The organism is Sphingomonas sp. SP6, from assembly GCF_058313435.1.
The window spans coordinates 393,296-507,101 of record NZ_JBZFLG010000002.1 but is presented as its reverse complement, the minus strand read 5'-3'; the positions used below and the strand labels follow the sequence as shown (position 1 = coordinate 507,101).

Below are 113,806 nucleotides of genomic sequence, written 5' to 3'. Positions count from 1 at the left end.
ACCAGCTGGCGGAGATGCCCAAGCGTCCGCTCCGCGATTGGGGTCGCTCGCGCTGGCAGGACGAAGTCGTCACGGTGATGTGGCTCTACAACCGCACTGGCGATGCCAGGCTGCTCCAGCTGGCCGATCTGCTGAAGAAGCAGGGCTTTGACTGGCAGGGGCTGTTCGGGCCGAACTATCCCTATCGCACCAAGACGAGCAGGACGTCGGTCGGTCTCGACAAGACCGGTGCGGAAGGCACCGCCAACGGCTTGGCCGATCACGCGCAAAGCCTGCACGGCGTCAACAATGCACAGGCGCTGAAGGCGTCACCGGTATGGGCGGTCGTCTCCGGCAAGGCCGAGGACCGCGCGGCGATCCACAACCATCTTGCGATACTCGATCGCTACCATGGCCTGCCGATCGGCATCTATTCGGCCGACGAGCATCTGGCGGGCCGCAGTCCAAGCCAGGGCGTCGAGCTGTGCGCGATCGTCGAAGCGATGTATTCGCTGGAGCTGGGTCTGGCGATCACCGGCGATGCCGCGCTGGGCGACCGGATCGAGCGCATCGCCTATAACGCGCTGCAGGCGACCTTCACCGACGACATGTGGGCACATCAGTACGACCAGCAGCCCAACCAGATCCGCTGCGCCGAAGAGAAGGGTCCGTGGACTACCAACGGACCGGATTCGAACCTGTTCGGCCTGGAGCCGAATTTCGGCTGCTGCACCGCCAACTTCCATCAGGGCTGGCCTAAGCTCGTCGCCAGCCTGTGGATGGCATCGGCCGATGGCGGATTGGCCAAGGCGATTTATGGTCCCTGCGAAGTGGCGACCGAGGTCGGCGGCGTGCCGGTGCGCCTGCGCGAGGAAACCGACTATCCGTTCCGGGAGCAGGTGACAGTGCGCGTCGATCCGGCGCGCGCGACCCGCTTTCCGATCGCGCTGCGCATCCCCGGCTGGGCGAAGTCGGCCAGCCTCAAGGTCAACGGCCAGCCGGTGGCCGCCGGCACACCGGGGCAGTTCGCGAAGATCGACCGCGAATGGCATCCCGGCGACCGTATCGATCTGACCTTCACCGCCGAAGCACGGCGGGTGACGACCGATCATGGCACCTTCGTCGAACAGGGGCCGTTGGTGTTCTCGATGCCGATCACCGAGAAATGGCACAAGCTGCGCCCCCGTGGCCTGACCGCCGACTGGGCTGTGCTGCCCGAGGCCGAGTGGCGCTTTGCGCTGGCCGATGGCGCGAAGATCGAGCGGGTCGAGCGCGCGGTGGGGCCGGTGCCCTTCTCCCGCCGCAGCCCGCCGGTGGTGCTCGTGACCGAAGGCTATCGCGTGAGTGCGACAACGTGGGGCGAACAGGACAACGCCGCCGCCCCGCCCCCTGCGACGGCGATGGCGGAGGGCAAGGCGGAACGGCTGGTGCTGATGCCCTACGCCGCGCCGAAGCTGCGGATCACGAACTTCCCGGTAGTGAAGAAGGCCTAGCCAATCTGGCATTCCTTCTTCATCCCGGGTTCGAGAAGGCGTCCCGCGGCTTCACTTGAACAGGAAGCGGGATCCGAACTCGAGGCCGGGATGCCGAGAGAAGGTCCAGGCTACCTCTTTGGCCAGCCTCCTCCTTTCGACAAGTTTTCGGGCGTGTCGAGCACCGTCATGCAGACGCCGCCGATCAGCGCTCGCCTGGAACGGATCGCGGCGGCGGCCCTGCCGAGCAAGTCCGGCCCCTCGACGACGCATAACCGAATGCGCCCACTTCGGTGAGCATCCCTGATCGACCGCATGGGGCGAAGGACCGCCGAGTTGGTCGTAGGTAAGTCTGCGTGCGCAGCTTTTCAGCTCACCTGCTGGATGGTCAAGGTAGGGACGGTGACGCGGTGGCGAGGCGGCGAAGCGCGGGCGAGCGGGCGCTGCGACCGCAGCGGACAATCCTTCTTCTCTCGGCGCGATGCTCATCCGCGGACGCCCGCGGGTGCACGCGTCGCGCCCATGACCCTTCGGCGGCTCATCCGGTGCTGACGGCCTAAATTGAGGGAACAGCGTCGTCAGCGTCGGAATGGGCTGACGATACATGGGCGCAGCGGCCCAGCGGCCGTGCCCCCAGACGAGGCAAGGAGAGAACCGATGGCTGATGAGCGCGACCCGAGTTCGCAGTTCGAGGATTCCACGCAGGTCCCAGCGATGGATCTTTCGCGCCGACAGGCCATGGTCGGCGGGATGGCCGTGGCGGCTGCGGCCTACGCGGCCGCGCTGCCGCTGGGCGCCATCGCCGCGGAGGTCGCGGCGCCGGAGGTCATCGAGGTCGTCTTCCTGCTCTATCCGCGCTTCACGCTGCAGGATTTCGCGGGTGCCAACGAGGTGTTTGCCCGTCTGCCGAACGTCAAGGTCCGTGTCGCCACGCCTGACGGGGGCGCCATCACGTCCGACACCGACATCACGTTGGCCGACACGCTCAAGCTCGCCGACGTCCGCAGCTGCCATATCCTGTGCGTCCCCGGTGGCTCCGATCACAAGCGCGTGATGATGGCCGACATCCAGGAAAGCCTGCGGAGGCTCGCCGCGCAGGCGAGGTACGTGACGTCGATCTGCAACGGATCGCTCGTCCTGGGCAACGCTGGCCTGCTCAAGGGAAAGCGGAGTGCCTGCTGGTGGGGTCAGCGCCCACTGTTGCGGCAATATGGAGCCATCCCGGATGCCGCACGCGTCGTCACCGACGGCAACTACATGAGCGGTGGTGGCGTCACAGCTGGGATCGACTTCGCGCTCACGCTCGGAGCTAAGTTGCGAGGGCCTATCGAGGCCCAGATGGTACAGCTCACGATGGAATATGCGCCCCAGCCACCCTTCCACAGCGGAAGCGTCGAGACGGCGCCACGCAATGTCATCGAGGCCTGGAAGAAGCGCTTTCCCGTCCAAGCGGCGACCGCCGGGATCTGAATCCCGCTGGCGACCGTCGGCTTCCGCCAAGCGGTGTGCATGCCCACTTACGTAAGGAATTTCTCTATGATCCGATTGACGCGGCTTGCCGCCGTGGTCGCCTTGGCCGCCGCTAGCTCGATGCTGGGTGCCTCCGGTCTGCTCGCCAATCCGACCGGAGCCAAGGCCGGCCCATCCTTCGCCGATCGTTGGGGGCGAGCGTTCAACAGCGGCGACGTCCCGGCAGTGGTCGCACTCTACACGGAAGACGCCGAGCTGCTCCCGAAAGGCACCGATGCCATAAGGGGGCACGCGGAGATCGGACGCTACTTCGAGAAGATGCTGGCGGAGCGTCGGGGGCATCGCATCACCTTCACGAACGTGGAAGTCTTTGGAGAAGGGCCTTCGATCAGTGAGCTCGCGGACGTCGAGGTCCGCAATGCAGGAGGCGTTCTCGTCTCGAAGAGTCGCCAAGTGCTCATCTTGGTCAAGAGAGACGGCGAATGGCGGATCCATCGGGACATGTGGACGCGCAACGAGATGCCCGGCCAGTAAGCCGGCCTTTGAGCTTGGCTCCCGCACCTCCCGGCCCTTGCCCGGTCGTGGAGGTGCGGCCGCCTGATCGATCGCTCCACCGTCGGAAAATCGGCGCCCCACCGCATGGAATAAAGGGACCGCGGAATTGGTCTTAGGCAGGTCTGCGTGCGTGGCCGGTCAGCCCGCCAGGAGGGAGGAAATCCCTCCTGCTTCTTCAGAGCGCAGAGGAAACGCTTCGACGTCACGGCTGCACCCCGCGACTCACGAAGAACCTGAGGGACCGATGAGAGGCCTGATCCTGCTACCGCTGCTCGCCAGCGCCGTCACGGCATCGGCATCGCTCGCGCAAGGGGCCGATCCCGGGGAAGCCTCACGCCCGGAGGACGCAGGGTCCGGTCGCGATGACGTCGTGGTCACTGGCCGCAGGCCAGCCGCTCCCCGGTCCGCTTCCGCCACGAAATCGCTCGCGCCGATACTATCGACCCCGCAGGCGATCTCCATCGTAGGCAGCGAGCTCATCGATGAATTGAACCTGCGGACCATCGCCGAGGCGCTCAACTACACGTCCGGCGTGCGCAGCCAGTCTGCAGGAAGCGACACCCGGATCGACTACTATCAGATCCGGGGCTTTCCGAATTCGAACTTCCTCAAGGACGGCCTGGTACTCCATAATTCAGGCGCGTTTCTCTCCTGGACGACCCCGGCGGAAGGGGTCGAACGGCTGGAGGTCCTCAAGGGCCCCTCGTCGGTTCTTGCGGGCAGTGGCAGCGCCGGCGGGCTCGTCAACATCGTGTCGAAGTCGCCAGTGCGTCGTGCGTTCGGGATCATCGAGACCGGAGCCGATCAATACGGCAGCGCTTACGCCTCGGCCGATCTCGGGGGACCGGTGTCCGAAACGATCGCCGTGCGGATCAACGCGCTTGTCCGCCGGGGCGACACCCAGGTCGAGTTGGCGCAGGACAACCGTAGCTATGGTTCGGTCGCGTTGGGTTGGTATCCTTCCCGTGAGACTTCGCTCACGTTGCGAGGCAGCTTCACTCGCGACAGATCGCACCGTCCGACAGGGTTCCTGCCATATGCTGGTTTCGTCGCGCCTCTGCCGGACGGAAGGAGGATCCCTATCGACCTGTTCGTCAGCGATCCTGTCGCCGATCGCTTCGACCGCGACCAGATCGAGGTGGGCTATGGTTTCACGACGGAACTGGATGACGATGTCCACTTCGTCTCCAACGGCCGCTACGCTGAGATCGAGCTGATCTACGCTGGCCTGTTTGGCCAGTTCTCCGGAAACCCGGTGATGGCGGGTGGGCGTCACTACCTCAATCGCGGCAACTCGCGTCAGGACGCCCGGCTCGAGAGCCTCACCTTCGACAATCGCCTGACAGTCGAGTTGTCATCGGGCAGCCTGCACCACTCCGTGTCGGCCGGCATCGACCACAGCTACTCGCGCATGGCGAGCGTCCAGCGCCAAGGCACCGCCCCCCGTCTCGATATCTTCGCACCGGTATACAACGTCGCGCTGCCGCCTCTCGGCCCACCCGCGACCCTGCACCAGACAGTCGCCCAGACCGGCCTGTACGTGCAGGACCGGGCCACGCTCGGCGGGTTCGTCGCGATGCTGTCCGCGCGCCGGGACTGGGTCGCCACCACTAGTCACGGCCCGGCTGCCGCCACCTCGATGGGGCAGCTCAGCGAGACGACCTACCGGGCCGGCCTCAGTTACGTGATGCGGATCGGACTTGCGCCCTATGCGAGCTACGCGACCTCGTTCAACCCGGTCATCGGCGTGGAGGCGGCAACCGGAAACCCTTATCGTCCGGAGACGGGGGAGGCCTGGGAAGCTGGGCTCAAATACGAAGCGCGAGGAATCCCGCTGATCGCGTCAGCCTCGATCTTCTCGATCGAGCGCGACGGTCTTCTGGTGTCGAATCCCGTGTCGGGCTTTCCGACCAACCAGAGTCAGCTCGGATTGGTCCGCTCACGCGGCTTCGAGTTCGAAGTTCAGGCCCGCCCAGTAGCAACGCTCAGGCTAACCGCGGCGCTGACGGCGCTGGAAGTCCGAAATCGCAAGGGTCCGGCGGCCATTCTCGGAAAGGCGCCAACCGCCACACCGGAAGCCAGCGCCTCCATCTTCATCGACTATACGTTGCCGAGGCGAACGCCTGTTCCCGGCCTTGGCTTGGGTGCGGGTGCGCGTTTCGTCGGTAGGAGTTGGGCCGACGCCTCCAACACGCTGCCGGTTCCGTCCACCACGGTTTTCGACGTAGCCGTCCACTATGACCTTGGTCCCGTGCGGCTCGCGGGCAACGTCTCGAACGTCTTCGACAAGGGATACGTTGGCGCTTGCCCCTCGGCCGGCACTTGCTTCGCCGCCAACCTGCGTCGCGCCACCATCAGCCTCGCCTACCGCTTTGGAGAAACCCGATGACCGACCTCGCCGCACCCTTCGATCGACGGCAGATGCTGGCGCTTGCTGCACTGGCCGGCACCGCCGCAGCGCACCCTGCCTCTGCCCATGGCCAAGATGACCCCGCTGCCCAGCACATGCGTGAGATGATGGCGATTCCGTCCGACGCGCCGACGATCGCCATGCTGGTGCATCCGAAGATGGTCGCACTCGACCTGATCGGCCCCCTTACCGTCTTCAGCATCCTGCGCTTCAACACGCTGCTCGTCTGGAAGGACAGGAAGCCCCTTTCGACGGATGTCCGCATCCCCATCACGGCCACCCACACCTTCGATGAGGTGCCAGCGTATGTGGACGTGCTCTTCGTGCCCGGCGGTCGGCTGGGAACGGTCGATTGCATGAACGATCCTGCGGTGATGGCCTTCCTCGCGGATCGTGGCTCGCGCGCGAAGTGGGTGACGAGCGTGTGCACCGGCGGCCTCGCGCTGGCGGCTGCGGGGCTGCTGAGGGGCTACGACGCGACTGCGCATTGGCAGGTCGCCCACCATCTGCCTCGGATGGGCGCGCGGCATGTCGATAGGAGGATCGTCATCGACCGGAACCGGATGACCGGCGGGGGCGTCACCGCCGGGATCGACTTCGGCCTCACGCTCGCTTCACACCTGAAGGATGAGGAGGCCGCGCGACGGGTGCAGCTGATCATGGAATACGCCCCGGAGCCGCCTTTCAGGAATGGGACACCCGAAGAGGCTGGACCGAAGCGCGTGGCGCAGTTGAACGATCGCTTGAAGGTGATGGATGCGCAGGTCGACGCTGCCGTCGGCGCCGCAGCCAGCCGGTTGGGATTGGGATCGGCTCGGACGACGACCGGGTCGGGTCGCGCCGCGGCTTCAGAAAAGTGAGGTGCCGCTGGTTATTTCAGGTTCGCCAGCCACTCCGCGATCATCGCCTGCGCGGCTGCTTCCAGCGGTCGGGCATACCGCGACGAGTCCGCCCTGAGGACCGCGGGGTCGATGCCTGAGACAGCCAGTTCGACAGCGTGGCCGAGCAACCACTGCTCGATCGACCCCGCGACTGGTTCGACGTGGAATTGAAGGGCGAGCAGGTTCGGTCCCCTCGAAAACGCCTGATGCCGACACCGCGCGGTTGACGCGAGATGGTCGCAGCCCGTGGGTAGGTCGAAGGTATCACCATGCCAGTGGAGGACCGGCGTCGCCGCGAGGTTTCTGATGGGGCTTCGGCTCCCTTCCTCGGTCAGGTCGAGTGTCGACCAGCCGATCTCCTTGCCCGGCCCGGGGTAGACACGCGCCTCGAGCGCTGCGGCGATGAGTTGCGCACCAAGGCAGATCCCGAGTGTCGGCAGATCGGCCGCGAGCCGGGCCTGCAGCAGGGCCAGCTCGATCGACAGGATGGGGTAGGCCACGCTGTCGTACACGCCGATCGGCCCGCCCAGGATGACGAGGAGATCGGCCCCAAGTGGATCTAGGGAGGCGAGATCCGCCTGCGCGGCGTCGATATACTCGATCGCGTAGCCTGCCCGCTGCAATGGCCCGGCCAGGCTTCCGAGGTCCTCGAACGAGAGGTGTCGGATGGCCTGCGCGGTGCGCGATGGCCCGGCGCTCATGACGCTGATGGCCCGCTTGACGCCCGCGCGATGAGGACATGCTCCAGGTCCTTCAGCGCAGCGGCCGCCGTTGCGGTGGGTTCGGATGCTGAGCTCATCGTGACGGTCTCCCCCATCTCGGCGGTGACGACCCGTATGGCCTTCCCCTTTCCAACCACCCGCGCGAATGGGTCGTCGGCGCAGAAGCATCGGATCTCAACTGACGCCCGCATTTCGCCGCCATCGCAGGCCAGGCTGCCGATAAGCCTCGGCACGACGCGGGCCGTGCGCCAGCCTGCGATGTCGGAGGCCGTGACCGACTGGATGCCTTCGACGGCGATATCGTCCATCGAGAGGTCCGCGCCGAGTCCGAAGTTGGCGAGGAGGAGGAGTTTGCAGGCGGTGTCCCATCCTTCGACGTCATTACGGGGGTCCCGTTCGGCGAAGCCGCCGGCCTGCGCTTCGGCGAGCGCCTCGTCTATGCCGACACCCCGCTTCATCATCGCGTCGAGCAGGTAGTTCGTCGTCGCATTCAGGATCCCCTCGACGTGCAGCAATTCGCAACCCGCGAGACTGTGACGGATCAGATCGATCGTGGGCAGGGCGGCGGCCGTCGCTCCACTGATCTTCAGGAGTGCGCCGGATGCGCGGGCGGCATCGCGCAAGGCGGAGCCGTCTAACACGAGCGCCCCCTTCGAGATGACTATGGCGTCGCAGCCATCGGCGAGTGCCGCATGGATGTAGGGCAACCCAGGCCCTCCGGTGCGGAAGTCGCTCGGCCCGGCTTCGATCAGAACGTCCGGGTTGCTCGAACGGACGAAGTCGGGCCCGGTCATGCCGGGCTGGAGCCTGTCGAGGTCGTCGATGGTCAGGCCTCGGGTGTTGGCGACCCCCGTGGCGGATCCGCACACCGACACGAGGCGCACATCCGCTCCGTGCAGCGTCCGATAGCGCTCCCGGCGCTCCATCAGGAGTGACGCGACCGCCCTGCCGACGTTGCCGAAACCGGCTATGGCGACGCGGCATGACCGAAGGCTCTCATCCATACCCGTCTACCGGGCGAACAGCTGGTCGGGATCGGCGAACGCCTTGAGTTCGATGGCGTTGCCGCTGGGATCTTCGAAGAACATCGTCGCCTGCTCGCCCGGCATACCTTCGAACCGCAGATACGGGGCGATGATGAAGTCCGTGCCAGCTCTGGTCAGCGCTTCCGCCGCCTCCCGCCAGGTCGCCATCGGGAGGACCGCTCCGAAATGCCGGATGGGAACACGACGTCCGTCCACAGGGTTCGTCGGCGCGGACGCGGTCTCCACAGAGGAGACATGAGCGACGATCTGATGACCGTAGAAGTTGAAGTCGACCCAATCGGAAGCGCTACGCCCCTCACTGCATCCCAGTAACCCGCCGTAGAACGACCGCGCGGCGGACAGGTCGTGCACGGGGAACGCAAGGTGGAAGGGGCATACCGGGGTCATCGTATCCTCCTGAAGTCGCAGACGGTCCTACCGGTGAAGATTCATCAGTAATAACGATATTTCGTTTCTTCGAGCATCACGTTATGTTATGGTATGATCATTGAGTTGCGCTCCCTCATCGCTGTCGCGCGCTACGGGACATTTGCTGGTGCGGGCGAGCAGATCGGCCTGACGCAGGCTGCGGTCAGCGGGCATATCCGTCGGCTCGAACTCGCTCTCGGGTTTCCGTTGTTCGACCGCACCGGGCGTTCGGCGACGCTGAACGCGGCTGGGGCGAGGACGCTGGCTCGCGCGCAGGATCTCGTTTCGCGCTTCGAGGCCCTGGGTGATGATACGTCGCCCGAGGAGACCTCTGGCATCCTGAAGGTTGGAGCGATCGCGTCGGCTCAGTCGACGATCGTGGCAAGGGCCCTCGTGCCATTCCGCGCACGCTACCCTCTGTACGGGGTCCATGTCGTCCCTGGTCTCTCGCTTCATCTGATGAACCAGGTCGATGCGGGTGAGATCGACTTGGCGATCCAGGTACGGCCTTCGATCAGGCTACCCGACGATCTCGTGTGGCGACCGCTGATCCGCGAGAGCTACGTGATGCTTGTGTCGCATGGGGTGGAGGGCGACGATTGGCGCCAGATCCTGAAGCTCCACCCATTCATCCAGTATGAGCGGGGTTCGTTCGGGGGACGCCAGGTCGAGAGACTGTTCCGGTCAGCGATGCTTCAGCCGCGGCGATGGCTGGAGATCGATGACTTGCAGGCGATGGTGGCGATGGTGGCGAAGGGCCTAGGGGTGGCGATCATGCCCGCGACGGAAAGCTCCTCGACGCTGCCGGCCGGCGTTCGGGCGATCCCGCTCGAAACCGATCTCATCGTCCGAGAGGTCGGCGTTCTGTCCCGCAAGGCGGCTGTGTCGGAAGCGGTGCAGGCGTTCATGGAGAACCTCGCCGAACTTTCTGAGGCATGATCGTCCGGCGGCAGCGCGGCTGACGCGCGCTCTACGCGGCTGCGACGGGGTGAGGCGGCAAGGCCGACGAAATCGCCCGCCGCGGACATGAAGCGGCTGCCGAGCAGGTCCTCAGGGGACGAACACCTTCAAGGCCATCGCGATCAGGTTGCTGGTCCGCCTCTCGACGGTGGCTTTCGTCCAGGAGGGCGTAGCGCCGACGTCGCGGTTCAGAGACACGTTCGACTTCGCGAGCATCGGCTTCTTCTCCGGGAACGGCTTGTTGGCGAGAGCGTCGTTGTCGTCCGGTCCGAAGATCGCGAGGTTGCCGAGAGTGTCCTTGAGCGGCTCGAGTGCGGCGACCTTATCGTTGGGCTTGGCCGACCTGGGGTAGATGTGTTCCAGCGTGGTGTTGGAGAAGTCGAGTATGGCAGACTTGTTCCTGCACTTGGGAACCGCGCTCGGACCCTTGTCGAACCATGCGCGGTAGTCCTCGAGGGCGATGAGCAGGTAGCGGATGTGCCCGTTCCCTCCTCGCTTGTTGTATCGCAGCTGCCGGAGGCTGGCTTCGAACAGGTCTAACGGCACCATCTTGTCGGCAAGCGCGGTCAGCTCGCTGCGGAGCGCCCCGACCTTAAAGGTCGCGGGGTTCTCCCGGATCTTCTTGGCGTGCCGCAGGTACAGGTCGGTCATCGGGCTGATGTGCGCGTTCCCGATCGTCTTGTAGCGGAACACGAACCGCTCGAGCATGGCGACCGCTTCGGCGAACCTGGTGGACTCGAGCTCCCGCAATGCGAGGAGCAGTGGCATCGCGTTCGTGTGCTTCAGGTGCGTGACCAGCATCCGGAGCCGCTCCCGCTCCCACTGCACGGTCTTCTTGTCCTTCGAATACGGCCAGTTGCCGTCGCCCATGTCCTCCAGCAGCGCGAACGCGGCGTCCATCCGGTCGACTTCCTCGACGATGCTCCCGGCGAGCGCCTTGGTCATCGTCGTGTCGGGTGTCGCCTGGAACCGGTTCTTGAGGAACTGATCGGTGAGCTCGGACGACGACGGGCGCTTTCCCTCGTGGCTGGAGTAATACCACTTCAGATAGGTATCGATCGCACCCGGTTCATACGCGAGCACCTCGTCCCAGGCGCTTGCCAGCTTCTCCTGGGTATCGGCGAAGGCGCCTGCGTCCAGGAGCTCCATCGTGCGGGCGCGCAGGAGGTCGCTGTCTGTAAGCTGGACGCCCCGGTCGTTCAGGACCTGGAAGATCTGGTAGGCCTCCGATCGGGTGTCCGACGACATGAAGATGACGGTGCAGTCTTCGCCAAGGACGCGCTCGGCCAGCAGCTTGATGTGCTCCGCGCTCGTCGCGAGGCCACCCGACAAGAGCGCCTCCTTCACGAATTCGGTGAGCAGGTCCCACGCCGTCTGCAGCCGTTCGTGGGAGGCGCGCTCACTGGTCGGCGACTTGCCGTCGAGTAGCGATATGAAGAAGTCGCGGTCAGCCTGCGAGAGCGTGAGCTTGGGGACGTCGACGTACTCGAGCGCGATGCTGTCGCGGTAGTGCAGGTACAGCTTCGTGAGCGTGTCCATAGTGTTGGTGAGGAACGCGCTAGCCTTCGCCTCCTCGTCGGAAGGCTTGGCCTTCTTGGTCAGGTCACCAAGGACGTTCCGCATCTGCGCGACGAGCGCCCCGATGAGCAGGACGAAGGATGCCAGCCGCTGCTGGCCGTCAATGATCTCATAGTTCGAACGGCTGGAATCGCCGAGCGCGTTCGGCACCGTCACGATGCCGCCGAAGAAGTGGTTCAGCTTGCCGCCTTCCACCCGTCTCGCGAGGCACCGCCTGATGTCGCTTATGAAGTCGGATACCGCTTGGTCGTCCCAGGCGTATCCCCGCTGGTACTTCGGCACGGCGAAGGTGTGCTTCTGCTCGAACAGCGTCCTGATAGATAGCTGATCCGGCTTGATACCCACCGACTCTCTCCCCAATGCCCTACCGAGCTCAAAGAGCCGCCAGGGGCATATTGGAGCATCTGCCCAACTTCATCAACGTCCTCGCTAGCGAGGTTTCGCCAGTTCGGCTGCGACGTAGTCGGCATTGACGTCCCAACCGTCGAACAGCCTGAAGATCGGTCCGACGAGCGCAGCTGTCGTGCTGGCGAGCTCGGCGCCCAGGTTTGAGACCGGCACGGTGATGGCGATCCTCCGACCCGCTGTCGCAGCCGTGTATGACCTGCTGTAGTAGGGCGAGGTGAGCTCGTCGACCACGCGGCCGGAAAGTCCGGCGAAGTCGACGACCAGCTCGCAGTCCTCGGCCTGAAAGGCTTCCGCAATTAACCGGACGAACGCCAGGCGCTGGGCCACGTGCTGGATCTGGAATCGCGGCGACATGCGCCCACCGGCGGGCCACTTGCGCGTGCCCGACCTTTCAATCGATGCGCGCAGCCGGGGCAGATCCTCCGCAAAGACGGTTACGTCGACGCCTTTCCCGTCCGCGGTGACGCGCCACAGCCCGGCCAGATCGTCCGGTTCGAATGCCGCTCGCCTGCTCTCGAGGCCGTCTACATCGCCGAAGACCGCGACCGTCGGTCGCGTCTGCTCGGACCAGCTCACCTCGAACGGAACCAGCCCGTCGTTCACTTCGTCCGACGCGGTGAACCCGGCCGCCCTGATCCGATCGCGGAGATCGCCGACCGGCAGCGCCGCCGGGCTCCCACCGTCGGAGGTGAGCAGCTTGAACCCGAACGCGGCCCTGTTCGAGCTGTGGCTCACCGGCCAAGCCGGCGCGGCGATCCCCGCCCAATCCTTGAGCGCCGCGTCGACGAATGGCGACAGATCGGATTCAGGACGCGTCCCCGTCGGCTGGTCGAAGAGGCGGCTTATCGACCCGAGCAGTCCGTCGCGCTCAGCGATGACACACCGGCGGATGACGTCGCGCCATAGCTCGGGCGTCTCGATCGGCTGGCTCTTCGGTCCTGACACCCTGAGATAGTGCACCCCCTTGCGGATGCCTTCGGGCCGACCCTTCACCTGCGGCCCGTCGCGCTTGGCGCAGATGGGCTGTGCGCCATGGCCTGGAACTCGCACCACCGGAAATTCCCGGCCGTTCGCGGCGGCGACGATGTGGACCGCGCAGTGCACCGGGGGCACGAGGTAGCGGTCGACTATGCCGTTGATGACGTCCTGGTTGTAACGGGTCAGGCTATCGGGCCGGGGCTCGCTCTGCGTTCCGTCGTCCTCGAACCCGAACACGAGATGCCCGCCTCCGTAGTTCGCCAGGGCGCAGATGTGACGCGCGGTGTTGGCGCGCGCCACGTCGTCGGTCAGGTCCAGCCAGTTCTTGTACTCGACGTCCGGGGTTTCGAGATTCCCGTTGACGAGATCCCGAAGGATCGCGCCCGCCACAGGTCCTACAGCCATATCGCTCTCCGCAGCGCGTCCGCCCCAGCCTGGCTACCAGTCCGGGGCGTCCGTCCTTGCCGGCCCTATTCCCCCGAATCCTCGTCGTCTTCGTCCTGCTCGTCGGCCTTCACGGCGTCCAGCATGGCGACAAACCGAAGGGCCTGCTTCTCGACCTCCTTCAGCAGCGGACGGATGTGGGCGGCCTGGTCGATCAGCGCGTCCGCCTTGAACTCCTTCATGGTCTCGAGCAGGTCGGTGAGGGTCTTGATCGGCTTGCTCTTACCACGATGCAGCCGGACCTCGGCTTCGATCTCCTTGACCGGCGTCGCGTCGCTCGGCTCCTCGACATTGAGCCGCTTCGCGAAGCTCGTCGTAGAATTCTTGGCGTCGTAGTTGGCGATCCGCTGCCAGACCCGCATGTCCTCGGCCTTCTGGAAGACGTTCGGATCGTCGTCGTCGTCGGTCTTCTTCCGGTTGCGCTTCTTGCTGAACGCCCACAGAAAGAGCGCTTCCTCACCCTTCTCGCTGAGGTGGAGGTCGGTGTTGCCGAACTCGAACGCCGTCCTCGAGACCTGGTGGTCCAGGATCTGCTCGAAGAAGTATTGGTCCGACGCGGTCAGCTGGTTCCCTGCAGCCTGGACGCGATCGTCGAAGTTGGCACGGAAGTGACCGAAAGCCGACGACGCTTGGATGTTACGACGGATGTCGTCCTTTTTGCGCGGCAGGATCTCGGCGATCTGCGCGAGGATGCCGTCGTCGATCCGCAGCTCCTCGTCCGGGAACTGGGCGCGGAACCGCTCCTGGTAGAGCGACATGATGTAGAGACCCACCGCGTGCGGGCCCCAGCCCTGGGCCGGGGCGACGTGCCGCACGCCGTGAAGACGCGGCAGGATCTGCGTCAGCTCCGCGGCCGTCTCGGCCTTAACGGGGAAGACCTTCACCTTCTCGGTCTTCGCGATCAGGTCCTTGATCTTCTCGACATGGCGTTCCTGCCGGCTCAGTTCGGGTGCGGGGAAGCCACCGCCCTGTCCGCGGCGCAGCTTCTCCAGCTTCTCGACCTCGCGTGGCAGTCGCTGGCGCACGGTCTTCAGCACCGACGTGCGCGTGTTGCCCTCGACGACGACGTAGCGGTCGGTCTTTGGGTCCTTCCAGACAAGGATCGGGTCGACCGGAACCCATCCCTGGTCGATGATCGAGGATTCCAGCTTTCCCGCGTTGTAGACTTCGTAGGTGCGCAGGATGAGCGCCGCTTGGCGCTCGGGGTCGAACAGCTGCGCGGGGTCTGCGTAGCCCGGCGGCTCGTCGGGCGTGATCCGCGGATTGTTGGGATCGACGAACATCTTGCTGAGGTCGATGTCCTCGGGCGGTGATAGGTAGGATGGGTCGGTGCCGGGGGTCATTTGCGTTGCTCCTGTAGTTCCGTGAGATCGAGTGTGAGCTTCCGTCGGCCGGCCTCGCCGATCATGCTCTCTGCGCGCTCGAGATGGATCGGTGGCAGCGGGGGCGACGGCAATTCCGAACGCAGGACGGTGAGGCGCGCCAGCTGGCGGGATGGCTCGACGGCGCGCAGGACGTCCGCGATGGTGTCCAGCCATCCAGTGAATATCTCGGTGTCTTCGGGCGACAGCAGCCGGGCCTCGAAGCCGGCGATGGGCAGTGCGACCTTGATGGCCAGCGCCGAGGCCGCTGGGTCTTCCGAGTAGGTCGCCGCGATGGAGCTGCCGTTGTGACAGTCCGCGAGGAAGTCCTCGAGCGCTCTCGGGATCAGGTTCCTGTAGTGCGAGATCGCGTATCGCAGGAAGGTGGTAGCGCCGTTCGTGGTGTAGTTCCGGCTCTTGAGGGTCGGCCCGTTCTGATCGGCCGTCTCGTCGAGGGCGAACATCAGGGCGCCGATCACCTCGATGAGGTCGCGGCGGAGGCGGGTGGCGCTGGGTTGCAGGCCGAACTTCGGACCCATCGCGTCGACGAACTCGCGCGCGTCCGGATGGTCGCCGGGGATTGCGCAGTAGCGATTGAAGAGGGCACGGAACGTGTCGGTGTTCGAGCTCGTCTCCAGGAACGCCCCCCAGGGCGCCTCGTCGAACTTCGACGCCTTGCCGAAATAGGGCAGCCCGTAGAGCATCAGACGCGGCTCCTCCTCCAGCTCCACGTCGGCGAGCGCCGCCATCACGCGGCGCGCGTTGCCGGGGTCGACATGGTGCTTGGTCATGAGGTCGGAGATGCCGCGCTCCAACTCGTCGCGATTGGCGTATTCGAGATCGATCAGGATCGGTCGCGGCCGGTCGCTGATGTCCTCGTACAGCCAGCGTTGGTCGAACCGGTAGGACAAGGCGGGGTTGTCGACCTGCAGGACCCAGGCGCGGCGCTTGCCGGGCGCGTGGCGGACGCAGCGTCCGGCCGCCTGCATGAGCTTGATCACGCTTTCCGTGCGGTAGGTGATCACCACGGAGTCGATCGCGGGGTCGTCGAAGCCTTCCAGCAGCATCTGGGCGGACACCAGTATGGCGCGCGGCTTCCCCGCGAACAGGGCCAGGAGCGGATCCTGTCCGAGCCCGTGGGAATTGTCCCGGCCATGGATGAATCCGACATCACCAGGTCCGACCGGATGATCGATCCTGGTGTCGAGGATCTCGAGGACCCGCGCATAGATGGCTTCGACGTGTTCGATTCGCGAGGCGATGACGAGGGTCTTGCGGAAGCGGCTGGCCGTCTCGTCGACGATGCGCGTCGCGATCAGCGTGATGACTTCGGGATCGCCAAGATCGAGCGAGCCCACCTTCAGCGGCTCGAAGTCGGGCACGATGATCGCATGCCGCTCGGCGAGCTCACGGTAGGTTATCGTGAAGGCGATCTCGTCGATGAAGATCGGCTTCTCGTCCATGCGCACGGGCGTCGCCGTCAGGAGGAGAACCGGATAGGACGACTTCTTATCGAAGATCTCGCGATACGTCGGCGCCGCGGCGTGGTGGGCCTCGTCCACGATGACGATGGCCGGCGTCCCCCGGGCGAGCAGCGTCGGCACCTCGCTGAGCATTGCGAAATCGATGCGGTCCGCGAGGTCGGCTGCGTCGGCCGGCAACCCGGGCGGGCACTGGTCCACCAGCTTGCCCAATTCGCGGAACGCCTGGGACTTGAGGTTGTGCCTGTGGGTCACCCAGATCGCGCGCGTGTCAGCGACGGGGCTGTCGGCCAGCTTCTCGAGGATGATGCGCAGCGCGGTCCGCGTCTTTCCCGCGCCCGTCGGCAGCACCAGGCCGACGTTCACCCGTGGCCGGCGGCGCATCGCGTCCATGCAGCGTTCGACGGCGACATCCTGGAACGACCAGTCGGGGCCATCCGGGTTCGCCGGAGGCGCCGGTGCCATGATCTGCTCCGACTTGACGGCGCGCGCCAGCACGGCCGCGGGGACGCCGATCTGATCGGAAACCGTAGCCAGATCTAGACCGGTCTTGAGCAGCGGCGCCGCCCGATTCCGAAATTCCGAAAGTTCGGATTCGCTGGCTGCGTCGGTGGCCCACGGGTTTGCCTTTGCCGCCGCCTGGAGCAGGTCGACGGAGCTCTGGTTCACACCGCGGGCAACGTCTTCCGAGAGAAGTGCATGTACGCGATTGGCGTGGATGCGGCCGCTTTCGCCAAGGCGCTCGAGCGTGTCGTTGAGCTCGCGGGTGAGCGCCGCGATGTTGCCGACGGCGATATAGCCCGGAACGAGCATATCGTCGATCAGCTTGCGGACGATAGGGTGAGAGACGGTGAAGCGAGCCATTGCCCAATCGTCTATTTCAGAAAAATGGAACTTTCAAGTGATTTCGTAATTTCGACATTCATGGGCTTGCGCTGTCGATTTTGTGGCGCTAGACCCCGAATGACCGACCGCCGGTGCGGCCGAAACGAAAAACCCCGCGGTGGCAGGTAGCCAACGCGGGGTCTTGGTCCGGAGTGGTATGATGCTCAAGGCATCAGGGGCCATGTCCGGCGCACAGGCAGGTAGATAGAATAATGGCGTCGATTTTGCAACCCCTCACGTACGCGATGCTCGAGCAGGAGCTCGGCGTCCAGTACATGAAGCCTTTCCTGGCCGAAGCCGCGGGCAATCAGGCGCGTGCGGTGCGCCTGCACGCGTGGAATTCCAACGTCGGCGCAGCTTTCCATCGTCTGCTGGAGTGGGTCGAGGTCGCGATCCGCAACCGCACCGATGCCGCCCTGACGGCGGAGTTCGGCACGCACTGGTGGCATGCGCCCAAGTTCCGCGCGCAGGCGACCCACGTGACTCTGGCGGCGTTGGCCGATGCCGAGACCCATGCCGGGTCGAAGGGGCGCACCGCACACGCCGACGTCGTGGCCGAGATCACCTTCGGTACCTGGGTCGCGATCCTGCGGCCGCGGTTCTTCGACTTGTTCTGGCGCCATCATCAGCGGGTCGTTTTCCCTAACTATCGTCACCGCCCATTCGCGGCGATTTCGCAGACGGCTGATCGCGTGCTGCGCCTGCGCAATGCCATCGGGCACCACGAACCCCTGCTCGACATGGATCTGGCCGCGCTTCACCAGGACGCGCTCGACCTGCTCGCCTGGATGTCGGCTGACCTTCACGCGCAGGCTGTCACGATGACGTTCGTGCCGACGGTGCTCGCCAGGCGGCCCTGATGCTGGCGGTCGGCGACGCGATGCCGGGCTCGCAAGGCCGAGCATGCTGGCTGCCCCTGGAAACCTTGGTTGTGCTGTGGATCGCGGTGTCCGGGGAGATCGTCGATCCGCGATCGCCGTCGGCCCGGTTACGGGAGGTCGCGACGCTTCTCTCGCAGGTCGCACTCGCATCCGGACGTGACCTGACCGGATGGTCGCGGTCGGAAAGGGCCGTCGCCGTCAAGGCCGGCCGGCTGCGGCGTGGCCTGGCCGACGAAGCGTTCGCCACGCGGTTGGGCGCGGTGGCGCGCGAACTGATCGGCCTGTTTCGCGGCCGTGACCAAGATCTCGAAGCCCAGGCCGCGGTCGCCGAGGCGCGGCTCCGGGCGTGGATCGTTGCCCCGTCACGCGGTCCGGTGCCGCGGCTCGGGGTGTTCACGATCGATCGGACCGACGACAGGGGCACGGTTTACGCCTTGGTGTTGGACGGCGACGCCGACGCCGTGGTGCCGGGCGCGGGCTGCGATGGCGCGCGCCTCTTCAAGATCGGGCGGACGAACGATCTTCAACGGCGGGTGAAGGAACTTAATTGCGGCTTTCCGCCTGCAGCCGCCATGCGGTGGCGGCTGTTCGCGTCGTGCCGGTGCGACGACGTCTTCTCGGCGCATGAACTAGAGCAGGGCATTCTCGATGCGGTGCACCGTCTCGGTCTGAGCGTCGGCGGCGAGTTCGCGGTGTCCGACAGCGACAGCTTCGTCGCGTTGATCGCGGGGGCGGGTCTTCAGGTGGCGATCCGACCCGCTTCGGCCGCCATGCGTTCAAGGACCGACAGCGTCATGCTTGGCACAGGCATGAAGCCCCAGTCGCGCTCGACCGGCATGCCTGTCGCGCCTGTCAGCGCCGCCAGCTCTGACAATCGGACGTGCCCGGTTTCAGGCTGCCCGATGCCGGCGTCGCAAAGGCCGTAGGCGAGGTCCGGATCATGCGGATCCAGTTCGGTCAGCAGCCAGGAAGCGTATCCGTCCGGCGTGAAGAGGCGGACGAGAGGCGGTGGGTCGAAGCCAGGATCTGACGCCGCCCTAAGGCCGTTATCAAGCAGCCCTCGGCGTTCGTCATCGGTGAGCCACGTTACCAATTTTTTCCCTCCAGATCGTTGATCTGAAGGACCTTCTCCGGACTCTACTCCGTTCCGCTGGGGGCAGCGGCGCGCGGGATCAGCCTATGTCCCTTGATCTCGACGCCCGCGCGATCGAGCGCATCGTGCCAGCCGCGTCGCGTTCCTATCGTCGCCGGATCATCATAGAGCCCGTGCTGCTCTTCGGATTTTGTCAGCTGTGACAGTGCGGCGCGCCGAGGGTCGCTCGGCACGAGCAGCTGCTCCTTGCGATGGAGGATCGGCGGGTTCGCCCATCCGTCGTAGCGCCTGGTCCGCACGGAAAGTTCGCGCAGATGCACCCTTGTCGACGACACCAGCGACGGGTGCGCTTCGCTATCGAACTCGTCGTAGCGCAAATATGTCACCTTGGCCTGGTCGATACCCAGCTTGACGACGGTGGTTCCCGGCACGGCCCCGGCGTATCCACGGGCACATCCCTCGTATAGCCGCAGCGCGAGCGGCAACTCCGCGATCGCGTCGGCATGCACGTAGACCGCGGTCGGCATCAGCTTACCGAAGGGCGCCTGCCGGCAAGCCCGGGCGATGGCACCGGGCTCGCCGAGTGCGACAAGCGCCGAGTCCGCCGCTTGGCACGCCGCCGCGTAGCTGCCGAAGAAGGCGCGGGCGTCCGCCAGTACGCTTTCCGGCATCTGCGACGCCCTCGGCCGTCCATCGAACCGCGCCAGCGCGAGCATGAGTATGAGGTCGTCGGCGCATCGGTTTCGGACGGACTGCAGGTCGGGTACCAGCTCGCCGGCCAGCGCCACCGCCCTGGCGGCACCCCCCGCGATCCGTCCGATGGAGAGCATTTCCGGCAGCTCGGCCGGTGACGGCGCGCGCCCGTGATCGGCGAGGAAGTCGACGAGCGGAGACAGGACAGCCTGGTCCGGCGGAGGCTTGAGGGTGGCGACGGCGGACCGCCCGCGCGACATCCGGGATGCCAGGAATCTAACGCGGGCGTCCTCGTTCGCGAAGACGTAGAAGATGCCGGGTGCCGCCGCGATCGACTTCGCGTCGAGCGCCGCGTCGATCCATGCGCGCAGTTCCTGCTGCTCGAAGAACTTCTGGAACGTACCGATCCGCGTCAGGACCCCGTCAGCCATGCGCGGCCCCGCGACCGGCGCCTCGTCCAGCAGCCTGGCCGATACCACGAGCAGGTCGGCTGACAGCCCGTAAGCCGCACGTAGCGTGTCTCGGCGTTCCGCCGCGTCCTCTATTACGTTCACGACGTATCCGAGATTGACGACCGAGGAGCGCCGGCGATCGCCGCGCGGCGCGTGGGCCGGGTCCCAACCGACGGCGTCCGCGCCCGCGGCGCCGAGATGGCGGACGTCGCCCCCCAGCCCGCAGCCGTAGTCCAGGACGGTGGTTCCGACGCCGATCAGTCCGTCTTCGACAGCCAGGCGCATTGGACGGGAGAGCGCGGTCCGGCGCATCGCGCTGCGATGCCGCTCGGGCCGCTCGGCCACGCTCTACGCCGCCAGGTTCGTCAGGGCATCGATGTCGGCGATCGTGCGGTCGGCGGCGAGGTAGGAGATGCCGCGGTGCAGGTGCAGTCGGAATTGCTGGGAGACCGTCTCGGCGGTTGGATCCAGGCCGTCGACGATGCAGCGTTCCTCGATCAGCGCGTAGTAGAGGTCGGCCTGCCGCCCACCGAACACCCTCCAGCTCATCTCCACGTTGCTGTCCGCGGGGTGGCGTGTCGCTGGCGGTACGCTCGGTTCCGCGAGCGACCGGCACAGGGCCCATCGGCACAGCACGTTCCAGTGCTCGATGCCGGTGCGTCGCTTCAGCCGGATCAGCTGTTCGCGAGCCTGCTTCGACAGGGTAATCTGCTCAATCGACATTGGTGTCCTCCAGCTCGCCGGGCTCGATCCGCGTCGCATCCGTGGTCTCGTCATGTACGAGCCTGTAGCTACGCCCGATGGAGGGCCGGAGCGCTCTCAGCGCATGTCCGGCAATCTCCTCGTCGGTGGAGAGCAGGATCGTCTGGTGGCTGACCTTCGGGAAGTAGCGGCTGATCAACCCGCGCCGATGCGCCGAATCGAGGCGGCCGAGTGGCGTGTCGATCACGGTCGGGAGGGGACGTCCGGAGGCCCGGGCCAGCCCCCAGAGCACCGCGACGGCGAGTATCTGGCGCTCGCCCGCAGAAAGTCGTTCCGGCGTCACAGACTCGCCGCGGCTTCCGACGAGTTCGATGGCGAATGATTCCGGGTCGATCCGAACGCTGGCGATCAGCGTCTGCTTCCGCGCCAGGTCCAGGAAGCTACGCAGGATCGCGCTCTCGATCCTGGCTGCGTGCTTCCTGACGACCGCCGAACGAAACCGCTTCAGGGTCTCTCGCACCCTGACCGATTGCCCGAGCATCCGCTGCACGTCCTCGTTTGCGAAGCGGTCGGTCATCATGGCGTCGTGGGCGCTCTTCTCGGCCGCGCGGAGGTCCACCAACTCGCGGTCAAGGCGGGCGATCGCCTCGGACCGCGACTCTTGGTCGACCCTGGCCTCGGACAGACGGCGCCGCGCCTCCGCGAGACTGTCGACGAATGGCTGGATACGTTCCGACGGTGGGACGGAGGCGATCGCGCCCTTCACGTCGCCCAGATGCGTCCGCGCGGCGCTCAGCTTCTGCCCGCACGATGAAGCCGCGTCGACGGCGTCGTCGAGGGCCCCGGACATGACGCCGGCGAGCTGACCGCGTGCGCCGCTCGGCACCTCCGGCACTGGTGGGCCATCGACTGGATTGTCGAGAGCACGGCGCTCGATGGCGTCAAGGATCTCGGTCCTGCCGCTGTCGCCTATGTCGGAAGCGAATACGATCTGCCTGAGCGCGTCGCGCTCCGCCGCAACGAGGCCCTCGGCGACCTGCATGCGCCAACGCAGGTCCTGTCGCTCCCAGCGGTCGTGGACGCGCGCCAGAAGCGGTCGCACCATCGCCAGCGGCAGCGTCCCCGCCGCCGTGTCGCGTAGCATCCGTCTCAGGTCGTCGACGCGGGCGGCCGCATCGGCGAGCGAACTTTCAAGCGCGAGCCGTTGCTCCGCGAGACCGCCGCCTTCGCGCCGATAGGACTCTTCGCTCTCGCGCAGCTGGGATTCCAGCCGCTCGATCTCGTTGACGACGGCCGCCTTCCGCTGGACGAGTCCCCGTCGCTCACCTTCGAGGGCTTCGATCCGCACCGCGATCTCGGCCCCGCGGTCTGGCGCCGACGCGTTCGGCGCCTCGCTCCGCTTCCGTCGTTCGAGGAGGACCAGGTCGGCCGTCAGCTGTTCGATGACGTCTAGGCCGAGCAGGTTCTGGATCGCGGTCCGGATTAGGCGCGACGCACCTTCGAGGTCGGCATATGCCTCGATCTTCTCACCGTCGAAGAGAAAGAGTTCCGCGATCCGTGCTGGCATGATCTCCTCGATCAGCTCGGCCCAGTGTTCGGCGGCCAGCGCATCGGCGCGCCCATCGCGGATCACCTCGAAGTTCTCCCTGACGCGGGCGCCACGTACCGACCACGACCGGTGGAGACGGAGCGATCGCTCGCTGCCCTCGGAGACATGGCGGAAGGCGACCTCGATGGCGGCTTCGGGCGTGGTCGCCCGGCGATGGATGGAGCCGCGGAGATAGTCGTCGTATGATCCGGTCCGGTTCGATACGGCGGCGGAAGGTCCGTAGATCCCAAGCTGCAGCGCGTCGAGCAGCGTGGTCTTCCCGGCACCGTTCAGCCCACCGAAGAGTATGATCGGCCTCTGCTGCGATTCCGGAGTGAGGATGGTTGATTGCCGCCCCGCGTAAACACCGAAATCGTGGATGGTAAGCTCGTCGATGATCAAGCGCCGGTCTCCGTTAGCGGGAGTTCGGGCGACGCTGCGAGTTGTTCAGGGGCGAACGCGGCGCGGCGCTCGAGCGCGGCCTCCGTCGCCTCCTCCACGGTGGCGAACGCGTTCCTCCGCAGAGAGCCCTCCAGTTCGCGGAAAAGCCCGGCCCGCCGGGTCATGGTCCTGTGGCGCCGCTCCACGTCGAGCAGCTCCCTGGTGAGCGAGAACAGCGTGTCGTCGTCGACCATCTCCCGGAGCAGCTGCGTGTCGGCGGCGGCGGTGCCGAGATCGTCCGAGATCGGCGGACCCGGGTAGGTCCGCCCGGTCGCGGCGACGTAGATCCCAGGGAGAAGGTCCTCGGTCTCGTGCTTGTCGAACACCCAAAGCCGACGGATCTCGTGCAACTCCTCCGGGGTCACGAGTTCCATGTCCGCCATCTCCGGTGGGCCGTGGAGGCGGATGTGGGTCTGGGCATCCAGCACGCGCCGTAGCCACATCGCGCGCGCGTCCTGCGTGTAGGGGCCGTGGATCAGGCGGTCGTTGTGGAGCTGGAGCGAGCCGTTCATCCGGCGGAAGTCACGCAGGTGGCGGTCATCGCGCTTGCCCGTCTCCTCGCTGCGGACGTCGAGTTCGTCCCGCAGCGCCAGGAGCGGCGTCATCCACTCCTTCTCCTGATCGTTCTGGATCATCGCCTGCATCGACTTGTCCTTGTCGACCAGCGTGCAGACCCAGCAACCGAAGCGGCTGTCGCCGCAGGAGGGAGTCGATGCGTCGATGACGAGCGGACACTCACCATCGGCCGACGCGCCCTGGTACATCGTCAGCAGGTCACGGTTGTCGAAGCCCCACGGGTTCGTGACCTGCATGAGGAACAGCCAGACGTCGTCGTTGGTCCACGTCTCGATCGGTGTGTAGACGTAGGAGTTGGCGAGCGACGCGTTGGGGCTGAGGCCATCGCGGAGGCGACGCCCCTCCAGCTTCTCCATGACCTTGGACCGCGCTCCGGATTCCGCCTTGCGCATGCCGAGCACCACGATGCTCTCGCCGTTGGTGCGCGTGATCTCGCCAATGAAGCGGTTCGAGGGGTCGATCTTGAGGCGCTCGGTGCACCATCGGAACTTCGGTCTCGGTGCCGGATAGCCGCGGCCGATGAGGTTGACCCAGAAGGTGTTTGTCGGATCCGGCGTCAGGCGGTGGGCCTTGATGGGAAGATTGGCCGCCTGCGCCTTCTCGTCGACGAGCCGCAGTGAGCGCGAGACCCAGGCAGCCACTACGGGATTCTCGACAAGCGTGTCGGTCGAGATGACATGCACCTGCTTGTGCCGCTGGTCGGCGGGCAGCGCGGACAGCGCAAGCCAGACCATCTGCAGGGTCGCGGTGGAATCCTTGCCGCCGCTGTAGCCGATGATCCAAGGGATCTCATCGGCGAGGTAGAGCGCGGTGATCTCTTCGACGAGTTCGGCGATCGTCGCCTTGAAGCCGTCTGCGAAGGCGGTGGCGGCCCTCCGTGGGCCGGGTTCACTCGACATTAGTGCTCCTATTATACGCGTCCTCCAGGCGCTGTTCCTCTGGCGAGAGGTCCATGCCGAGGGTGGTCTTGATGAGATTGCCGGTGAGGATGACGTTCTGCGCGCTCTTCACCAGGTTGCCGCCAGCGGTAGCCCTACCTTCCCATTCGGGGGCCTCGCGCCGCCAGTCGATGCGCTCGATGCCGGAAAGTCCCCGCGCCCAGGCTTCGGGACCGCGGTTCAGGGCGGCGTTGCCTGCCCGGCCGAGCGCATGCAGCGCCACCCCGTGCGCATGGATGCACTGGTTTCGGACCTGGCCGGCGGACTTGTCGCCCGCGCGAACCTCGGCCCACGCCGGGAACCTCGAGTAGAGGTCCTTCCAGAACGCGACTGCCTTCTCCAACCGGCCTTCTTCCGGCGAGTTGGCGAGTAGCTGGCTGGTCGCGGTATGGAGCGCGCTGAGCGTGAACAACTTGCGCGACCCCTTCGACAGGCTCGACCGCTCCATGTCCACGAGTTCCTTGAGGTCTGGGACAGAGTCCAGCACGGCGCGCGCCATCGCGGCTTTCTCGTCGCGGTGGTCGTAGAGAACGTTGAGTGAGGACGACGACCGTATCGAGTAGCGGTTGAGGTCCGCGAACATCTGCTGGCACCTGGCCAGCGAGCGGTCGTGGAAGAAAACGACCGCGATCGTCTCGTCGGCAAGCGCGGGACGTTGACGGAGCGCTTGCTCGATCGCGGCCCTGCGGTGCTGACCGTCGTTGATGATGAAGCGCGCCGAAAGGGGGACGTGCAGCGTGCCGACGTCACTCGCGCCGGTTGCCTCGAAGCGCACGTCCGCGTCGATCGAGGCGGTTATCGCCGAGAACACGTAGGAATCGGCATGATCGACTATGTAACGCGCGATTTCCGGCACGCGTCCGCGGTTGAGCTGCCGCTGCGCGCGAAGTTCCGGCGGGTCGATGTCGTCGAACTGGAACAGCATGACGAGCATGCGCAGCGGACACATCGACACATAGTATTCGCGTCCGGCCTGGATCCCGCGGACAGCGGGAAAAACGTAGCTCCCGGCAGTCTGCATCGCTAATCCCCGCTTCCAGCGTCATGGTGGACGTGATAGGCTATGTCTCGACAGACGCAGTGCGTCAATTGGAGAGACGTAGTTTGTCGAATTTTCACGTACCATCGGCACTTTATCTCGACTTCGCGGCGACCACTCCGGTCGATCGGCGGGTCGTCGAACTCGTGATGCGGCTCATGCGTGACGACTTCGCGAACGCCGGGAGCCGCACGCATGAGCAGGGCGTCGCGGCTGCGCGGGAGGTGAGCAGGGCGCGAGAGCGCGTCGCGCGCGAGCTGGACGCCGCGCCGGAGGAGATCGTCTTCACGAGCGGTGCGACGGAGAGCTCCAACCTGGCCATTCTCGGGCTGGCGAAGGCCGAAGGGGGCGAGAGGCGGCACATCGTCACCACCGCGATCGAGCACAGCGCGGTGATCGGGCCGACGGAGGCGCTCGAGCGCGAGGGCTACGACGTGACTAGGGTTCGCCCGGACGTCTCCGGCCATGTCGCCGCCGGGGATGTGCTGCGCGCTGTCCGCCCGGACACGCTCCTGGTGACCGTGATGCACGCGAACAATGAGACCGGCGCTGTCCAGCCGGTCGTGGAGATCGCCGACGCGCTGCCTGAGGGTCCCGCGCTTCACGTCGATGCCGCGCAGACGTTCGGGCGTCTCAGCCACGAACTGGCCCATTCGCGGATCGACCTCGCGAGCATCAGCGGCCACAAGATCTACGCACCCAAGGGGGTTGGGGCCCTGTTGGTGAGGCAGGGCGGGAGTCGCCCGAAACTTGCTCCGATCATGCACGGGGGTGGCCAGGAGCGGGGCTTGCGTCCGGGCACCGTTCCGGTCCCGCTGGTGGCCGGTCTGGGGCTCGCTAGCGAGCTGGCGGGTCTTGAGCGCGAGGAGCGCGAGCTGAAGTGCGCAGCGATCCGGTCGGAAGGGACCGAGGTACTCGGCGCACTCGGCGCGGTCTCGCATGGGGAGCCGGGCCGCACGCTCCCGCACATCCTGGCTGTCGCCTTTCCGGGCGTCGATTCCGAGGCGCTGATGGTCGCGTTGCGCGGTGTGGCTGCCATCTCGAATGGATCCGCCTGCACGTCCGCGCACTACAGGCCGTCGCACGTCCTCGAAGCGATGGGAGTGACGGACGACGTGCTGCGGGGCACCGTGAGAATCTCGTGGTCGCACGAGGTCGGACAGGTGCCCTGGACGGAGATCGCAGCGGTGGTCCGGATGCTTTCCTGAGCGCAGTTGGGTCGGCACCTGCTTCATCAGAACGGGACCGGGGCGAACGTTTCGAAAAGTTCCGTTTCGAGGATCGGGAACAGGTGCGGCAGCGTCCGCGACCGCGCCCAGATCATGTCCGCGATCGCGGCGACGCCCACAGCCAGCGGCCTCACGGACTGATGCTGCTCCGACAGGAGGTGGAGATAGGCGGTGAACGTCCGTATCACCTCGAACTCCGCTCTGACGCGCTCGCGCCGCCGGGGTCCCTCAGACCTGTCGGTCGCAGGCCGCCGTCCGCAAAGTCCGGCGCGAAACCCAGCCACGGTGGCGCCGGACTTGCCGGACGGATCGATCATCTCGAACACGTCGTCGTGCGCGTCGCGGATGTCGCGCAGCCACGCGGCCGCTCCCCCGGGCAGGAAACTCCGGTGACGAAGGGCGCCGAGCCGGATCAGCGAGAGGTCGTGCACGCCATCGAAGGTCACCAGGCGCCCGGCCGCACCTTCGAGGTCGCTCAGTTTGCGTTGCACCGACAGGATCAGCGCGAGCTCTCCCGCCATCCGCTTGTCGATGCTGTGGAGGTTGACGTCGCTGCATAGTCCGAAGGGGCCGATCTCGAATTCGATCATCGCCGCGGCAGCGATCGTCTGCCGCAGGTGACGTCGACCGGCGCGGGAGTAGACGGTCGCGGCCGGGTGGTCCGGCTCGACCCGCAGCACCAACCCGCGCAACTCAGTTGAAGCCGCGCTCGAGGCGTTCGCGCACCAGGAGTTGCCGCACGTGCCGCAGTCCGGCGACGTGGCCGGTGATGAGCTCGAGGGGGGTCAGGCCTTCGAGCGCGTCCTGCGGGAGCCGCAGCCAAAGCGGCAGCAGCGATGCGCGGCCGACGAGCGCGCCCACCGCGCGGTCGACGTCTACGATATGCCGGTGCCGCGTCTCGAGCGCCACGGCGGCGCCGGGCTCGTCACTCCCGATGCCGCAGACGACGACGGCTTCGCGCTCGTCTTCGCTCAGCCCCCAGTCGGCCAGCGCGGCCAGGCTCCGCTGGATGGCCATCCCGTGTTCGACAACCGATGCATCCATATCGTATCCCATTTCATATACCGGGGATATATATACATCATAATTCTGTCAAGCGGCGGGAATCGGACGGCTCAGGAGGGCGGTCGGAGCTTCCGTCTGCTTGCGCTTGACCCACAGGTCGGTCGTCCTCGTCATCTCGATCAGGTCGTCCGGGAAGCAGCGGGACTGGAACGCGACTGCGTCGTCGAAGCCGCCATTCAGCCACTGGTCGTATTCGTCAGGCATCAGCAGCACCGGCATCCTGTCGTGGATCGGGCGGATGGCTTCGTTGCAGTCGGTCATGACGCCGGAGTAGACGGGTCCCCACTCGTCACTGATCCTCCAGAGGCCCGCCCAGGCGAAGATCGGCTGGTCCCCCACGTTGAACCAGGTCCGCGTCTTGGCGCCTTTCGGACCTTCCGCTTCGGCGAAGGCCGTAACCGGGATGAGGCATCGCCACTGCGGCTTCGCCGCCAATCCCTTCCACATCGGCTTGTTCAGGTCGGCCATGTTGTTGACCGGCTTTGGCTTGGCAGTCGGCGACATGCCCTTCAGGCGAAGCGGGAAACCCCAGGCCATCGATTGCAGGACCCGGCCACCTTGACCTTGGCGCACCACCATTCCCGCGTGCCGGGGTAGACCTCCTCGGGGGCGTTGCTCGCCATCGGGTCGGCCACGCCGAAATGGGCGGCGACCTCGGCTGCGCTCTTGCGGACGGTGTACAGGTTGCACATGCTGGCAGCTTAGCACTCCGCTTTCGGCTGTCATCCCGACGCGCTCGGCCGTTTCAGGTTCGCTCGGCGATGAGCCGTCTCAGGTCATGTGTCATGCCTGCGTTGTCGTGGATGTCCGGCGAAATCAGGCGAATGCGCCCTTTGCGGTCGAAGACGAACAGTGTCGGGGTGTGCATCACCTCCGTTTCAGCCGGGTTCGGCGCCGGCTTCACGGAGTATGCCACCCGATATCGCCGGGCTAGCGTCGCCAGCTGGTTCGGGGTGCCCCGAAGCCCGACGACCTGCGGGGCGAACGCTTCGACATACTGCTTGAGGTCGCTCGGTAAGTCCCGTTCGGGATCGACCGTCACGAACAGTGCGCGCACGTCGTCCGCCTCATTCCCGAGTTCCCGCAGGACCTTCGACAGGTTGACCAGCGTGGTCGGGCAGATATCCGGGCACGAAGTGTAACCGAACTCCAGGATGACAACCTTCCCGCGGAAATCCTTGGCCGACACGCTCCTGCTGTCGCGCACGCTCGTCATATCGAAGGACAGCGGCGGGAGCCGGTGCTCCATGTTGACCAGTCGCCAAGCGTCGCCTCCGCAACCTGCGAGCGTGATCGACGTGACGAGAGCCAACGCCGCTTGTCTGATGCGTCGGATCTTAGGCACGCTGCATCACTCGTTCGAGTAGCGCCTCGGCCCTCTCGTCGTTCAGGCGCAGGTTGTTCAGCACGAGGATGGCTCCGATCACGCTCATCATCGATGGTGGGATCCAGAGGATGAGGCCGGCCCACTGCTGATCCTCGAGGCCCGTCATCGCGATGATTCGGCCGCAGATCTCGTAGACCTCGAAGTGATCCTTGGTGCTGAAGGTGACGAGGGCGCCGAGGAGGATCTGGGGCGGTATGATCAAAAGGCAGAGGCAGACTCGTGCGCCGTAGCCGGTCCTGGCGAGTGGCGCTGGTCGGGGATCGAGGATGAGCGCCCAGAAGAGGATACCGTCGATCGTCACGCTCCAGTTCATCACGGTGTAGAGGCGTGGGTCGAGCATGGCGTAGAAGTGCACGGGTGGCGCCGGCCAAAGGTAGATGAGGCCCACGAAGAGGAAGGTGGCGATGGCCGGCTGCTGGACCGCGCCGAGCGTCTGTTGGATCCACCGGCCGCGAAAGCATTTCTTGATCGGCTCAGGCATCCCCCGGGTGATGATCGCGCCAGGATCGCTCAACGCGATGAGGAACGGTCCGGTGTGATGCAGCACGAGATGCTGGAGCCGGTGTATGAAGAACATGTGCTGCGCGGCGTAGTCGATGTAGGTTTGCATCGAGACGTAGATGAGCGCGACGCCGACGAAGAAGGCCGACAGGCGCCACGTGCCGGGTCGTTCCTCGGGAGCGGTGAGCCCCATGCCGCGAACGAACCAGAGCAGCGAGAAGGCGACCGTCAGGAACACGCCCCAGGAGAACTCGTACGGCATCCAGAGCGGAAGGAACGCCGGCAATTCGGTCACCATCGCGAACTGCACGGCGCCTATGGCCACCACGGCTGCGGCCATATGGCGCTGATCCTGCCGCGCAAGCCAATCCCAGGAGCTGCTCAAGCCGCTCATGGAATCGCGATGTCGAAGCGCTGCAGCACGAACGGAACCGACAGCGCCAGCAGGAGCATCGAGACCGCCGCCAGCAGCAGCAGTCGCGCCTGTCGGCGCATGCGCCGACGCAGCGCTGGGTCGACGGGGGCGGGTCTATTAGCGCGAGCGCCGTTCGTCCGGCCATCCGTAACGCTTGCTGCCTCATCTGCGACCTTGGTGGCAAGGTCGTTCACGATGCGGTGTCCTCGTCGATGTCCATAAGGGTCCGGTCCACGGGTGACGTCATCCGCGGCTCGGAGAGGAAGCTGGATCGTGCTTGGTCGGCATTGGGCATCTGGTCTCCCCGATGCGCATTGCCCCGACCGGGGCCATCGGTGGAGGACGTTCATCCCTCGAAAATGGACGCCGCCCAGCACGCGATGACCATCGCCCGATGCAAACCAACTTGGCTGAAATCGAGGCCTAATCGACCTGCCAGACGACGTCGCCCAAGCCTATCAACCCTCTATGGCGAGGGAGCCGTCGGCCGCGCGAATTGTCGGTCGCTTGGTCGCTCCTGTGCGGATTGAACGTGAAGCAGGTCGCAGGACCCGGCCCCGCCGAAATTGGCGGCGACCTCGGCTGCGCTTGCGGACGGTGTATAGGTCGCACAGGCCGACAGCCCAGCACTTCGTGTCTGGCTGTCATCCCGACGCGTTCGGACACAGGGAACCGGCGCAATCAACGATGGATGGAGCGCACGCCATGCGTAGAACCCTCACGCGCCAGGAGCTCTACGACCTCGTCTGGGACAGGGCGATGACCAAGGTGGCCGCCGAGCTCGGCATCTCCGACGTTGCGTTGCGCAAGCAGTGCGTGAAGCACGATGTGCCGGTGCCGAATGCGAGATACCGCGGCTTGGTCAACGCCGGCAGGCCAGCGCCGAAGGTGCCATTGCCGCCGTCGGCTTGCAGCGCCGCGGACAGGATCGTGATCCATTCATACACTCAGCGGCAGCCGGACGAGGTCGTGGCCGCGATCGAGGTCGCGCGTGCGCTGACGGTGCCGGCGCCTCGGCCCGAGAAGGGTGACGGGCTCGTGCGCCGGTCGATCGCGGTTGCTCGTCGCGACACCCTGTCGCTCGATGGGTCGATCCGCTGCCGCGAGCCGGATCTGTTCCGCATCCGGGCGCACCCCGACACGATTGCGGGCGTGGCCGAACTCCTCAACGCGCTCGTCCACGCGGCCCGCGCGAGGGGGTACTCGCTAGCCGCCGGGCGCGAGGGCCTCACGATGGTCGTCGATGGCGAGAAGATCGATTTCTCCGTGAACCAGGTGATCCGCAAGGTCCCCCAACCGAGCGATTCGAAGATCAAGGACTACATGTGGTGGCGCAGGCCCGAGGCCTACGTGCCCACCGGAGAGACGATCCTGGAGATGGTGACCTGGGGCAGCCGCGCTTCGGCGCAGCGCCGCTTCTCCGACCGCGGCGGGCGCACCCTCTTAGACAGGATCGGCGACATCCTCACCTCGTTCGCGGCGCATGCCGCTGGCATGGCTGTTGGACGGCGCGAGGACGAGGCGCGCGCCGCTGCCGAACTGGTCGAACAGTCGAGACGGCGGAGGGCGGCCGAGCTTGCGAAGCACGATAAGGAACGGCGCTCCTATGTGATGGACAAGCTGGGCATCTTCGATGTCCTCGAGCGGCTGAGGCGCATGATCGCTTCGGTCGAGGCTCAGTCGGCGTCTGGCGTCGACCGTTTCCTCGAGACGGCGCGGGACGAATTGACGAGGCTGGAGGGTTCGATCTCCGCGCGCACCATCGCGGCCGAGATCGCGCACTTGCCCGCGTTTGCGGACCTCGTGGGCGCGGCATCGATCCCGAAGTGATCCGCTATCGCGATCGCGCTCCCGGCGACGGCGTGTAGCCTGGACATGACCCTCTGCTTCTCAACGGCCCGGGCTATCCCCACATTATCCGGACGAAGAGGGAACAAACGTCGGCAGGGGACGGCGGGTTCAGCGCGTCCGGATGTTATGCGGGGCGCCGCGCACCTTCGCCAGGTTGAGTTCAAGTTCGATCTCGGCGGACGGGATCCAAACCCCGACGGTGAAGCCCCCCCATACGGTCACGGTGATCTCCGCGGCATCCTTCCTGAACACCTCGCGCTCGAGTGGCGGCTTGAAGCTGTCGTGCAGGTGGAATTCGATCGGGGTCCCGTCCGGCACCTTGCCGTGAACCCTGATGATGATGCGGGTCCAGTCGCGGCTACTCGTCGTCGCGAATTTCGCCGAGATCTGGAACCCGCCCCGCCGGCTCTCTTCACCGAACCGGCCGCGCTGCAGGTCGTCCGGGTATTCGATCTTCCGGGCGAGTCCGGGTGCCGAGCTCGGCTGGCGGTTCCGACCGCGCTTCGTCGACTTTCCCGGAGAGTCCGAGAGAGCGGCGTCGAGTTCCTCGATGGCGCGCCCGAGGCGGCGGCGCAGCTGGACGGCCGGCAGGGAGAGCGACAGGGCCAGCGCCTCGGGCAGCTCGATCCCAAGTCCCGCTCTGTCCGGGGGCGAGGTCTCGAACCGCGTGTTGCTCGCCAGCTGCACGGTGCGCATCACCGTCGCTGCGACCTCTGTGCTGAGCGCGGAATACGCGTCGTCGGACCTGTGGTCGTTTCGCGACGCGAGGATGCCGCCCTTCCGCGCCACCATCTCGATTACCTGGCTCAGGTCCTTCGGCGCGTTCCTAACGTCGGCGCCCTTGGCCGCCTTCGACGCCGCAGCCTTCCAGCAGAGCCACGGGGTCGTTCCGCCGGCGGAGCGGGTGGCGGCCAGGAGGCTCGGCGTCGAAGGGACGGAGCTGGGGTTCTCGACGCTGTGCGAGATCGCCCATCGCCACGCCGTCTCCATCATCGGCGGCACCTCGATGCGCGCCGGCACACTAACGTTGTCGCTGATTGCCGCATTGGCGTCAGCTTCCCGCTCCCTGCGCAGCCGCCACCACAGCGCGGTGGCGTCGACGGGCATGCCCGGCTGGTCCGGCTCCGCCATCCAGGCCTCGACGAGACGCATCCATCGGTTGCGGAAGCCCCCGACCTTCGATGGCTCGATTGGCCATGACTCGTCGATCGCAGGCGAACGGGCGAGGTCGAGGCACGTCTTCGCCACGAGCGCGCCGTAGAGCTTCAGCAGTGGGTCCGTCCGCTGCTGACACAGGACGTTGACGAATTCGCGCGAGAGCGAGCCGGTGCCGGCCGCCAGGTCGTAGAGGAGCACGCCGGCGAGACGGATGCGCTCCCGAATCCGCTCGGGCTCCTCGTTGCCGTCCACGGTCACCATGACGGTGCGGCTGGGGTCGATGCCCACGCCGACCTCCCGTTTGAAGCGGTCACCGTCCGCCACGAGCAGGTTCGCCTTCGCGGCGCAAAGGAACACGATCGTCTGGCGACCCGCGAGCGCGGGCACGCTCTGGCCCAATGTCTCGCCGGTCGTTGACTTGAAACGAAGGTGGAAGCGTCCGGGGCGGACGCGGTAGCACCGCGCGAACTCGCCGTTAGCGAGGGCGAGCTGCGGTTCGTCGCGCTTGTTCGAGTTCAGTGCGGCCTCGTTGCCCCGGTTGAACAGCCGGACGCCCAGGAAGGCTTCCGCCGGCGACAGGTTGTCCTCGCCCGCGACGATGACCGCCACGGACGATTCGTAGGCTTTTTCGGACGGCTTCAGCTCGTTTCCGACGAGGACGATCAGGCCCTCATGCGGCATCGGGGCGCCAGAGAAGCCCGGCACCATCGGAGCGTCCTTCGGACGTCCCGAGGGCGGTGCCATGCTTGCGAGCGCGTCCTTCATGTTCACGATGCGCGGCGAGGCGGAACCCGGCTCGATCCGCAGGAGCGTCTCCTGGTGCGAGCCGGCGCTTTCCCACTCGATCATGTACAGGCCAGGGCTCGCCGGAACCGTGACCGAGTCCGCACCCCGGCCGATCTCGCGCAGGCTGGCGTCGGAGATGCGGATCGCGACGCCCGGGCCTGCGGTCGCTACCAGTTCGACTGCTGAAGGGTGCGGCTCAGCGGACAATGACTTGCTCCCGGCCAGGGTGACGGAAGTCCTGATAGTGTTCTGGCTGGCTGACGACCTCGAGCGTGTAGAGCCCGGGTGCCAGTGCCGGCAGCTGGACCGGATCTGGCCCCGCTGTGATCGGGCCCACGCCGGCGACGGCGCCGTCGCCGTCCTTCAGCACCAGCTCGGTGCCCGGCGGCAGATCGGCGAGCATCGCCAGCGGACCGGCGACGAGGATCGCTGGCGGCACTCCCGCCTGCGCCGCCGGCGCGGAGGCGGTTTGCGCCACGGCACCCGTCACGATTACCGGTCCGGTCTCATCGGGGCGGAATGTCACGTTGGGCAGCTGCCCCGTGTCGGTGTGCGTCGAGATGTTCGCGCGGACGTAGTCCCGCAGGCGGGCGGCCGTCAGCTCGTGGGTGTCGCCCTCCCGGCATCCGCGCAGACCGGTCATGAGTGTGGCGGAGAACGCGCCTCGGATCGGCGCGGTGGCCGTCTCATAGGCCGGAAGGTAGTCCTGCGCGGCGAGCGCGAGGCTCCATGGCATGCTCTTCTCGCCGTCCTGATCGGCGAGTGAGACGGCCTGCATGGTGAGTTGCGATGTCTCGACGCGGCAGCAGTCGAGGAACATCACCACCTCGTTGAAGCGGTGGTTGAGGAGCGATCGGCGCAGGCTCTCGGCAGGCACCAGGCCTGGAGCGAGGTTGCTGCCATTGGGTCGGAAGTCGGTGGCGACGAAACATGTCTCCTCGGCGAGACCGCCGAACGGAACGGCGCGCAGACCGTGCCCGGCAAGAAATATCAGGGCGCGCATGTCCGTCGGCGGCCCACCGAAGGCGGCTTCCTTGGCCTGACGTCCGGCCCGCTCGATCGTGTAGATGATCTCGCTCGCCGCTGGAGGTCTTCCCTGATCCGGCTCGGCTTGGCCCGAGTGGTCGTGATGCCATGCGGGAAGTTGGCCGTTCAGATAGTCGCGAAGCCTTCCCGGATCTGGCTGCGGCCAGGGATGGGTCCAGAAGAACAGGTCCTCCGGCTCGACGCCGCCGCCGGCGTCCTCCAGGGCCCATTCGGCGAAGTCGCACGCGTCGGCGACAGCGCCGTGGAGCTGCGCCTGATAGGTGTGCTGCGGGTATTCGTTGATCCCGACTACGATGGCGATCGACCGCATCGCGCTCAGAACATTGAAAGCACGGTCGCGAGTGTCGCGTGCTCGCTCGAGAAGCCACCGTGGGTGTCGGCCATCGTGACCTCGGCCTGCTGCGCGTGGAGGACGCCCTTGTCCGGTTGCTGGAAGAACGTCGCGATCGATTGGGCATCCTTCAGCTCGGACGGCGTGAGCCACGATGGCGAGGCGAAGCGGGCCATCCCGAGGAGCGGCGTATCGGGATACGGATCCTTGCCGTCGTTCTCGAACAGCCCCGAGACAAGGTAGAGGAGCGAGCTCGGGTAGACGAAGCCCTTGTCGTGCCCGAGCACCGCGTCGCGGCGTTCGAGCTCGTCGCTCATGGTCAGCATGCGGCAGCGCCCGATCTGAGGACCGGCCTTCGCGAGGGCCGTCGCGAAGAGACTCTGCCTAACGGCCGGCGCTAGCAGGAAGAGTTCGACCGGCGACTGCACGCCCGCGTCATGCATCGCCATGAGCAGGTGCGAGGCCCAGATAGATCCCGCGCTGTGTGCCGTGACCACGATCTTCGCGGGTGCCTGCGCCGCCTGCAGCGCGACCAGCGACCCACCGTAGCCGCCTTGGCCGAAATGGTCCGCCGCGTGCTTGACCATCAAACCCCAGACACCGGCCCCCACGATGTCGCCGTAGAACTCGCGGCAGAGTTCCTCCACGATCGTGGCATGGAGGCCATGGTCGCGACGCGAGCGAAAGCGCTTGAAGGTGCGGTAGGCGATCTGCGTCGCGTGGCTCAGGATGAAGGCTGCGACGGACACGGGTCCGCGCCGTTCCGGCGTCCCGTCGGGCGCATTCTCCATCAGCTCGGCCTTGACCGTGCTGTCCAGGCGCTCGAACGACGCCTCTCCACGGGCGGCGTCTGCGGGCGCCAGCGCGGTCCGGCCATCGGCCTTCACGTTCACCACCGCGTCGATGTCGCCGACGGCCTTCTGGAACAGCTTGTCGCCCTTGAGCTCGCCTTCGAATTCCAGCGCCAGCGCACCGTCGCTCTGCGGACCCAGTGCGGCGGCTCGCGTGCCCGGCGGCGTGTCCGGCGCTAGGACACCGGCGAAGGTCGTGAACGGCGCGGTCGGCTCCACCTCACCCATGATACGACGCAGGATCTCCTCGTCGTCGGGCGCGGTCGGCGTCGACCCGCCGCGCGCGTCCACAAGCGGGATGGCCAGCTTCCGCGCGGCGAACGCGATCAGCCTGCGCATGATCGCCTGGTAGAGCCGGTCGTCGCGCGCGAGCGTCTCCCAATCGGAGGCGATCGACTCGAAGGCGCCAGTCCGCCAGACCACGTAGACCTGCGTCCAGTCTTCCCCGAGCGCCCAGCCGTCGGGAACAGGGCCGGACAGCCGGTCGGCGGTGGCGATGCCACTCGGTTCCGGAACGAGACCTCCGTGCAGATGGAGCAACAGCTTCGCCTGAGGCTTGGCGAGCTCCGCGGCCAGCTCGCCCAGCAGCTTGTCCTGGCCCTCGTCAGCGACGCCGTTCCGCGTCAGCACCCGGTAAACCGCCATTCGCTCCCCCCCCGAAGCAAGTAGTCCGATCAGGCGCGCGTCGTCTTGCCTTCGAAGGCCTTCGACTAAAGACCGCCTCGCCGAATTCTTCGCGACCCGCCCTTAGTCCCATGACGGACATCCCGCTCGTCGAGGTTATCGCGGCATCGCGGTCCGCACAAGCAACCGCGCCGTCGCTAGCCAAGCATCCGTCATGAGGTGGGCGGGCCGCGCGGCGCTGGATGTCAGGCCCCGACGGCCGCAAGCAGGTCCAGCAACGGAGCCTGGCTGGGGAGGATGTAGCGTCGCGCTTCGTCGATGCCGAACCAACGCACCTCGTCGACTTCCGGCACGGTGAGCTTCCTGCCGCTGCGTGGTGGCCAGTCGATCTCGATCGTGTTGCTGATGACCGCCGCCGGGTCGACGTCTCTCTCCGCTGAGAAGGCGACGACGGTCTTCCCCTTGGACTGCACGACTTCGCCGAGTGGATTGAGCTGACCGCCGATTTCGATCCCGAGCTCCTCGGCGACCTCCCTCCGCGCGGTCGTCTCGTCGTCCTCGCCGGGTTCGACCAGGCCCTTCGGGATCTGCCAGGCGCCAGCGTCCTTGTTCTGCCAGAACGGGCCGCCGGGATGCACGAGCAAAACCTCGAGGCGCCCCCGTTCCGTGCGATGCAGGAGGATGCCGGCGCTTCTCGCAGGCATCAGGGACGCTTCGGTTTCTTGGTTTTCTCGTCGGCCAGCCGGATCCACACGGGCGCGTGGTCGCTCGTCTTTTCCCAGCCCCTGACGTCACGGTCGACCTGCGCGTCGACCAGCCGTTCGGCGAGGGGCGGACTGAGTAGCAGGTGGTCGATCCTGAGCCCTGCGTTCCGGATGTAGGCGTTCCGGAAGTAATCGAAAAACGTGTAGATCGTCTCGTCCGGATGGACCGTGCGCAGCGCATCCGTCCATCCTTGTCCGGTCAGGCGGAAGAACGCCTCGCGGACCTCGGGCGCGAACAGGGCGTCGTCGAGCCAGCGCTCGGGCTTGTATACGTCCCGCTCGGTCGGCATCACGTTGAAGTCGCCCGCGAGCATCACCGGCAGGCCGGAGGCGAGCAGCGAAGCGGCGTGCTCGATCAGCTTCTCGAACCAGAGCATCTTGTACTCGAACTTCGGTCCCGGCCTGGGATTGCCGTTCGGCATGTAGAGCCCCCCGATCAGGATGCCGTTCACCGCCGCCTCGATGTAGCGGCTCTGCTTGTCGTCCGGGTCGCCGGGCAGTCCGCGCCGCGTCTCGTGGATCTCGCCCACCCGGCTGAGCATCGCGACGCCGTTCCAGCTCTTCTGGCCGTGCCAGATGGCGTCGTAGCCCAGGTCGCGTATCGCGCTCTCGGGGAACTTGTCCTGTAGCGCCTTCAGTTCCTGTAGGATGACGATGTCGGGCTGGGACTCCTCGAGCCACCGCAGCAGCACGGGGAGGCGGCCGTTGACGCCGTTCACGTTGTAGGTAGCGATCTTCATCCGGTCACAGATCGGGCAGGACCTGATCGGCGCGTCCCCAGCCGGACAGCGCTTTCGATCCCGCCCGCTTCACCAGTTCCGCCGCGTCGCCGATGTGGAAGTGGTTCGGCGCGACGATGGTCTCCATCTCCTTCCACGTGACGGGCACCGCGACGGGTGCGTTCTCGCGTGCACGCACGCCGTAGGGCATCACCGCCGTCGCCCCTCGCTGGTTGCGGAGGTAGTCGACGAAGATGCGGCCCTTGCGCTGCGCCTTCGGTAGCGCCGCAGTGAAGTTCTCCGGATCGCTTTGGGCGACGGCCTGCGCCAGACGATGGGCGAAGTCCTTGACCTCGGGCCACTCCGCCTGTGGCACGAGTGGGGCGATGACGTGGACGCCCTTGCCGCCCGTGACCATCGGGAAGGTCTCGAGCCCGATGGATTTCAGGATGTCGCGGAAGTGAAACGCCGCCTTGCGCACCGCTTCGAAGTCCAGTGCCTCGTCGGGATCGAGGTCGAACACGAGGCGGTCAGCCTTCTCGACGTCCTCGATCCGTGATCCCCACCCGTGGAACTCGATCGTTCCCATCTGCACGCAGGTCAGCAGCCCGTCGGCGGTGTCTATGAAGAGATACGGCTCCTCGTGCCCGTCCTTCTCCATGATGCCGACGTGCCTGACGGTGTCGCCGAAGCTGCCGGCGTCGTGCTTCTGGCAGAAGCACTTCTTGGCTCGACCCTGTGGACACCGGACCAGGCTCATGGGGCGGCTGCCTACCCATGGCAGCATGATCGGCGCCACGGCGGCGTAGTAGTCGGCGAGCTGCCCCTTCGTGATGCTCGATTCGGCAAAGATCACGCGATCGCGGTTGCTGATCTTCACGTTGGTCGTCGCGGGCGCCGCTATCTGCGCGACCGGTTGCTCCACTTCCAGCACCACCGCCTCGGGCTTCTTGTCGGAACGCAGGCCAAGGTAGCTCGGGTGCCGCAGCGTGCCCTCGTTGGTCATCTCGACGAAAGCGATCTCGGCCACCAGCCTGGGCTTCAACCAATGGGCGCCACGCACCTCGGCGCGGGGGGCCTCGACCGTCGGCTTGTCCTGCTCGAGCGGCCGCATCGTCTCCATCAGGCGGAATGTCTCCTCCGTGTTGAAGCCGGTTCCGACCTTTCCCGCGTAACGCAGCACGCCGTCCTCGTGCACGCCGAGGATCAGCGAGCGGAACAGGCGCGACTTTTCCGACGGCGTCCAGCCGACGACCACGAACTCCTGCCGTTTGATGCACTTGGTCTTGAGCCATCCGCCCGAGCGCGAGCCGACGTAGCGCCCATCCGCCTTCTTCGAGATGACCCCTTCCAGCCCCGCGTCGCAGAAGCTGTGCAGCAGCTTCTCGCCGCTGCCTTCGATGTGTTCGGAATAGCGCAGCCGATGGCTTCCCTCCGGCAGGATGGCGCGGAGCATCGCCTTCCTATCGGTGAGCGGCCGTCCGGTCAGGTCCTCGCCGTCGAGCTGCAGGAGGTCGAACCCGACGAAGTCGATGCTGGCAGGCGCGCCCTTCAGCGCGCCCTGCAGTGCCTGGAAGCTGGAACGCCCGTTCTCGTCCATGACGACCGCCTCGCCGTCGATCAGCGCCGAGCGCACGTCCAGACGCGCCGCCTCCTCGACGACGCCGGCGAACTTCTCGGACCAGTTGAGTCCCGAGCGCGTGTAAGCGCGAGCCTCTCCGCCACCTACCGCGACCAGCAGCCGGTAACCGTCGAACTTCATCTCATGCAGCCAGCGGTCGCCGGACGGGACGGTGTCGACGAGCGTCGCGAGCTGCACCGGCTGGAAAGGTGGCGGTTTCAGCTGGGCCGCCCGCCTTTGTCCGGCGGCGGCCTTCCGCGGGCGGGCTTCGGATCGAGGCGCTGCCATCGTCTCTAGACTCGCGGGACGCCCGACTCGTTCCGGCGCGCTGGAGACTCGGTCCGTCGCGGACGGCCTGGAGCTGGCGATCCCATGCAACAGGCTGGAATCCTGGTCGTTCTGTGCAGATGTTCCAGGAGAGAAGGTATGGCTGACGACAAGACCGCCCGCGGGCCGCAGGACAGTTCGCGCATCGCGATGGGCGAGGATTACGAGGTCGATTACTGGACCGGCAGGTTCGGCGTGAGCCGCGAGGAGCTGCAGAAGGCTGTCGACGAGGTCGGAAACGGTGCCGACGCGGTGGAACGACATCTGAAGGGTTGATCTAGCTCACCATCCGCAAGATCCTGCCGAACGCCTCACCCGGTTGATAACTGTCGGTGGCGTAACGATCTCTTCGTCATGGGGAGGATCGGCCGGAACCAGCCCTGTCCGTGCGGCAGCGCAATCAAGTTCAAGAGGTGCTGCGGTGATACGCGCGGGGCATCGTCCAACCCGATCGATCATCTCGATTGGCGCGACGTCGAACGCGCACGCCGTGGCGCCGAGGCGGTGAGGACGCGGAGGCTGCAGCAGCAGGGCCACGGTCGCCCGATCCTGTCGACCGACGTTGGCGGCCATCGTGTCGTGGTGGTAGGAAAACGGCTCTACAGTTCGCCGAAGTGGGTCACCTTCCACGATTTCCTGAAGGATTATCTCCTCGGAAGCCTCGGCCCGGCCTGGGCTAGCGCCGAACAGGCAAAGCCGGTGGCGGAGCGTCATCAGATACTGCGATGGTATGCGCAGGCAGCCGCGGACGCGCAGGCGCTGGTCAACCCGCGCGGCGTGACCAACGGCCCCATGACCGGGGCAATCCGGGCCTTCTTGAATCTGGCCTACAACATTTACCTCATCGCGCATCACGGCCAGGGCCAGGCGATGGCCGACATCTACCTCAGGCGGCTGCGAAGCACGCGCGACGACGACTTCTTCGGCGCGCTGTTCGAGACTTATGCCGCTGCGGCTTTTCTGAAGGCCGGCTTCTCACTGGACTACGAAGAGATCGAGGCCAGGGCGACCTCGTGCGTGGAGTTCGTGGCGACCTGGCCAGCGACGGACGAAAGGTTCTCGGTCGAGGTCAAGTCACGCGTCCACTCGGTGGAGCCAGGCGTGGCGGCAGAGCCGATCGATGAGGTCAAGCGGTTGCGGGTCGGCGCCAAGCTGGCCAAGGCGCTCGGCAAGCGTGCTGCTCACACCCGCGTCGTGATGATCGAGGTCAATGTGCCTGATCAGCTCAAGAGCGTCGGTATACTCGAGGGGTGGCCGGCCGCCGCGGTTCAGCAAGTCCGAGGCAACGAGCGCGCGAAGGGGCCGGATGGCGAGCCGCTGCCACCAGCCTACGTCTTCGTCACCAACCACGCCTTCCATAACGACCTGGTTGGCGTGGGCGGTAGCATGCAGGCGCTCGCGGTGGGATTCCGCATGGCGGACTTCGGTCCCGATGTTCGTTATGCGGGATATGCCGGAGTGATGGCGGCCCGCGCCCGGCACGCGCCGATGACCGCGCTCATCGAGTCGATGAAGACCCATTATGAGATACCGGCGACGTTCGAGGGTGAACTGCCGAGTGTATTCTCGGGCGACGGGCGCGCGCCACGCCTGCGGTTCGGCCAAACTTACCTGATCGCCGGCGCAAACGGCCAGGACCTTGTCGGGCGCCTCTACAATGCGACGGTGAACACGGCGAACGGCGAGGTGCACGCAGCCTACGAGTTAGAGGATGGCCGGCACATCATCGCTCGAGACAGCCTCGATGCCGAGGAACTGGCCGAGTACAACCGCTATCCCGACACTTTCTTCGGGGAAGTGTTGAAGCCTGGGGGCAAGTGCGACACCTTCGTCGAGTTGTGCGACTTCCTGTTCGAGACCTATCAGCACACGGCTCGCGAGAAGCTGCTCGACTTAATGGCTAACGCCAGCGACATCGAGCAACTGAGCATGCTGGGTCAGCGCGATCTGGCGATCACCTATGCCGAGCGGATAGGGAATGCCTTCAGGGCGAGGGCGGAGGCCGACGGCACGGGAGAGCGGCTAGCCTCGGAAGACGTCGCCTTCACCCCGACCTCAACGACAGAAGGCGGCGGGTAGCGGCGCGTCCTTCGCCGCCCCTGGCGACGCGCGGTAGGTGACACTGCCGTCCTGTATGCTGCGCAGCCGGGTCATCGTCGTCCGGCACTGGACGATGCCGGCCTCGAGCACGGCGCCGTCGACGGGCCGGGTTGCGATGTAGCTGGCAACGAGGCCGCCACTGACCCGGACCGGGTCCGCGCCGAAGAACGTGGCGATGTTCTTCGTGTTGGTGAGGCTACCGCCCGACTTCTCGACATGCACCCTCATCACACCGCCGATGCCCACCATCAGCAACTCGAGGCGGGCCGCGCGCGCGATCGGCACGACCCCCTGCGCGTCAGCGGACGCGACACGTGCGAAGAAGGTTTCGTAGCGCTTCCTGACGACATCGATGGCGGCAATCGCGGCTTTGTCGGCGTCGCTCGGTTTCCCGCCGTTGCCGGCGGCCAGCGAGTCGCGCTTGATGTGGGCGAGCGCGTCGAGGGTCGCCAAGTTGCCGAGCCGCGTGAGGAGTGGGGAATTGGACCCGTCGTTGGAGACATCGACCGTGCCGATGGCGGCTGCGGGGAGGCGCGCCCTGGTCTTGAGCGTGCCGGCGACGGCGGTCAGCAGCATCTGATCCGTCACGGGGACGTTCGCCGCGGTCACCTCCGTGTCCGCTCGCGCCATGCCCGCGATCGCCGAGATTATGGCGACGGCCCCCGGGATGAACTTGATCGTCTGTCCGCGCGTGGGGCCGCCGGGCTTGATGTCGAGCGCCTCGAACTGACGGGTGAGGCCGTCGATCTCGGCGGTGATCGACCCGACCAGGCCGAAGTCGAACGCGTCGTCGCGCGTCAGGAGCAGCACGTCACCCGCCGGCGCCTTTCCGGCGATGATCTCACCCGCCGCCGTGACGGCCGGCGCGGTCAGGAGCATCGCCTCCATGTCGCCGGCGTTGGCGTTCAGCTTCGTCGTGCCGGCGTAACTCGGGAGGCCGAGCGACGTGATCCGAAGGCGCTCGAGATCTGCCTGCGCCGTGATCTTGGCGGCCTCGGCCTTGAGCCTCTCGCTCTCCGCGGTCAGCCTCGTTGTGTCGGCGGCGGTCGCCGCATTCGGATCGTCCTGAGCGCTCGCTATCGGGGTGGAGCCAAGCGTGACGATGGCAAGTGCCATGCCGACGGCGCGTCGAGTCCTGCCCATGCGAAATCCCCCGTTTTCCCCGCCTTGCTCATAGCATCGAACGCCGTCATCGAGTAGCGGCGGACCGATCCAGTTCGGCTCGGCTCGCAATGCCTTCGGCGACGCGCGGGTCGCTCCCGCGGGGACAGTTATGGAGATGGCATCGGTGGTCGGTTCGCGATCTCGTGACGACTTGATCGAGGTCTTCCCGGACCTGGGCCCCGACGGCGCCAGGGCCGAGGCACGCGCCGCGCTCTCGGGTGCGGAAGTCCGTTATGCTTCGTTGGATGCGGCGTTCGACGAGCCTCGCATTTTGAGTGCGATCAAACTGTGGACCCTCAACAACGCGGCCATGGTCAGCCTGTCGCGCGCGCGCCACGACAAGGGCCACTGGCTGGCGAGACGGGAGGCGATCGACGAGCGTCACCGCTATCTAACCTCCGTCGGCGCTGTTGATGGCGATTTGGCTGCGGCTGCCGCCAAGTGGGTCGATGACCGCCTGGCAGCGATCGATGCGATCGAAAGATCCGGCCAGCAGTTCACCGAGGTCGATACGCTGTATCGCGGAGCTGCGATGCGGTCCGACCTGTTCGACGCCAAGTTCGTAAAGGGTGAGACGATCCGCTGGGAGCATCTCACCTGCTGCACGCTCGAGGCCGAATTCGTCCCCGTCCATTTCGCCTGGAAGCAGCGCCGCAAGCTGGCCGAGGCTATCGCGACCGCGGACGTCACGAGCTACTTGCTCGAGATCCGCATTGGTGCGCGGCCGCTGCCGCCGTTGGTCTGGACCGGCTTGGTCGTTGGCGACTTCGACGCGTCGACGTATCGGTGGCAGGCGGAGGTGGTTACTCCGCCGGGCTTCGCGTTCGTGGTCGTTTCTTCGGAGGAGCTGAACCCTGGTTCGCCAGACCGGCTCGTCTTGGTCAAAGCGGAGTACCTCCCGCAACCGCAAACCGATGCGGCGACCTAACCGCCGCAGCTGGGGACACCCGCCAGCGGCGGGCCTTGAGACTCTGCGGTCAGGCGATGGCGGAATAGCCTCTGGTCATTCGCCGCTCGGCGGTCACTCCCGCAGGAGCGATTGGAAGAACGCGGTCGCTGCGTGACTGGGGCGGCGAGCCCGATGCGTCACAACGCTGAAGTCACGTGCGGGAAGCGTGCATTCGAGCCGAGCGATCTTGCCCATTGCCAGCCGACACTCGGCAGCGAGATCCGACACGACTGCGATCATCTCTCCGGTGGCGGCAGCTTCCAGAGCGGCCTCGTTGGAGGGCATGGTGAGCCGAACGGAAAGCTCTTCCATCGCCAGGTCCACGCCGGCCAAGCTCGCCGCAAAATGATCGCGCGTGCCAGAGCCAGGTTCGCGCAGCACCCAGTCGGCGCCGCGCAGTTCGTCTGGCCCGATCGGCGCGCCGACCAGCGGGTGTTCTGGCGCGCTGTAGAGCCCGAGCCTGTCGCCCCCGATCCGCCGAACCAGCAGCCGATCATCCTCCACGGCGCTTTCGATGAGGGCGAGATCCGCATCCCCCGCCAGCACCGCGTGGACTGCCTGCGCGCTGTTGCCTGCCATCAACGGCAGATCGACACCCGGATGCAGCGCCACAAAGCGCGCCATACGGGCTGGTAGCCAATAGGTCGCGACCGTCTGGCTGGAAGCGATCCGGACCTCGCCACGGAGCAGGCCGGTCAGGTCATCGAGCACCCGGCGTGCTTCTTCCACCCGGGCCAGCACTGCGCGCGCTTCGGGCAGGAAGGCGCGGCCGCCGGCGTTGAGCTCGAGGCCTCGCCCTATTCGATCGAACAGCCGCGTGTCGTTCCGCGTTTCCAAAGCCGCGATCGCCGCGCTGACCGCCGGCTGGGTGAGGTGCAGCATTTCGCTGGCCACGCGCATGTTCAGGGTGTCCGCGACAACGACGAAAATGCGGAGCTGCTCCAGCGTCATTCAACTATTGTTTCTTATTGAATATCGAAAATCAATCGATTGGATTTGACCGACGTTGAACCCGATTTTGACGGCCATGGAAACCCCGCTTTTAATCCGGCGCCTGCTCCCCGGACTCGCCCTCGCCATCGCGGTCAGCCTTGTCGCCCTCGCGCTTGAGCGGTTCGAGACGTTCGCCACGGGTCGGCCCTGGCTTGAGGCTTTGGTCCTCGCCATCCTGATCGGCACCGCGATCCGCACCAGCTGGCGCATTCCCGGACAGTTCGACGCGGGTATCCAGTGCTCGGCAAAGACGCTTCTCGAAGCAGCAGTGATCCTGATGGGTGCGACGATCAGCTTCGGCGCGATTCTCGCTGCGGGGTGGACGCTGCTCATGGGCATTGCTGCCACGGTGGTGCTGGCGATCGTATCGAGTTTCGTGCTGGGCCGGGTACTTGGTCTCAGTCGCGACGTAGCTCTGTTGGTCGCCTGCGGGAATGCGATCTGCGGCAATTCAGCGATCGCCGCTGTGGCCCCGGTGATCGACGCGGATGCCGACGACGTGGGGACAGCTATCGCTTTCACCGCTGTGCTGGGCGTCGCGGTCGTTCTGCTGCTCCCTCTGGTCTCCGTCGGATTGCACCTGAGCGCGGCCGCCGGTGGCGTGCTCGCCGGGCTTACGGTCTATGCAGTGCCGCAGGTGATTGCCGCGACCGCACCGCTGGGGACCGCCGCGGTGCAACTCGGTACTCTGGTCAAGCTCGTTCGCGTGCTGACGCTGGGGCCGGTGGTGACCGGCCTGTCGGTGCTTCAACGCCGCCGTGCAGCTGCCTCCCATCCCGGCGCCCATGGGCATCTGCTCCCGGGGTTCATCCTGGCCTTCCTGGCTCTCGCCGCTGCCCGCTCGCTCTCACTTCTGCCGGACGCCGTGATCCCGCTTGCGCGGGGCGCCGGCAATCTCCTGACCGTCGTGGCGATGGCCGGGCTCGGGCTTGGCGTGGACCTGCGCCATGTCGCGGCCGCTGGTCCCCGCGTCACCCTGACGGTCACCCTGTCACTGCTGATCCTGGGTGGCCTAGCGCTGCTCGTGCTCCGCCTGACCGGGTTCGCCTGAGCGCTGGAAAACTCTGCTGCCTGCCGACGCACGCTATCTAGCGGGTTGCGCTTACCGGAAGTCGCGCGTCCTGACCTTGATGCCCTCGACCGGCTCTCCAGGGACGATGCCTGAGCCCAGGCGTAGATCCGGGATGTAGATGTCTCGCGGCCCCTTGCCGAGATGGCGCTCGGCGGGATCGCGCGGATCGGGGCCCATCCCATGCTTGACCACGTCGGCGCGGCTGACCCGGTAGACGTCGGCGACATCGGCACGGCCGCCTACGCTGGCGAGCATCGGCGACATGTCGTCCAGGCGGCGGGCGATGACGTGGATCACGTCGCCCTCGCGCTGCACCTGGCCGCGCACGCCCATCATCGACGCGCCGAGCACGGTCCGACGGTTGGCCTCGAAGATCTTGGTCCACACCACGAGGTTAGCCACGTCCGTCTCGTCCTCGAGCGTGATGAACATCACACCCTTCGCCGAGCCTGGCTTCTGCCGGACGAGCACAATCCCCGCGAGCTCGACTTATCGCCCATCCTTGACCTCGCGCAGCTGCGCGCACGTGATGATCCGTCGCGCCTTGAGCTCGTCGCGGAGGAAGGCGAGCGGGTGCGCGCGGAGCGAGAGTCCAGACGCCCGGTAGTCCTCGACCACTTCGGAGCCTTCGCCCATCGCGGCGAGCTCGACCGCCGGCTCGAACGCCTCTCGCCTCAGCTTGCCCGCGCGCTCGTCGGCGGCGGCGAACAGCGGCAGGGCGGCGTCACCGAGCCCTTTCACCTCCCATAGTCCCGAGCGACGGCTCTTCCCAATCGATCCGAACCCATCCGCATCGCCTATCCGGTCGAGCGCGCCCCGGCCCACGCCCGCGCGGCGCTGGATCTCCTCGACCGAGGTATAGGGCTGGTCGCCCCGCGCCGCGGCGATCGCCGCGCCGTCCGCGTTGGACAGGTCGCGCGCCATCCGCAAGCCGAGCCTGCGCGAGTGCGTCGGCGCCCTGCAGGACCTCGTCGGCGTGACCGCCGTCGACGTGTTCGGCGACGTGGACGCCACAAAGCTGCGGTCGTCCCTGACGCTGTTCGGCGAGGCGGGCGGCGGCCCGATCTTCGAAGCGGCGCATCGTCGCTGGTTCGGCGGCGCGCCCGATCCCGCCACTATCGCCATCCTCAATGCCCGAGGGGATCGGGACGCGTCCGGCTGATGGCTGGTCGGACGCCCGCCGGAGGATGGCGTCGCCGATGCGCAACGGGAACGACCCGATAGGCGCCGGCGGCCCGTTATCGGCGGGCGGGTGCTGGAAGCGCCGCCAGGGCGTCGAGGTAGGCGTGAAGGAACCGGGTCCCGAGGAACCAGCCGGCCTCGACGATCTCCCACAGGTCCCATATCCGGGCGTTCGCGCCGATCTGGCGGACGAACCTCGTCCGCGCGCGGCCGGATTTGAAGTCGTGCGCCACGACGGGCACGACGTGGCCGCCATAGTAGATCACGTCGATCTGCAGGCGCCGGCCATCGGCGCCTTTCCGCATGACCACCTCGGCTGGCTGGGAGGGCGGCGATGCGCGCAGCAGCGCGCAGATCCGCTCGTCCAACGCCTCGAGGCCTTTGGTCTCGGCGATGGCGCCCCACTCGTTCCAGAGGTCGCGTCGCTCGCCGAGCCATGCGCTCAGCGCATAGCGGTGTGCCGGCAGGTCGAACTGGTAGAACCACAGGGGTTCGACCTCACCGAGCGCGGAGGCTTCGCTGATGGCGTCGGCCGAGGCGAACACGATCATGTCATCGATCTCGTTGACCGTGAAGCCGAACTTCGGAGCGGCGGTGATTGTCTTGGTCAGCATGGTTGCGTCCTATGGAAAAGACGCGCGGCCGGGGGGGGACGCCGGCCGAAGCGGGGCCGTCGCCGTGTTGCCCGAATGCAACGCACGTCATGGTTGATTGTCGTTAAGCGCGAAAAGACCCGCCGCCGCGAACCACCTGTTAAGCAAGCCCTGCTAGGTGGATCGGCAACGGGGTCAGAAGCCTTTTTCCCCTCTACCGTTGAACTCGGTTCAACTGCACCCGAGGTGCACTTCTCTACGGCGACGCGATCGCCGGTGTCGCGGCCGTCGCCGCGGTCCCCAGCTCCGTGGATGGGGGGCGTCCGTGCCTGGTGCCCGGCGGTTGGCCGGCGCCGACGGATGCTCAGGGATTTTCGACTTCCCAGTTCCGCGCTATCCTCGGTCTGCTTCTGAAGCAGCGCATGTTCGCGAACACGGCGGCGACGCTCGCCGGTAGACGCGCACGCGGACAAACGACTGGCTCCTCGCCAATCACGGGACATGAAGGACGACGATGGAGGACGCGCTTTACTACGTGGTCAAGCTGGCCGAGCGGCCCAACGGCTTCCACGTCATCAGCGAGTCGAACCAGTGGACGATCTGGCTCGGCCGGAACATCCCAAGGACGCTGCACAAGGATGTCCGCGCCCGGCTCTCCTCGAACCTGAAGCATCTCATCGTCGGCCTGGAGCTCAAGGCGGCGTTGATCGAGCCACACCACAACCCGGGCCCCCGCGGTCGGCCGGTGCTCTTCGAACCTTACTTCCAGAACCTGATTCTGGAATTCTGCGTCGCTTCGTTCTCGGTGCTCGAGGGGCTGGGCTCGGCCCACTGGCTCGAGCGGGAAGGCCGCGACGGTGCGGATGGGCCCCTCATACGCAGGGACCGGTGGTTGCCGGCGCTACGCACCGTCTACGATCCGACCGGCGAACATGGGCTGGAGGCCAACGTCAACCAGACGCTGGCCGTCCGCGACCGCCTGCACCAGGACCGGCTGGGTGCCCGAGACAACATAGACTGGCACGCCTTCTCCTATGACGCCGCGTTCGCGCCCGCGTCGGCTGCGATCAGGACGCTCCTGATGAGGGAGGCCGAGGCCGTGCCGGCCGGCACGAACCTCCGGATCGCGCCAGAGGCTTAGCGCAGGCGGTTCTGGGTCGAGCATGTCGGAACACCGTTGCAATCATTTCATGATGTATATATATCCCCGGTATATTATCGGGGTGTCGTCATGTTCGCCGAGCTTGAGACTGCGAGTGGAGCACGCGAGAGGCCGATTGATCGGGCCCTCGCGGCCGGACTGCCCGAGGCGGGCGGGGAGAACCTGGCGCGGCTGAAGAGCGCGTTGCGGCGCGACGTCCGCGCGATGGCCGCGCTTCGCGATCTGGGTGTGGCGCCCGCCAGCGTGGAGCGTCTGCACCTCGGCATGAAGCAGCCCTATCGCTCGCGGGTGGAGGGCGTCGAGGTCAGGAAGGCGCTCTGCTTCCCGCTCCTCGGCGAAGGGATGCGGGCCGCTGGCCGGTATGCCTATCGCAATCTGCCCGGAGTGACTGAGAACGCGCCCGCTCCGCACGGATGGGGACCGGGTTCCCCGGTCGTCTACAGGCTCGGTTCCTTTTCGTCCGACGCGACCGTGCTGGTGATGCCGGACGTCGTTGACTGCTGGCGTATATGGCAGTGCGCGCGCGGCCAGTATGCGAACATGGCGTTCCTGTCCCGCTCGCACCCGGCGGGGTGGCCAGCGGAATGGTCCGATCCGTTCTTCTGGGAGCGGTTCGAGCGGGTCCTGCTGGCCCCGGGCGCGGGCTCCGCAGACTTTCTCGAGAAGGTCGCGCCACGTCTAGGGCGATCCTTGGAGGTGCTCCGGGCGCCGGCCCCGTTCGCCGATCTCGCAGACTTCTGCGCCGCGCCGCACCAACCCTCGATTGAGGATCTGATGGCGACCGCGCAGCCGTGGTCGATGCCGGTGCCCCGCGCCGCCGCGCTGATCCCGGAGGGCGCCATCGGACGCTTCGAGGCCGCGCCCGTGCGCATCACCGGCGCGTTCGCGGGCGGCTTCTCCTACTACCCTTTCGTCGTCGAGACGCGCGAGGTCGAGGAGTTGCGTGGCGGCGTCGGGCGGATCGTCCAGTCCTATGCCACGATGGTCGTCCGGTCCGACGGAAGCCTACTCACCGCGCATGCGCTGCCCGCGCCGCGCGGAACGCCCACCGAGCGCAGGGTGCTTGCGCTGAGTGACGGGACTAGGTTGCTCGAGGAGCCGGTCGCGGCGCGTCAGGGCACGTGGTCCTTCAAGGGTATCGAGGATTTCGTGGCGTGGCGCGTGGGCAAAGGGCCGCGGCCCTTTCGCGACCTGTCTGATCTGATTGCCGACATCGAGCGATACCTGGCGTCGCGCGTCTGGCTGCCGGGCGAGGACCAGCACCTTCTGGCCGCGCTGTATGTGGTGCTGAGCTTCGCTTTCCCGCTGTTCGACGCCATCCCCTTGATGCTCGTCCGTGGCGAGCGGGGCACCGGGAAGTCCGAACTTGGCGAGGCCATGGCGCGGGTCTCCTTCAACGCGGTGGTCGCGACCCAACTGCGCGCCGCCGGCATGATAAGGTTGCTGGACGAGACCCGCGGTCTGCTGGTCCTTGACGACATGGATGGTGAGGGACAGGCCTCGCTTACGGGAACAGGTGATCTCGCCCAGGCAGTCAAGACGAGCTACAAGGCCTCCACTGCGCGCAAGCCGGTCGCCGATCGCGGCGGCAAGGTCCGCACGGTGGACTTCTATGGGCCGAAGGTCATCACGAATACGCAGGGCGTCGACGATGTCCTCGGCTCGCGCATGGTCTGCATAAAGACATCGGCCAGACCTGAGCGCGATGTCGACCGACACTTCGGCGGTGACGACTGGACCGACGCGCGCACCGCCGCGATTCGTGATGAGTTGCACGCCTGGTCGATGGCCTGCGGCTCTGACCTGCGTGCCGTCTGGGAGAAGCTGCCGGGGTCCCGGACCGATCGGCAGCAGGAGATACTCGGGCCGTTGCGAGCGATCGCCCGGCTTTCAGGCGATGACGGCATCGTCAGCCGTCTTGAGGCATTGGTTCCAGGTTGCCTCGCGACACCGCCCGTCACCTAGACGCGCCATGCCCAGGTCAGGTTCGAACTTGGCTCGCCAGGTAGACCGCCTGCGCGGCCGAGCGTCCATGTGCGTCGATGTCGCCGCGCTGTTTTGAAACCGCCGCCACACCGTTTTCCACGCGATTTTCACGGACGCGGGTGTCACGCCGGCGCGCCATGAAGCTGATCGAGGCGGCATTAATGGACGCACATTCCCGATCTTTGCAGCCGATCGTTGATCCCTCGCATACATTTGACCGGTGAACCGCTGTCGTCGCCTCGGCGAACGCGCCGAAATCGCGGTCCAAAGCCTAATGGAACTTGCCGACAGTTAAGTGACATGGTGGTAGGCAGGAGGCGCGGCCGCGCGAGCCGCTAACCCACTCTAATACTACCGCAAATTCGGCCCAACCAGATCATACCATTAAGATTAGCGGAGTTTGGCGTGAGCGGCCTCCATTAAGGGCCGATCTGCCCCCATTATGCACTCGCGACCCTCCTGTCCGAGCCGCCCGCACACATCCCGGGAGCGGCCCGGTCCAGCGCCGTCGCCAGATAGCGGATGCCGCGTCCCACCAATCACGACTGGAGTTTTAGACATGGCGAATGAACTGCCTGCCGATCGGCTTGGCAATCCGTCGATCAAGCCCGCGATGTTGATGGCGAGCGGCATCTACGATGTCGCGCCCGAGGTTCTCACTTGGGCTGACGGGGTAGCCGAATTGGTCAGCGCCAGCCTGGCTGGAAGGCAGGCTCTGATGTTTGTCCGCGCCTACCGCCACCATGGTCGGGAACACCTTTCCTGCGACTTCGCGGACGATGAGGGCGAATGCGTGCACATCATGACCTTCATAGTCGATGACGGCTTCTGGCTTGGTCCGAACGAACCGCGCACCCCTGACCTGACGGAGGCCCTCTTCCTGGCCGGGCTGCTCGCAGAACGGCTTGGCGCAAAGACAGTGATCGACGTGACGTGTGGTTGATCGCTCAGGACGGCTGGATGAGTGCGAACTTGCGCGGGTCGCTGAAGCGAAGGACATCGGGGATCGCAGGGTCGCGGCGGGCGAGTACGTACGCTTGCGGCTTCACGCCCGATCCGCGCCATCGGCGTTGGGCATCGATCACGCGCGCCAGCACGACGGTCTTCTGAAGGGTGGACCAACGCGACGTATCGGCGATGATCCGGACGTGCCCGGCGACCGCGATCTCGATCGTGTCGGCGGTTTCGATCGGTGCCCGGTTAAGGAACAGGTCGCCGCACCAGATCCTGGTCGCGGCCTCAGCGGGCGGTTTGGTGAAGAACTCGAAGACGTCGAAGTAGTTCGTCCCCGGCACGCCGGCGACCGTGAGGTTCCAGCTCTTTCTGCAGCCCTTGATCGCCCAATGGAATCGGCACGCCCCCGTGAGGGAATGGCGCGTCGAGCTGTGGACGATGGGAACGTGGAGCGGCCCGTCCCCGTACCGCAGCTGGCTGGGAGCGGTCGGTTCCGGGAAGTCTATATGGTCGATCCACTTCTGCGGCTTGCCCATCCGGCCCCAGGAGAGCGTCTCCGGGCCGGACCTAGCCACTTCCTCGTAAAGACAGTCCGGGTCCAAGGGTTGGCGCGGATAGCGTTTGAAGTGAGCCGTGACCTTGTGCTTGTCGGGGTCGGCCCAGGCTGCCGGATAGATCCGGGCGCGGCACCCCGGGCAACGCCAGTCGATGCCGGTGACCTGCCAATGGTGGCGAATCTCGGTCGCATCCCTGATGTCGACCGTACCTGCGATGCGTCCCTCGTCCATGGACGTTATCGTACATGTCGAATGTTTCGAATACTACTCAGAACTAAAAAGAGGGTTCGATTTATAGTGTCGATGGATTCGTTGTTATCAATCGGCTCTGTAAGCAACATGCAAAATACATTTTGCATTTTTCTACTAAGTCCATCCTGAGACGTTTCAATCTGATACCATATGCAAACCGATTGCGTTTAGCGTTTACTTGAATTTTTCCGGTTTATGAGCAGATCGAACGAGAGAGGACGCAAGCTCCTGACAGATCGCGCATCGTGCCCGGTCGTCCTGCGCGCCTCTGGTGAGGTGTTGCGGTGTACAGGGACGGCATGGACGACGGCGCCACGGACGGAGGCGCATCCAACGATCTGCCGTCTCACGGTGGCGAAGCGAGTTTGGGGGACCACACGGCCTTCGAGCACCTTGGGGAAGTCGCACCGCCATCTGACTGGACGCAGGACCACCCGTTCGTCGCGTCGTTGATCGAGCGCCTGACCGCCGCGCGTGCGCTAGCTGCGTCCCTCTCAAACAAGTACGCGCTGCGCATCCTCGACCATCTCCTTGAGCGCGCGCGCGACGACGGGACGCTCGCCGGTGCGCAGGGCATCTCGCCGGAGGTGATTGGTGTGGCCGCCGGCGTCGGCACATACGCGATGCGCGAAGGCGGGCGTGGCAGGTTGGCGCTCGATCCATGGCTGCCGTTCTTCAAGGCGGCGGTGCGGGGCGTGGACGTGGCCGAGACGCCGCAGGACGAGTCGGCCAGCTACATCTCTCGCGTCCGCGCCCTCATCCGCGACAAGGCGAAGGAGGGAGGGACATTCGCCGCCGACAACATCGCCCGCACCCGTGCGTCGATGCGCGCGGTGTCGGACGAGACGGGCATCCCGTTCGGCAAGCTCCGCGGCAATCCCCACATCCGTGGTGAGATCCGCGACGCCATCGCGAGCGGTCTGGTCGCGATGGGCCGGGTGTACCGGCCGTCAGGCCCCGCCGTCTCGGCTGAACGGCTCGAGGAGCTCAGGGAGGTGGTGCTGTCCTTCGACGTCGAGGGTGGCAAGGTGCCCGAGAACCCCAATCGGCGCGGAGCGCCTGACTTCGACCGCATCGCCCAGCTGACCGGCAAGGAAGGGCCGAACGGAAAGGAGAACTACACCTATACGCAGTTCGTGCTCGGCATCGCGCGGCGACGCGGCACCGAGCTCCCCGGCGTGACGGCTTCGAACGACACATTCGCCAACCTCATGGTGTTCGGCCTCGACTGCATCGAGACCGAGCAGAAGGCCCGCGGCCTGACGACCTGGTCGAACGGCGTCGCCAATCACAAGTCGGCTCTGGAACGGTTCTGCCAAAAGCTCGACCTCACGCTCGAGGACGAGGTCGATACGGCGTTCGGCGAGGAGTTCGTGGATAACGTGACGTCTGCCGCCGATGGCCTGTCCGCGGGAAGCGCGGGCAACTTCAAGCGTGCGATGGGCAGGTGGCGGGAGCTGCGGGTGCAGCGGTTCGAGCTGCCCGAGCTCGAAGAGCATTTCGGGCCCGCGCTCAAGGCGCTGCGCGAGGCGCGGGGGTTCACCGTGCCCGCGCTCGCGCGCGAGGCCGACGTGCCGATCTCGACGCTGCGTGGCTGGGAGGGCGAGACCGTAGGCGTATCCGACGCGCACGTTGCCGCCGTGGCGCGTGTTGAGGTCAAGCTGAGCGCGCCAGCCGGAACGCTGCTCGCCAAGGCGACGCGGGTCAGCGCGCGCGTGGACCGGATCGAGGGTGCGACGGAGGAATACGTCGAGCTCCCCAGCCGCGTGCGCGATCTGCTTCCGCACTCGGCTGCCTTCTGGAAGGCTGAACGGCTCGAAGATGCGGTCGCGAAGGTGCAGCCGCTGCTGCGCGCTGGCACCGAGTTCGGCGATCTCATCCAGTTGACCCGGGCGGAGGAGAACAGGTTGGCGCCGTTCGCCCCGACCGACATGCTGAACCGTCAGCTCGATGCGTTCTGCACCTACAAGACGGTGCCGATGTCTTACCCGCTGCTGCGCACGACCCGTTGGATGTCGGACAACACCCGTGACAAGAGCATGGAGAAGCTCCGCAAGTGCGTTCGGTTCGCGACGACGCCGCAGGGTGATTCCGCCTGGTCTGGGCTGGGCCTCCCTCTCCAACATCAGACGATGGCGTGGTTCGCCGTCCCTACGATCACTTTGGCCTATCCCGGGCAGCGTGCCAAACGGTTCGAGGACATGGATTGGAAGGGCGAGGCACGCGGGACGTTCTACACGGAAGACGAGACAGGCTTCCTGGAACAGATGATCTCGCTCACCCATCCGACGATGGGCTGGCTAGTGCAAAATCCGGAGCTGGCCGATACGCTGGTACCACTCAACCAGACGCTGCCGCCGCAGTTTGACGACCTACTCCAGCTCTATTCCGCCGGTGGGCCCGCTCCGCTTCTACCCGAGGCGGAAGTCACAGCCATCCGGCGCGATTGGCCCGGTCACATCGAACGTTGCCATAAGCACTACGTGCAGGCCCGTTCGCGGGTCACGGAGATCGCACAGGTCTCCCGCAACCCGTATGAGAGCATGGCGGGCCTCATGCTCGCAGAAGAGCCGATGGCGGAATACTTGGCGCTGCTCTACGCGGCCGAGAAGCGGTGGAGTTGCCCCCGGACCGCGAGGCACCGCTGGTGCACCGACGTCCGGGATGCCGCGGTCACTCGCCTGGCGCCGATCACCGGATTCCGTCCCTTCAATCTGACGAAGGCCTTCACCTACACGGGGGACGAGCGGGGGCAGATCCGCAAGCTCGACGGCGTTTGGGACATCGAGGTCCCCTACAAGCTGTTCAAGAACTGGCCGAACTGCAGGCTGTTCGGCACCCGCACCGCCCTCAAGAACTTTCGCATGCAGCTGCGCAACGAGTGCGGGCTGTACGACGTGCTCGACACCTGGTTCTTCGAGGCACTGCCCGAACTTCGCGCCGAGGGTGAAGCGCGGCCCGCCTTCGTGAACCGCTACGGCGATCCGATGACGGTCGGTTGCTACGGCGACATGATGCAGGCGTTCGGCGCGAGGCACATCGCGTGGAACCCGGTCCTCGAGACCGGATTCCCCGGCGTCACCTCGATGAATCCCTACCAGGTGCGCCATCTGCGCGCGAGCGACACGCTCAAGAGCAGCACCGCCGCCAACCGCGTGGAGGAGGCAGCGTTCGCCATCCAGACCAGCGAGCGCATGATCGTCAATCATTACGGGTTCCTCATCCCCGAGCAGGCGATCCTGACCGGCTACGACACCTTCAGCGAGCAGGCGCGCAAGGCATGGAGCCGGATCCGCATCTGATGCGGATGTCCGGACGCATCCAGCGCTTGTGATCAGCGCTGTATGAATCGCCCGCCGCATGGGCGAGGTCGGATCGTGATCGGAGAATGCGGGCCACGGGCCCAATGAGGCGCTGGCGTGGCGGGGCTCCCGCCACGCCGGCCCTCCCTCAGGCCGCCATCGCCGCCATGGCGGCGTCGGCGTCGCCCGACGCGAGCGCCTCCTTAGCGAGCCGGCGCAGCTTCGCGTCGGCGCGCGCGTAGCCCCGGGCGAGCGGTCCGGCGGGCTTGCCCGGTGTTGAATCCATGCCGTCCGGATCGAAGCTCATCGTCGCGTGCTTCTTTCCCTGTGTCGCGATCAGGTAGGGCGCTCCGCGCGGGTCGAGCCAGAAGCGGCACTCGCGCCTGATGAAGACGATGTTCGCTTCGCGGGAAAGCGAGACCATGACGTTGACCGGGCCGTCCGCCTCTGCACCGGGCGCGAATTCCAGGTGGATGAGGTCGGCATCGAACTCGGAAGCCTTTTCGCCGCCACGGACGAGCTGGATCATGTCGAGCGGCTTTCCGCCGGTGAATATGTATGGCGTGGTCGCCGTTAAGACGCAGCGGTGGGGATCGACGAGGCGCCGGGCCGCCGTGAGAAAAGCCATAACCTGGCGCTTACCTTCATTCTGCATGATGTCTTCACTCCAAGCTCCGTATCCTCGCGGAGCGCTTTTCCCCTCCCACTGAGAGGAACACAGGAGAAAGCCATGCATGGCTGATGTCTTGTAGCGCGCCGTTGCGCGCTTGCCCGGGTGCGCGCAGCCTAGCCGCGCGCGCCTGTCGCAGTGGCCGGACGCGGTTGGCCGCATCAGGCCCGGACGCGCAGCTCCCGCAGGACGTCGAGTACGCGGCCGACGGCCAGGTTGTCGTCCTCGTTGTATTCGAGAATCCTTACCCTAATCGCCTCGTCGCCGGTGCGCTGCCAGTCACGATACCAGCGAATGCTGGCGGCCCCGCTGGGCTTGCTGTCGCGCCACGCGAATCCGCAGTGGACCGCCAGCGTCTTCACGCTGAAGTCGGCGCAAGGCCAATCGGTGTTGGGCGCGACGACGTCGTAGAGGAGGTCGACGCACCGCGCCGACGAGAACAACGCCTCCACCCGGTCGACGGTGTCCGTCTCGGGATACTTCAGGGCCAAGGCCCGGTAGATCGTGCGCTCGTACTTGCTCCAGTAGATCACCGCGGCGGCTGGATCGGCCTCCAGGAACTCGAGCGCCTCGCAGAAGGCGCGGGCTTCGTCCTCAGGTCCGCTGGAGATGAACGCATGGTATCTGGCGGGACGGTCGCTGCCGTCAGTCCAGCGTTCGACGACCCCGTGCAGGTAGCAGTGATCCGACATGGGGTCGGTCTCGATGTCGAACAGAAGCTCGCGCCCGGATGGCGGCAGGACGAGCGGGATGCGCGCATAGGCCGTCGCGCCGGGCGTGGAGAGGAGGCGGGCGCGATCGTGGAAGCGGCGCAGGCGATCCGGCCCGAGGCCGGGAAAGTCCGTGCGCCGGCCTTCGATGTGCTGGTCGATGTTAGCCGCGGCGAGCGAGGCCACCGTCGGGAAGGTCCGCTTCAGCGTATCGCGCAGCGTGCGGCCGAGCTGCGGGATCCGCGTGAGGTCGTCCCGCGCGTCCACGTCGGCCTTGCAGACGGAATACCAGCGGCACAGCTTGCATTCGGCCGCCCTGACCGAGAGCGTCTCGACCGTATCGTCCACGATGTCGCGGGCATGTTCCAGGGCCTGGTCGTAGCTGTCGACGAGAGACCCCTTCGCTCCGCCGAGGTCGACGTCGAGGGCGAACTCTAGGGTTTCCCCGTTACCGTCGATGATGAAGCCGTAGGGACGAGACAGCCGATCCACGCGCTCCAGGATGTCGGCGTAGAGGCACACCTGCAGCGCGTAGCGGAGCCGCGGCACGCCGGCCCTGCCGTCCTCGCCGGCCCCGAGCTTGATGTCGCCCGCGATGTATCCGTCCCCGTCGCGGCGCAGGAGGTCCGGCCGGCCGAGCAGGTCGGCCTCCGCGATCTCGGCTCCAACGATGAGGGGTGCCTGCGCGTCCATGGCGATCTGCGTCAGCGCCTGTCTGCTCTCGGGCTTCGCATAGCGCAGGTCGACCGCGCCGGGCGAGGCCGCGAGCAGATCCGCGAGGATCGCCGTCTCATGCTCGACACCCCCTTCCCACAGGAGCTCGACGAACTCGTTGACCTCGTCGCGGGCTTCGGGATCGCCGTGAAGGTCGAGCGCGACCCGGTGGTCGCAGCGGATGAGGTCGTGCAGCATCGACCCGGTGATGAGGCGTCTGTTCATGCCGCCCATATGCCACGCTATAAACAAACAGTCAATATACCGGGGAATTATATACCGTGGACGTGGGAGGTGACCCGTGTGCATCTGTCCCGATGGCTTCGAGTGTCCAGATCAAGTTCGGGGAACGCGTCCGCGCGCTGCGGATCGCCGCGGAGTTCTCGCAGGAGGATTTCGCGGCCGCGGCCAACATCGACAGGGCGACGTATGGCAAGTTGGAGCGGGGTCTGATCAATCCCTCGCTTCTCACCCTCGCCCGCGTCGCCGTGGCGCTGGAGATGTCGCTCGCCGAGCTGATGGAGGGCGTGCCGCTCGACCCAGCCGAGATAAGGGAGCTGCCGCGATCGGCCCGGGGACCGGCGCCCATGGGCTCGCGGGCAAGCTAGCAGACCCGATCGGTCACTGATCGAAGGGCGGTTTCCTCGACGACGCCGCCGTCCCGTCTAATCGGCGACGAGCCGGCGCCTTGAGACAAGGCAGGGCCTACTGCTTCCAAGCGATCCGGACGCTTGGTCGGCTCACGCCGAGATCTGTAGCCTCGCCATGTCGGCGATCGAGTGCAGGACGGCCGGTGCCAACGGCCCCACGAGACTGAACCCGAGACCATCGCGCGACCAGCTGATGCTGGAGATCGGACCGCTCGTCCTCCGCGTCATCGACGTGTTCTGGTCGATCGCCATGTTCCGGCTGAGCAGCACCAGGCGCACGCCCCGACCGTTGTCGAACATGTACAGCGCGGCAGGCCCGTGCGGGGTCGGGATCACCCGTCCGCCGATGAACTGGAAGCCGGACGGCGACAGGTCGGGAACCGAGACCTGTCGTTCCAGGCGACGCGACGCCCAGGTGACGAGTTGCGAGCGGTCCGAGGCCTGGATCTCCACGGGGCGGCCGAGATCGGGCGCGTAGACCGCGTAGCTGTCGGCGGCCTCGAGCGCGAGCGATGCGATGCCCGCCTTCGGCAACTGCTCCGGACGATGCAGCGACCATCCGCCCGCGCCCCCGATGAGGAGCAGGAGCGCGGCGGCTCCGGCCTGCCAGCCGGCTCGGAAGCGCGATCCCCTGGAGCCGGCTCGGTCCGCCACCAGGCGCGCGATGTTCAGCTCCGGCGGCACGGGTTCTTCGGCGACCGGCTGCAGGGCTTGGCGCAGCGCCGCGCGCTGGTCTCGATAGGCGTTGATGCGATCGGCGACGTCCGGATGTTCGGCCAGATAGGAGACGATCTCGTCGCTGCGCTGGCCGTCCAGCGCGCCATCGACATACGCCTGGAGCTCGTCTTCCGTGATGGGCCGCGCGGTCATACTACGCTCCGTAGGTGCGGGACGGCGTTGGCGCGCCGTTCCCCGTTCAAGTCGACACGCAGTCTCTCCCGCGCACGCGACAGGCGCGACATAACGGTTCCGATCGGTATATCGAGCGTCCGCGCGGCCTCGGCGTATGACAGGTCCTCGACCGAGACCAGCAGGATGACGGACCGCTGATCGACGGGCAGCCTGTCCACGGCCGCCAGGATGTCATGACTGTGGAGGTTGCTCTCCTGTCCGGCCGGGCTGCTCATCGCGGACTCGTCCGCGTCCTCCATCGGCACGTGCCCTCCGCGGCGGTTGGCCTGCTTGAGCCGGTTGACGGCGAGGTTGTGGAGGATCGTGAACATCCAGGTTCGGACGTTCCCGTCGACCCGCCGTTGCTGCCAGCCGCCGATCGCCCGCTCGAGGCAATCCTGCACGAGGTCGTCAGCGGATGCCGGGTCTCGCAGGAGGGCGCGCGCGTACCGGCGCAAGCCCGGTATCAGCGGCTCGACCAGAAGCATCATGTCGCGCATCGCGGCACCTCATTTCCGCTGTATCTGGACTGGCGCCGCGGGAGCCACGGAGTCGCCCGCGGGCACGATTACCAGGAAACGCTGTTCGGCCGTCCCGCCGTCGTTTGCGACCAGCTGGCGAATGGGCCCGACGGCGTTGACGATGGCCGACCCGGCGGGATTGGTCATGAAGCGGGCCAGCGGCTCGAGCGCTCCCGATCCATCGGGCCTTTTCGAGAGCGCGAGCATGTAGGGCTGCTTCGGGGAGAGCCCGCTGACCGCAGCCTGCAGCACCTGCGTCAGTCCCTGGTCGAACAAGGTGACGTTCGTCGGTCCGGCGCCGCTCGTCGCTCCGGGCGCACCGAGGGTCAGGTGCGTTGAATTGCCGGCTAAGCCCAGAGGTTGGAGACCTCCGGCGCCGTCACCGCGGACCACTGCGTTCGTGACGTAGCCGATGGCCTGCGGAGCCTGGCCGACCGGGACGTTCGCGACGACGCGGTTCGACTTGGTGTCGATCGCCGCCAGGGCGTCGCCGTTCTCCAGGCCGACGTAGATCCGGGTGCCGTCACCCGATGGCCAGATGCCGTGCGGCAGCTTCCCGACGGGGATGGTGGCGATCTCGGAATAGTCGTCCGTCCTGAAGACCTTAATGGCGTTGAGAGCGCCGACCGTGACATACGCGAACTGTCCGTTGGCAGTGCGCGCGAAGTTAACGTGGTTCGTGATCGGGCCAGTGTCGATAACCTTGAGGATCTGGAACGGTGGCTTCGCGGAGAAGGCGACCGTCTTGCCGATGTCCTTCAGCGTGAACCAGACCTGCTTGCCGTCCGGTGACGCGGCGATGTTCGGGCAGAAGGCGCTGGGTTGGACGACGCGGCCGACGATCTCGTGACGTGCGACATCGAAGATCACCAGCTCCGGATTGAACGACGAGCAGACGTAGCCGTATTTCCCGTCCGGCGAGAACGTCGTCATGCCCGGCCCGCCAGGCGTCTTCAGTCTGGTCTTCTCGGCGAAGGTGACCGGGTCGATGACGGAGATGTAGTCCTCGCCGCGGACCGTGACCCACAGTTCCCTGCCGTCGGGGGTGTAGAACGCCTCGTGGGGGGAGCGGCCGATGTAGGTGGTGTGCTTCACCGCGTTCGTCGCCGTATCGATGAACGTGACCGAGTTGGAGCCGATGGACACCACCGCCAGCGTCTTGCCGTCCGGCGAGAAACCGAGGCCGTGGACGAGTACCTGACCCTTGTAGAGCGGGCTGAGGTTCGCGGGCTGCGGCTCCCCGAGGCGGATGACGCCGATCAGCTTGTTGTCCACGGGATCGGTGACGGACACCGTGTTGGAGAACTGCTCGGCCGCGTAGATGCGGTCGCGGTGACTGATCTTCACGTCGTCAGCGCCCCACGGCGCCTGCTGCGCGAAGGCCGGAACCGGGGAGACTGTCAGCAGGAGGGAGGCGAGCGCGGCGGATCGGTTCATTTGGCAACTTTCGGTTCGGCGCCGGCATGGCGATGGGTTTCCATGCCCGCGCCCCTTGGGGGGTGGGGGCGCGTGGGCGCGGACATGGAAGGGGGAAGCGGCAGGCCGGCCGCGAGGCGCATGGCCGCGATCTCCTGCTGCTGTTCGATGATGATGCCTTGAGCGATCCGCTTGAGGCGCTCGTCGGTGCCGTGGCGCAGGAATGCCACGGCCATATCGATCGCGCCCTGATGGTGGGGGATCATCATCGCCGCAAAGTCGCGGTCGATGTTTCCGGTAGGCTTGACGTGCATGTCCGCCATCATCTTGGCCATGGCGGCGTCGTTCTCACGGTTAAACTCGTCACCCGCGACGGCGTCCTGCTGTTCGGCAACACTCTGGGATAGAGATGGACTGGGGACCGAGGCCATGATCGTAAGCAGTGACAGCATGAGGATCCGACTGCTGCGGTTAGTCCTCGAGCAGCGCGGGAATGGATGCTTTCTTTCGGTCATGTCGCTGTAGACAACCCTCCGCCGCCGTTATTCCCCAAGCATCCGCACCGGCTGAAAATTTCCCCGTCGGGACCGGAAGCTGGGCCGGCCAACGCCTGCCTCGCTGATCCGTGTCGCGGCAGCGAGCGCGGACGGACATGGCGTTGAGGGCTGAAGCTGCACCCAGACTGGCCAGCCAGCTTCGGAGCGGGCCGGCTGGACGGTCAGCCGTCGGTCGTCATCTCGGCCATCATGCGGTTGGCCTCGTCCAGCGGCATGCTCCGCACGACGTGGTAAAGTCTGAGGCGCCCCTGCAGCGCACGTGCTTGTCGAACTACGATGCCCGCGTTCCTGAACGCGGGATGGTCGACGAACGCGGTCATCGGGCGTCGCTTGGCGCTCAGCGCCAGCGTCTTGGGATACTCGCCCTCGAGCGTTAGCTGCCCCGACGCATAGTCTCCGCCCTTGAACTCGATGGTCGCGTCCAGAACGCCCTCGACCAGCGTGAGCGTCTCACGGGTGGTGGCGGTGCGGTGGAGGAGGCCATTGTGATCTCCGGCCAACCGGCAGACCCGTAGGTAGTTGAGCACCTGGCCGGGTTCCATGCACCGCGCCTTCATGAGTCCGAGCGCCACTTCAGTGATGAGCCCGGGACTCCCCGTCGCGTCGAGCCTCGCGCGGGTCGCGGCGCGGCGACGCTGCGTTTCTGCGTGGAACCCGAGGTAGCGCTCGATGTCTGCTTCCGAGCTCGTCAGCCTTTGACCAAGGATGGGACGGAGATCCTGATCGAGCATCACGGCGATCATCTCGTAGGTCTGTCCGAACGGCGCGACGTGGCGCGGGTTGAAGTTCCAGGGCATCACTCGGAACCACAGCGGCGTCACGTTCGCCAGTTGCGCCCGGTCCTGGAAGGCGTTGCGGAGTTGAAGTTCGCGCGCGACGTGCCCACTCCGGTCGGCATGCGCTCTCGTTATCGCGTCCATCATCCCCGTCGCCACGTCGAGCGAAGTGAGTTTGGGGTAGCTCGACAGGAGGTCGGCGTTCAATCCGAGGGGAAGGATGAACTCGCCGAAGTCGATGTCGATCAAGAGTGTCGAGCATCTGTATGGATCGTACCCGTCCCGACGAACGCTCTTGTGGTCCGGCAACTTCGCGACCGGTATGCCGCGAGCCGAGATGCCCGCACGCAGGACATCGACGATGTGGCGGGCCGCCTCCGCCGATACCACCTCGTAGCGAGGCTCGTCGTCAGAAAGTCCGGGATAGCAATCGGACCGTGCCAGCCGGATGTCTGAACGGCCGCTCCACTCGTGACCGATCCAGCGAACTCCGCCATTCTCCGCGGTGGCGCGCCACCCATGGCTCCTCGCCACGCGGCGGGCTGCGGTAGCGCCGAGCCGCCACCACGAGGGGTGGAGTGGCTTCGCGGCGTCGGGCGACTGGTTGGTGGTGATCTTGGCCATGTCCATTCTACGGTCCGCTTGAGTGCGCTCGGACGCGGTCTGCCGTTGTGGACGGAGGCCGCAGCCATGGTCTTTGCGGGGATGACCGCCTAGATGCCCGTCTTCCCGACCAGCTTCGCGACATGCTGCTCGCCACGTTGGATGAGTTCGACTGCCGCCTCCCTGTCGAGGGAGGAGATGTTGAGCGTCCCGACGTTGCCGATCGTGGTGGAGTTCAGTCCGAGCGATACGCCCCATGCAGCGAGCATGTGGACGAGCCTGGGCCGCCCGGGTTCGGTCCCGATGAATCTCTTCCAGCTGTCGATGGGTGCAGGCGCCTCAAGATAGTCGAGCATGGCCTGTAGGCGGGCAGCACGCCGGTGATGCAGCGTGGGGCCGGGCTCGACCGCAAGAAGTGCGCGGGCGCGGTCGAAATACGGTCCGGTGCCGAAGAAGTCGCTTTCCTTGCGTCTCGGCAGCCTCTCCGGATCTCCCTCCCTGAGTGCTTCCCACCCGAACGTGCTTTCGAGCTCGGCGAACGCCGGCGCGAGTTCGGCGCCCTGACCCGAGGTGTCGGCGGCGGCGACGAGTGCGTCGACGATCGGCCCGCAATCGAGCATGATATGGGGAGCACCTGGCTTCCCCTCGGAAGCGACCGACGCCCAGGATCCCCCCACAGGAGTTTCCCCGATGGCATCGACATAAATGCGCACTGTGGGCGAGCGCTCGCGACTGCCATCCACGGCGGCGTGCGAACGGTCATCCCATTCCGTGATGCATGCCCTTGCGATCTCCGGCCAGTTTGCCACCACGATGTCGACGGCGTGGCCTTGAGGTAGCGAAAGGGAGTTCAGTTCGTATGTCGCGCAGATCGCGAGGACCCGGGTCAGGTCGTAGCTGACGCGGTTCCCGGTGTCCGTCAGCAAGCCGTCGTTCGCGAACTTCGGGCGCAGCTTGCGGAAGCGACTCACGATGGTGTTCGTGCTGGCGCCGGTCAGTTCGACGAGGAGGGTTTCGAGCGCGCCATACCGCAACGCGAACGGCTTGTGGTGGTCGTCGCGCGCCTTCGTCATTCGTGGTCCTCGCCAGATTCGTCAGTATTCGCAGGTTGAGAGGTAGCGACGCCCACGCCTCCACACCTCCAGGTCGGATTCGAGGTAGTAGATACCCTTCCGCTTCCATCGCCGATTGAACGGCGGGCCGTCGCTTCCGCGAAGTTTGATGAGGTAGCCCTCGCTGCAGCCGAGGAACTCCGCCGCCTCTCGCGTCGTGTACTCGCGATCAGCGGAGGCGCTCGTCGCACGTTCCAGGCAACCATTCGTCTCCATCCGCGCATCTAATACCCTGTAGGATACAAAGTCAAGGTTGTATCCTACAGGGTATTAGCTAGCCCTCGTGGTCGCGCCGTGGCCGCCGCCGGCGACGCGTCCGCGTCCGCCGGGCGGGGTCGAGCGCCCGGACGCCTTCGATGTCCCCTGCGCGGAAGCAGGCGACTGCCTTCTCGATGAGCTCGCCCCAACGCGCCAGCGCCTCGGCCTTCTCGTTATAGTATTCGTGGACGTGGTAGACGGGGGCGACGCCGGAGAGCGTCTTGCCGAACGCGTGGTTCAGGATCGCCTCGGAGTGAGCGAGGTCGATGCCGAGCCCTTGGCAACCGGTCGCCAGCGATCGCCTCAGGTCGTGGATCACCCAGCCCGGTATTCCGTCGGGGGTCAATTCACGCGCGACCGGATTCGCGAGCAGAAGCCGCTCGATCTCCTCGCCGATCTCGACCTTGAGCTTGCTGAAGCCGCTGATGCCGACCTTGCCGTTGGTCGTGAACACCGGTCCCTTGCGTTTGGCGGGATCGGGCTGGATGTCCTCGAGGATCTCAATGGCCTGCTCCGACATCGGCACGAGGTGGTCGCGATCGGCCTTCGTGCGGTCCTTCGGCAGGAACCAGTCGCCGGCTTCGAAGTCGAACTCGTGCCATGGTGCGTTCGCGCCTTCGCGCAGCCGCTGTCCGATGAGGATGAGGAACCGGTAGAAGGAGCGGAACGGTTCGGACAACCCGTCGAGCGCCACCCACAGCACGACGAGCTCGGGGAGCGAGAGCACGCGGGTCCGGCTTGGCTCGGGAAAGGGACGCTTCACACCGTCCATCGGCGTGCGGTCGAGCTCGCCCCGCTCGTCCTTGAGCCAGTTGAAGATCTGTCTGGCCCACTTGTGGGCCTTGTTCGCCGCCGACCCGCTGCGGTCGCCGATCGCATCCAGCGCGTCGGTGACGTCCCTCTTGGTGATCTCGTCGATCGTCTTGTCCGCGAAGGCCGGCTTGAGATCCCGGTCGAGTACGCCGCGGATGTCCTTCTGACTCCGCAGGCCATCCCGTTCAACGTGCTTGCGGAACCAATCCTCCGCCATCACCCCGAACATGCGTTTCTCGCGCTCGCCGGCATCGGCCTGGCTCTGCCGTCTCTCTGCCTCCCGTTCGGCGACGGGGTCGTGCCCCGAACGGACCTGCATCAGGAGTTCCACCGCGCGACGGCGCGCTTGGTCTGGGGTCCAGGGTGAGCCGTGCTGTCCGATCGTGACCTCTCGGATCGGCGTGTCGCGTCCGCCCATCCGATACCTGAGTAGGTAGGTGCGCGTGCCGCTGGCCGTGATGCGTATGCCGAAGCCCTTGACCTCGCTGTCCCACAGCATCGTCCTCTGGCCTTTCGGCGGCAGCGGCTCATCATCCACGATTGACTTCTTAAGACGTGTGGTGGACCGGTTCCTCCGGTCCGCGCTGCTCTTCTCGGCCACGAGTTTTCCTTGCTGAAGGCGTGGCGGGATGGCCATCACCGAGCCATCACGGGAAGGTAAGGTGCAACCTCCTCTGATTAGCTACGATGGGGAATAACCCAGTCTGAGCAGCAGGTTACATCCCCGCTGAACCGCTGTGATGAGCTATGATGAGCTACGAATATGAGTGATTATAAACATAGCGATTCTTGGTAAGGCTGAGGTCGTGAGTTCAATCCTCACCGGCAGCACCATTCTTCTCTCGATCTCCTGATACCGAAGCCGCTGACGCGAGCGCGGGAGAGGGGGCACTCGTCCACGACCTGTCCGGAGGAGCGCGCCGAGACCCGGCCCGACCTCGTCGACCTGCCCGTCACGCCGGCTCGGATACGATCGAGGTAGCGACGCACGTCCCTGTTCGCTGACGCCGGGTCGATCCGACGTGGAGAGGATCATTCTGGGGACCGCATGTCGAGCTAGCACAGATGGACTAGCCGACTCGCGCGACTGGTGCGGTCGCTCGATCCTGTCACCTTCTCACCGACGGAGTCGCGAAGGCGATCCGGCGAATTCGAGGAGACGGCTGATGCTCGACAGGACTACCAGCTACGGCGACATGGAGGACGAGGATTTCGACCTCGGCGAGTCGCCCATCGGCTTCATGAACGCGGAGGGCGAGGATTACTCGTCCGGCGAGTTCGAGTTCGAGGACGAGGTATCGTCGCCGCTTGGCTATGACGGCTACGACAATGAATTCGAATTCGAGTTCGAAGGCGGGGGCTCCTACGGCGAGTTCGAGTTCGAGTCCGAGTTCGAAGGCGACGAGTTTTTCGGCTCGCTGTGGAAGGCGGCGAAGAAGGCCGCCTCCGTCGTCGCCCCGCTCGCCAAGAAGTTCGCACCCCAGATCGGTGGGCTGATCGGCGGCGCGCTCGGTGGACCGGCTGGTGCCGCGATCGGCGGCAAGCTCGGCGGCTTCGTCCAGAAGATGGAGTCGGAGGACGAGGGCGAGACCGAGGACGAGATGAACGCCGGCATGGTGGTGCCCGAGACCGAGGACCAGCTGTCCGAGGCGGTCGCGCACGCGGCGTCGCGGGGCGGCCCATCGGACGCGCAATCGCTCGGTTCCCAGGTGACGATCTTCGTCGGCGGCCGCGCGCCGCTCCCGGTCAAGACGGTGTTGCCGGTCCTCAGCCAGGCGAGCGGCAACGTCGCGCGCGCACTGGTCCAAAATCGCGACCCGCGCGCGCGCGCGCTGATCCGGACGTTGCCCGCGATCCAGCGCCGTACGGTCGCGACGCTGATCCAGAAGGCGCGGAGCGGCAAGCCGGTCACGCCGAAGGTTGCGGTCAGGGTCATGGCCAAACACGCCACGCGCACGCTCTCCAGCCCGAGCGCGATCACCAAGGCGCTCGCCACCAACGCGGCCAAGAGGCGCTCGCTCGACCGCCGCGCGATCGGCCGCTCCGAGCGGTTCTACTGAGCCGGAAAGCGATGGGAGGAGGCGCCGATCATGACTGACATTTATCGCGGCAACGCACCGCCTCCTCCTCCCCCGCCGGTTAACGCCGCTACGGTCGCGGCCAACATCACGGAGGTTCTCGCGCGCGCGAACGGCCGGATGCCCGAGCGGCCGCTCAGCAGCTACGGGCAAGAGGCGGCCAAGCAACTGGCCGTCGAACTGGCCCTGGTCAGTCTTTTCGGAAAGGACGACCTGCCCGCGATCACCACGCAGGCCCGTGAGATCGTGCGGCAGCACGGGGCTCGGCTGGCTTGGCGTACACCGGGCCGTCTCCCGGCGCGCAAGCCGCGTCCCGCGCGCAAATCCAAGCCGAACCGAGAGGACGAACAACCGGAAGCGATCGGCGAACTTGACCAGATGGCGAGCGATCCGCGGCGTGGTGGTCGACCCTCGAGGACGCAGGTCCGGACCGGAGTGCGCGACGCGCACCAAGTGAAGACCCGGGCGGACCAGAGCCGCGCCAAGCACGACGCGCGGCAGGCACGCCGTCAGCGCGCGCTGGTCGCGATCCAGGGTCAGATCCGGCCGTTCATCGTCATTCCGCCGCAGTTCGACTTGCCGGCGGAGATCAACAACAAGATTCTCCAATACGCCACCTCGGCGATCGGCCAGGTGATCATCGGCGCTTTCGAGAAGGGCTCCGATCCGCGCAAGGCGATGAATGCCACGGTGATCGAGGGCGCGTTGCGCGCGCTGAACGATCAGCTGGGCGGGCGCATCCCTGCCGCTGCGATCAAGGTGATCGCCCAGGGATCGGCGGCATTAATCGCGCAGAACGACGTGATAAGCACCGTCATTGCGCTCAAGGCAGTGGTCGACATGGTCCGGTCGGTCGAAGGCAAAGGCAAGAGCGATCGCTTCGACGATGAGTCGGAGAGCGGCTGGGCCGTCGCCGCCCGCCGGTTGCAGGGAGCGGCGCCGCCGCTGCGATCGGCGCCGTCCGCGTCCTCGAGCCGGACGGCCCCTCCCGTCGGCCGTCCCGCCATCCCCCGGGTCGAGATGCGGCGGCAACTCGCGCGCGTGGCGGCTCCGGCCTTCGCCGCGGCGATCGACAAGGCGGTCAGCCCGGAAATGGTGATGCGCTTCGCCCAAGCGCACCCGGCCGGGTTCGACGTGGCCAAGCTCCGCCACGCCTATGTCGTCACCGCCGCCCGGCATTTCGCGGCCGAGTTCGTGCGGACCATCGGGTCCGCGCCCGCGGGCACGTCGGCCAATCTCGCGCTCGGCGCGATCATCGCCACCGCCCTGGCCGAGGCCGGCAAGCAGTTCGCGCTGATCCCGACCGCGGCGACGCCGGCCATGTCGGTGCTGATCCACAAAGTGCTGCAGCCGCGCCTGCCGGTTCTTGCAAGGATCGCCGAGATGATCGCCCCTCCGGCAAAGCCTCACGCGCCGGCCGCAAGCCCCTTCCAGACCGGAAAGCTGGCGCGGTGAGCGCGCTGACGCTGCTCGATCGGCTCGCGGACGCCCCCGCCTCGGCGCCGGCCGCGGCGCAGCCGGCGCAGACCGGGCCGTCGTCGCTCCCCTATTTCGCCTATCGCACCGCCGTGAACGCCGCCCGCTACCTTTCGGGGCTGCGCCCGTTCGAGGTGGGCGAGTTCGGGAATGGTGCCAACGCCCCGAGCCGGGCGCACCTCGACGCGGTCAACGCGCTGATCCGCGACAGCCGCCGGCGCCAGCTCGGCAACGAGCGTCGCCTCGCCGCTGCCGCGCGCGACGTCGGCTCAGCCTCCGATCGAGGCCGTGCGCTTCTTCTCCACCTCAAGGAGGTTGGTGAGGGCGAGGCGCGCGCGACCGAGCAGATCTGGGAGTTCTACCTCAACCTGTTCGGTCAGCGGCAGGGCCCGTTCGGCGCCTGGCTCGGAGCGCTCGATCGTATCGCGCTCGATTGCTACCAGGCCGCGTATCTGGGGCTCGGCAAGGCACGCTCGATCCCGTCGCCCGCGCCGTTCAGCTACATGGAAGCCGGGTTCGGCCCCGCGACCTTCCGCCGCGGCGTGAAGCTCGGCAAGCTCGGACAGCGGCTGAACCCGTTTCCGCTCGTCAAGGTGCCGTATCACCGCCTGCTCAACCCCTGGTCGCTTGGCGCCGTCCCGCACGAGGTGGCGCACAACCTCCAGAACGATCTCGGGCTGTGGAACATCATTCCCCGCCGGATCGCCGCCGCCTTCGAGCGCGCGCGGCTACCCGATCAGAACGCCGCGGTGTGGCAGCGCTGGCACAAGGAGACCTATGCCGATCTCGCCGGATCGTTGCTGATCGGGCCGGCCTATGTCGGCTCACTAATGGACGTGGTCGGGCGGTCGCGAGAGGCGACGGCGGCGTGGAACGACGAAGCGGTCCATCCCACTCCCATCATCCGTGTGCCGCTGAACATCCGGCTGATCGAGCGGATCGGCTTCGGCGGCGACGCAGCCGCGTTCCGCCAGGCCTGGGATGCGCTGTATCCGGCGAGCGCCTGGGCGCGCGTGCCGAGCTGGATGAGAGCCAGACTATCCGAGCAGATCGACGCGGTGCTGGACGCAATCTGTTTCGAGCCGTGCGACGAATACGGCGGGCGCGCGCTCCATCAAGTGATGCGGTTCGAGCCCAAGCATGCGGCGCTGGTGCGCGAGGCCGCGGACCGGTTGCAGTCAGGCACCGACACCGGCGTGTTGCCGGAGCGCTTCCTCATCGCCGCCGCGCGTCAGGCGCTGGTGCAGGCCAAAACCGCACCCTCCGTCATTCACCGCAACTTCTACGATGCGCTGAGCCGCTGCTGAGGTCCGCCATGCCCGTTCAGGTCGAAAACCCTCCCGATCCATCCGCCAACGTGCTGCTGGCCGAGCAGGTCAACGCAGCGCACGACCATCTCGATTCGCTGACGAAGCTCCTTGGCAAGCTGCGCAAGCGCGACGCCGAGCTGGCCGAGCGGCAATGGGCATTGTCGCTGCGCGAGGGTGCCGAGCAGGCCCGGGCACGTGTCGTCGCGTTGCGCGAAGCGTTGCCGGTCGAGAGCCCCGGGGACGCGATCGGCGACCTGCTCGCGCTCGCCCAACATCTTCGCGAGCGGGTCTGGTCGGTGGCGACGTGCGAGGACATCGGGGCCGAGCGCGGCGAGGCCGGTGAGCGGCCGGGCGCCGCCCTGATGACCGAGGTCGAGCAGCACGCCGACCACGGCCAGCAGCTCGTCGACCGCATCGGCCAGCTCGCGATCGACCTGACCCAAGCCTTTCCAGACAGGAGCACGCCCATGTCCAAGACCGCACCTGACCAGGCCAACGTCGGCGCGGGAACGGCCGCGGCGGTCGATCCGATCCAGCCCGAGTTCCTTTACGACATGCTGAGCACGCTCAGCGCGGGTCGTGCCGCGGCTCCCGCGTCAAGCCCCCGTGAGGCCGCCGTCGGCGCGCGCTTGCGCCAGACGCTCGATGCGCTCGGCCTTCCGCACGACGGCAGCGCCCTTGGTCATGCGGGCCGCGAACGGGAGGCGCGCGAGCTGCTCATCGACTCGCTTCGGCGCAATTTCGCCTCACGCGACCAAGAGGGCGTCCGCAGCTACTACCGGGTCGACCGGCTCGCCTCCGTGCCGACCCAGCACGACTCCGCGTCGACTCTGCCGGGCCTGCGCGGGCTCGGGCTCTGCCAGGCGGAGACGCTGCGCTTCCGCGCCGAACTCGTCCTGCGGCTCGTCGACGAACTGCCGCAGATGCTGCCCTATCAGCCGCGGCTCACGTCGTTCAACGCCGAGCAACTGCGCGATCGCATCAAGGCGTTGCTGGATGAGCTGGTGACGCTGATGGCGGCGCCGCTCGGCCCGACCGAGCAACAGGCGCAGGGCCGCTTCCGCCGCCTGCTGCTCACCGTCGCCGACTGGCTCGAGGGCGGGCAGGTGCTACGCGAGACCGGACTGCGCCACGCTGCCGCATCGCAAGATCCGCTGGTCGAGCTGCGCCGGATCCGCCCGCGCCTGCGCCGCGGCGAGGCGATGTCGCCCGTCGCCGGCCAGGAGATCGCAACCCGCGTCGAGGCGCTGTTCGAGGTGCTGGAGCAGATCGGTGCCGTCGTGTTCGACGTCGAAGCGCGCGATACCGGCCGCGAGGCCGCCCAGATCGAGCAGATGCTGACGCTTCTCGGCGCCAGCGCAAACGCGCTCCAGGCCGAGCTGGCGACCCTCGGCAGCAGCCCGGACGAGCAGGAAGTCGCCTATTTCGGCGGCACCGGGCACGAGGTCTCGGTCGGTCAGTTCGCGCGTTGGGCGTCGGACCTGTCCGCCTCCTTCGCGAGCGGCGACGACCTCGCCGCCACGCTGCGGCGAGACGAACTGCGCGTGCTCGGGTTCGAGCTCGACGGTCTCGCCGACATGGCGGCCAAGCTTGATCACGAGACGACCGGCCCCGCGCTTCTCCGCCTGGTCGGCGCGCGCCGGCAAGTGAAGGAACTCGCCACCCTGATCGCCGAAGCGCGCGAGCGGGTACGCCAATTGATCGACGCCCCGGACGACATCTCGAGCGCCGCCTGACCCTTTCTGACGAGGACCGATGACATGGCCGATCCCACCAGCACTCCCCCGAACGCCGGCGACGTCAACGACCTGATCGCGCGCCTTCAACAGGCGCGCGCGGTGATCATCGAGAACGCCCGCGACGATCTGCTCGCCCACCCGCAGCAGGCGGACATCATCAACCGCTACATCGACGAGGTCGAAAATCTGCTGATCGGGCCGGTCGCGCGCACTCCCGGCATGCCCGCCGACGACCGCGGCGTCGCCTCGTTGATCGGGCTTGGCGACCATGTCGCGACCGTCGTCGGCGAGGCGCCGCCGCAAGGGCTGGTGCCGACATACGACAACCAAATCAATCGAGAGCGGCTCGTCGCGGTCGGCGACCTCTACTACATTTACCAGCACGAGCGCGCCGGCGTGTTCCGCGCGATCTTGAAGCTCCAGCAGCTGTTTCAGTCCGGCGAGATCCGGCTCTCGGACGGGCCCGGCGCGATGGCGCTCTACCAGTTCGACCGCAAGCGGGTGCTCCGCTACACGCAGCGCGAGCGGCGATCGGTGTACCGCAAGGTGTTCGGCTATACCGACGAAGCGCCCCCGTCCGGCGCGGAGGCGAACACCGCCTTCCACACTCTGCTCAGCAACTTCTGTCAGCACGTCTCGCGCTTCTTCGAGGACAAGCGAGTGTCGGAAGTGCTGCGACCGGATGGCGGGCGCGAGACGTTCGGGTCGATGGCGGTGGTGCGCCGCTCCGGCCTGGATCTTCGTCACAACCTGAAGCAGGTTTCCTACGGCAACGTCGCGGTGCTCCGCGCCGAGGTGTCGGTGCTCCTCCAGGAGGCGTTCGACATCCTGGGCTCCTCTGACGTGATCAATCTGTTCGGCGCCGACAATGCCTGGGACGTCCTGGAGGAGGTCATCAAGCGCTACATGCACGAGATCCCGCTCAGCTCGCAGCGCAGCCGCATGGCCGGCGCCGGCCGTGCGATCCTGCGCTGGCTCGCCCAAGACTATCTGCTCACCCAGGTCCGAACCGATTTCGAGGCATTGCTTGAAGCCATCGTGGATGCGTGCGAGGATTGGTTGACCAGTGCCGAGTCGATCGGGCTGCGCAAGGTTCCCGGCAGACGGAACGACAATGTGGTCGCGTTCACGCCAGCAGCGCGAGCTGTTTGAGGCGAGTAATGCGGGGAGGGCCACCCATTTCGTCGATTGTTCCTCAGCGACGCTTCTGGTTGGGTGCGACAGCGCCACCTGAAATGCTGCCGGTCAACCCGGCCGACGACCTGCTCTCCGAGCGTGAGCATCAGGTGGCGGAACTGGTCTCGCGCGGCTTGTCGAACAAGGAGATCGCGCTGGAGCTGGAGATCAGCCCCTGGACCGTATCGGCGCATCTCCGCCGCGTCTTCACCAAGCTCGGCATCACCCGGCGCATGGAGCTTTGCCTGCTGCTGCGCGCCTCTGCCGGCGTCCCGCTCTGGACCCGTCCAGAGGATGGTGACGAACGGGCCTAGCCGCGCGGTCGTTCGCTGATTCGCTCGTGCCGGCCGGGCGGTCGATCACACCTTCCACTTTCGCGATCGAGGTCAGCAGGTTAACGGCGCTGCATGGACCAGACCGAGCAGACCGTCCGCGAGCGAGAGGGATCGGATCAGGCGCGCGCGGACGAGCAGCGCATCGCGACCGAGATCGTCGGCCTCGACCGCCACACCGATCCGTTCGTCGCGGCGGTGCACGCGACGCGCATGCCGATGATCATCACCAATCCGCGGTTGCCCGACAATCCGGTGGTGTTCGCCAACGATTCGTTCTGCCGGCTCACCGGCTACCGTCGCGACGAGATCGTGGGCCGCAACTGCCGCTTCCTCCAGGGCGCGCAAACCGATCCGGCCACCGTGCGCCGGATCCACGACGCGGTGGAACGGGTCGAACCCCTCGAGATCGACATCCGCAACCACCGCAAGAACGGCGAGCCGTTCTGGAACCGGCTGCTGATGGCGCCCGTCTATGATGCGGATGGGCAGCTCGCCTATTTCTTCGCGAGCCAGGTCGACGTCACGATCGAACGCGAGCGCATGGCCGGCCTCGAGAGCGACAATGCCGCGCTTCTCGCCGAACTCACGACACGCCTGCGCGTCCAGCAGGAGCGTGAGCGTGAGCTGGATTTCGCCCTCAAGGCCGGTCGGTTCGGGACCTGGAGCCTCGATCTTCAGACTCGGACGCTGACCTCGTCGGACCAGTGCAAGGCGCTGTTCGGCCGCCCTCCCGAGGCACCGTTCACCTTCGAGGATCGGCTAAACGCGATCGTCGAGGACGATCGCGAGCGTACCCGCGAGCTGCTCGAGCGGACGATCAGCGAAGGCGTCGACTACGAAGTCGAATACCGCATCCGAACGCCCGACGGGGCGGTGCGTTGGCTCGCGACGCGCGGACAATCCTTCTTCGACGCCGAGGGTCAGCCGCTGCGGCTTGCAGGCGTCTCGCTCGACATCACCGCGGTGAAACGTGCGGAACGACGCCGGCTCGCGCTCGCCGAGCTCGCCGACACGCTCCGCGACCTCGATGACACCGCCGACATCTCCTACGTCGCGGCCGAGGTGATCGGGCGGACGCTCGATGTCAGCCGCGCGGGTTACGGAATCGTTGATCGGCAGGCCGAAACGATCACGATCGAGCGTGACTGGAACGCCCCGGGCGTCAACACGATCGCCGGTACGCTGGCGTTTCGGGACTACGGCTCGTACATCGACGATATCAAGCGCGGCGAGGCGGCGGTCGTCGAGGATGCGCGAACGGACCCCCGCACGGCGGCGACCGCGGCGGCGCTGGAGGCGATCTCGGCGCGCTCGTTCATCAACATGCCGCTGGTCGAGCAGGGCGCGACCGTCGCGCTGCTCTTCGTCAACCACGACGCGCCGCGCACGTGGGCGCCGGAGGACATGGACTTCCTGCGCGAGGTCGCCGAGCGGACCCGCGCCGCGACCGAACGCCGCCGGGTCGAGCGCGAGCTGGCCGACCTCGCCGCCTCCCTCGAACAGCAGGTCGCCGATCGGACCGCGGAGCTGATGACCGCCGAGGAGTCGCTGCGCCAATCGCAGAAGATGGAGGCGGTGGGACAGCTCACCGGCGGTCTGGCGCACGACTTCAACAACCTGCTCACCGTGATCCGCGGCTCGGTGGATCTCCTGCGCCGCGGCGACGTGTCCGAGGAGCGACGCCGCCGATACATCGACGCGATCGCGGACACCGCCGACCGCGCCTCCCGTCTGACCAGCCAGCTTCTCGCGTTTGCCCGTCGCCAGGCTCTCAAGCCCGAGACGTTCGATGCGGCCGCAAGCGTGCAGGCGATCGAGCCCATGATCCGGACGCTGGTGGGATCACGGGTCGAGATCGTCGTCGACGTACCCGACCATCCGTGCGTCGTGAACGCCGATCGCAGCCAGTTCGATACCGCGCTCGTCAACATGGCGGTGAACGCCCGCGACGCCATGTCTGGCGAGGGCAAATTGACGATGACGGTCGCGGTCGCCGACGGCATGCCCGCCGTCCGATCGCATCCGCCGGTCAAGGGCAGCTTCGTGACGATCGCCGTGCGCGATACTGGCATCGGCATCGCGTCCGCTCAGATCGAGCAAATCTTCGAGCCGTTCTTCACGACGAAGGACGTCGGCCAGGGAACCGGCCTCGGGCTCAGTCAGGTGTTCGGCTTCACCAAGCAGTCGGGTGGTGAGATCGTGGTGGAGAGCGAGGAGGGTCGCGGCGCCACCTTCGTGATGTATCTGCCTGCAGCCGACGGCCAGGCAGACGCGGCGAGGGCACCGGATCTTCCCGCTCCGTCGCTGGCGAGGGGCGCATGCATCCTCGTCGTGGAGGACAATCCCGAGGTCGGCAGCTTCGCGACGGAAGCATTGACGGAGATGGGCTACGAGGCCGTTCTCGCAAGCGACGGGGCCACGGCGCTTCACAAGCTGGCTGCTCCGGACGCGCATTACGACGTGGTCTTCTCGGACGTGGTCATGCCGGGCATGGGCGGCGTGGAGCTTGGTCAGAACGTCAGGCGGCTCTACCCGGACCTGCCGGTCATTCTGACAAGCGGCTACAGCAGCGTCCTGGCGGAGGGCGGGACCCACGGATTCGAGTTGCTCCACAAGCCCTATTCGATCGATGAACTCGCCAGAGTGCTCCACAAAGTGACGGAGCGCCGCGGCTGACACTCCGCGAGGGGATGTCGCCCGCGCGCGCCGGCGCTGCGGCGATTGTCGCGGAAGGCTGCGGCGACTAGCACATGGCGTCCCTTGGTGGAGCTAACGATGCGTCGATCCGTCCTGTTCGTTACCGCACTCTCCCTCGCGTCGCCCGCGTTGTCCGAGCCGGTCAGTCCGGCCCGGCACGAGGCGACCCTTGCCATGTTCGAACGGCTGATCGACACGCCGACGGTGATCGGCCGCGGCAAGGTGCCCGAGATGGCGGGCTACCTCGCCGCGGCGTTCAAGGCGGCCGGCTTTCCCCCGGCCGACGTCCGGGTGCTGCCGTACCAGACGCAGGCCAAGGACGGGTCCCAGACCGATACAACCGCCGCTTTGGTGGTGCGCTGGCGCGCGGCCGGCTCGCCGGCGGCTCGCCCGATCATGCTGATGGGGCACATGGACGTCGTCGAGGCCAAGCGCGAGGATTCGACGACCGATCCGTTCAAGCTCACCGTCCGCGACGGCTATTATTATGGTCGCGGCACGACCGACATGAAGGCCGGTCTCGTCGGCATCGCCCAGGCGCTGATCGATCTGCGCGCGAGCGGCTGGCGGCCCAAGCGCGACATCGTCGTGTTCTTCACCGGCGACGAGGAGACCAACGGCCTCGGCGCGCGCAAGGGTGCGACGGAGTGGCTGCCGATGCTCGGCAATCCCGCGCTCGGCCTGAACGCCGACGGGGGCGGGATCGGGTTCACCGCAACCGACACGCCGCTCGGCGCGACGCTCCAGACCGCCGAGAAGACCTATGCGGATTACCAGCTGAGCGTCACCAACCGTGGCGGTCATTCCTCCAAGCCGCGCGCCGACAATGCGATCTACCAGCTCGCACATGCGCTGGACCGGGTGGAAGCGCATCGCTTCCCTCAGCAGTTCAACGAAACCTCGCGCGCCTATTTCACCGCGGTCGCCCGGCAGGAGTCCGGCGCGACCCGGGACGCGATCCGCCGCTGGCTGGCGAACCCGAGCGACAACGCCGCGGCGGACGCGGTCGAGGGCGACGAGAAGTACGTCGGCCTGACCCGCACCCGATGCGTCGCGACCCGCCTGTCCGGCGGCCACGCCAACAATGCGCTGCCCCAACTGGCGACGGCCACGATCAACTGCCGGATCCTGCCCGGTGTCGAGCCTGATGCGATCCGGGACGAACTCCAGCGAGTGGTCGTCGATCCGGCGGTCTCGGTGACCCGTCTCGACGCGAACCAGGCCTCGCTCGCCTCCCCGCTCCGCGCCGACGTGACCGCCGCTTACACGAAGGCGGTGACGGCGCTTCATCCGGGGATGCCGGTCTATCCGGAAATGTCGACCGGCGCGTCCGACGCGCGCCCGTTCCGGGTGGCGGGCGTCCCCGTCTACGGCGTCGGCGGAGAGTGGGTGCGCGTTCCGGTCGATCTGCGCGCCCACGGCAAGGACGAGCGTCTGCCGGTCGCAGCGCTCGACGACAATGTCGCGCACTGGCGTATCCTCGTCCAGGAGTTGGCAGGCCGATGAGCAGGATCGCCGCCTCGGGATGCGGCGCGTGACGATCCGGGTACTCCTGGCGGGCGGCACGGGGCTGGTGGGCCGATTGGTGACCGAAATGCTTCTCGCCCGCAGCGATGTCACTCTCGTCAGCCTCGTGCGCGGCGTCCGGCCGCGGCCGTACGAACGGACCACCGATTTCGAGGCGCTGGCCGAATTGGGTGACGTGGGGAGCGACGAACCCTTCGACGTCGGCATCTCCTGCCTCGGCACCACCATCCGCAAGGCGGGCTCTCCGCAGGCGTTCCGCCGAGTGGATCGCGACTATGTCCTCGCGCTCGCACGCCTGGCGAAGGGACGCGGCGCGCAGCAGTTCATCCTGCTGACCTCGGTCGGGGCGGGCGGACGCGGCCTCTACCTGAGCGTGAAGGGTGAGGTCGAGGCCGCGGTCCGAGAGCTCGGGTTCCCGCGGCTGGACCTGATCCGGCCCGGACTGATCCTCGGCCCGCGCGAGGAGCGCCGACCGGCGGAGCGGTTCGCGCAGATGCTGGCACCTCTCCTCAATCCGCTCCTTCGGGGATCGATGGACCGATATGCCGCCGTTCCGGCCCCGGCCGTGGCGAGCGCCATCGCGCGCCTCGTGGGAAATCTCAATCCGGGTGCGCAAGCGCACCACAACCGCGCGATCCTCTCGGCGTAGGTGAAGCGGACGGGGTCGAGAGCCGACCGTGCGACCGGAACCGGGGTTAGATCCGGTGCGACCGACACCGTCTTCACCACGCAAAGGTCGGTCCGGACGCGGCATGGCCGTGACGACGGTCGACCAGGCTTGGGCGCGGGGCAAACCACGAACCGCATTAGCCTTTTCGTAGGTCATCAAGCGTTAGAGACAAAGGCTGACCATAGCGTTGGCGGGGAAGGTGGCGGGTATTCGGGACGGCTTCGGCGGCAGCGACAGCTTGACGATCGTGATCGTCGAGGTGGAGCGCTTCGCCAGCTACCGGCAGATGATCGGCACGTCGGCCGCCGACGCCGTCATGTCCGCGCTTCGCCGCCAGGTCGAAGCGGAGCTGCCATCGTGTTCGATCGGGCGGGTCGGCCGAACGACGGTCGAGATCGCGATCCCGAGCCAACACAAGGACGATATCGACGGCAAGCTGACGGCGCTTCGGACCGTCCTCTCGCGGCGTATCGACGTGAACGGCACGCCGCTGGATCCGGTGATCCGGATGGGCGCCGCACGGCGCCGGGCGAGCGAGAGCGAGGAAGAACTGCTCGATCAGGCCGCCGCCGCGCTGGAGGCGGCGCGCGCGGATCACCGTACCAGTCGATGGTTCGAGGATACCGATCCGCGTCGCCACCACGCCGATGCCGCTCTGATGGGGGATTTCGCCCGGGCGGTGGAGCAGGGCGGCCTTGAGTTGCGCTACCAGCCCAAGCTTGATCTCAAGTCGAATCGCGTGACCTCCGTCGAAGCGTTGCTCCGCTGGCCGGGCCGGCCCGAGCCGCTCGACATCGGCTACGTGATCGCGCTGGCCGAGCGGACGGGCCTGATCGGCGACATCACGGATTGGGTGCTGCGGCGCGCGGTCGCCGATCAGACGTCGCTTGCCCGCGCGTCGATCGACGTTCGGGTCGACGTGAACATCTCTGGCGTGCTGCTGACCGAACCGGCCTTCTTCGATCGCCTTTGCGCCGTGACCGGCGACACCTCGTCGATCGGTCTCGAGATCACGGAAACCGCCGTGATCACGGAGCCGAAGGCGGCGCTCGCCAACCTGAGCCGCTGCTCAGCGGCCGGCTTCCATATCGCGATCGATGATTATGGCTCGGGCTTGTCCTCGCTCGCCTATCTGAAACAGCTCCCGGCACAGGAGCTCAAGATCGACCGGCTCTTCGTCACGGGACTGGTCAACAGTCACCGCGATCCACTGCTGGTCCGCTCGTCGATCGATCTCGCGCATGCGCTCGAGATGGAGGTGACCGCGGAAGGCGTGGACGATGCGATGACCCTTGCGCTCCTGCGCGTCATGGGCTGCGACATCGCCCAGGGATTCCTGATCGCACCGGCGCTGCCGCTTGCCGATCTCGCCGCGTTCCTCACCAAGCCTGACGCGATCGAGCGCCTGAACGGGGCGGCGGCGCCGGCGAACTTCGCACTGCGGGCCGCCCGGTAAGCACTTGTTGAGCAAGTCCTTTCCGGAAGTCCTTACCGCCTGTCACTAGGCAGCATGGTTTAAGGACGAAACAGGGCGTCCAAGGGGAATGCCATGAAGACCCGGGATCGAAATCGTCGCCGCCGCCTGGCGCTGAGCATGACTTTGCCGTTCGCCGCCGCGCTGCCGGCGAAAGCGCAGATCGCGCCCTACCGGTCCGCTCTGCCGGCCGCCGCCGATACGCGCGTCGACCCGGCTCATCTCGCCGCACCGACCCCGAAGCCGCCCAAGCCGCCGAAGGAAGGCGGCGGCAAGAAGCCGGCGCCGCTCAACCCCGACCGCATCCTCAAGTCGCGATCCGGGCTGACCACGCCATTGTGGGGCAACATTCGCACCTTCTGGGGTGACGTCAGCCCGTTCTGGGGCAATATCCGCACCTTCTGGGGCGACGTCAGCCCGTTCGAGGGCGACCTGAATGCCTTTTGGGGCAATATCCGGACCTTCAACGAGGACGACCCGAACGGCCTCTCGCCGCTGTGGGGGAACATCCGCACCTTCAACGGCGATCTCGGGGCGAGCTGGGGCAATATCCGCACGTTCTGGGACACGATCCCGCCGGCCGATGCTCCGCCGGGTTCCTACGATCAGCTCGCCGGCCAGCTCGGCACGATGATCCAGCAGAGCAGCGACTTCTGGGGGGCCGCCGTCCAGGCGCAGACCGGACAATCGTTCATGGCGGGCTTCGGCGACAAGCTGCTCGCGAAGTACGGGATCGACCTTGCCAATCCGAACAGCCTCGCCGCGCTGGACCAGAGTGCGCGCGAGCACTTCTTCATCGATTGGTACGACGGGCTGATGAACTTCAGCGGCGCCGACCATGTCGATTATTGGATGAAGCAGGTGAACTGGTCGCCCTCGCTCACCCAGACCCTCGGGAACGGAAAGGACGCCAAGATCGGCCTGATCGACTTCAAGGTGACGGGCGACGATTCGCGGAACGTCGTCTCCTACGACGGCATCTCCGAAGTGGCGAACGGCCACGGGACGGCGGTCGCGAGCCTGATGGTCGCGGCGCATGACGGCAAGGGCGTGATGGGGATCGCTCCGCAGGCGTCGGTCTACGCCTACAATCCGTTCGACGAGACCGAGACCGCAGGTTGGGCGGACATCCGCAACGGCATCGTCGAACTCTCGCTGGCGGGCGTCAGTGTCGTCAACATGTCGCTGGGTGTGCCGCACTGGACGCTCAATCCCGACTGGAACACCGTGCTCTCCGACAAGGACGTGCGCAAGGTCGCGCAGAAGACGGTGTTCGTGATGGCGGCGGGCAACGACGGCGAAGCGCAGACCAAGAGCGTCACCTGGGCCAAGGACAACCCCGAGATCATCTTGGTCGGATCGGTCGACCCCAATGGCGTGATCTCCACATTCTCGAATCAGCCGGGCACCGCGTGCATGCTCGACGGGACGAAATGTTCTCCCGGCATGCGGCTGATGGACCGCTTCATCGTCGCGCCGGGCGAAATGATCCTCGTCTCGGACGGGCAAGGCGGCGTGACGCGAATGTCGGGGACCTCGTTCGCCGCGCCGCTGGTCACCGGCGCCATCGCGCTGATCGAGGACCGCTGGCCTTGGCTGTCGACCCACCCGAAGGATGTGGTCAACATCATCTTCAAGTCGGCGAAGGACCTCGGCGCGCCCGGCGTCGATCCGATCTACGGCAACGGCCAGCTGGACGTCCAGGCAGCGCTGTCGCCGCTCGACTACAACAAGCTGACTTACAAGCAGGTCGTCGACGGCAAGATCAAGGACATCTCGATCAAGGACCTGCGCGCCACGACCGCCGCGCAGCGGGCGACGTGGGAGCCGCTCAGCGTCTATTTCGCGCTGTTCGAGAAGACCGGCGAGTCGCAGCGCGACTTCGAGGTGCCGATGTCGAGCAAGCTCGCGAACCAGACCGTGCCGGTGCAAGGGTCGGCCGAACAGTTCATGACCTATCTCGTGTCGGGCTTCACCAACTGGCTCGGGCCGCCTACCAAGTTTGCGGGATCGGTGCCGACGCTCGGCTTCTCGTCCGCGTCGGCGACCACGACCGGGGTGACCGGGTTCGGCGACGCGACCGCCTCGCTCACCATGGCGCCGCGCGCGCAGCGGCTGGGCTTCGTCCCGACCGACGTGCCGTTCCAGAGCGTGCTTCGGATCGCCTCGCCGGACGGCCGCGTCGGCTTCCAGATGGGCAACGGCGATCAGGCCGCGGCGGTCGGCGGTCAGGCCGGCTTCGCCGCGCAGTCGGACTACGACGTGAACACAGGCGGCGCGAACCCCTTCCTGGGCCTGGCCTCTGGTGGCGCCTTCGCCCGGTTCGAAATGGCGGTCGCCCCGCGCCTCTCCGTCTCGACGGCGGTGACCCAGCGCACGCTGCAACGCAATCTCTACGGTGCGTCCCCGCAGATGCGTTTCGCATTCGGCGGATACGACGCCTACACGGCCCAGGCCGCGACGATGGGCGTCCGGTTCGACGCTTCGGACCGTCTGTCGACCTCCATCACCTACACCATGCTGCACGAGGAGAGCGCGGTGCTCGGGATGCAATCGCGCGATGACGGCGATCTGCCGGGTGGCTCGACCACCGACGCGGCGACGTTCGGCGCGGATTTGGCGCTCTCGCCGACGCTGACCCTGTCCGGCAGCGCGACGATGGGCCGGACCCGCGCGGGCGATCCCACGCGCGCCGCCTACGCAATCGCCGGCGGCGGCCTGCTCAGCAGTGCGTTCCAGCTGGGCCTCGGCAAGCAGAACCTGTTCGACCGTGCCGACCGGGTCCGCGTGACCTTCGCCCAGCCGATGCACGTCGAGCATGGTCGCGTGGACGTGACGACCGTCGGTGTGATCGACCGCGACACCGGCGAGATCGGGATGGTCACCCAGAACGTGCCGGTCGCGTCGCTGCGACGCCGGTACGTGGCGGAGATGGCGTATGGCCGCGACGTCATGGGCGGAAAGGCTCAGGTCAGCTTGTTCGGCCGGGCGAACCTGGCCACCGGCGGCGATCCGGACCTTGCGCCGCTCACCGCCGGCGCGGCGTTTCGACTGCCTTTCTAAGGTGTTGGGAGGAAACCGTTAACCCTGTCGACCTACCCTGGACGTGACGTGCCTTCGGGGAGGATGGATGCGGTTCGGACTTCTGCTGATCGCTGTGGGACTGGCGTCCGCGCCCGCGCTCGCCGACGATGCGCCGTTTGCTGCGTTCGACCGGAGCGTCACCGCCACGAAGGCGGCGATGATGGGCGACCCTCAGGCCGCGCTCAGGACGGCGCGGCAGTCGCGCGCGCTCGCGCAGGCGCTGCCGCCAGGCCCGCGCGCGGACATCGCGCAGGCGACCGCTCAGTGGCTCGAAGGAGAGGCGCTGATCGGGATCAACGCGCCGGAGCGCGCCAAGCCGCTGATCGAGGCGGCGCTCGCCACCGTCCAGCGCGAGGCAGCCGCAAGTAAGCTCGCTGGCGACCTGATGCGCTCGCGCGGCGCGATCGCCGCCATCAGCGGCCAGGTCCAGGAGGCGCTGGCGGACTTCCAGGCCGCCTATCGCATCTACGTCCATGCCGGCGAAACGCGAAGCCAGGCGATCGCGCTTCAGGACATCGGGGCGATCTACCTCGACGCGGGCGACTATCAGCAGGTGCTGCGCTACTATGCGCGCTCGGCCGAGGTGTTCTCGGCGGATCCCTATCTTCTTCTGACCACGCACAACAATCGCGCGCAGGTCTACCGCGAGACCAAGCGGTTCTCCGAAGCGATCGCGGAGTATCGGAGCGCCGTGCAGGACGCGCGGAAGGTGGGCAGCCCCCAGCTCGAGGCTCGCATCCTGACCAATCTCGCCGCGACGCTGGTCGATGCGGGCAGACCGGGCGAGGCCACCGCGGTGATCGCGCGTGCCGGCGCGCTGCACGCTTCGGGCGAGGCGCCGTTCGTCCTCGGGGTCCGAGCCAAGATCGCCGCGGCGCAAGGGAACAAGATCGAGGCGGCGAGCCTGCTGAACCAGGTGTTCGCCGGAGCGGACCTGCGCGCCACGCCCATGCCGTTTAGGGAATTCCACCAGCTTGCCGCCGATGTCTTCGAGGCGACGGGCGATCAGACGCTGGCGCTCGCCCATCTGCGCGCGTTTCACCGGCTCGACAACGAGGCCCGCGCCCTGATCGCGTCCACCAGCGCGCAACTCGTGTCGGCAAGGTTCGACTTCACGAGTCAGAACCTGCGGATCGCTCAGCTCAAGCAGGGGCAACTGACCCGCGACATCCAGATCGAGCGGCAGCAGTCCCGGTTCCGCACGATCCTGCTCGGCGGTCTGCTCGGTGCAGGCGCAATCGTCCTCGCGCTCGTGGTCGCCGCCTTTCTCTCGATCCGACGGAGCCGCAATCAGGTGCGCGCCGCCAATGCCGACCTCACCGTCACCAACGAGCGGCTTGGCGACGCGCTCGCGGCCAAGTCCGAATTCCTGGCGATGACGAGCCACGAGATCAGGACGCCGCTCAACGGCATCCTGGGGATGACCCAGGTGCTGCTCGCCCGCCCGAACGTCGACCCCGAAACCAAGACCCAGGTCGCGGTGGTGCAGACCGCGGGCGAGGCGATGAAGGCGATCGTCGACGACATCCTCGACGTCGCCAAGATGGAGCGCGAGGCTGTGACGCTGAACCCGGCGGCAACCGATCTCCGCGCGATCCTCAAAGGGGTTGCGGAGCTTTGGCGGGCGGAGGCCGAGTCCAAGGGGATCGCGTTGCGCCTCGACGACGCCGATGCGCCGATGCGGATCGTCGCCGACGGTCCGCGGTTGCGCCAGGTGCTGGGCAATCTCGTCTCGAACGCCGTCAAGTTCACGCGCCTTGGATACGTCGAGATTACGGCCCGCGCGGCGGACGACCGGTTGCTGATCGATGTGGTCGATACCGGGATCGGCATCGCGCCCGACCATCACGAGACGATCTTCGAGACGTTCCGGCAGGTCGACGCGGCCACGACTCGCGAGTTCGGGGGCACCGGCCTCGGTCTCGCCATCTGCCGGCGGCTGGTGACGGCGATGGGGGGAACGATCGCCGTCGACAGCGCGCCGGGGGTCGGCTCGACATTCACGCTCGACCTGCCGCTCGAACTGGCCGCGTCGGACGATGTGGCGGACCTCCCCGCGACCGAACGGCTGCTGCTCCTCGAGCCCAATCTGTTGCGGCAGAGCATGCTGCGGACGCTGCTTTCCGCGAAGTTCGGCGCGGTCGTCGCGACCTCGAGCGAGGTGGAGGCGCGCGCTCTCATCAAGGCGCAGCCCTGGGGCAGATTGTTGTTCGACGGCGAATCCGCGTGCGCGGACGATCCGTCGAGAGCCGCTGCGCTGGTCGACCACGCGACCGCGCACGGTGTCCCGACCATCATGCTCCATCCTCGGACGGAGGCATGGACGACCGGTGGCTTTCAAGCCGCACGGCTTGTCGCCAAGCCGGTGGACGGGGCGACCCTCCTCGCCGCCCTCGCCGAGGCCCGAGAGCTGAGTCGCGCAGCTTAACAGCTGCATAACCTCAAACGCCTACCTTGGCGGGAACAGCGAAGGCCGCGTGATGCAAATTCTCTTCGTCGAAGACGATCCGATGAACCGCCGGGTGGTACGCGACATGCTAAGCGTCGTCGGCGCGGACATGTCCGAAGCGCCGGACGCCGAGACCGGACTCCGGATGATCGACGAGAACGATTACTCGGTCGTGTTGATGGACATCCGCATGCCCGGGATGGACGGGCTGAGCGCGATCCAGCACCTCCGGAACCGGGCCGACGCCAAGAATATGGTGCCGGTGGTGGTCGTCACCGCCGATACCGCGATCGATCTCAAGGAGCGCTGTTTCGCCTCGGGCGCGGACGAGGTCATCCAGAAGCCCGTGGCGATGGGCGCCCTGATCGAGGTGCTCGGTCGGATGCTCGCCAAGAACGAGGGTGCGCTGCCGTTCTGAACCTCGGCCGCGGCAGAGCCGTGCCTCAGCGTCGCGCCACCGGCAAGTGACCGGATCGGCCCTCGTCCTTCGCGCGGATGTCGGCCGCTGTCAGCCCTGTCCGTGACCCTCCTCGCACCACACCAGGACCCCCTCACGGGATGAGCAGCGAAGCATCTCCGTAGGAGTAGAACCTATAGCCATTCTCAATGGCATGCGCGTACGCGGCCTGCATCCGGTCGAGCCCCATCAGCGCCGAGACCAGCATGAACAGCGTTGACCTTGGCAGGTGGAAGTTGGTCAGCAGCCCGCCGATCGCGCGAAAGCGATAGCCCGGGGTGATGAAGATCGACGTGTCGCCCTCGAACGCGCGGACCATCCCGTCCTCACCCGCCGCGCTCTCCAGCAGCCGTAGCGAGGTCGTGCCGCAGGCGATGATCCGGCCGCCCGCCGCACGCACGGCATTGATCCGGTCGGCGGCATCCGCGTCGATCCGGCCCCATTCGGCGTGCATCGCGTGGTCGCGCGTGTCCTCCGCCTTGACCGGCAGGAACGTCCCCGCGCCGACGTGGAGCGTGAGCGTGACATGCTCGACCCCGCGGATCGCCAGCGCCGCCATCAGCGCCGGCGTGAAGTGGAGCGCCGCGGTCGGCGCGGCGACGGCGCCCGGTTTTGCCGCGAACATCGTCTGATAGTCGTCCGCGTCGCGCGCGTCGGTTGGGCGCTTGCCGGCGATATAGGGCGGCAGCGGCATCCGGCCGGCGCGGTCGAGCAGCAGTTCGACCGGCGCGTCGCCGGCGAACTCGAGCGCCCAGCTGCCGTCCTCCGCGCGGTCGCGCGCGGTCGCCGACACGCCCGCGCCGAAGTCGATCGCGTCCCCCTCGCGCAGCCGGCGGCCGTTGCGGACGAATGCGCGCCAGCGCCGCGGCCCCTCGCGCTTATGGAGCGTCGCGCCGATCCTGGCGTCTCCGCGCACAGCCTCGAGCTGCGCCGGGATCACGCGCGTGTCGTTGAACACCAGCAGATCGCCCGCGCGGAGCTCGTCGGGCAGGTCGGAGACACGCCGGTCCCGCATCGCACCCCCTGCCACGACCAGCAGCCGCGCGCTGTCGCGGGGGGCGGCGGGGCGGAGCGCGATCCGCTCGGGCGGCAGGTCGAAGTCGAAGAGGTCGACGTTCACCGCTTCGTCGACGATCCCTGCGGCTTGGACGGCACCGTCGGCGGCTTGCGCGACACCGTCCCCGGCAACGTCACCGGCGCGGGCGGCGGCGCCGCGGGCGCGGCCTGGTACGGCGGGGGATTGTCGCTCGCCAGATAGGCATGGAGCACCCGCGTCGGGTTTGCCGGCGGCTCGCCCCGCTCGATCGCGTCGACGTACGGCATACCGTCGAGCACGCGGCCGAATACGGTGTACTTCTGGTCGAGCGCGAAGCGCGGCTGGAAGACGATGTAGAACTGGCTGTTGGCGCTGTCGGGCTTGTCGGCGCGCGCCGCCGCCACCGCGCCGCGGACGTGCGGCAGCGAGTTGAACTCGGCCTTGATGTCGGGCAGCGTCGAGCCGCCGGTCCCGTCGCCCTTGGGATCGCCGCCCTGCGCCATGAAGCCGTCGATCACGCGGTGGAACACCAGCCCGTCGTAGAAATGCTGGCGGGTCAGCGCCTTGACCCGCTCCACCATCAGCGGCGCGGCGTCGGGGCGCAACTGGATGGTGACGCGCCCGCCGTCGGAGAGGTCGAGCAGCCAGGTGTTCTCCGCGGTCACGGCGGGGGGCACCGCGGCGACGCGCGTCGGCGCCGCCGCGCTGGCGGGCGGCGGCGCCGGCGGGGCGGGCTGCGCCGCGGCCGGCGCGGCGAACGCGAAGAGAAGGGCGAGAACGGCGGGCAGACGCATCGAGACAATCACCGGCAGGACAAGAGACGCGCCCGCTTAGACGAAACCGCCGCTTGCGCCAACGTGAACGCTTGCCGCCGCGCGCTTACGTGCGCGGCCCGAGCGCGGCGACCTTGGCCATCACCTCGTCCTTCACATCCGGGGTCACGAACTTGGCGATGTCGCCGCCGTAGACCGCGATCTCCTTGACCAGCTTGGAGGCGATCGGTTGCAGCGCGACGTCGGCCATCAGGAAGACGGTCTCGACCCGCGCGTTGAGCTGCTGGTTCATCCCCGCCATCTGATATTCGTACTCGAAGTCGGCGACCGCGCGCAGCCCGCGGACGATGATCGACGCGCCCTGCGCTTCGGCGAAATCCATCAGCAGCGAATTGAACGTGACGACGCGGATGTCGCCCTCGATCCGGGCGACCTCGCGCTCGACCGTCGCCATCCGCTCGTCGAGCGAGAACATCGGCGATTTGGAGGCGTTGGTGGTCACCCCGATCACCAGTTGGTCGACCAGCTTCGCGCCGCGGCGGATGATCGAGACATGGCCCAGCGTGATGGGATCGAAGGTGCCGGGATAGACGCCGATGCGGTGCTTCATGCCGGCCCTCAATGGTCGCGTTGCAGGACGAAGCGCGCGATCTCCCGGAGCAGGTCGGCTTCGGCGCCATAGGCGTGGAGGTGCGCGATCGCCTGGTCGACCAGCATCCCGCAGCGCGTCCGCGCCTGCTCGACGCCGAGCAGCGAGACGAAGGTCTCCTTGCCCTGGCCTTCGTCCTTCCTCAGCTTCTTGCCCATCAGCGCCTCGTCGCCCTCGACGTCGAGCAGGTCGTCGACGATCTGGAAGGCGAGGCCCAGGTCGCGCGCGTAGCCGCGCAGACCGGTGCGCCCCTCGGGTGGGACGCGCCCGAGGATCGCGCCCGCCTCCACCGAAGCGGCGATCAGCGCGCCGGTCTTGAGCGCCTGGAGCCGCGTGATGGTGGGCAGATCGAAGCTGGTCGTCTCGGCGACGATGTCCATCATCTGCCCCCCCGCCATCCCGGCCGGACCGGCGGCGCGGGCGAGATCGAGCACCAGTTCGGCGCGGACGAACGGGTCGGGATGCGTGTCCTCGTGCCCCAGGATCTCGAACGCGAGCGCGTGGAGGCTATCCCCCGCCAGCACCGCGGTCGCCTCGTCCCACACCTTGTGGACCGTCGGGCGGCCACGGCGCAGGTCGTCATTGTCCATCGCCGGCAGGTCGTCGTGGATGAGGCTGTAGACGTGGATCGCCTCGATCGCGGTGCCGACCCGGCCCGAACAGTCGCGGTCGACCGCGAACAGCCGCCCCGTCGCATGGACCAGGAGCGGGCGCAGCCGCTTGCCGCCGTCGATCGCGGCGTGACGCATCGCCTTGTAGAGATCGGCGCGCGCGTCGTCCGGCACGGCGAGCAGCGCGTCGAAGCGGCGGTCGATATCGGCGGCGACCTCCGCCATCGCGTCCTGAAGCAGGCTGCTGTCCTCGCGCGTGATCGGCATCGTGCTCACCCGACGGCGAACGGCTTGACGCCCGCGGCGCGCCCGTCCGCATCGACCCGGATCGCCTCGATCCGCGCCTGCGCGGCGTCGAGCCGCTCGGCGCAGCGCGCTCGCAACGCATCGCCGCGCTCGTAGAGGCTGATCGACTCCTCCAGCGTCTCCTCGCCCGATTCGAGGCGGGACACGATCGCTTCCAATTCCCTGAGCGCGGCCTCGAACGACAGCTCGCCGACGGGCTTATCCTGATCCATGCAAGTCCGTATGCCCGCGCGCCGCGGCGGCGGCAAGGCGGGGCGGCGACCGGATGTGACATCGCGTTTCCGCCCCGGATTGCCGACCGCCGCGAGGCCGGGCTAGGGTCGCGCGCGAGTTTGGGGGAGTAAGGGCATGCCGGCGACGGGGCGCGCGTCGATCATCGGGGAACGCTGGCCGCTGTTCTGGTCGGGTTGTGCGGCGATCAGCGTCGGCGTGGCGCTCCACCTGCCGATGCTGGCGATGGCGCACCGCATGGGCAACCATCTGTCGGGGATGCCGATGGATGCGTCGATGTACGCGGGCATGGCTCTGATCGCGCTCGGCGTCCCGGCGGCGATCGTCGGCGCGCTTCCGACCCGCAGGGCGACGCACGGCGCCTCCGCCGGCACGTCGTTCGAGGCGCCCGACTCGACCCCGCTGACGCGCGCTCACGCCGCGGTGCTGGTGGTGCTGACGCTGGGGCTGGTGATCGACACGATGAAGCCCGCAACGCTCGGCTTCGTGCTGCCGGGGATGCGGGGCGAATACGGGATCGCCAAGCACACCGCCGCGCTGCTGCCGTTCGTCGCGCTGACCGGGACCACGGTGGGCTCGTTCGTCTGGGGCTGGCTCGCCGACGTCTACGGGCGGCGGGTATCGATCCTCTTGTCCACGATCCTGTTCGTCTCGACCTCGATCTGCGGGGCGATGCCCGCGTTCGCGTGGAACCTCGTCATGTGCTTCCTGATGGGATGCTCGGCCGGCGGGATGCTGCCGGTGGTCTATACGTTGCTGGCCGAGGTGATGCCGCCGCGGCATCGCAGCTGGGTGCTGGTGCTCGTCGGCGGCACCGGGCTGGTCGGCGGCTATCTGGCGGCGTCGGCGGCCGCGCATACGTTCGAGCCGGTGCTCGGCTGGCGCAGTCTGTGGCTCCAGGGCTTCCCGACCGGGCTGCTGCTGCTCGCGCTCGCCCGCTGGATCCCCGAATCGCCGCGCTTCCTCGCCGAGCGGGGGATGGACGTCGAACTCGCCGACATGGCGCGTCGCTTCGGGATCGTCCCGCGCCCGCGCAGCCCCGCGCCCGCCGACGCCGTCCCTGCCGCCCGCCATCATCGCCAGCTGACCTTCGCGCTCGTCCTGACCGCGCTCGCCTGGAGCTTCGTCAACTTCGGGCTGCTGCTGTGGCTGCCGAGCGATCTGCAGGACCGCGGCTTCTCCGCCTCGCTCGCCAGCGGGATCATCGCCAGCTCGGCGCTGATCGCATTGCCGACGATCATGGTCGCGGCGCTGCTCTACAGCCGCTGGAGCAGCAAGTGGACGTTGGTGGGGACGGTGCTGCTCACGCTCGCCGGGCTCGCGGGGGCGCTGCTGCCCGCAGCGACGCTCGCCAGCCCGCCGGTGCTCGTCGCGGTGATCGCGCTGCTGGTCGTCGGCAGCAACGGGCTGATCGCGGTGCTGCTTCCCTATGCCGCCGAAAATTACGCGCTCGGGGTCCGCGGCCGCGCGACGGGGCTGATCGCGGGGGCGAGCAAGTTCGGCGGCGTCGCGGTGCAGCTCGGCGCGTTTGCGGGACTGATCCCGACGCTCGGCGGCGCGGCGCTGGTCCTGCTCGCGCCCGCCGCGCTGTCGGCGGCGATGATCGCCCGCGCCGGGCGCGAGACCCGCGGCCGCAGCCTGCGCGAGCTCGAGGCGCAGTAACGCCGGGTCCCCTCCGCCGCGCCCGGCGAGACGCGCGCGCGCCGGCCGAGGCGGCTCGCTGGCACTGCACGGCCGACGTCGTGATCCTGCGCGCGCGACACGGCCATGGGATCGCAGGTCTGGCGACCGGGCGGCGCCGGTGCGTCTAGGGCCCCACCTCCAGCACGATCTTCCCCACATGGTCCCCCGCCTCCATCCGCGCGTGCGCGGCGGCGGCTTCGCTCAGCGGATAGACCTGGTCGATCACCGGCCTCAGCCGCCCCGCCTCGACGTGGGGCCACACCGTCCGCGCCAGTTCGTCCGCCACCATCGTCTTGAACGAGGCGTCGCGCGCGCGCAGCGTCGATCCGGTCAGCGTCAGCCGCCGCCGCATGATCTCGAAGATCGGCACCTCCGCCTTCGCCCCGCGCTGCACCGCGATCGAGACGTGGCGGCCGTCGTCGGCCAGGCATTGGAGATTGCGCGGCAGATAGTCGCCGCCGACCATGTCGAGCACCGCGTTCACGCCCTTGCCGCCGGTGATCGCCTTTACTTCGGCGACGAAATCGGCGGTCTGGTAGTTGATCGCGTGGTCCGCGCCGAGCCGCAGCGCCGCGGCGCATTTCTCGTCCGATCCGGCGGTGACGATCGTGGTCAGCCCGAACAGCCGGCCGAGCGCGATCGCCATGGTGCCGATCCCGCTCGTGCCGCCATGGACCAGCACGATGTCGCCTTCGACCGCAAAGGCGCGCTCGAACAGGTTGGTCCAGACGGTGAACAGCGTTTCGGGGATCGCCGCCGCCTCGAGCATCGTCAGCATCTCGGGGACCGGCAGGCACTGCCCCGCCGGGGCGACGGCATAGCCGGCATAGGCCCCGCCGGCGACCAGCGCGCAGACCGGCTGGCCGATCATCTCGGGCGGAACCTCGTCGCCGACCGCCACCACCGTCCCCGCCAGTTCGAGCCCCGGGATCGTCGGCGCGCCCGGCGGCGGCGGGTACAGCCCCATCCGCTGCATGACGTCGGGCCGGTTGACCCCCGCCGCCGCGACCCGGATCAGCACCTCGCCCTCGGCCGGCGCCGGCGTCGGCCGCTCGACCACACGCAGCACCTCCGGCCCGCCCGCCGCTTCAGGGTCGATCGCGCGCATCGTCGTCGGTAGGTCCGTCATCGGCCTGGTCCCCCCTCCGGTCCGTCGCCGATACGTCGGGCCGAAGGCGGCGCTTATTGACATCGCCGATCCGCGGGTCAACGCTCTGCACCGTGGACCTGGACGATCTCCTGGGGCCCCGGCCCGAAGGCTCGCGAGACGGGCCGCTGCCCGCGCTGCTGCGCGAGGATCTGGATCGCCTGTCCGTCTCCGAGCTGGAGGCCAGGATCACCGCGTTGGACGGCGAGATCGCCCGCTGCCGCAAGAAGATCGAAGGCGCCGTTAACCATCGTGCAATCGCCGACGAGCTATTCAAGCGATGAGCCCCGTGGTGCCGGCCGCGCGATGCTCTCGCCGCCGGTTCGACGCCGATCGCGTGGAGGTCGGGGCGCTTGATGCCGGGGGCTCGGCTCCCGACATAGTCGCAAAGGGCCGCGCTCCCCACGCGGGTCCCACGGAGTAAGATCATGCCATCCTTCGCCGGCGCTCTCGAAACCACGCTCCACAAGGCGCTCGAGGCCGCCTCCTCGCGTCGCCACGAATATGCGACGCTCGAACACCTCCTCCTCGCGCTGATCGACGACGAGCATGCCTCCAAGGTCATGCAATCGTGCGGCGTCGATCTGGGCGAGCTCAAGCAGACCGTCGCGCATTACCTCGATACCGAGCTCGATGCGCTCAAGGTCTCCTCGGCCACCGATCCGTCGCCCACCAGCGGCTTCCAGCGCGTCGTCCAGCGCGCGATCCTCCACGTCCAGTCCTCGGGGCGCGACGAGGTGACGGGGGGGAACGTCCTCGTCGCCCTGTTCAGCGAGCGCGAGAGCTATGCGGTCTATTTCCTCCAGCAGCAGGACATGAGCCGCCTCGATGCGGTGAGCTTCATCTCGCACGGCGTCGGCAAGGGCGCGCAGGCGGAGACTGCGCAGGGTCCCAAGGGCGCCGAGGAGAAGGAGGAGAAGAAGCCCGCCGACAAGAAGGGCGAAAGCGCGCTCAAGCAGTTCTGCGTCGATCTCAACGAGAAGGCGAAGAACGGCAAGGTCGATCCGCTGATCGGCCGCGGGCCCGAGGTCGACCGGACCGTCCAGATCCTGTGCCGCCGCTCGAAGAACAACCCGCTCTACGTGGGCGATCCCGGCGTCGGCAAGACCGCGATCGCGGAAGGGCTGGCGCGCAAGATCGTCGAGGGCGACGTGCCCGAGGTGCTGCTGCCCGCGGTGATCTATTCGCTCGACATGGGCGCGCTGCTCGCGGGCACCCGCTACCGCGGCGACTTCGAGGAGCGGCTGAAGCAGGTCGTGAACGAGCTCGAGAAGCTGCCCCACGCGATCCTGTTCATCGACGAGATCCACACCGTGATCGGCGCCGGCGCGACCAGCGGCGGGGCGATGGATGCGTCCAACCTCCTGAAGCCCGCGCTGTCCGGCGGGGTGATCCGCTGCATCGGCTCGACCACGTACAAGGAGTTCCGCAACCACTTCGAGAAGGACCGCGCTCTCCTGCGCCGCTTCCAGAAGATCGACGTCAACGAGCCGACGATCGAGGACACGATCAAGATCCTCGCCGGGCTGCGCTCGGCGTTCGAGGAGCACCACAGCGTCAAGTACACGCCCGATGCGATCAAGTCGGCGGTCGAGCTGTCGGCGCGTTACATCAACGACCGCAAGCTCCCCGACAAGGCGATCGACGTGATCGACGAGGTCGGCGCGATGCAGATGCTGGTCGTCCCGTCGAAGCGCAAGAAGACGATCACGCCCAGGGAGATCGAGGCCGTGATCGCCACCATGGCGCGCATCCCGCCCAAGAGCGTGTCCGCCGACGACAAGACCCAGCTCGCCACGCTCGAGACCGATCTGAAGCGCGTCGTCTTCGGCCAGAACGCGGCGATCGAGAAGCTGTCGTCCGCGATCAAGCTCGCCCGCGCCGGCCTGCGCGAGCCCGAGAAGCCGATCGGCAACTACCTGTTCACCGGCCCGACCGGCGTCGGCAAGACCGAGGTCGCCAAGCAGCTCGCCGCGATCCTCGGCATCCCGCTCCAGCGCTTCGACATGAGCGAATATATGGAACGGCACAGCGTCTCGCGGCTGATCGGCGCGCCTCCGGGCTATGTCGGCTTCGACCAGGGCGGGCTGCTGACCGACGCGGTCGACCAGAATCCGCACTGCGTCCTCCTGCTCGACGAGATCGAGAAGGCGCATCCGGATCTGTTCAACATCCTCCTCCAGGTGATGGACAACGGGCGGCTGACCGACCAGCACGGCAAGACCGTCGATTTCCGCAACGTCATCCTGATCATGACGACCAATGCGGGCGCATCCGACATGGCGCGCGAGACGCTGGGCTTCGGCAATCTCAGCCGCGAGGGCGAGGACGAACAGGCGGTGCAGAAGCTGTTCACACCCGAGTTCCGCAACCGGCTCGATGCGATCGTTCCGTTCGGCTATCTGCCGACCGAGGTGGTGGCGCGGGTGGTGGACAAGTTCATCCTCCAGCTCGAACTCCAGCTGGCGGACCGCGACGTCCACATCAAGCTCGACGACGACAGCCGCAAGTGGCTGACCGACAAGGGCTATGACAAGCTGTACGGCGCACGCCCGATGGGCCGGCTGATCCAGGAGAAGATCAAGCAGCCGCTCGCCGAGGAGTTGCTGTTCGGCAAGCTCGTCCACGGCGGCGAGGTCACCGTCCGGCTGAAGGACAATGCGCTGGCCTTCGAGATCGAGCCCGCCGCGCCGAAGAAGCCCAAGAAGAAGGGCGGCAAGCCCGCGCCGGTGACGGCGGAGTAAAGGGTCGACCGTCTCACCTTGATCGCTCGCGAAGAGGCTGCCCGGCTCGCGCCGCGGCAGCCTTTTTCGCGGATCCGGCTCGCCCCCCGCGGCCCGTTGCTGCGGCGACAAGCCGATCGCGCGAGCTTCACCGAAGTCGGCTGGTCGCCGGGCGAGCCGTCCCAGACCATCACGCTCGTGGACGACCGACGATGACAGCCATCGCCGCCCGGCACGATCGTCTCACCGCAACGGCGCGCGCTCCCAACCGCTGAGCAGCGCCGCCACGTCGTCGTAGATCGCCGCCGCCCCGCGCAGCTCCTGGTCGCTGAACCCGCCCGATCGAACCGCGATCGTTCGCACCCCGACCTTCGCCGCCGCCTCGACGTCATAGGGCGTGTCGCCCACCGCCACCGCCTCGCCCGCGCGCGCGCGCGCTTTTTTCAGCGCGGCGGCGAAAATGTCGCCCGCGGGCTTGGTGGTCGAGACGTCGTCCGAACTCGTCGTCGCGCTCACCACGTCGCGCACCGCCAGCAGGTCGAGATAATGGTCCGCCTCCTCCTGGCTTGCCGACGACGCCAGCACCACCGTTTTCCCCGCGCGCCGGACCCGCCGGAGCAGGTCTGCCGCGCCCGGAAAGGGCTTCACCTGCGCCAGATAGCGCGCCTTGAAGATCTCGCCGTGCCGCGTGTCGAGCGCCTCCACCTCGGCCTTCGACGCCCCCGGCAGCAGCGTCGGGACGAGCAGATCGCCGCCCTTGCCGATCTGTCCCGTGATCCGCTCGCGCGGGATCCGGTGCCCCGCCTCGCGGAACGCCGCCGCCCAGGCCTCGACGTGGAAGCCGTTCGAATCGACAAGGGTCCCGTCGATGTCGAACAGTACCGCCCGCACGCAGGTGCCTCGCCGCGTCGTCCACGCGACCGCACCCGCTGCCGCCAGCAGCGCCGCGCCCGCCGGCCCGCGCCCGCGCCGGAGCAACGCCAGGCCGCCCGCCGCGACCAGCGCCGGGCCGGCCCCGACCTGCCTGATCGCGGCCGCCCGCGCGAGCCTGGCCGCGATCCGCGGCGCCGAGCGGAGCGCGTGCTCGGCCATGCCCGGCGTCGCCGCAGGCGCGGGGAGCGCGGACCACACGGGCTCGGCGGCGTCGGACCCTGCGACATGATCCGCCACCCAGGCCCGCCGCGCGCCCAGCGGCCGCGGCGCGCCCGTTGTCGTGTCCTCGGCGGTCTGGTGCTCGAATTCGGCGTTGAGCTCCGCCCCGAACAGCAGGATGTAGCTCGACAGGTAGAGCCAGGTCAGCAGCACGACGACCGCGGACAGCGAACCATAGGTCGCGCCATAATGGCCGAAGTTCGCGACATAGACGCCGAAGCCGATCGTCAGCAGCAGCCACAGCACCGCCGCCAGCCCCGATCCCGGCGTCAGCCACACCCACGTCGCCTGCGCGCGCGCAGGGCCGAAGCGGTAGAGCGTCGCCGCGGCCGCCGCCCCCGCCACCGTCATCACCGCATAGGAGGCCAGCTTGCCGATCACGAGCGTCCAATCGGGCAGCGTCGGCAGGAGCGTCTCAAGCTGGCCCATCGCGGTCACTGCGACCATCGCCAGCACCGCGACGACCACCCCGCCCGCGGTGATCGCCAGCGCGAGCGCATTGGTCTTGACGAAGCCGCGCGTCTCCTCCTCGTCGTACGCGATGTTGAGCCCGGTGATGACCGCGCCCGCGCCGCTCCGCGCGCTGACCAGCGCCAGCGTGAGCGCCAGCGCCAGCGCGAACCCCTTCTTCCCGTCCGACGAGCCGACGATGCCGAGCAGCTGATCCCCGATCAGCTTCGCCGCCTCGCGCGGCATGACGCCGGCGAGCTGGTTGATGTTCTCGACCACCGTCTTCGGCTCGGCGAACAGCCCGTAGCTGAGCACGATCGCCCCGAGGATCGGCACGATCGCCAGGAACCCGGAAAAGGCGATCCCGCCCGCGATCAACCCGATATTGTCGGTCGAGGCCTCGTTCCAGGTCCGCAGGAGGATCGCCTTCCACGCCGCCCACGGCACCGCCCACGGGCTCTTGGCGCTGCGGCCTTGCTGATCCAACGTTTGCTCCTCGGCTTGGAGGAGGAGTAACCGCAGGATCAGGAGGGTGTTCCCGATCGGTCGGCGCCCGACGTCCTTACGCCAACGGCGTTGCGAGAAGCTTGGTTTCCAGCCCGATGTGGTCGGATAGGAACGGGGCGCCTTCGCTCAGCGTGCTGTCGGGGAATGGCCGTCGCCGGATGCGCGTGAAGTCCAGCGAGAAGGTGTGCGCATTCGTGGGACGCTCGACGAAAAGATAGTCGATCCGCTCGGACGAGTCGGCAGGGTCCGGCGCCCCCGATGCGTCGACCCCGGGTTTGCCGGCATCATCGCAATAGCCGAACTCGGCGGATGCGGGGTCCCGTATTACCGTGCAGACATGGTCGAACCGGTGCTCCCCATCCTCGTCGGCGCCGCCGTGGGTGCCCCCCCAGATGGTCCCGGGATGCGGCACCGGGGCGTAGCTCAGCTGGGTCGCGAAGAGATCATCGAGGCCGATCGACGCGAACGCCTGAACCAGCTCCGCGTAGAAAGACGGGTCGCTCGCCGCGATGTTCAGGTCGCCGCAAAAGACGGTGATGTTCTCAGGGCGGCGAGTCTTCTGTATGAAGGCGATCGCTTCGTTGACCTGCGCCATCCGCCGCGCCTGCAAGGCCTCGGGGGTGAGCAGGAGCGCGATCTGCGCCGAGACGATCGCCAGCGCGTCCCCCAGCAGGTCCGCACCTGAGATCAGGTGGCTGCCGTACAGATCGATCACGCCGGGCCCGATCCGCACCCGCGTCAGCAATACACCCTTGCTCGCCCAGGCATCGGTGTCGAGCAGTCGTTCCCCGACCGCCTCGAAGACGTAGGGGATGGTCTCCAGGATCTCACAATCGCCCGTCGTGATCCGGTATAGTCCCCCGTCGATCAGTGCGATCGGCTTGCGCACGAGCTGCTCGATCGACGGCACATGGATCGACACGCCGGACCCGTCCCAGCCCTTGCGGATGCGGTCCCGCGCCTCGTTGATCGAGCGGCCGGGCCCGAGTACCGACCAATCCCAGACTTCGGACAGCGCCATGATGTCGTAACCGGACTCGGCGCAAGCGCGGCCGATCGCGTCGGCACGCTCCTCGAGCGCCGGCTTGGCGCCCAGCGAGGTATCAATGTCCACACCAAGGTAGTGGAGCAGCAAGCCGGCTACGCTGATGTTGAAGCCGGTCAGTACCGTGACGGGGTTGATTCCCGCGGCATCAAGGAGGCGGGCGATGCCAACCACCGTGTTGCCCAGAACCTCGACGAGGACGTCGATCGCCTGCTTGCCGCCGTGTTCCAGGATCGCTTCGATGATCAGGCCCGACGCTACGGTGCCAATGCCCAACGTGCCGACGGCGAGGCCCACCTCAATGGCCGTAAGCGCGGTCTTGCTGATCCCGAGCCGCTTCGCGAGCCGGCCCTTGCCGACGATTTCGTCCAGCATGTCGACCGGGTTGACCGCGAAGCGCGCGACGATATCGACAAGCTTGATGTCAAGGTCGACGATGGCCTGGACCGCGGTAACGCCCAGCACCGCGAGAATCTCGTCGAGGTCGATCAGCGGGTTGAGGCCGGGAAGCAGGTAGGTGTTGTAGCAAAGCAGCGACCGCCACGACGCGCTTGCAAGTTCGTGACGGGCCACGATGCGCCGAAAGGAGACCTGTGGCGACGGATCGTGCCACCGGTGCCGGGCGAACAGGTCCGCGAGCGACTCTGACGGTCGGATGACGTCCATTGCGCTGGCAATCTCGCGAAAGCTGGTCATCGCTACTCTCCCCTGCGGCTCGGCTCAGGGCTTACCTTCACCGGCCGGGAAATCTTCCGGAGACAGTTTCGCGAGCACGGCCTCGACGTGCGTCAGGCGCTCGGCGAGCGCCGCGACGCCGGCCAGTCCGATCCGGCGTTCGTGGGAAGTGCCGGCGTAGAGGACCAACGACGCATCGCCCTGGTCGACGATGAACTCCCACCGGTACTGCCCCATGAACGTCCCGTTGAAGCGCAGCCCGTTCGAGGGATCGTAGCGGAGCGTCTTGGCGACGGTCAGGGCCTTCTCCGCGTGGAGCTCCTCCGTCGCGCTCACCGAATACTGGCTGACCACCAGCTTGTCGTTCCCCGACCAGAGGCGAGCCGTGCCGCCATCCGCATACCAGACCCACCGCTGTCCGGACAGCGGAGTCTCGGCAAAGTCTGCGACGTCGCGCGACTGGAATGAAAAGCCGGCACCCGGCCCTGAACTGTGGACTTCGCTTCCGTGAACGTGAAGCTGCCGCTGTGGAACTCCAACGTTGACGCCGACTCGTCCGTTCACCGTTGCAGTCAGCACGTCGTCGGAGGAACGCAACCGCGCTGTGCCCGCCTTCGCGTACCAGATCCAGCGCTCGCCCTGCTTGGGACTTTCTACCCAAGCGTTGATGTCGCGGTCGGCGAAGGAGAAGCCGGCGGTGATCCCCCGAACAAACGCCTGGCCGACCGTTGAAACTGTGAAGATATCTCCCAACCCCGCGGTCCACATCCGCGCGGTGTTCTTGTCGGCGTAGAGAACCCAGCGATCGCCGATCGTGTCGGGAAACTCTTCGTCGCCCTTGTGTCGAACGGAGAACGAGTAGCCGCCCGAGCCGCCACCGCTATGGATCTCGCCGGTCGTGACATGGACGGGCCGTTGCGCCGTCCCCCCACCGATCCTCAGCGCACCGACGATCTCGACGGCATCTTCCGCAAGCTTCACATCAGACGTCATCACAGGTCCCCGCTGCTGAGGAACGGGATTCATCCCGTCCTTCACCCGATCACGCGACCTGTCTTCTACTTTGTCCCGGAAGTTTCCACGTCGGCCCACCCGTGTCAACCGCCCGGGAGCGTACTGTGCGACACGCCGCTATTGCGGACCTCCGGCGCGAGAAGGGCGACTCACGCCGCCACCGCCTCTTCCGCCGCCAGCCACTCCGCCTCGGCCGCCGCGATCGCCTTCTCGATCGCGCCGCGCCGCTGCATCAGCTCGCCCATCGTCAGCCGGGCGAGCGCCCCGTCCGCCTGCGCCGGATCGAACATCGCCCGGTCGATCCCGCTCTTCTGCGCGTTGAGTGCGGCCAGCGTTGCCTCCGCCTCCTGCGCGCGCTTCTTCAGCGCCGCCTCACCCGCGCGTTTCTCGGCCGCGGCGCGCTTGTCCTTCTTCGCGGCCCTGGCGGGTTTCGCGTCGGGATCGCCCGCCAGCACGAAGGCGATGTAATCATCGAGCGTCCCGTCGAACTCGCGCGCCGTCCCGCTGTCGACCAGCACCAGCCGGTCGGCGGTCATCTCGATCATGTGGCGATCGTGGCTGACGATCAGCACCGCGCCCTTGAACCCGCTGAGCGCCTGGATCAGCGCCTCGCGCGCGTCGACGTCGAGGTGGTTGGTCGGCTCGTCGAGGATCAGCAGGTGCGGCGCGTCGCGGGTCACCAGCGCCAGCGCGAGCCGCGCGCGCTCGCCCCCCGACATCTTGCCGACCGCGCCCGTCGCGCGCTCGCCGCTGAAGCCGAACCGCCCCAGTTGCGCGCGCACCGCCCCCGGGCTCGCGCCCTTCATCGCCCGCGTCATGTGGGCGAGCGGGGTGTCCGCGCCGTCGAGCTCCTCAACCTGATATTGGGTGAAGTACCCGACGCGCATCTTGCCCGACGCGCTCTTCTCTCCCGCCATCGGGGTCAGCTGCGCCGCGAGCAGCCGGGCGAGCGTCGTCTTGCCGTTGCCGTTGCGCCCCAAGAGCGCGATCCGCTCCTCGGGATCGAGCCGCAGGTTCAGCCGCTGGAGGATCGGCGTCTCGCCGTAACCGACCGCGGCGTGATCGAGCGTGATCAGCGGCGGCCGCAGCTGGTCCGGGTCCGGAAAATCGAAGCTGAGCGAGGGATCGTCGACGATCGCGGCGATCGGCTGCATCCGCGCGAGCATCTTGGCGCGGCTCTGGGCCTGCTTCGCGGTCGAGGCGCGCGCCGAGTTGCGGGCGACGTAATCCTGCAGCTTCGCGCGCTGCGCCGCCTGGTTCGCCCGTGCCGCCTCGGCCTGCGCCTGCCGCTCGGCGCGCTGCGTCTCGAAGGCGTCGTAGCCGCCGGGATAGAGCGTCAGCTTGCCGCGCTCCAAGTGGAGGATGTGGTCGACGACGTTGTTGAGGAAGTCGCGCTCGTGGCTGACGATGACGATCGTCGCGCGGTAGGATTTGAGGAAGTCCTCGAGCCACAGCACGGCTTCGAGGTCGAGGTGGTTCGAGGGCTCGTCGAGCAGCAACACGTCGGGCTGCGAAAACAGCAGCGCGGCGAGCGCGACCCGCATCCGCCACCCGCCCGAGAAATGCTCGAGCGCGCGGCCCTGCATGTCCTCGTCGAAGCCCAGCCCCTTGAGGATCCGCGCCGCCCGCGCCGGCGCGGCGTGCGCGTCGATCGCGGTCAGCCGCTCGTGGATGTCGCCCAGCCGGTGGAGCTCCTCCTCGGTCTCGGCGAAGTGGAGCGTCTCCTCCTCGGCGACCAGCGCGGCGCGCTCGACGTCGGCGGCGAGCACGGTCTCGAACGGCGTCGCCGCACCCGCTGGCGCTTCCTGCGCGACATAGCCGAGCCGCGACTGGCGCGGCATCTCGGCGGCGCCCTCGTCTGGGTCGAGCATCCCCGCGATGACGCGGACGAGGGTGGACTTGCCCGCGCCGTTGCGCCCGATCAGCCCGACGCGGGATCGCGGCGGGATCGCGGCGGAGGCGTGGTCGAGGATGGTGCGCCCGCCGAGGCGCACGGTGATGTCGGTGAGGGTCAGCATGATCGGGCGGCGCTCTACACGCGCGCGCCGCCCGGTGCCATGCTCGGCTTACTCGGCGGTGGGCTGCGCCTCGGTCTTGCGCGGGCGGCCGGGGCGGCCCTTCGGTGCCGCCGGCGTCGCGGCCTTCACGGGGCGCTTCTCGCCGGGCTTGCGGCCGAGCCCGATCTTCTTCGCCATGTCGCGGCGCGCCTGGGAATAGTTCTCGGCGACCATCGGATAGTCGGCGCGCAGGTTGTACCGCTCGCGATACTGCTCCGGGGTCATGCCGTGCGTGGCGAGGTGACGGCGCAGCGTCTTGTACGGCTTGCCGTCGATCATCGAGATGATGTGGTCCTTCGACGCCAGCGACTTGCGCACGGTGGTGGCGGCGACATATTCCTGCTGCGGGGTCGCCGGCTGCTCAGTCGTCGCGGGGGTAGCAAGACCCGACACCGCATCGTGCATCTTCTGGAGGAAGGCCGGCACGTCGTCGGCGGCGGCGCGGGTATTGGGATTCGAGAGCCAGGCGATAGTGAGTTCGGTGGCGAGCTCGACCGGGGTCGTGTCTACGTTGGTGTCGGTCACAGGGTACTCCTTTGCACGAGGCGCACTAGCGCGAAATCCGCGCCGGTCAACAATCCTGAGATCGTTCGTTGCGACGTTCGGCGCGCTCTTGTCTAGCACGACGTTACGAAAGTTCTTTACCAATTGTCTGAGCGCACGGTGGGACTTGTCGGATCGGGCCGGACAACCCCGAGGATTTATGGCGCCTAAACCGTCGCCGCGAACGAAAAAGGATCGGCAAGGTCTTGCGAGAGCAGCGATGCTTGTCCGCGGGGCGTCGCACCGCTACGCGCGCTGACCCATGCGCTACGTCAGCACCCGCGGGTCCGCCCCCTCGCTGTCCTTCCGGGAGGTGACGCTCGCCGGGCTCGCGGCGGACGGCGGCCTCTACGTGCCGCAGGCATGGCCGCGGTTTTCGCGGGACGAGATCGCCGCATTCGCCGGCCTCTCCTATGTCGACACCGCGGTCGCGGTGATGACGCCGTTCGTCGGCGGCGATCTGACCGCAGACGAACTGCGCGGTCTCTGCGCCTCCGCTTACTCGCGTTTCGCGCACGCCGCGGTGACGCCGCTCGTCCAGCTCGATCACGATCACTGGCTGCTCGAACTGTTCCACGGGCCGACGCTCGCGTTCAAGGACGTGGCGCTGCAACTGCTCGGTCTGCTGTTCGAACGCTTTCTGGAGGGTGGCGAGCATCTGACGATCGTCGGCGCGACCTCGGGCGACACCGGCTCGGCCGCGATCGACGCGGTCGCGGGGCGCGACGGCGTCGACATCTTCATGCTCCACCCCGAGGGGCGGGTCTCAGAAGTCCAGCGGCGGCAGATGACCACGGTTGCCGCGCCCAACGTCCACAACATCGCGATCCGCGGCGACTTCGACCAGGCACAGGCGCTGGTGAAGGCGATGTTCAACGATCGCGACTTCGCGTCGCGCTTTCGGCTGAGCGCGGTCAATTCGATCAACTGGGCGCGGTTGATGGCGCAGGTCGTCTATTACTTCTACGCCGCCGTCAGGCTCGGAGCGCCCGAGCGGAGCGTCGCGTTCAGCGTGCCGACGGGCAATTTCGGCGACGTCTTCGCAGGGTATGTCGCCGCGCGGATGGGCTTGCCGATCGAGCGGCTGATCGTCGCCACCAACGTCAACGACATCGTCGCGCGCGCGCTTGCCACCGGCGATTACTCGCGCGGGGTCACGGTGCCGACTCCGACGCCCTCCATGGACATCCAGGTGTCCTCGAACTTCGAGCGGCTGCTGTTCGACGCGGGTGGGCGCGACGGGCGTGCCCTCGCTGCTCAGATGCACGGGTTCGAGGCGAGCGGGGCGCTGCGGCTCACCAATGCGCAGGCGCAGGACGCGGCCGCGCTGTTCGCCGGCGATCGCGTCGAGGTCGATGCGATGTCCGGTGCGATGCGCTGGGCACATGAGGCCGCGGGCCAGGTGCTCGATCCGCACACCGCGATCGCGCTCGCCGCCGCCCGACGTCATGCGTGGGACGGGCCGACCGTCACGCTGGCGACCGCGCACCCGGCCAAGTTCGTCGATGCGGTCGAGCGCGCGACCGGAGTCCGCCCGCCGCTGCCGGGCCGTGCGGGAGACCTGTTCGCGCGCGAGGAACGCTACGCGGTGCTCGACGCGACCTACGAGGCGGTGAGCGCCCATATCGCCGAGCGGGCGATCGGGCGGTGATGCTCCAGACCCTCGTCGCCGAGCCCTGGGCCGATTACGGGCTCATCGACTCCGGCCACGGCCGCAAGCTCGAACGCTACGGCCGCTTCCGTTTCATCCGTCCCGAGCCGCAGGCGATGTGGGCGCCCGCGTCGCCCGACTGGCAGGCCGACGGCGACTTCATCGGCGCATCGGACGAGGAGGGCGGGGGCCGGTGGCACCTCTCGCGCGACGTGCCGCGCGGCGGCTGGCACGTCCGCTGGGAGGAGCTGCTGTTCCTTGCGCAGAACACGCCCTTCCGCCACCTCGCCTTCTTCCCCGACATGGCGCCGCAATGGGCGTGGATGCGCGAGCGGACGGGCGAGGGCGACCAAGTCCTCAACCTGTTCGGCTATACCGGGGTCGGCACGCTGGCACTCGCCGCGAAGGGCGCGGCGATGACCCATGTCGACGCCTCGAAGAAGTCGGTGGAGGCAGGCAAGGCCAACGCCTTCCTGTCCGACATGGCCGACCGCCCGATCCGCTGGATGGTCGACGACGCGGCCAAGTTCGCCGCGCGCGAAGTGCGGCGGGGGAAGCGATACGACGGGATTTTCCTCGATCCGCCCAAGTTCGGCCGCGGGCCGGACGGCGAGGTCTGGCGGCTGGAGGAGGGACTTCCCGGCCTCATCGCCGACTGCCGCCGCCTGCTCGACTCAGAGAGCAAGTTCCTCGTGCTGACCGTCTATGCGGTCCGCATGTCCGCGCTCGCGATCGGCGAAGTCGTCCGGCAGGCGCTGGCGGATCTGGGCGGCACGGTCGAGGTCGGCGAGATGGCGGTGCGCGAGGAGGCGCGCGGGCTGCTGCTGCCGACGGCGATCTTCGCGCGGTGGTCGAGGTAGCAGAAGAGGTTCACGCGAAGGACGCGAAGGTCCGCGAAGGACGCAATGTTTTTATGAGGGCCGTACTGCGTTGATGCGGAGGGGAGAGACTTCGACGTTATCGTGGTGGTTGACGATGCGTTGCAGGCCCTCCTTTAGCGTCTCGCCGCCGAAGTTCATCAGCAGCCCAAGCCGCAAATCCAAGAACCGCAGATAGGTCAGAATTTGTTTGCGGTGGACCGGCGCAAGTCGGTCGATCGCTTTCAACTCGATCAGTAGGCATTTTTCGATCAAGAGATCGGCGCGGAAGCCGCCCTCGACGACGATGCCCTCGAACGTGATCGGCACCACCTTCTGGCGCTCCACAAGGAGGCCACGCCGCTCAAGCGCGTGCGCCAGCACCGCTTCATAAGCCGACTCGAGCAGACCCGGCCCGAGTGTGCGATGGATCCGCAATCCGCATTCGATCGCAATCGTCGCGACATCCTCTACGTTCATCCCAGCCCTCGCGCCCATCGCGGATCATCGCGAGCTTCGCGTGAACCACCTTCTACTCCACCCCCGCCCGCATCGCCGCCGCTGCCACGAACGGCGCCCCCGCGACCAACAGCAGCGAGACCGCCGCCAGGAGCTTCCACGCCGCCGCGCCGCCGTCGAGCGCGCCCGCGCCGAAGATCAGCAGCGGCACCGCCAGCGGCAGCATCGCCAGCCCCGCGACCGCCCCCGCGCCGCGCAGCCCCGCGACCAGCGACGCCGTCGCGACCGCCAGCGCCGCCAGCCCCGGCGTCCCGAGCAGCAACCCCGCCTCGACCCGCAGCAGCGCCTCGCCGCCAAGTCCGAACAGCCCGCCCGCGATCACCCCAGCCAGCATCAGCGGTGGCGCGAAGGCGAGCCAGTGCGCTGCGATCTTCGCCGCCGCGACCGCCGCCAGCGACACGCCTCGGACCGCCAGCTGATCGACCACTCCGGCCTCCAGATCGGGCGCGACCAGCCGCTCGACGGGCATCAGCGCGGCGAGCAGCGCCGCCGCCCAGATCACTCCGCCGCCGATCCGCGCCAGCAGCGCCGCGTCCGGCCCGATCGCGAAGGGGAACAGCACCGCGACGAGCAGGAAGAAGGCGACCGTCAGCGCCGCGCCGCCGCCCGCATAGCCGCGGCGCACATCGCGCAGGACGAGCGTGGCGATCACAGCGCCACCGTCATGGCGTCCGCCAGCGCCAGGTCCTGGTGGGTCGCGACCGCCACCACGCCGCCGGTCGCCCGGTGCCGCGCCACCGCCGCTTCCAGCCGCGCCACCGCCGCCGCGTCGAGCCCCGACGCCGGCTCGTCGAGCAGCCAGCACTCCGCCCCGCTCGCCACCACCCGCGCGAACGCCGCGCGCCGCCGCTGCCCGGTCGAGAGCAGGCGCACCGGCACCTCGGTCAGCGGGTCGAGCGCCAGGTCCGCCAGCGCCGCCGCCACCCGTCCGCGCGGGTCCGCGCGGCCGTCCAGCCGCGCCCACAGCTCCAGCGCCGCCGCCAGCCGCCGCTCGGGATCGAGCGCCGCCGCCTCGCCCAGCCACGCGACCGTCGCCAGCCGCTCCACCGTCCCGGCCGCCGCGCGTCCCAGCCCGGCGAGCACGCGCAGCAGGCTCGACTTGCCGACCCCGTTCGGCCCCGTCACCAGCAGCGCCCCGCCACGTTCGACGGCGAACGACAGTCGCTCGACCAGCACCCGCCCGCCGCGTGCGACCGTCAATTCCCGCGCGGCAAGGACGCTCAATCGAGCACCGCGTCTTCCAGCGCGTGCATGTCGGAGTCGGAAAGCCCGAAATGATGCCCAATCTCGTGGATCGTCACGTGCGCGACCAGATCGTCCAGCCGCACCTCGGTCTCGCACCATTCGGCGAGGATCGGTTGGCGATAGAGGTGGATGCGATCGGGCGGGGCCGGGGCGTCCCAGGCCGATTTCTCCCCCACCGGACGGCCGACGTACACGCCCGTCAGCTCGAACGGATCGTCGAGGCCGACGCCCGCCAGCGTCTCGTCGTCGGCGAACTCCTCGACGATCAGCACCACGTCGCGCAGGTGGGCGCGGAACTCCGCCGGCAGCCGCGCGATCACCCCGCGGGCGTGCGCCTCGATCCGCGCCGCGCTCGGCGGCGGCCCCAGCTCTTGCCCGCTCATGTCCGAAGCCATACCCGTGGCTGCGGCACCGATAAAGGGAGGCGCACGATGGTCGACCAACTGAGCGAGGCGGAGCGCGTCGACGCGCTCGACGGGTTGCACGATTGGGATTTCGACGAGGGCCGCGACGCGATAACGCGGTCGATCGTGTTCGGCGACTTCGCCGAGGCGTTCGGCTTCATGACGCAGGTCGCGCTGATCGCGGAGAAGATGGACCACCATCCCGAATGGACCAACGTGTGGAATCGGGTGGAGATCACGCTGACCACGCACGACGCGGGCGGGTTGAGCGAGCGCGATATCGAGTTGGCCGAGGCGATCGACGCCATTCTCGGCGAGTAAAGCGCCATGCCCGATCGCATCCTGGTCCTCTACGGGTCGTATCGCCGCGACCGGCAGGGCATCCGTCTGGCCGAGTGGCTGGTCCGCGCTTTCGCCGCGCGCGGCGCGGCCGCCGAGCTGATCGATGCGAAGGCGATCGGGTTGCCGATGCTCGACCGGATGTACAAGGAACATCCGCGCGGGGAGGCGCCACCCGCGCTCGAGGCGCTGGCGGAGCAGATCCGCACCGCCGACGCCTTCGTCTTCGTCACCGGCGAATATAATTGGGGCGTCCAGCCGGGCCTCAAGAACCTGACCGATCATTTCCTCGAGGAATGGTTCTGGCGCCCCGCCGCGATCGCCAGCTATTCCGCCGGCCGCTTCGCGGGCGCGCGTGCGGGGCTGACGTGGCACGGCATCCTGTCGGAGATGGGGATGGTCGTCGTGTCGAGCGCGCTCGCGGTCGGCGGCATCGGTCATGCCTTCGATGCGGAGGGCGGACCCGCCGGCGAGAGCGGTGCGGCGCTCGCGAAGGCCTTCCCGCGCTTCGCCGACGATCTCGGGTGGTGGACCGAGGCCACGCGGGAGCAGCGGCAGCGGCAGGCGCCGCCCTATTGACGACCGCGCGCCCCGGCCCCCGCAAGCGCTCGGTGACGATCGCCGGGCATCCCACGTCGATCTCGCTCGAGCCCGTCTTCTGGGCCGCGCTCGAGCGCGCCGCCGCCGAGCGCGCGCTGCCGCTCTCGGCGCTCGTCGCGCAGATCGACGCGGCGCGGATCACCGCGGCCGATCCCCCCAATCTCGCCTCCGCGATCCGGGTGTGGCTGTTCGAGGCCTTCTGTCAGCCGCCCACCGGCGATCCGCGATCAGCCCTCACCACAGCACGCCCTTGATCGGCGTGAGCGGCTCGGGTGCGGGGTCGCCGATCGACTGGAGCAGGTCGATCTCGATCGTCCGGCACATGGCCGACACGGGCACGTCATGGACCGTGTTCGCGAACGGATCGACCAGATCGTCGCCGATCCTGAGCGCGGCCAGGAACATGAGCCCCGCCACCGTCGAGCCGAGCGGGGTCGCGAACCCCAGGGTCTCGACCAGCCCGATCGGGAGCAGCAGGCAGAACAGGTGGGTGAAGACGAGCGGGAAGACGCGGTACTGGCTCGGCAACGGCGTGTTCTTGAGCCGCTCCATCCCGCCTTGCGCGTTGGCGATATCGACCAGGGTCGATTCGATCCGCGCCTGGAGGATGGTGTCGATCCACCCGCGCCGACGCGCGTCGTCGACACGGTGCGCCGCGCCGTCGAGCAGCCCGTTGGCGACGTTCGTCCGCCCGAGCGGCTTCGCCGCCTCCTCCGGCGACAGGAATCGCAGCACCTCGGGCGCGACCGGCTGACGCCGCAACTGGCATCGCAGCGCGTTGACGTAGGCGAGCTGGCGCAGCACGATCGCCCGCCTGAGGTCGAGCGCCTCGTCGCCGGGCAGGAAACTGCGCACCTCCCGCGACAGGCTGCGCGAGGCGTTGATCATCGCCCCCCAAAGGGTCCGACCCTCCCACCAGCGCTGATAGGCCGATGTGACGCGGAAGCCGAGGAACAGCGCCAGCGCGGAGCCGAACAGCGTCAGCGGCAGCTCCGGCGCCTTGAACGGCAGCCGGTACCAGGCGAGCGTCACCACGCAGTCCCAGACGAACAGCACGAGCAGCGGCGGCCAGACCTCGACGACGAGGCGGCGGATTCCGGGGGTGGCGTCGACGATCATGGCTGAGGGTCTAGCCGATCCGCGCGCACGATGCGTTGCCGGTTTGCGTCACATCGTGCGGATCAGCGTCTCGACGCGGGCGACCCAGGCGGGATCGACGACCCGGCGGCCGCCCGGCTCGCCGATCGGCGCGACCTGGATGCCCGTCCCGGTGCCTTTGACCATTCGGCCGAACACCAGGTCGCCGTCCCGCGTCGCCGCCAGGACGTCGTCGTGGCGCAAGGCGGCGAGCGCCTCCGGCTCGAGCCGCGCGCACCACAAGACGTCGCCTCTCCGGTAATCGCCGACCTTGGCCGTCACCCGGACCGCGACCAGATCCTCGCGCGCGCTCGGCGCAGCCATGCTCTCGGCCTTGTCCGGCTCCGTCGCACCGTCTGGCCCGAGCCATGCCGCGATCGGCACCTGGGGCGAGGTCACCAACTCCGCCGCATCGACCGCAAGCGCGGCGGCGATGCGGTTGAGCCAGCCGACCGAGACGGTCCGCGCGCCGGTCTCGAGCCGGCCGATCGTCTGTGGCGTGGTCGGCGGATCGCAGCGCCGCGCGACCTCGTCGAGCGTCATCCCCCTGGCCCGGCGGACGTCGCGGATGGCGGTGATCATGGCGGGCTTTCTTGAACCGGATCGGTTCACGACTTTCCTACAGCCACCTGCGCATGGCAAGGTGTCGGCGATCGGCGAGGGAGAAAGCGGGATGCGACATCTGGAGGAGCGGCGGATCGACTCGCACGGCGTCACCGCGCTGCGCGGACGCGGCGGTCGCAGCGTGACGGTCAACGTCGCCGAATCGGCGCTGTCCTGGCTGGCGTCGCGGGGGCTGGTCGACGCCCGGCAGGTCGAGGCGGGCGAGCGGCTGCGCGACGATTACGAGCGCGCGCAGCTCAGCCCCAGCGTGACGATGCGCTGGGGCGCGACCCGCGTCGACGGCGGCGGCGGCGACCGGCTCGATCCGACCACCGCGCAGCTCGCGGCCAAGCGCCGGTTCGACGCCGCGACCGCGGCGCTCGGGCAGGGGCTCGCCGATGTCGCCTGGCGGGTGATCTGCGCGGGCGAGGCGATGACCGCGGCGGAGAAGGCGCTCGGCTGGCCGACCCGCTCGGGCCGCGTCGTCCTGACCCTCGCGCTCGACCGGCTGGCGGACCATTACGGCTTGCGGTGACGCGCACGGGGGCTCACCTGAGCGGCCATGCGGATCGACTTCGTCTTCGGCCACGGCTCGGGCAACGCCTTCCCGATCGTCGACGCACGCGCGAGCGAAGCCGCGTTCGACTGGCCGCAGGTCGCGCGTGCCCTCGCGGACCGCGCCGGCCCGGTCGGCAGCGACGGCTTGCTGCTGCTGACTGCGGGCGATGCCGACCACGCCTTCGGGATGCGGATGTTCAACTCCGACGGCTCCGAAGCGGAGACCTGCCTGAATGGTCTGCGCCTCGTCGCGCGGCTGGGATTCGAGCGCCTCGGGCTGGCGGAAGCGCGGGTCCGCTTGCGGACGTCGTCGGCCGATGTCGCCCGCGCCCCCGATCTCGCTCCCGGCGTCTTCACCGTCCACGAGCGCGCCGGACCCGCCGGGCTCGACACCGCCGCCTGGCCGATCCGGGGGGCGCCGGAGGTGATTAATGAGGGCGTGATCGCGCACCTTTCGCCCGCTCTCCGCTTCACCGCGGTGACGATGCCCAATCCGCACCTCGTCACCTTTGTCGAAGCGATCGACGAGGCGGAGCTCGTCCGGGTCGGTCGACTCTGCGAGGCCGCACCGGACTGGCTCCCCAACCGCGCCAACGTGTCGTTCGTCGAGGTGCGCGACGATGGTCTCTTTTGCCGCACCTTCGAACGCGGGGTGGGTCTGACCGACAGCTGCGGCAGCGCCATGGCGGCGTCGACCGTGGCGGCGGCCCTGACCGGCCGGACGGACTGGGGGCGTGCGCTGACGGTCTTCAACCGGGGCGGGCTGGTCCAAGCGCGGACCGACGAGGACCTGATGGTGACGCTCAGCGGCAACGCGACCTTCGAATGGGAAGGATCGGCCGAGATCGCGGGCGCAGTCGCGCGCGACGTCCGGGTCGAGGGCCGGTTTGCCGACGAGGTTCGCGCCTGGGCGGACGTCCGCGCGGCATTGAGCGGGGACGCTCCCCACGCTAACGCCCCGGCATGACCGTTCACCTCCACGAGGAAGACCTGCCCGCGGGCGTCTTCGCCCCCGGCGCCGCGATCGCCGTCGATACCGAGACCATGGGGCTGATCACCCCGCGCGACCGGCTGTGCGTCGTCCAGCTTTCCGACGGCGGGGCGGACGAACATCTCGTGCGGTTCGCGCCCGGCTCCGACTATGCCGCACCGAACCTGCGCGCGGTGCTGGGCGATCCTGGCCGGGTGAAGCTCTACCACTTCGCGCGCTTCGATCTGGCGGCGATCCAATGGTATCTGGGCACGGTCGCCGCGCCGGTCTATTGCACCAAGACCGCGTCGCGGCTGGTGCGGACCTATACCGATCGCCACGGGCTGAAGGAGCTGGTGCGCGAGATCCTGGCCACCGAGGTCTCCAAGCAGCAGCAATCGTCCGACTGGGGCGCGCCGACGCTCAGCGACGCGCAGAAGGATTACGCCGCGTCCGACGTCCGCTACCTCCACCGGTTGCGGGACGAACTCGACAAGCGTCTGGCGCGCGAGGGGCGCACCGCATTGGCGCAGGCGTGCTTCGACTTCCTGCCGCACCGTGCCGCGCTCGACCTGGCGGGCTGGCCCGAGATCGACATCTTCGCGCATGTCTGAGCTCGCCGTCCGGGAGCGCAGCCGCCGCCAGCTGTGGGCCGCGCCGGGCAGTCGGCACGACGGCGTGGTCCATGTGGCGGCGTGGCTGCTGCCGGTGCTGGTCGGCGTGCTGTTCGCGTTCCTGGTGATGGCGCCGCTCACGAGCGGCGGCGACGTGTCGTTCGTGCTCGACAAGAACAAGGTCGAGGTCGCGCACGAGCGCCTCAAGATCCAGGCGGCGCAGTATCGCGGGCAGGACGGCAAGGGGCGGGCGTTCACGCTCGACGCCGGCTCGGCGGTCCAGCGCTCGTCGGCGGAACCGATCGTCGAGCTCAACACGCTCGACGCCGGGATCCAGCTGGCGGACGGGCCGGCGCGGCTGGAGGCGGCGAGCGGACGCTACGACATGGACACAGAGCAGGTGACGGTGCCCGGCGCGGTCAAGTTCCGGGCGGCGAACGGCTATGCGCTCGACACGTCGGACGCGACCGTCGACTTGAAGGCCCGTCGCCTGGCGAGCGACGGCGACGTGACGGGATCGGCGCCGCAGGGTACCTTCAAGGCCGACCGGCTGCGCGCCGATCTCGAGGGACGCACCGTGACGCTCGAGGGCAACGCACGCTTGCGGATCGTCCCGCGCGGGGCGAGATAGCGGCCCGCCATGCGTATGACTTTCGTCCTCCTGCTGTTCCTCGCAACCGGCGCCTCGGCGCAGGGGCGGCATGATTCCGCAGCCCCGATCGACTTCGGCGCCGACCGGATCGAGCTTCAGGACAAGGCCAACCGCGCGGTACTCTCCGGCGGGGTCGCGGTGAAGCAGGCCGAGATGACGCTCAACGCGGACCGGATGACGGTGAACTACACCGGACAGGTGATCGGCGGAAACCCGCAGGTCTCGCGGCTCGACGCGGCCGGGGGCGTGACGGTGCGCCGCCCGGACCAGACCGCGAGGAGCCAATATGCGGTCTATGACCTCAATCGCCGCGTGATCACGATGGTCGGCGGAGTGCAGCTCAACCAGCGCGGCAATGTGGTGAGCGGCGGGCGGTTGACGATCAATCTCGACACGGGTCGTGCGGTGATCGACGGATCGGGCGTGGCGGGGGGCGGGTCGACGAGCTCGGGGGCGACCGCGACGCCGGGCGGGCGGGTGACCGGGACCTTCTCGGTGCCGAAGCGGGA

The 113,806-nt window shown here is 67.5% G+C and carries 103 protein-coding genes and 3 pseudogenes (2 of these 106 cut by a window edge); 46 read left to right on the top strand and 60 right to left on the bottom strand.

Going from position 1 to position 113,806, the window contains the following annotated elements; translation table 11 throughout:
- From AC4GYY_RS08125 to AC4GYY_RS08105, 5 genes are all read left to right on the top strand, one after another.
- On the top strand, positions 1-1,472 hold the 3' portion of the coding sequence (locus AC4GYY_RS08125) for a beta-L-arabinofuranosidase domain-containing protein (protein WP_491119766.1). The gene continues 559 nt to the left of window position 1, outside the view; the window shows 1,472 of its 2,031 coding nt (coding positions 560-2,031); its start codon lies beyond the left edge, outside the window; its stop codon occupies positions 1,470-1,472.
- A gap of 636 nt (positions 1,473-2,108) precedes the next feature.
- On the top strand, positions 2,109-2,921 hold the full coding sequence (locus AC4GYY_RS08120; protein ID WP_491119765.1) for a DJ-1/PfpI family protein: 813 nt from the start codon (positions 2,109-2,111) through the stop codon (positions 2,919-2,921).
- A 66-nt stretch (positions 2,922-2,987) separates the two neighbouring features.
- The gene (locus AC4GYY_RS08115; RefSeq protein WP_491119764.1) at positions 2,988-3,455 is read left to right on the top strand and encodes a YybH family protein; all 468 of its coding nucleotides are present in this window, start codon (positions 2,988-2,990) and stop codon (positions 3,453-3,455) included.
- A gap of 265 nt (positions 3,456-3,720) precedes the next feature.
- Complete coding sequence (locus AC4GYY_RS08110; RefSeq protein ID WP_491119763.1) at positions 3,721-5,865, top strand: TonB-dependent siderophore receptor; 2,145 nt, start codon at positions 3,721-3,723, stop codon at positions 5,863-5,865.
- Positions 5,862-6,746 (top strand): DJ-1/PfpI family protein, encoded by an 885-nt coding sequence (locus tag AC4GYY_RS08105; RefSeq protein WP_491119762.1) that lies wholly within the window; start codon positions 5,862-5,864, stop codon positions 6,744-6,746. Before AC4GYY_RS08110 ends, AC4GYY_RS08105 begins: the two co-directional genes overlap by 4 nt.
- A gap of 11 nt (positions 6,747-6,757) precedes the next feature.
- Here the strand turns inward: AC4GYY_RS08105 and AC4GYY_RS08100 are convergent, their stop codons facing one another.
- Genes AC4GYY_RS08100 through AC4GYY_RS08090 form a run of 3 tightly spaced genes read right to left on the bottom strand, consistent with a single transcriptional unit; the run spans position 6,758 to position 8,922 of the window.
- Positions 6,758-7,468: a glutamine amidotransferase gene (locus AC4GYY_RS08100; RefSeq protein WP_491119761.1), complete on the bottom strand. Its 711-nt coding sequence runs from the start codon at positions 7,466-7,468 to the stop codon at positions 6,758-6,760.
- Entirely contained in the window at positions 7,465-8,493 is a 1,029-nt protein-coding gene (locus AC4GYY_RS08095; protein WP_491119760.1) for a homoserine dehydrogenase, read from the bottom strand. The genes AC4GYY_RS08100 and AC4GYY_RS08095 overlap by 4 nt, the downstream gene beginning before the upstream one ends.
- Before the next feature lie 6 nt (positions 8,494-8,499).
- Positions 8,500-8,922, bottom strand: coding sequence for a VOC family protein (locus tag AC4GYY_RS08090; RefSeq protein ID WP_491119759.1), 423 nt, complete (start codon positions 8,920-8,922; stop codon positions 8,500-8,502).
- A 93-nt stretch (positions 8,923-9,015) separates the two neighbouring features.
- Here AC4GYY_RS08090 and AC4GYY_RS08085 point away from each other — a divergent pair, with 93 nt between their 5' ends.
- Positions 9,016-9,882, top strand: coding sequence for a LysR family transcriptional regulator (locus AC4GYY_RS08085; protein ID WP_491119758.1), 867 nt, complete (start codon positions 9,016-9,018; stop codon positions 9,880-9,882).
- A gap of 111 nt (positions 9,883-9,993) precedes the next feature.
- Here AC4GYY_RS08085 and AC4GYY_RS08080 read toward each other — a convergent pair whose 3' ends face one another.
- The 4 genes from AC4GYY_RS08080 to AC4GYY_RS08065 form a co-directional block, all read right to left on the bottom strand.
- Positions 9,994-11,826, bottom strand: a complete 1,833-nt coding sequence (locus AC4GYY_RS08080) for a DUF262 domain-containing protein (protein WP_491119757.1) — start codon at positions 11,824-11,826, stop codon at positions 9,994-9,996.
- 84 nt (positions 11,827-11,910) lie between these two features.
- The gene (locus tag AC4GYY_RS08075; protein WP_491119756.1) at positions 11,911-13,257 is read right to left on the bottom strand and encodes an AlbA family DNA-binding domain-containing protein; all 1,347 of its coding nucleotides are present in this window, start codon (positions 13,255-13,257) and stop codon (positions 11,911-11,913) included.
- 80 nt (positions 13,258-13,337) lie between these two features.
- Positions 13,338-14,654 carry a ParB N-terminal domain-containing protein gene (locus AC4GYY_RS08070; RefSeq protein ID WP_491119755.1) on the bottom strand — a complete coding sequence of 439 codons (1,317 nt, stop codon included), beginning with the start codon at positions 14,652-14,654 and terminating at the stop codon, positions 13,338-13,340.
- On the bottom strand, positions 14,651-17,017 hold the full coding sequence (locus tag AC4GYY_RS08065; RefSeq protein ID WP_491119754.1) for a DEAD/DEAH box helicase: 2,367 nt from the start codon (positions 17,015-17,017) through the stop codon (positions 14,651-14,653). Before AC4GYY_RS08065 ends, AC4GYY_RS08070 begins: the two co-directional genes overlap by 4 nt.
- Positions 17,018-17,250: 233 nt before the next feature.
- On the opposite strand from AC4GYY_RS08065, the gene AC4GYY_RS08060 reads away from it, so the two are divergent.
- The gene (locus tag AC4GYY_RS08060) at positions 17,251-17,898 is read left to right on the top strand and encodes a hypothetical protein (RefSeq protein ID WP_491119753.1); all 648 of its coding nucleotides are present in this window, start codon (positions 17,251-17,253) and stop codon (positions 17,896-17,898) included.
- Positions 17,898-18,569 (top strand): annotated as a pseudogene (locus AC4GYY_RS08055) (GIY-YIG nuclease family protein); the annotation flags it as partial. The gene AC4GYY_RS08060 and the pseudogene AC4GYY_RS08055, both read left to right, overlap by 1 nt.
- 89 nt (positions 18,570-18,658) lie before the next feature.
- Here AC4GYY_RS08055 and AC4GYY_RS08050 read toward each other — a convergent pair.
- Genes AC4GYY_RS08050 through dndB form a run of 6 tightly spaced genes read right to left on the bottom strand, consistent with a single transcriptional unit; the run spans position 18,659 to position 25,423 of the window.
- Positions 18,659-19,012 carry a DUF2958 domain-containing protein gene (locus tag AC4GYY_RS08050; protein WP_491119752.1) on the bottom strand — a complete coding sequence of 118 codons (354 nt, stop codon included), beginning with the start codon at positions 19,010-19,012 and terminating at the stop codon, positions 18,659-18,661.
- Positions 19,013-19,056: 44 nt separating this feature from the next.
- Positions 19,057-20,502 (bottom strand): DNA phosphorothioation-associated putative methyltransferase, encoded by a 1,446-nt coding sequence (locus AC4GYY_RS08045; protein ID WP_491119751.1) that lies wholly within the window; start codon positions 20,500-20,502, stop codon positions 19,057-19,059.
- Positions 20,503-20,505: 3 nt separating this feature from the next.
- Positions 20,506-20,880, bottom strand: coding sequence for a DNA sulfur modification protein DndE (dndE, locus tag AC4GYY_RS08040; protein WP_491119750.1), 375 nt, complete (start codon positions 20,878-20,880; stop codon positions 20,506-20,508).
- Positions 20,870-22,849 carry a DNA sulfur modification protein DndD gene (gene dndD / locus AC4GYY_RS08035; protein WP_491119749.1) on the bottom strand — a complete coding sequence of 660 codons (1,980 nt, stop codon included), beginning with the start codon at positions 22,847-22,849 and terminating at the stop codon, positions 20,870-20,872. Before dndD ends, dndE begins: the two co-directional genes overlap by 11 nt.
- Entirely contained in the window at positions 22,846-24,363 is a 1,518-nt protein-coding gene (gene dndC / locus AC4GYY_RS08030) for a DNA phosphorothioation system sulfurtransferase DndC (RefSeq protein WP_491119748.1), read from the bottom strand. Before dndC ends, dndD begins: the two co-directional genes overlap by 4 nt.
- The gene (gene dndB / locus AC4GYY_RS08025; RefSeq protein ID WP_491119747.1) at positions 24,353-25,423 is read right to left on the bottom strand and encodes a DNA sulfur modification protein DndB; all 1,071 of its coding nucleotides are present in this window, start codon (positions 25,421-25,423) and stop codon (positions 24,353-24,355) included. The genes dndC and dndB overlap by 11 nt, the downstream gene beginning before the upstream one ends.
- 83 nt (positions 25,424-25,506) lie before the next feature.
- Between dndB and AC4GYY_RS08020 the strand changes: the two genes are divergently transcribed.
- Complete coding sequence (locus tag AC4GYY_RS08020; RefSeq protein ID WP_491119746.1) at positions 25,507-26,649, top strand: aminotransferase class V-fold PLP-dependent enzyme; 1,143 nt, start codon at positions 25,507-25,509, stop codon at positions 26,647-26,649.
- A 26-nt stretch (positions 26,650-26,675) separates the two neighbouring features.
- Here the strand turns inward: AC4GYY_RS08020 and AC4GYY_RS08015 are convergent, their stop codons facing one another.
- Genes AC4GYY_RS08015 through AC4GYY_RS07985 form a run of 7 tightly spaced genes read right to left on the bottom strand, consistent with a single transcriptional unit; the run spans position 26,676 to position 30,232 of the window.
- The gene (locus AC4GYY_RS08015; RefSeq protein ID WP_491119745.1) at positions 26,676-27,350 is read right to left on the bottom strand and encodes a hypothetical protein; all 675 of its coding nucleotides are present in this window, start codon (positions 27,348-27,350) and stop codon (positions 26,676-26,678) included.
- Positions 27,351-27,363: 13 nt separating this feature from the next.
- Positions 27,364-27,714 (bottom strand): antitoxin Xre/MbcA/ParS toxin-binding domain-containing protein, encoded by a 351-nt coding sequence (locus AC4GYY_RS08010; RefSeq protein WP_491119744.1) that lies wholly within the window; start codon positions 27,712-27,714, stop codon positions 27,364-27,366.
- Between the two features lie 48 nt (positions 27,715-27,762).
- Entirely contained in the window at positions 27,763-28,272 is a 510-nt protein-coding gene (locus tag AC4GYY_RS08005) for an SOS response-associated peptidase family protein (RefSeq protein ID WP_491119743.1), read from the bottom strand.
- Positions 28,245-28,427, bottom strand: coding sequence for a hypothetical protein (locus AC4GYY_RS08000; protein WP_491119742.1), 183 nt, complete (start codon positions 28,425-28,427; stop codon positions 28,245-28,247). Before AC4GYY_RS08000 ends, AC4GYY_RS08005 begins: the two co-directional genes overlap by 28 nt.
- Before the next feature lie 53 nt (positions 28,428-28,480).
- Positions 28,481-29,047 carry an SCO family protein gene (locus tag AC4GYY_RS07995; protein ID WP_491119741.1) on the bottom strand — a complete coding sequence of 189 codons (567 nt, stop codon included), beginning with the start codon at positions 29,045-29,047 and terminating at the stop codon, positions 28,481-28,483.
- A gap of 25 nt (positions 29,048-29,072) precedes the next feature.
- Entirely contained in the window at positions 29,073-30,017 is a 945-nt protein-coding gene (locus AC4GYY_RS07990) for a cytochrome c oxidase assembly protein (RefSeq protein ID WP_491119740.1), read from the bottom strand.
- On the bottom strand, positions 30,014-30,232 hold the full coding sequence (locus AC4GYY_RS07985; RefSeq protein ID WP_491119739.1) for a hypothetical protein: 219 nt from the start codon (positions 30,230-30,232) through the stop codon (positions 30,014-30,016). Before AC4GYY_RS07985 ends, AC4GYY_RS07990 begins: the two co-directional genes overlap by 4 nt.
- A gap of 511 nt (positions 30,233-30,743) precedes the next feature.
- Between AC4GYY_RS07985 and AC4GYY_RS07980 the strand changes: the two genes are divergently transcribed.
- Positions 30,744-31,868, top strand: coding sequence for a hypothetical protein (locus tag AC4GYY_RS07980; RefSeq protein WP_491119738.1), 1,125 nt, complete (start codon positions 30,744-30,746; stop codon positions 31,866-31,868).
- 129 nt (positions 31,869-31,997) lie between these two features.
- Here the strand turns inward: AC4GYY_RS07980 and AC4GYY_RS07975 are convergent, their stop codons facing one another.
- The 6 genes from AC4GYY_RS07975 to ligD form a co-directional block, all read right to left on the bottom strand.
- On the bottom strand, positions 31,998-34,040 hold the full coding sequence (locus AC4GYY_RS07975; protein WP_491119737.1) for a pYEATS domain-containing protein: 2,043 nt from the start codon (positions 34,038-34,040) through the stop codon (positions 31,998-32,000).
- Positions 34,030-35,190, bottom strand: a complete 1,161-nt coding sequence (locus AC4GYY_RS07970) for a caspase family protein (RefSeq protein ID WP_491119736.1) — start codon at positions 35,188-35,190, stop codon at positions 34,030-34,032. Before AC4GYY_RS07970 ends, AC4GYY_RS07975 begins: the two co-directional genes overlap by 11 nt.
- Before the next feature lie 5 nt (positions 35,191-35,195).
- A complete protein-coding gene (locus AC4GYY_RS07965; RefSeq protein ID WP_491119735.1) occupies positions 35,196-36,707 on the bottom strand; it encodes a hypothetical protein in 1,512 nt (503 codons plus the stop codon).
- Positions 36,708-36,931: 224 nt separating this feature from the next.
- Complete coding sequence (locus AC4GYY_RS07960) at positions 36,932-37,390, bottom strand: NUDIX hydrolase (RefSeq protein ID WP_491119734.1); 459 nt, start codon at positions 37,388-37,390, stop codon at positions 36,932-36,934.
- The gene (gene xth / locus AC4GYY_RS07955; RefSeq protein ID WP_491119733.1) at positions 37,390-38,190 is read right to left on the bottom strand and encodes an exodeoxyribonuclease III; all 801 of its coding nucleotides are present in this window, start codon (positions 38,188-38,190) and stop codon (positions 37,390-37,392) included. Before xth ends, AC4GYY_RS07960 begins: the two co-directional genes overlap by 1 nt.
- A gap of 4 nt (positions 38,191-38,194) precedes the next feature.
- Positions 38,195-39,988 (bottom strand): DNA ligase D, encoded by a 1,794-nt coding sequence (gene ligD, locus AC4GYY_RS07950; protein WP_491119732.1) that lies wholly within the window; start codon positions 39,986-39,988, stop codon positions 38,195-38,197.
- A 228-nt stretch (positions 39,989-40,216) separates the two neighbouring features.
- On the opposite strand from ligD, the gene AC4GYY_RS07945 reads away from it, so the two are divergent.
- Entirely contained in the window at positions 40,217-40,393 is a 177-nt protein-coding gene (locus AC4GYY_RS07945) for a DUF3606 domain-containing protein (RefSeq protein ID WP_491119731.1), read from the top strand.
- 78 nt (positions 40,394-40,471) lie between these two features.
- The gene (locus AC4GYY_RS07940; protein WP_491119730.1) at positions 40,472-42,196 is read left to right on the top strand and encodes a YecA family protein; all 1,725 of its coding nucleotides are present in this window, start codon (positions 40,472-40,474) and stop codon (positions 42,194-42,196) included.
- Here AC4GYY_RS07940 and AC4GYY_RS07935 read toward each other — a convergent pair.
- Complete coding sequence (locus AC4GYY_RS07935; protein ID WP_491119729.1) at positions 42,173-43,333, bottom strand: hypothetical protein; 1,161 nt, start codon at positions 43,331-43,333, stop codon at positions 42,173-42,175. The genes AC4GYY_RS07940 and AC4GYY_RS07935 overlap by 24 nt on opposite strands.
- A 199-nt stretch (positions 43,334-43,532) precedes the next feature.
- On the opposite strand from AC4GYY_RS07935, the gene AC4GYY_RS07930 reads away from it, so the two are divergent.
- Complete coding sequence (locus AC4GYY_RS07930) at positions 43,533-44,309, top strand: hypothetical protein (RefSeq protein WP_491119728.1); 777 nt, start codon at positions 43,533-43,535, stop codon at positions 44,307-44,309.
- Between the two features lie 93 nt (positions 44,310-44,402).
- Here the strand turns inward: AC4GYY_RS07930 and AC4GYY_RS07925 are convergent, their stop codons facing one another.
- Positions 44,403-45,281, bottom strand: coding sequence for a LysR family transcriptional regulator (locus tag AC4GYY_RS07925; protein ID WP_491119727.1), 879 nt, complete (start codon positions 45,279-45,281; stop codon positions 44,403-44,405).
- A 76-nt stretch (positions 45,282-45,357) separates the two neighbouring features.
- Between AC4GYY_RS07925 and AC4GYY_RS07920 the strand changes: the two genes are divergently transcribed.
- The gene (locus tag AC4GYY_RS07920) at positions 45,358-46,374 is read left to right on the top strand and encodes a YeiH family protein (RefSeq protein WP_491119726.1); all 1,017 of its coding nucleotides are present in this window, start codon (positions 45,358-45,360) and stop codon (positions 46,372-46,374) included.
- A gap of 51 nt (positions 46,375-46,425) precedes the next feature.
- On the opposite strand, the pseudogene AC4GYY_RS07915 reads toward AC4GYY_RS07920, so the two are convergent.
- Positions 46,426-46,872, bottom strand: a pseudogene (locus tag AC4GYY_RS07915) (OB-fold nucleic acid binding domain-containing protein); the annotation flags it as partial.
- Positions 46,873-46,884: 12 nt separating this feature from the next.
- Complete coding sequence (locus AC4GYY_RS07910; RefSeq protein ID WP_491119725.1) at positions 46,885-47,319, bottom strand: hypothetical protein; 435 nt, start codon at positions 47,317-47,319, stop codon at positions 46,885-46,887.
- A gap of 52 nt (positions 47,320-47,371) precedes the next feature.
- Between AC4GYY_RS07910 and AC4GYY_RS07905 the strand changes: the two genes are divergently transcribed.
- A complete protein-coding gene (locus AC4GYY_RS07905) occupies positions 47,372-47,557 on the top strand; it encodes a DUF1810 family protein (protein WP_491119724.1) in 186 nt (61 codons plus the stop codon).
- A 76-nt stretch (positions 47,558-47,633) separates the two neighbouring features.
- Here the strand turns inward: AC4GYY_RS07905 and AC4GYY_RS07900 are convergent, their stop codons facing one another.
- Positions 47,634-48,191 (bottom strand): hypothetical protein, encoded by a 558-nt coding sequence (locus AC4GYY_RS07900; RefSeq protein WP_491119723.1) that lies wholly within the window; start codon positions 48,189-48,191, stop codon positions 47,634-47,636.
- 493 nt (positions 48,192-48,684) lie between these two features.
- Between AC4GYY_RS07900 and AC4GYY_RS07895 the strand changes: the two genes are divergently transcribed.
- Complete coding sequence (locus AC4GYY_RS07895) at positions 48,685-49,311, top strand: hypothetical protein (protein WP_491119722.1); 627 nt, start codon at positions 48,685-48,687, stop codon at positions 49,309-49,311.
- 90 nt (positions 49,312-49,401) lie between these two features.
- Positions 49,402-51,297, top strand: a complete 1,896-nt coding sequence (locus AC4GYY_RS07890; protein WP_491119721.1) for a hypothetical protein — start codon at positions 49,402-49,404, stop codon at positions 51,295-51,297.
- 16 nt (positions 51,298-51,313) lie between these two features.
- Here the strand turns inward: AC4GYY_RS07890 and AC4GYY_RS07885 are convergent, their stop codons facing one another.
- Positions 51,314-51,586 carry a hypothetical protein gene (locus tag AC4GYY_RS07885; protein ID WP_491119720.1) on the bottom strand — a complete coding sequence of 91 codons (273 nt, stop codon included), beginning with the start codon at positions 51,584-51,586 and terminating at the stop codon, positions 51,314-51,316.
- A gap of 291 nt (positions 51,587-51,877) precedes the next feature.
- On the opposite strand from AC4GYY_RS07885, the gene AC4GYY_RS07880 reads away from it, so the two are divergent.
- Complete coding sequence (locus AC4GYY_RS07880) at positions 51,878-52,261, top strand: hypothetical protein (protein ID WP_491119719.1); 384 nt, start codon at positions 51,878-51,880, stop codon at positions 52,259-52,261.
- 4 nt (positions 52,262-52,265) lie between these two features.
- Here the strand turns inward: AC4GYY_RS07880 and AC4GYY_RS07875 are convergent, their stop codons facing one another.
- Positions 52,266-53,060, bottom strand: coding sequence for a hypothetical protein (locus AC4GYY_RS07875; RefSeq protein WP_491119718.1), 795 nt, complete (start codon positions 53,058-53,060; stop codon positions 52,266-52,268).
- A gap of 320 nt (positions 53,061-53,380) precedes the next feature.
- On the opposite strand from AC4GYY_RS07875, the gene AC4GYY_RS07870 reads away from it, so the two are divergent.
- Complete coding sequence (locus tag AC4GYY_RS07870) at positions 53,381-56,383, top strand: helix-turn-helix domain-containing protein (protein ID WP_491119717.1); 3,003 nt, start codon at positions 53,381-53,383, stop codon at positions 56,381-56,383.
- A gap of 148 nt (positions 56,384-56,531) precedes the next feature.
- Here AC4GYY_RS07870 and AC4GYY_RS07865 read toward each other — a convergent pair whose 3' ends face one another.
- Complete coding sequence (locus AC4GYY_RS07865; protein WP_491119716.1) at positions 56,532-57,038, bottom strand: hypothetical protein; 507 nt, start codon at positions 57,036-57,038, stop codon at positions 56,532-56,534.
- Positions 57,039-57,214: 176 nt separating this feature from the next.
- A complete protein-coding gene (locus AC4GYY_RS07860) occupies positions 57,215-58,702 on the bottom strand; it encodes a TM0106 family RecB-like putative nuclease (RefSeq protein ID WP_491119715.1) in 1,488 nt (495 codons plus the stop codon).
- A 92-nt stretch (positions 58,703-58,794) separates the two neighbouring features.
- Between AC4GYY_RS07860 and AC4GYY_RS07855 the strand changes: the two genes are divergently transcribed.
- Positions 58,795-59,085 (top strand): helix-turn-helix domain-containing protein, encoded by a 291-nt coding sequence (locus AC4GYY_RS07855; RefSeq protein WP_491119714.1) that lies wholly within the window; start codon positions 58,795-58,797, stop codon positions 59,083-59,085.
- Between the two features lie 132 nt (positions 59,086-59,217).
- Here AC4GYY_RS07855 and AC4GYY_RS07850 read toward each other — a convergent pair whose 3' ends face one another.
- From AC4GYY_RS07850 to AC4GYY_RS07815, 8 genes are all read right to left on the bottom strand, one after another.
- Positions 59,218-59,997, bottom strand: a complete 780-nt coding sequence (locus AC4GYY_RS07850; RefSeq protein ID WP_491119713.1) for an anti-sigma factor family protein — start codon at positions 59,995-59,997, stop codon at positions 59,218-59,220.
- On the bottom strand, positions 59,994-60,518 hold the full coding sequence (locus AC4GYY_RS07845; RefSeq protein WP_491119712.1) for a sigma-70 family RNA polymerase sigma factor: 525 nt from the start codon (positions 60,516-60,518) through the stop codon (positions 59,994-59,996). Before AC4GYY_RS07845 ends, AC4GYY_RS07850 begins: the two co-directional genes overlap by 4 nt.
- A gap of 9 nt (positions 60,519-60,527) precedes the next feature.
- Complete coding sequence (locus AC4GYY_RS07840; RefSeq protein WP_491119711.1) at positions 60,528-61,976, bottom strand: YncE family protein; 1,449 nt, start codon at positions 61,974-61,976, stop codon at positions 60,528-60,530.
- Positions 61,973-62,407, bottom strand: coding sequence for a DUF305 domain-containing protein (locus AC4GYY_RS07835; RefSeq protein ID WP_491119710.1), 435 nt, complete (start codon positions 62,405-62,407; stop codon positions 61,973-61,975). Before AC4GYY_RS07835 ends, AC4GYY_RS07840 begins: the two co-directional genes overlap by 4 nt.
- A 266-nt stretch (positions 62,408-62,673) precedes the next feature.
- Positions 62,674-63,912, bottom strand: coding sequence for a hypothetical protein (locus AC4GYY_RS07830; protein WP_491119709.1), 1,239 nt, complete (start codon positions 63,910-63,912; stop codon positions 62,674-62,676).
- Between the two features lie 89 nt (positions 63,913-64,001).
- Positions 64,002-64,964 carry a hypothetical protein gene (locus AC4GYY_RS07825; protein ID WP_491119708.1) on the bottom strand — a complete coding sequence of 321 codons (963 nt, stop codon included), beginning with the start codon at positions 64,962-64,964 and terminating at the stop codon, positions 64,002-64,004.
- Between the two features lie 21 nt (positions 64,965-64,985).
- Positions 64,986-65,219 (bottom strand): helix-turn-helix domain-containing protein, encoded by a 234-nt coding sequence (locus AC4GYY_RS07820; protein WP_491119707.1) that lies wholly within the window; start codon positions 65,217-65,219, stop codon positions 64,986-64,988.
- 58 nt (positions 65,220-65,277) lie between these two features.
- Positions 65,278-66,675 (bottom strand): tyrosine-type recombinase/integrase, encoded by a 1,398-nt coding sequence (locus AC4GYY_RS07815; protein ID WP_491119706.1) that lies wholly within the window; start codon positions 66,673-66,675, stop codon positions 65,278-65,280.
- Between the two features lie 565 nt (positions 66,676-67,240).
- On the opposite strand from AC4GYY_RS07815, the gene AC4GYY_RS07810 reads away from it, so the two are divergent.
- From AC4GYY_RS07810 to AC4GYY_RS07750, 13 genes are all read left to right on the top strand, one after another.
- Complete coding sequence (locus tag AC4GYY_RS07810) at positions 67,241-68,134, top strand: hypothetical protein (protein WP_491119705.1); 894 nt, start codon at positions 67,241-67,243, stop codon at positions 68,132-68,134.
- A 30-nt stretch (positions 68,135-68,164) separates the two neighbouring features.
- A complete protein-coding gene (locus tag AC4GYY_RS07805; protein WP_491119704.1) occupies positions 68,165-69,607 on the top strand; it encodes a hypothetical protein in 1,443 nt (480 codons plus the stop codon).
- Positions 69,604-70,935 carry a hypothetical protein gene (locus AC4GYY_RS07800; protein WP_491119703.1) on the top strand — a complete coding sequence of 444 codons (1,332 nt, stop codon included), beginning with the start codon at positions 69,604-69,606 and terminating at the stop codon, positions 70,933-70,935. The genes AC4GYY_RS07805 and AC4GYY_RS07800 overlap by 4 nt, the downstream gene beginning before the upstream one ends.
- A gap of 8 nt (positions 70,936-70,943) precedes the next feature.
- Positions 70,944-72,674: a hypothetical protein gene (locus AC4GYY_RS07795; protein ID WP_491119702.1), complete on the top strand. Its 1,731-nt coding sequence runs from the start codon at positions 70,944-70,946 to the stop codon at positions 72,672-72,674.
- Positions 72,675-72,698: 24 nt separating this feature from the next.
- Positions 72,699-73,829 (top strand): hypothetical protein, encoded by a 1,131-nt coding sequence (locus AC4GYY_RS07790; RefSeq protein WP_491119701.1) that lies wholly within the window; start codon positions 72,699-72,701, stop codon positions 73,827-73,829.
- Positions 73,830-73,912: 83 nt separating this feature from the next.
- Positions 73,913-74,167 (top strand): helix-turn-helix domain-containing protein, encoded by a 255-nt coding sequence (locus AC4GYY_RS07785; RefSeq protein WP_491119700.1) that lies wholly within the window; start codon positions 73,913-73,915, stop codon positions 74,165-74,167.
- A gap of 93 nt (positions 74,168-74,260) precedes the next feature.
- Complete coding sequence (locus tag AC4GYY_RS07780; protein WP_491119699.1) at positions 74,261-76,864, top strand: PAS domain-containing protein; 2,604 nt, start codon at positions 74,261-74,263, stop codon at positions 76,862-76,864.
- 99 nt (positions 76,865-76,963) lie between these two features.
- A complete protein-coding gene (locus AC4GYY_RS07775) occupies positions 76,964-78,391 on the top strand; it encodes a M20/M25/M40 family metallo-hydrolase (protein ID WP_491119698.1) in 1,428 nt (475 codons plus the stop codon).
- 28 nt (positions 78,392-78,419) lie between these two features.
- A complete protein-coding gene (locus tag AC4GYY_RS07770) occupies positions 78,420-79,061 on the top strand; it encodes an NAD-dependent epimerase/dehydratase family protein (RefSeq protein WP_491119697.1) in 642 nt (213 codons plus the stop codon).
- A 220-nt stretch (positions 79,062-79,281) separates the two neighbouring features.
- Positions 79,282-80,538, top strand: a complete 1,257-nt coding sequence (locus AC4GYY_RS07765; protein ID WP_491119696.1) for an EAL domain-containing protein — start codon at positions 79,282-79,284, stop codon at positions 80,536-80,538.
- A 93-nt stretch (positions 80,539-80,631) separates the two neighbouring features.
- Complete coding sequence (locus AC4GYY_RS07760) at positions 80,632-83,619, top strand: S8 family peptidase (RefSeq protein ID WP_491119695.1); 2,988 nt, start codon at positions 80,632-80,634, stop codon at positions 83,617-83,619.
- Positions 83,620-83,686: 67 nt separating this feature from the next.
- On the top strand, positions 83,687-86,068 hold the full coding sequence (locus AC4GYY_RS07755) for a tetratricopeptide repeat-containing sensor histidine kinase (RefSeq protein WP_491119694.1): 2,382 nt from the start codon (positions 83,687-83,689) through the stop codon (positions 86,066-86,068).
- A gap of 52 nt (positions 86,069-86,120) precedes the next feature.
- Positions 86,121-86,507, top strand: a complete 387-nt coding sequence (locus tag AC4GYY_RS07750; RefSeq protein WP_491119693.1) for a response regulator — start codon at positions 86,121-86,123, stop codon at positions 86,505-86,507.
- A 133-nt stretch (positions 86,508-86,640) separates the two neighbouring features.
- Here AC4GYY_RS07750 and queA read toward each other — a convergent pair whose 3' ends face one another.
- The 5 genes from queA to AC4GYY_RS07725 all read right to left on the bottom strand — a co-directional run bounded on the left by queA (position 86,641) and on the right by AC4GYY_RS07725 (position 90,133).
- The gene (queA, locus tag AC4GYY_RS07745) at positions 86,641-87,666 is read right to left on the bottom strand and encodes a tRNA preQ1(34) S-adenosylmethionine ribosyltransferase-isomerase QueA (protein WP_491119692.1); all 1,026 of its coding nucleotides are present in this window, start codon (positions 87,664-87,666) and stop codon (positions 86,641-86,643) included.
- Positions 87,663-88,376 carry a peptidylprolyl isomerase gene (locus AC4GYY_RS07740; RefSeq protein ID WP_491119691.1) on the bottom strand — a complete coding sequence of 238 codons (714 nt, stop codon included), beginning with the start codon at positions 88,374-88,376 and terminating at the stop codon, positions 87,663-87,665. Before AC4GYY_RS07740 ends, queA begins: the two co-directional genes overlap by 4 nt.
- Positions 88,377-88,461: 85 nt before the next feature.
- A complete protein-coding gene (coaD, locus tag AC4GYY_RS07735; protein WP_491119690.1) occupies positions 88,462-88,965 on the bottom strand; it encodes a pantetheine-phosphate adenylyltransferase in 504 nt (167 codons plus the stop codon).
- An 8-nt stretch (positions 88,966-88,973) separates the two neighbouring features.
- The gene (locus AC4GYY_RS07730) at positions 88,974-89,882 is read right to left on the bottom strand and encodes a polyprenyl synthetase family protein (RefSeq protein ID WP_491119689.1); all 909 of its coding nucleotides are present in this window, start codon (positions 89,880-89,882) and stop codon (positions 88,974-88,976) included.
- Positions 89,883-89,887: 5 nt separating this feature from the next.
- Positions 89,888-90,133, bottom strand: a complete 246-nt coding sequence (locus AC4GYY_RS07725; RefSeq protein WP_491119688.1) for an exodeoxyribonuclease VII small subunit — start codon at positions 90,131-90,133, stop codon at positions 89,888-89,890.
- 136 nt (positions 90,134-90,269) lie between these two features.
- Here AC4GYY_RS07725 and AC4GYY_RS07720 point away from each other — a divergent pair, with 136 nt between their 5' ends.
- Entirely contained in the window at positions 90,270-91,814 is a 1,545-nt protein-coding gene (locus AC4GYY_RS07720) for an MFS transporter (RefSeq protein WP_491119687.1), read from the top strand.
- Between the two features lie 145 nt (positions 91,815-91,959).
- On the opposite strand, the gene AC4GYY_RS07715 is transcribed toward AC4GYY_RS07720, so the two are convergent.
- On the bottom strand, positions 91,960-92,964 hold the full coding sequence (locus AC4GYY_RS07715) for an NAD(P)H-quinone oxidoreductase (protein WP_491119686.1): 1,005 nt from the start codon (positions 92,962-92,964) through the stop codon (positions 91,960-91,962).
- Positions 92,965-93,056: 92 nt separating this feature from the next.
- Between AC4GYY_RS07715 and AC4GYY_RS07710 the strand changes: the two genes are divergently transcribed.
- Together AC4GYY_RS07710 and clpA are read left to right on the top strand one after the other, a co-directional pair.
- On the top strand, positions 93,057-93,266 hold the full coding sequence (locus tag AC4GYY_RS07710; protein ID WP_491119685.1) for a DUF1192 domain-containing protein: 210 nt from the start codon (positions 93,057-93,059) through the stop codon (positions 93,264-93,266).
- Positions 93,267-93,410: 144 nt separating this feature from the next.
- The gene (gene clpA / locus AC4GYY_RS07705; protein ID WP_491119684.1) at positions 93,411-95,726 is read left to right on the top strand and encodes an ATP-dependent Clp protease ATP-binding subunit ClpA; all 2,316 of its coding nucleotides are present in this window, start codon (positions 93,411-93,413) and stop codon (positions 95,724-95,726) included.
- A 222-nt stretch (positions 95,727-95,948) separates the two neighbouring features.
- Here clpA and AC4GYY_RS07700 read toward each other — a convergent pair whose 3' ends face one another.
- The 5 genes from AC4GYY_RS07700 to AC4GYY_RS07680 all read right to left on the bottom strand — a co-directional run bounded on the left by AC4GYY_RS07700 (position 95,949) and on the right by AC4GYY_RS07680 (position 103,130).
- A complete protein-coding gene (locus AC4GYY_RS07700) occupies positions 95,949-97,793 on the bottom strand; it encodes a YhjD/YihY/BrkB family envelope integrity protein (protein WP_491119683.1) in 1,845 nt (614 codons plus the stop codon).
- Between the two features lie 76 nt (positions 97,794-97,869).
- Positions 97,870-99,555 (bottom strand): endonuclease/exonuclease/phosphatase family protein, encoded by a 1,686-nt coding sequence (locus tag AC4GYY_RS07695; protein WP_491119682.1) that lies wholly within the window; start codon positions 99,553-99,555, stop codon positions 97,870-97,872.
- Between the two features lie 24 nt (positions 99,556-99,579).
- Positions 99,580-100,527, bottom strand: coding sequence for a hypothetical protein (locus AC4GYY_RS07690; RefSeq protein ID WP_491119681.1), 948 nt, complete (start codon positions 100,525-100,527; stop codon positions 99,580-99,582).
- A gap of 170 nt (positions 100,528-100,697) precedes the next feature.
- Entirely contained in the window at positions 100,698-102,566 is a 1,869-nt protein-coding gene (locus AC4GYY_RS07685; RefSeq protein ID WP_491119680.1) for an ABC-F family ATP-binding cassette domain-containing protein, read from the bottom strand.
- 48 nt (positions 102,567-102,614) lie between these two features.
- Positions 102,615-103,130, bottom strand: a complete 516-nt coding sequence (locus AC4GYY_RS07680; protein WP_491119679.1) for a Ros/MucR family transcriptional regulator — start codon at positions 103,128-103,130, stop codon at positions 102,615-102,617.
- A gap of 280 nt (positions 103,131-103,410) precedes the next feature.
- Between AC4GYY_RS07680 and thrC the strand changes: the two genes are divergently transcribed.
- On the top strand, positions 103,411-104,799 hold the full coding sequence (gene thrC, locus AC4GYY_RS07675; RefSeq protein WP_491119678.1) for a threonine synthase: 1,389 nt from the start codon (positions 103,411-103,413) through the stop codon (positions 104,797-104,799).
- On the top strand, positions 104,796-105,659 hold the full coding sequence (locus AC4GYY_RS07670; protein ID WP_491119677.1) for an RsmD family RNA methyltransferase: 864 nt from the start codon (positions 104,796-104,798) through the stop codon (positions 105,657-105,659). Before thrC ends, AC4GYY_RS07670 begins: the two co-directional genes overlap by 4 nt.
- Positions 105,660-105,710: 51 nt before the next feature.
- Here AC4GYY_RS07670 and AC4GYY_RS07665 read toward each other — a convergent pair whose 3' ends face one another.
- From AC4GYY_RS07665 to AC4GYY_RS07650, 4 genes are read right to left on the bottom strand one after another with little or no spacing between them, the layout of a single operon-like run.
- On the bottom strand, positions 105,711-106,136 hold the full coding sequence (locus tag AC4GYY_RS07665; protein WP_491119676.1) for a GxxExxY protein: 426 nt from the start codon (positions 106,134-106,136) through the stop codon (positions 105,711-105,713).
- A 52-nt stretch (positions 106,137-106,188) separates the two neighbouring features.
- On the bottom strand, positions 106,189-106,824 hold the full coding sequence (locus tag AC4GYY_RS07660; RefSeq protein ID WP_491120229.1) for a heme exporter protein CcmB: 636 nt from the start codon (positions 106,822-106,824) through the stop codon (positions 106,189-106,191).
- On the bottom strand, positions 106,824-107,399 hold the full coding sequence (gene ccmA, locus AC4GYY_RS07655; RefSeq protein WP_491119675.1) for a heme ABC exporter ATP-binding protein CcmA: 576 nt from the start codon (positions 107,397-107,399) through the stop codon (positions 106,824-106,826). Before ccmA ends, AC4GYY_RS07660 begins: the two co-directional genes overlap by 1 nt.
- A complete protein-coding gene (locus AC4GYY_RS07650; RefSeq protein WP_491119674.1) occupies positions 107,396-107,803 on the bottom strand; it encodes a metallopeptidase family protein in 408 nt (135 codons plus the stop codon). The genes ccmA and AC4GYY_RS07650 overlap by 4 nt, the downstream gene beginning before the upstream one ends.
- A gap of 48 nt (positions 107,804-107,851) precedes the next feature.
- Here AC4GYY_RS07650 and AC4GYY_RS07645 point away from each other — a divergent pair, with 48 nt between their 5' ends.
- The 3 genes from AC4GYY_RS07645 to AC4GYY_RS07635 are packed head-to-tail and all read left to right on the top strand — an operon-like array spanning position 107,852 to position 109,017.
- The gene (locus AC4GYY_RS07645; protein WP_491119673.1) at positions 107,852-108,145 is read left to right on the top strand and encodes a 4a-hydroxytetrahydrobiopterin dehydratase; all 294 of its coding nucleotides are present in this window, start codon (positions 107,852-107,854) and stop codon (positions 108,143-108,145) included.
- A 6-nt stretch (positions 108,146-108,151) separates the two neighbouring features.
- Complete coding sequence (locus AC4GYY_RS07640; RefSeq protein WP_491119672.1) at positions 108,152-108,742, top strand: NADPH-dependent FMN reductase; 591 nt, start codon at positions 108,152-108,154, stop codon at positions 108,740-108,742.
- Positions 108,739-109,017 carry a ribbon-helix-helix domain-containing protein gene (locus tag AC4GYY_RS07635; protein ID WP_491119671.1) on the top strand — a complete coding sequence of 93 codons (279 nt, stop codon included), beginning with the start codon at positions 108,739-108,741 and terminating at the stop codon, positions 109,015-109,017. Before AC4GYY_RS07640 ends, AC4GYY_RS07635 begins: the two co-directional genes overlap by 4 nt.
- Here AC4GYY_RS07635 and AC4GYY_RS07630 read toward each other — a convergent pair.
- Positions 108,998-109,882: a bestrophin family protein gene (locus AC4GYY_RS07630; RefSeq protein WP_491119670.1), complete on the bottom strand. Its 885-nt coding sequence runs from the start codon at positions 109,880-109,882 to the stop codon at positions 108,998-109,000. The genes AC4GYY_RS07635 and AC4GYY_RS07630 overlap by 20 nt on opposite strands.
- A 429-nt stretch (positions 109,883-110,311) precedes the next feature.
- A pseudogene (locus AC4GYY_RS07625) lies at positions 110,312-110,482 on the bottom strand (helix-turn-helix domain-containing protein); the annotation flags it as partial.
- Between the two features lie 91 nt (positions 110,483-110,573).
- On the opposite strand from AC4GYY_RS07625, the gene AC4GYY_RS07620 reads away from it, so the two are divergent.
- The 5 genes in view from AC4GYY_RS07620 to AC4GYY_RS07600 are tightly spaced (at most 27 nt apart) and all read left to right on the top strand, a layout consistent with a single transcriptional unit that may run on beyond the window.
- On the top strand, positions 110,574-111,038 hold the full coding sequence (locus AC4GYY_RS07620; RefSeq protein WP_491120228.1) for a DUF6456 domain-containing protein: 465 nt from the start codon (positions 110,574-110,576) through the stop codon (positions 111,036-111,038).
- Between the two features lie 27 nt (positions 111,039-111,065).
- Positions 111,066-112,028, top strand: coding sequence for a diaminopimelate epimerase (dapF, locus tag AC4GYY_RS07615; RefSeq protein WP_491119669.1), 963 nt, complete (start codon positions 111,066-111,068; stop codon positions 112,026-112,028).
- On the top strand, positions 112,025-112,645 hold the full coding sequence (locus tag AC4GYY_RS07610) for a ribonuclease D (protein WP_491119668.1): 621 nt from the start codon (positions 112,025-112,027) through the stop codon (positions 112,643-112,645). The genes dapF and AC4GYY_RS07610 overlap by 4 nt, the downstream gene beginning before the upstream one ends.
- A complete protein-coding gene (gene lptC, locus AC4GYY_RS07605) occupies positions 112,638-113,276 on the top strand; it encodes an LPS export ABC transporter periplasmic protein LptC (RefSeq protein WP_491119667.1) in 639 nt (212 codons plus the stop codon). Before AC4GYY_RS07610 ends, lptC begins: the two co-directional genes overlap by 8 nt.
- Before the next feature lie 9 nt (positions 113,277-113,285).
- A protein-coding gene (locus tag AC4GYY_RS07600; RefSeq protein ID WP_491119666.1) for an LptA/OstA family protein crosses the window boundary here: on the top strand, positions 113,286-113,806 show its 5' portion. The gene runs 7 nt beyond the window's last position; only the first 521 of its 528 coding nucleotides appear in the window; it begins with the start codon at positions 113,286-113,288; the stop codon falls past the right edge of the window.

Bases quoted from the DNA above. Each gene is read 5' to 3' on its own strand.
- AC4GYY_RS08120 (WP_491119765.1), top strand. From the start codon at position 2,109: ATGGCTGATGAGCGCGACCCGAGTTCGCAGTTCGAGGATTCCACGCAG.
- AC4GYY_RS08115 (WP_491119764.1), top strand. From the start codon at position 2,988: ATGATCCGATTGACGCGGCTTGCCGCCGTGGTCGCCTTGGCCGCCGCT.
- AC4GYY_RS08110 (WP_491119763.1), top strand. From the start codon at position 3,721: ATGAGAGGCCTGATCCTGCTACCGCTGCTCGCCAGCGCCGTCACGGCA.
- AC4GYY_RS08105 (WP_491119762.1), top strand. From the start codon at position 5,862: ATGACCGACCTCGCCGCACCCTTCGATCGACGGCAGATGCTGGCGCTT.
- AC4GYY_RS08100 (WP_491119761.1), bottom strand. From the start codon at position 7,468: ATGAGCGCCGGGCCATCGCGCACCGCGCAGGCCATCCGACACCTCTCG.
- AC4GYY_RS08095 (WP_491119760.1), bottom strand. From the start codon at position 8,493: ATGGATGAGAGCCTTCGGTCATGCCGCGTCGCCATAGCCGGTTTCGGC.
- AC4GYY_RS08090 (WP_491119759.1), bottom strand. From the start codon at position 8,922: ATGACCCCGGTATGCCCCTTCCACCTTGCGTTCCCCGTGCACGACCTG.
- AC4GYY_RS08085 (WP_491119758.1), top strand. From the start codon at position 9,016: ATGATCATTGAGTTGCGCTCCCTCATCGCTGTCGCGCGCTACGGGACA.
- AC4GYY_RS08070 (WP_491119755.1), bottom strand. From the start codon at position 14,654: ATGACCCCCGGCACCGACCCATCCTACCTATCACCGCCCGAGGACATC.
- AC4GYY_RS08065 (WP_491119754.1), bottom strand. From the start codon at position 17,017: ATGGCTCGCTTCACCGTCTCTCACCCTATCGTCCGCAAGCTGATCGAC.
- AC4GYY_RS08060 (WP_491119753.1), top strand. From the start codon at position 17,251: ATGGCGTCGATTTTGCAACCCCTCACGTACGCGATGCTCGAGCAGGAG.
- dndE (WP_491119750.1), bottom strand. From the start codon at position 20,880: ATGTCGATTGAGCAGATTACCCTGTCGAAGCAGGCTCGCGAACAGCTG.
- dndC (WP_491119748.1), bottom strand. From the start codon at position 24,363: ATGTCGAGTGAACCCGGCCCACGGAGGGCCGCCACCGCCTTCGCAGAC.
- dndB (WP_491119747.1), bottom strand. From the start codon at position 25,423: ATGCAGACTGCCGGGAGCTACGTTTTTCCCGCTGTCCGCGGGATCCAG.
- AC4GYY_RS08010 (WP_491119744.1), bottom strand. From the start codon at position 27,714: ATGGATGCATCGGTTGTCGAACACGGGATGGCCATCCAGCGGAGCCTG.
- AC4GYY_RS08005 (WP_491119743.1), bottom strand. From the start codon at position 28,272: ATGGCCTGGGGTTTCCCGCTTCGCCTGAAGGGCATGTCGCCGACTGCC.
- AC4GYY_RS08000 (WP_491119742.1), bottom strand. From the start codon at position 28,427: ATGTGCAACCTGTACACCGTCCGCAAGAGCGCAGCCGAGGTCGCCGCC.
- AC4GYY_RS07990 (WP_491119740.1), bottom strand. From the start codon at position 30,017: ATGAGCGGCTTGAGCAGCTCCTGGGATTGGCTTGCGCGGCAGGATCAG.
- AC4GYY_RS07980 (WP_491119738.1), top strand. From the start codon at position 30,744: ATGCGTAGAACCCTCACGCGCCAGGAGCTCTACGACCTCGTCTGGGAC.
- AC4GYY_RS07970 (WP_491119736.1), bottom strand. From the start codon at position 35,190: ATGCGGTCGATCGCCATCGTAGTCGGGATCAACGAATACCCGCAGCAC.
- AC4GYY_RS07965 (WP_491119735.1), bottom strand. From the start codon at position 36,707: ATGGCGGTTTACCGGGTGCTGACGCGGAACGGCGTCGCTGACGAGGGC.
- AC4GYY_RS07960 (WP_491119734.1), bottom strand. From the start codon at position 37,390: ATGCCTGCGAGAAGCGCCGGCATCCTCCTGCATCGCACGGAACGGGGG.
- xth (WP_491119733.1), bottom strand. From the start codon at position 38,190: ATGAAGATCGCTACCTACAACGTGAACGGCGTCAACGGCCGCCTCCCC.
- AC4GYY_RS07945 (WP_491119731.1), top strand. From the start codon at position 40,217: ATGGCTGACGACAAGACCGCCCGCGGGCCGCAGGACAGTTCGCGCATC.
- AC4GYY_RS07940 (WP_491119730.1), top strand. From the start codon at position 40,472: ATGGGGAGGATCGGCCGGAACCAGCCCTGTCCGTGCGGCAGCGCAATC.
- AC4GYY_RS07935 (WP_491119729.1), bottom strand. From the start codon at position 43,333: ATGGCACTTGCCATCGTCACGCTTGGCTCCACCCCGATAGCGAGCGCT.
- AC4GYY_RS07925 (WP_491119727.1), bottom strand. From the start codon at position 45,281: ATGACGCTGGAGCAGCTCCGCATTTTCGTCGTTGTCGCGGACACCCTG.
- AC4GYY_RS07920 (WP_491119726.1), top strand. From the start codon at position 45,358: ATGGAAACCCCGCTTTTAATCCGGCGCCTGCTCCCCGGACTCGCCCTC.
- AC4GYY_RS07910 (WP_491119725.1), bottom strand. From the start codon at position 47,319: ATGGCGCGCGACCTGTCCAACGCGGACGGCGCGGCGATCGCCGCGGCG.
- AC4GYY_RS07900 (WP_491119723.1), bottom strand. From the start codon at position 48,191: ATGCTGACCAAGACAATCACCGCCGCTCCGAAGTTCGGCTTCACGGTC.
- AC4GYY_RS07895 (WP_491119722.1), top strand. From the start codon at position 48,685: ATGGAGGACGCGCTTTACTACGTGGTCAAGCTGGCCGAGCGGCCCAAC.
- AC4GYY_RS07890 (WP_491119721.1), top strand. From the start codon at position 49,402: ATGTTCGCCGAGCTTGAGACTGCGAGTGGAGCACGCGAGAGGCCGATT.
- AC4GYY_RS07880 (WP_491119719.1), top strand. From the start codon at position 51,878: ATGGCGAATGAACTGCCTGCCGATCGGCTTGGCAATCCGTCGATCAAG.
- AC4GYY_RS07875 (WP_491119718.1), bottom strand. From the start codon at position 53,060: ATGGACGAGGGACGCATCGCAGGTACGGTCGACATCAGGGATGCGACC.
- AC4GYY_RS07870 (WP_491119717.1), top strand. From the start codon at position 53,381: ATGGACGACGGCGCCACGGACGGAGGCGCATCCAACGATCTGCCGTCT.
- AC4GYY_RS07865 (WP_491119716.1), bottom strand. From the start codon at position 57,038: ATGCAGAATGAAGGTAAGCGCCAGGTTATGGCTTTTCTCACGGCGGCC.
- AC4GYY_RS07860 (WP_491119715.1), bottom strand. From the start codon at position 58,702: ATGAACAGACGCCTCATCACCGGGTCGATGCTGCACGACCTCATCCGC.
- AC4GYY_RS07855 (WP_491119714.1), top strand. From the start codon at position 58,795: ATGGCTTCGAGTGTCCAGATCAAGTTCGGGGAACGCGTCCGCGCGCTG.
- AC4GYY_RS07850 (WP_491119713.1), bottom strand. From the start codon at position 59,997: ATGACCGCGCGGCCCATCACGGAAGACGAGCTCCAGGCGTATGTCGAT.
- AC4GYY_RS07845 (WP_491119712.1), bottom strand. From the start codon at position 60,518: ATGCGCGACATGATGCTTCTGGTCGAGCCGCTGATACCGGGCTTGCGC.
- AC4GYY_RS07840 (WP_491119711.1), bottom strand. From the start codon at position 61,976: ATGAACCGATCCGCCGCGCTCGCCTCCCTCCTGCTGACAGTCTCCCCG.
- AC4GYY_RS07835 (WP_491119710.1), bottom strand. From the start codon at position 62,407: ATGCTGTCACTGCTTACGATCATGGCCTCGGTCCCCAGTCCATCTCTA.
- AC4GYY_RS07830 (WP_491119709.1), bottom strand. From the start codon at position 63,912: ATGGCCAAGATCACCACCAACCAGTCGCCCGACGCCGCGAAGCCACTC.
- AC4GYY_RS07825 (WP_491119708.1), bottom strand. From the start codon at position 64,964: ATGACGAAGGCGCGCGACGACCACCACAAGCCGTTCGCGTTGCGGTAT.
- AC4GYY_RS07820 (WP_491119707.1), bottom strand. From the start codon at position 65,219: ATGGAGACGAATGGTTGCCTGGAACGTGCGACGAGCGCCTCCGCTGAT.
- AC4GYY_RS07810 (WP_491119705.1), top strand. From the start codon at position 67,241: ATGCTCGACAGGACTACCAGCTACGGCGACATGGAGGACGAGGATTTC.
- AC4GYY_RS07805 (WP_491119704.1), top strand. From the start codon at position 68,165: ATGACTGACATTTATCGCGGCAACGCACCGCCTCCTCCTCCCCCGCCG.
- AC4GYY_RS07795 (WP_491119702.1), top strand. From the start codon at position 70,944: ATGCCCGTTCAGGTCGAAAACCCTCCCGATCCATCCGCCAACGTGCTG.
- AC4GYY_RS07790 (WP_491119701.1), top strand. From the start codon at position 72,699: ATGGCCGATCCCACCAGCACTCCCCCGAACGCCGGCGACGTCAACGAC.
- AC4GYY_RS07785 (WP_491119700.1), top strand. From the start codon at position 73,913: ATGCTGCCGGTCAACCCGGCCGACGACCTGCTCTCCGAGCGTGAGCAT.
- AC4GYY_RS07780 (WP_491119699.1), top strand. From the start codon at position 74,261: ATGGACCAGACCGAGCAGACCGTCCGCGAGCGAGAGGGATCGGATCAG.
- AC4GYY_RS07775 (WP_491119698.1), top strand. From the start codon at position 76,964: ATGCGTCGATCCGTCCTGTTCGTTACCGCACTCTCCCTCGCGTCGCCC.
- AC4GYY_RS07760 (WP_491119695.1), top strand. From the start codon at position 80,632: ATGAAGACCCGGGATCGAAATCGTCGCCGCCGCCTGGCGCTGAGCATG.
- AC4GYY_RS07755 (WP_491119694.1), top strand. From the start codon at position 83,687: ATGCGGTTCGGACTTCTGCTGATCGCTGTGGGACTGGCGTCCGCGCCC.
- AC4GYY_RS07750 (WP_491119693.1), top strand. From the start codon at position 86,121: ATGCAAATTCTCTTCGTCGAAGACGATCCGATGAACCGCCGGGTGGTA.
- AC4GYY_RS07740 (WP_491119691.1), bottom strand. From the start codon at position 88,376: ATGCGTCTGCCCGCCGTTCTCGCCCTTCTCTTCGCGTTCGCCGCGCCG.
- coaD (WP_491119690.1), bottom strand. From the start codon at position 88,965: ATGAAGCACCGCATCGGCGTCTATCCCGGCACCTTCGATCCCATCACG.
- AC4GYY_RS07730 (WP_491119689.1), bottom strand. From the start codon at position 89,882: ATGCCGATCACGCGCGAGGACAGCAGCCTGCTTCAGGACGCGATGGCG.
- AC4GYY_RS07725 (WP_491119688.1), bottom strand. From the start codon at position 90,133: ATGGATCAGGATAAGCCCGTCGGCGAGCTGTCGTTCGAGGCCGCGCTC.
- AC4GYY_RS07720 (WP_491119687.1), top strand. From the start codon at position 90,270: ATGCCGGCGACGGGGCGCGCGTCGATCATCGGGGAACGCTGGCCGCTG.
- AC4GYY_RS07715 (WP_491119686.1), bottom strand. From the start codon at position 92,964: ATGACGGACCTACCGACGACGATGCGCGCGATCGACCCTGAAGCGGCG.
- clpA (WP_491119684.1), top strand. From the start codon at position 93,411: ATGCCATCCTTCGCCGGCGCTCTCGAAACCACGCTCCACAAGGCGCTC.
- AC4GYY_RS07695 (WP_491119682.1), bottom strand. From the start codon at position 99,555: ATGACCAGCTTTCGCGAGATTGCCAGCGCAATGGACGTCATCCGACCG.
- AC4GYY_RS07690 (WP_491119681.1), bottom strand. From the start codon at position 100,527: ATGACGTCTGATGTGAAGCTTGCGGAAGATGCCGTCGAGATCGTCGGT.
- AC4GYY_RS07685 (WP_491119680.1), bottom strand. From the start codon at position 102,566: ATGCTGACCCTCACCGACATCACCGTGCGCCTCGGCGGGCGCACCATC.
- thrC (WP_491119678.1), top strand. From the start codon at position 103,411: ATGCGCTACGTCAGCACCCGCGGGTCCGCCCCCTCGCTGTCCTTCCGG.
- AC4GYY_RS07665 (WP_491119676.1), bottom strand. From the start codon at position 106,136: ATGAACGTAGAGGATGTCGCGACGATTGCGATCGAATGCGGATTGCGG.
- AC4GYY_RS07650 (WP_491119674.1), bottom strand. From the start codon at position 107,803: ATGAGCGGGCAAGAGCTGGGGCCGCCGCCGAGCGCGGCGCGGATCGAG.
- AC4GYY_RS07645 (WP_491119673.1), top strand. From the start codon at position 107,852: ATGGTCGACCAACTGAGCGAGGCGGAGCGCGTCGACGCGCTCGACGGG.
- AC4GYY_RS07640 (WP_491119672.1), top strand. From the start codon at position 108,152: ATGCCCGATCGCATCCTGGTCCTCTACGGGTCGTATCGCCGCGACCGG.
- AC4GYY_RS07630 (WP_491119670.1), bottom strand. From the start codon at position 109,882: ATGATCGTCGACGCCACCCCCGGAATCCGCCGCCTCGTCGTCGAGGTC.
- AC4GYY_RS07620 (WP_491120228.1), top strand. From the start codon at position 110,574: ATGCGACATCTGGAGGAGCGGCGGATCGACTCGCACGGCGTCACCGCG.
- dapF (WP_491119669.1), top strand. From the start codon at position 111,066: ATGCGGATCGACTTCGTCTTCGGCCACGGCTCGGGCAACGCCTTCCCG.
- AC4GYY_RS07610 (WP_491119668.1), top strand. From the start codon at position 112,025: ATGACCGTTCACCTCCACGAGGAAGACCTGCCCGCGGGCGTCTTCGCC.
- lptC (WP_491119667.1), top strand. From the start codon at position 112,638: ATGTCTGAGCTCGCCGTCCGGGAGCGCAGCCGCCGCCAGCTGTGGGCC.